General features: G+C 31.8%; 107 protein-coding genes, 2 tRNA genes and 3 pseudogenes (2 of these 112 running past the window's edge). 45 read left to right on the forward strand and 67 right to left on the reverse strand.

What is annotated here, in order from left to right; translation table 11 throughout:
* Both C8N27_RS02670 and folK read left to right on the forward strand, forming a co-directional pair.
* Positions 1 to 2106, forward strand: the 3' portion of a protein-coding gene (locus C8N27_RS02670; RefSeq protein ID WP_121146168.1) for a polyribonucleotide nucleotidyltransferase. It extends 132 nt beyond the left edge of the window; the window shows 2106 of its 2238 coding nt (coding positions 133–2238); its start codon lies beyond the left edge, outside the window; the stop codon is at positions 2104 to 2106.
* A gap of 281 nt (positions 2107 to 2387) precedes the next feature.
* Positions 2388 to 3518, forward strand: a complete 1131-nt coding sequence (gene folK / locus C8N27_RS02675; protein ID WP_099215835.1) for a 2-amino-4-hydroxy-6-hydroxymethyldihydropteridine diphosphokinase — start codon at positions 2388 to 2390, stop codon at positions 3516 to 3518.
* 28 nt (positions 3519 to 3546) lie between these two features.
* Here the strand turns inward: folK and gldC are convergent, their stop codons facing one another.
* Positions 3547 to 3885 (reverse strand): gliding motility protein GldC, encoded by a 339-nt coding sequence (gene gldC, locus C8N27_RS02680; protein ID WP_047788614.1) that lies wholly within the window; start codon positions 3883 to 3885, stop codon positions 3547 to 3549.
* Complete coding sequence (gene gldB / locus C8N27_RS02685; RefSeq protein ID WP_121146169.1) at positions 3885 to 4847, reverse strand: gliding motility lipoprotein GldB; 963 nt, start codon at positions 4845 to 4847, stop codon at positions 3885 to 3887. The genes gldC and gldB overlap by 1 nt, the downstream gene beginning before the upstream one ends.
* A gap of 92 nt (positions 4848 to 4939) precedes the next feature.
* On the opposite strand from gldB, the gene nadE reads away from it, so the two are divergent.
* Positions 4940 to 5728, forward strand: a complete 789-nt coding sequence (gene nadE / locus C8N27_RS02690; protein ID WP_121146170.1) for an NAD(+) synthase — start codon at positions 4940 to 4942, stop codon at positions 5726 to 5728.
* Positions 5729 to 5943: 215 nt separating this feature from the next.
* On the opposite strand, the gene dnaG is transcribed toward nadE, so the two are convergent.
* Positions 5944 to 7953: a DNA primase gene (gene dnaG, locus C8N27_RS02695; RefSeq protein ID WP_121146171.1), complete on the reverse strand. Its 2010-nt coding sequence runs from the start codon at positions 7951 to 7953 to the stop codon at positions 5944 to 5946.
* Positions 7954 to 8079: 126 nt separating this feature from the next.
* On the opposite strand from dnaG, the gene C8N27_RS02700 reads away from it, so the two are divergent.
* Positions 8080 to 9006 (forward strand): leucine-rich repeat domain-containing protein, encoded by a 927-nt coding sequence (locus tag C8N27_RS02700; protein WP_147431694.1) that lies wholly within the window; start codon positions 8080 to 8082, stop codon positions 9004 to 9006.
* Positions 9007 to 9080: 74 nt separating this feature from the next.
* Here C8N27_RS02700 and clpX read toward each other — a convergent pair whose 3' ends face one another.
* The 4 genes from clpX to C8N27_RS02720 form a co-directional block, all read right to left on the reverse strand.
* A complete protein-coding gene (gene clpX, locus C8N27_RS02705; protein ID WP_099215830.1) occupies positions 9081 to 10319 on the reverse strand; it encodes an ATP-dependent Clp protease ATP-binding subunit ClpX in 1239 nt (412 codons plus the stop codon).
* 43 nt (positions 10320 to 10362) lie between these two features.
* On the reverse strand, positions 10363 to 11022 hold the full coding sequence (gene clpP / locus C8N27_RS02710) for an ATP-dependent Clp endopeptidase proteolytic subunit ClpP (RefSeq protein WP_099215829.1): 660 nt from the start codon (positions 11020 to 11022) through the stop codon (positions 10363 to 10365).
* A 129-nt stretch (positions 11023 to 11151) separates the two neighbouring features.
* Complete coding sequence (gene tig, locus C8N27_RS02715; protein ID WP_121146173.1) at positions 11152 to 12474, reverse strand: trigger factor; 1323 nt, start codon at positions 12472 to 12474, stop codon at positions 11152 to 11154.
* Between the two features lie 131 nt (positions 12475 to 12605).
* Entirely contained in the window at positions 12606 to 12953 is a 348-nt protein-coding gene (locus C8N27_RS02720; protein WP_121146174.1) for a phage holin family protein, read from the reverse strand.
* Positions 12954 to 13128: 175 nt separating this feature from the next.
* Between C8N27_RS02720 and C8N27_RS02725 the strand changes: the two genes are divergently transcribed.
* From C8N27_RS02725 to C8N27_RS02735, 3 genes are all read left to right on the forward strand, one after another.
* Positions 13129 to 13695 (forward strand): Crp/Fnr family transcriptional regulator, encoded by a 567-nt coding sequence (locus C8N27_RS02725; RefSeq protein WP_121146175.1) that lies wholly within the window; start codon positions 13129 to 13131, stop codon positions 13693 to 13695.
* Between the two features lie 62 nt (positions 13696 to 13757).
* Positions 13758 to 14336: an NAD(P)H-dependent oxidoreductase gene (locus C8N27_RS02730; RefSeq protein WP_121146176.1), complete on the forward strand. Its 579-nt coding sequence runs from the start codon at positions 13758 to 13760 to the stop codon at positions 14334 to 14336.
* A gap of 102 nt (positions 14337 to 14438) precedes the next feature.
* On the forward strand, positions 14439 to 14888 hold the full coding sequence (locus C8N27_RS02735) for a TlpA family protein disulfide reductase (RefSeq protein ID WP_121146177.1): 450 nt from the start codon (positions 14439 to 14441) through the stop codon (positions 14886 to 14888).
* 23 nt (positions 14889 to 14911) lie between these two features.
* On the opposite strand, the gene C8N27_RS02740 is transcribed toward C8N27_RS02735, so the two are convergent.
* Positions 14912 to 15292, reverse strand: coding sequence for a hypothetical protein (locus tag C8N27_RS02740; protein ID WP_121146178.1), 381 nt, complete (start codon positions 15290 to 15292; stop codon positions 14912 to 14914).
* A 146-nt stretch (positions 15293 to 15438) separates the two neighbouring features.
* On the opposite strand from C8N27_RS02740, the gene C8N27_RS02745 reads away from it, so the two are divergent.
* Positions 15439 to 15696, forward strand: coding sequence for a hypothetical protein (locus C8N27_RS02745; protein ID WP_099215822.1), 258 nt, complete (start codon positions 15439 to 15441; stop codon positions 15694 to 15696).
* Positions 15697 to 15770: 74 nt separating this feature from the next.
* On the opposite strand, the gene C8N27_RS02750 is transcribed toward C8N27_RS02745, so the two are convergent.
* Together C8N27_RS02750 and C8N27_RS02755 are read right to left on the reverse strand one after the other, a co-directional pair.
* Positions 15771 to 16538, reverse strand: a complete 768-nt coding sequence (locus tag C8N27_RS02750; protein ID WP_121146179.1) for an alpha/beta fold hydrolase — start codon at positions 16536 to 16538, stop codon at positions 15771 to 15773.
* Between the two features lie 2 nt (positions 16539 to 16540).
* Entirely contained in the window at positions 16541 to 17254 is a 714-nt protein-coding gene (locus tag C8N27_RS02755; RefSeq protein WP_099215820.1) for a pyridoxine 5'-phosphate synthase, read from the reverse strand.
* Positions 17255 to 17313: 59 nt separating this feature from the next.
* On the opposite strand from C8N27_RS02755, the gene C8N27_RS02760 reads away from it, so the two are divergent.
* The 8 genes from C8N27_RS02760 to murI all read left to right on the forward strand — a co-directional run bounded on the left by C8N27_RS02760 (position 17314) and on the right by murI (position 25253).
* Entirely contained in the window at positions 17314 to 17973 is a 660-nt protein-coding gene (locus C8N27_RS02760) for a CBS domain-containing protein (RefSeq protein WP_099215819.1), read from the forward strand.
* Between the two features lie 30 nt (positions 17974 to 18003).
* Positions 18004 to 18900: an NAD kinase gene (locus C8N27_RS02765; RefSeq protein WP_099215818.1), complete on the forward strand. Its 897-nt coding sequence runs from the start codon at positions 18004 to 18006 to the stop codon at positions 18898 to 18900.
* Positions 18901 to 19004: 104 nt separating this feature from the next.
* On the forward strand, positions 19005 to 19685 hold the full coding sequence (gene porG, locus C8N27_RS02770; protein WP_121146180.1) for a type IX secretion system protein PorG: 681 nt from the start codon (positions 19005 to 19007) through the stop codon (positions 19683 to 19685).
* A gap of 2 nt (positions 19686 to 19687) precedes the next feature.
* Entirely contained in the window at positions 19688 to 20440 is a 753-nt protein-coding gene (locus tag C8N27_RS02775; protein WP_121146181.1) for an undecaprenyl pyrophosphate synthase, read from the forward strand.
* Positions 20433 to 22976 (forward strand): outer membrane protein assembly factor BamA, encoded by a 2544-nt coding sequence (gene bamA, locus C8N27_RS02780; RefSeq protein WP_121146182.1) that lies wholly within the window; start codon positions 20433 to 20435, stop codon positions 22974 to 22976. The genes C8N27_RS02775 and bamA overlap by 8 nt, the downstream gene beginning before the upstream one ends.
* Before the next feature lie 61 nt (positions 22977 to 23037).
* Positions 23038 to 23841 (forward strand): OmpH/Skp family outer membrane protein, encoded by an 804-nt coding sequence (locus C8N27_RS02785; RefSeq protein ID WP_121146183.1) that lies wholly within the window; start codon positions 23038 to 23040, stop codon positions 23839 to 23841.
* 37 nt (positions 23842 to 23878) lie between these two features.
* Positions 23879 to 24388, forward strand: a complete 510-nt coding sequence (locus tag C8N27_RS02790; protein ID WP_099215813.1) for an OmpH/Skp family outer membrane protein — start codon at positions 23879 to 23881, stop codon at positions 24386 to 24388.
* A 70-nt stretch (positions 24389 to 24458) separates the two neighbouring features.
* A complete protein-coding gene (gene murI, locus C8N27_RS02795) occupies positions 24459 to 25253 on the forward strand; it encodes a glutamate racemase (RefSeq protein ID WP_121146184.1) in 795 nt (264 codons plus the stop codon).
* On the opposite strand, the gene C8N27_RS02800 is transcribed toward murI, so the two are convergent.
* Together C8N27_RS02800 and C8N27_RS02805 are read right to left on the reverse strand one after the other, a co-directional pair.
* Positions 25250 to 26230, reverse strand: a complete 981-nt coding sequence (locus C8N27_RS02800; protein WP_121146185.1) for a PorP/SprF family type IX secretion system membrane protein — start codon at positions 26228 to 26230, stop codon at positions 25250 to 25252. The two genes, murI and C8N27_RS02800, sit on opposite strands and share 4 nt — an antisense overlap.
* 106 nt (positions 26231 to 26336) lie before the next feature.
* The gene (locus C8N27_RS02805) at positions 26337 to 27179 is read right to left on the reverse strand and encodes an AraC family transcriptional regulator (RefSeq protein ID WP_121146186.1); all 843 of its coding nucleotides are present in this window, start codon (positions 27177 to 27179) and stop codon (positions 26337 to 26339) included.
* Between the two features lie 156 nt (positions 27180 to 27335).
* On the opposite strand from C8N27_RS02805, the gene C8N27_RS02810 reads away from it, so the two are divergent.
* The 5 genes from C8N27_RS02810 to C8N27_RS02835 all read left to right on the forward strand — a co-directional run bounded on the left by C8N27_RS02810 (position 27336) and on the right by C8N27_RS02835 (position 32763).
* The gene (locus C8N27_RS02810; protein WP_121146187.1) at positions 27336 to 28259 is read left to right on the forward strand and encodes a dihydrodipicolinate synthase family protein; all 924 of its coding nucleotides are present in this window, start codon (positions 27336 to 27338) and stop codon (positions 28257 to 28259) included.
* Between the two features lie 23 nt (positions 28260 to 28282).
* Positions 28283 to 29869, forward strand: coding sequence for an aldehyde dehydrogenase (NADP(+)) (locus tag C8N27_RS02815; RefSeq protein ID WP_121146188.1), 1587 nt, complete (start codon positions 28283 to 28285; stop codon positions 29867 to 29869).
* A gap of 156 nt (positions 29870 to 30025) precedes the next feature.
* Positions 30026 to 31033, forward strand: a complete 1008-nt coding sequence (locus C8N27_RS02825) for a 4-hydroxyproline epimerase (protein ID WP_121146189.1) — start codon at positions 30026 to 30028, stop codon at positions 31031 to 31033.
* Between the two features lie 86 nt (positions 31034 to 31119).
* Positions 31120 to 31482 carry a four helix bundle protein gene (locus C8N27_RS02830; protein WP_121146190.1) on the forward strand — a complete coding sequence of 121 codons (363 nt, stop codon included), beginning with the start codon at positions 31120 to 31122 and terminating at the stop codon, positions 31480 to 31482.
* 36 nt (positions 31483 to 31518) lie between these two features.
* Positions 31519 to 32763, forward strand: coding sequence for an NAD(P)/FAD-dependent oxidoreductase (locus C8N27_RS02835; RefSeq protein ID WP_121146191.1), 1245 nt, complete (start codon positions 31519 to 31521; stop codon positions 32761 to 32763).
* Between the two features lie 71 nt (positions 32764 to 32834).
* Here the strand turns inward: C8N27_RS02835 and C8N27_RS02840 are convergent, their stop codons facing one another.
* From C8N27_RS02840 to C8N27_RS02885, 10 genes are all read right to left on the reverse strand, one after another.
* On the reverse strand, positions 32835 to 33941 hold the full coding sequence (locus C8N27_RS02840; protein WP_099215803.1) for an alanine racemase: 1107 nt from the start codon (positions 33939 to 33941) through the stop codon (positions 32835 to 32837).
* Between the two features lie 2 nt (positions 33942 to 33943).
* Positions 33944 to 35098: an alanine racemase gene (gene alr / locus C8N27_RS02845; RefSeq protein ID WP_121146192.1), complete on the reverse strand. Its 1155-nt coding sequence runs from the start codon at positions 35096 to 35098 to the stop codon at positions 33944 to 33946.
* Positions 35098 to 36234 (reverse strand): amidohydrolase, encoded by a 1137-nt coding sequence (locus C8N27_RS02850; RefSeq protein ID WP_121146193.1) that lies wholly within the window; start codon positions 36232 to 36234, stop codon positions 35098 to 35100. The genes alr and C8N27_RS02850 overlap by 1 nt, the downstream gene beginning before the upstream one ends.
* On the reverse strand, positions 36222 to 37580 hold the full coding sequence (locus C8N27_RS02855; protein WP_244174703.1) for a sodium:solute symporter family protein: 1359 nt from the start codon (positions 37578 to 37580) through the stop codon (positions 36222 to 36224). The genes C8N27_RS02850 and C8N27_RS02855 overlap by 13 nt, the downstream gene beginning before the upstream one ends.
* 78 nt (positions 37581 to 37658) lie before the next feature.
* A complete protein-coding gene (gene rpsU, locus C8N27_RS02860) occupies positions 37659 to 37853 on the reverse strand; it encodes a 30S ribosomal protein S21 (protein ID WP_099215800.1) in 195 nt (64 codons plus the stop codon).
* Between the two features lie 57 nt (positions 37854 to 37910).
* Positions 37911 to 38774, reverse strand: coding sequence for a sigma-70 family RNA polymerase sigma factor (locus C8N27_RS02865; protein ID WP_099215799.1), 864 nt, complete (start codon positions 38772 to 38774; stop codon positions 37911 to 37913).
* Position 38775: 1 nt separating this feature from the next.
* On the reverse strand, positions 38776 to 39213 hold the full coding sequence (locus C8N27_RS02870; RefSeq protein WP_164723427.1) for a GNAT family N-acetyltransferase: 438 nt from the start codon (positions 39211 to 39213) through the stop codon (positions 38776 to 38778).
* 546 nt (positions 39214 to 39759) lie between these two features.
* Positions 39760 to 41757 (reverse strand): protein-disulfide reductase DsbD family protein, encoded by a 1998-nt coding sequence (locus tag C8N27_RS02875; protein WP_121146194.1) that lies wholly within the window; start codon positions 41755 to 41757, stop codon positions 39760 to 39762.
* Positions 41758 to 41776: 19 nt separating this feature from the next.
* Complete coding sequence (locus C8N27_RS02880) at positions 41777 to 42223, reverse strand: protein-disulfide reductase DsbD domain-containing protein (protein ID WP_099215796.1); 447 nt, start codon at positions 42221 to 42223, stop codon at positions 41777 to 41779.
* A 144-nt stretch (positions 42224 to 42367) separates the two neighbouring features.
* Positions 42368 to 42440: transfer RNA gene (locus C8N27_RS02885), tRNA-Met, on the reverse strand.
* Between the two features lie 883 nt (positions 42441 to 43323).
* Here C8N27_RS02885 and C8N27_RS02890 point away from each other — a divergent pair.
* Positions 43324 to 44298, forward strand: a complete 975-nt coding sequence (locus C8N27_RS02890) for an IS3 family transposase (RefSeq protein WP_121146195.1) — start codon at positions 43324 to 43326, stop codon at positions 44296 to 44298.
* Positions 44299 to 44564: 266 nt separating this feature from the next.
* Here the strand turns inward: C8N27_RS02890 and C8N27_RS02895 are convergent, their stop codons facing one another.
* The 4 genes and pseudogenes from C8N27_RS02895 to C8N27_RS16190 all read right to left on the reverse strand — a co-directional run.
* Complete coding sequence (locus C8N27_RS02895; protein ID WP_121146196.1) at positions 44565 to 46526, reverse strand: OmpA family protein; 1962 nt, start codon at positions 46524 to 46526, stop codon at positions 44565 to 44567.
* Between the two features lie 11 nt (positions 46527 to 46537).
* Positions 46538 to 47458, reverse strand: a complete 921-nt coding sequence (locus C8N27_RS02900; protein ID WP_121146197.1) for a PorP/SprF family type IX secretion system membrane protein — start codon at positions 47456 to 47458, stop codon at positions 46538 to 46540.
* A gap of 9 nt (positions 47459 to 47467) precedes the next feature.
* Positions 47468 to 50338, reverse strand: coding sequence for a choice-of-anchor L domain-containing protein (locus C8N27_RS02905; RefSeq protein ID WP_121146198.1), 2871 nt, complete (start codon positions 50336 to 50338; stop codon positions 47468 to 47470).
* A gap of 399 nt (positions 50339 to 50737) precedes the next feature.
* Positions 50738 to 50935, reverse strand: a pseudogene (locus C8N27_RS16190) (transposase); the annotation flags it as partial.
* 88 nt (positions 50936 to 51023) lie between these two features.
* On the opposite strand from C8N27_RS16190, the pseudogene C8N27_RS02915 reads away from it, so the two are divergent.
* A pseudogene (locus C8N27_RS02915) lies at positions 51024 to 51510 on the forward strand (integrase core domain-containing protein); the annotation flags it as partial.
* 102 nt (positions 51511 to 51612) lie between these two features.
* Here C8N27_RS02915 and C8N27_RS02920 read toward each other — a convergent pair.
* From C8N27_RS02920 to C8N27_RS02950, 7 genes are all read right to left on the reverse strand, one after another.
* On the reverse strand, positions 51613 to 52044 hold the full coding sequence (locus tag C8N27_RS02920; RefSeq protein WP_121146200.1) for a hypothetical protein: 432 nt from the start codon (positions 52042 to 52044) through the stop codon (positions 51613 to 51615).
* A gap of 593 nt (positions 52045 to 52637) precedes the next feature.
* Entirely contained in the window at positions 52638 to 52844 is a 207-nt protein-coding gene (locus C8N27_RS02925) for a hypothetical protein (protein ID WP_121146201.1), read from the reverse strand.
* 30 nt (positions 52845 to 52874) lie between these two features.
* Positions 52875 to 53786 (reverse strand): IS1595 family transposase, encoded by a 912-nt coding sequence (locus C8N27_RS02930; RefSeq protein ID WP_164506662.1) that lies wholly within the window; start codon positions 53784 to 53786, stop codon positions 52875 to 52877.
* A 410-nt stretch (positions 53787 to 54196) separates the two neighbouring features.
* Positions 54197 to 54604, reverse strand: coding sequence for a hypothetical protein (locus C8N27_RS02935; RefSeq protein WP_121146203.1), 408 nt, complete (start codon positions 54602 to 54604; stop codon positions 54197 to 54199).
* 112 nt (positions 54605 to 54716) lie between these two features.
* Positions 54717 to 54902 carry a hypothetical protein gene (locus C8N27_RS02940; RefSeq protein WP_121146204.1) on the reverse strand — a complete coding sequence of 62 codons (186 nt, stop codon included), beginning with the start codon at positions 54900 to 54902 and terminating at the stop codon, positions 54717 to 54719.
* 138 nt (positions 54903 to 55040) lie between these two features.
* Entirely contained in the window at positions 55041 to 56354 is a 1314-nt protein-coding gene (locus C8N27_RS02945; protein WP_244174704.1) for a tyrosine-type recombinase/integrase, read from the reverse strand.
* 109 nt (positions 56355 to 56463) lie between these two features.
* A tRNA-Met gene (locus C8N27_RS02950) sits at positions 56464 to 56536 on the reverse strand.
* A gap of 130 nt (positions 56537 to 56666) precedes the next feature.
* On the opposite strand from C8N27_RS02950, the pseudogene era reads away from it, so the two are divergent.
* Positions 56667 to 57557: pseudogene (gene era, locus C8N27_RS02955) on the forward strand (GTPase Era); the annotation flags it as partial.
* On the opposite strand, the gene C8N27_RS02960 reads toward era, so the two are convergent.
* On the reverse strand, positions 57554 to 58066 hold the full coding sequence (locus C8N27_RS02960; RefSeq protein ID WP_121146207.1) for an ABC transporter ATP-binding protein: 513 nt from the start codon (positions 58064 to 58066) through the stop codon (positions 57554 to 57556). The pseudogene era and the gene C8N27_RS02960 sit on opposite strands and share 4 nt — an antisense overlap.
* A gap of 104 nt (positions 58067 to 58170) precedes the next feature.
* On the opposite strand from C8N27_RS02960, the gene der reads away from it, so the two are divergent.
* The 3 genes from der (at position 58171) to C8N27_RS02975 (ending at position 65347) form a co-directional block, all read left to right on the forward strand.
* Positions 58171 to 59478, forward strand: a complete 1308-nt coding sequence (gene der / locus C8N27_RS02965; protein ID WP_121146208.1) for a ribosome biogenesis GTPase Der — start codon at positions 58171 to 58173, stop codon at positions 59476 to 59478.
* Positions 59479 to 59556: 78 nt separating this feature from the next.
* Positions 59557 to 62331, forward strand: coding sequence for an outer membrane beta-barrel protein (locus tag C8N27_RS02970; RefSeq protein WP_121146209.1), 2775 nt, complete (start codon positions 59557 to 59559; stop codon positions 62329 to 62331).
* A gap of 631 nt (positions 62332 to 62962) precedes the next feature.
* Positions 62963 to 65347, forward strand: coding sequence for a GAF domain-containing protein (locus C8N27_RS02975; protein WP_121146210.1), 2385 nt, complete (start codon positions 62963 to 62965; stop codon positions 65345 to 65347).
* A 3-nt stretch (positions 65348 to 65350) separates the two neighbouring features.
* On the opposite strand, the gene C8N27_RS02980 is transcribed toward C8N27_RS02975, so the two are convergent.
* On the reverse strand, positions 65351 to 66580 hold the full coding sequence (locus C8N27_RS02980; protein WP_121146211.1) for a Pycsar system effector family protein: 1230 nt from the start codon (positions 66578 to 66580) through the stop codon (positions 65351 to 65353).
* 97 nt (positions 66581 to 66677) lie between these two features.
* On the opposite strand from C8N27_RS02980, the gene C8N27_RS02985 reads away from it, so the two are divergent.
* The 4 genes from C8N27_RS02985 to C8N27_RS03000 all read left to right on the forward strand — a co-directional run bounded on the left by C8N27_RS02985 (position 66678) and on the right by C8N27_RS03000 (position 72387).
* Positions 66678 to 67697 (forward strand): XdhC family protein, encoded by a 1020-nt coding sequence (locus C8N27_RS02985; RefSeq protein WP_121146212.1) that lies wholly within the window; start codon positions 66678 to 66680, stop codon positions 67695 to 67697.
* Positions 67698 to 67701: 4 nt separating this feature from the next.
* A complete protein-coding gene (locus C8N27_RS02990; protein WP_121146213.1) occupies positions 67702 to 68286 on the forward strand; it encodes a nucleotidyltransferase family protein in 585 nt (194 codons plus the stop codon).
* A 66-nt stretch (positions 68287 to 68352) separates the two neighbouring features.
* Positions 68353 to 71991: a ShlB/FhaC/HecB family hemolysin secretion/activation protein gene (locus C8N27_RS02995; protein WP_167444714.1), complete on the forward strand. Its 3639-nt coding sequence runs from the start codon at positions 68353 to 68355 to the stop codon at positions 71989 to 71991.
* Between the two features lie 12 nt (positions 71992 to 72003).
* Positions 72004 to 72387, forward strand: a complete 384-nt coding sequence (locus C8N27_RS03000) for a DUF423 domain-containing protein (protein WP_121146215.1) — start codon at positions 72004 to 72006, stop codon at positions 72385 to 72387.
* Between the two features lie 42 nt (positions 72388 to 72429).
* On the opposite strand, the gene C8N27_RS03005 is transcribed toward C8N27_RS03000, so the two are convergent.
* The 6 genes from C8N27_RS03005 to C8N27_RS03030 form a co-directional block, all read right to left on the reverse strand.
* Positions 72430 to 73920, reverse strand: coding sequence for a M48 family metallopeptidase (locus tag C8N27_RS03005; protein ID WP_121146216.1), 1491 nt, complete (start codon positions 73918 to 73920; stop codon positions 72430 to 72432).
* A gap of 13 nt (positions 73921 to 73933) precedes the next feature.
* On the reverse strand, positions 73934 to 75094 hold the full coding sequence (locus C8N27_RS16040; protein ID WP_208639299.1) for a DUF6882 domain-containing protein: 1161 nt from the start codon (positions 75092 to 75094) through the stop codon (positions 73934 to 73936).
* Positions 75095 to 75114: 20 nt separating this feature from the next.
* A complete protein-coding gene (locus C8N27_RS03015; RefSeq protein ID WP_121146217.1) occupies positions 75115 to 75756 on the reverse strand; it encodes a hypothetical protein in 642 nt (213 codons plus the stop codon).
* Between the two features lie 33 nt (positions 75757 to 75789).
* A complete protein-coding gene (locus C8N27_RS03020) occupies positions 75790 to 76200 on the reverse strand; it encodes a hypothetical protein (RefSeq protein ID WP_120186254.1) in 411 nt (136 codons plus the stop codon).
* A 92-nt stretch (positions 76201 to 76292) separates the two neighbouring features.
* Positions 76293 to 77042 carry a LytR/AlgR family response regulator transcription factor gene (locus tag C8N27_RS03025; protein ID WP_099215781.1) on the reverse strand — a complete coding sequence of 250 codons (750 nt, stop codon included), beginning with the start codon at positions 77040 to 77042 and terminating at the stop codon, positions 76293 to 76295.
* Position 77043: 1 nt separating this feature from the next.
* The gene (locus tag C8N27_RS03030; RefSeq protein WP_121146218.1) at positions 77044 to 78879 is read right to left on the reverse strand and encodes a tetratricopeptide repeat-containing sensor histidine kinase; all 1836 of its coding nucleotides are present in this window, start codon (positions 78877 to 78879) and stop codon (positions 77044 to 77046) included.
* A 164-nt stretch (positions 78880 to 79043) separates the two neighbouring features.
* Between C8N27_RS03030 and C8N27_RS03035 the strand changes: the two genes are divergently transcribed.
* Positions 79044 to 79496 (forward strand): hypothetical protein, encoded by a 453-nt coding sequence (locus C8N27_RS03035; protein WP_099215779.1) that lies wholly within the window; start codon positions 79044 to 79046, stop codon positions 79494 to 79496.
* Positions 79497 to 79568: 72 nt separating this feature from the next.
* Here C8N27_RS03035 and C8N27_RS03040 read toward each other — a convergent pair whose 3' ends face one another.
* Complete coding sequence (locus C8N27_RS03040; protein WP_121146219.1) at positions 79569 to 80423, reverse strand: SdiA-regulated domain-containing protein; 855 nt, start codon at positions 80421 to 80423, stop codon at positions 79569 to 79571.
* Positions 80424 to 80757: 334 nt separating this feature from the next.
* Between C8N27_RS03040 and C8N27_RS03045 the strand changes: the two genes are divergently transcribed.
* The 8 genes from C8N27_RS03045 to C8N27_RS03080 all read left to right on the forward strand — a co-directional run bounded on the left by C8N27_RS03045 (position 80758) and on the right by C8N27_RS03080 (position 89016).
* Positions 80758 to 84177, forward strand: coding sequence for a toxin VasX (locus tag C8N27_RS03045; protein WP_121146220.1), 3420 nt, complete (start codon positions 80758 to 80760; stop codon positions 84175 to 84177).
* Positions 84178 to 84186: 9 nt separating this feature from the next.
* The gene (locus C8N27_RS03050; RefSeq protein ID WP_121146221.1) at positions 84187 to 84909 is read left to right on the forward strand and encodes a hypothetical protein; all 723 of its coding nucleotides are present in this window, start codon (positions 84187 to 84189) and stop codon (positions 84907 to 84909) included.
* 17 nt (positions 84910 to 84926) lie between these two features.
* Entirely contained in the window at positions 84927 to 85181 is a 255-nt protein-coding gene (locus C8N27_RS03055; RefSeq protein WP_121146222.1) for a hypothetical protein, read from the forward strand.
* 94 nt (positions 85182 to 85275) lie between these two features.
* The gene (locus C8N27_RS03060) at positions 85276 to 85662 is read left to right on the forward strand and encodes a hypothetical protein (protein WP_121146223.1); all 387 of its coding nucleotides are present in this window, start codon (positions 85276 to 85278) and stop codon (positions 85660 to 85662) included.
* A 39-nt stretch (positions 85663 to 85701) separates the two neighbouring features.
* Positions 85702 to 86439: a hypothetical protein gene (locus C8N27_RS03065; protein ID WP_147431695.1), complete on the forward strand. Its 738-nt coding sequence runs from the start codon at positions 85702 to 85704 to the stop codon at positions 86437 to 86439.
* 2 nt (positions 86440 to 86441) lie between these two features.
* Complete coding sequence (locus tag C8N27_RS03070) at positions 86442 to 87164, forward strand: hypothetical protein (RefSeq protein ID WP_121146225.1); 723 nt, start codon at positions 86442 to 86444, stop codon at positions 87162 to 87164.
* A gap of 17 nt (positions 87165 to 87181) precedes the next feature.
* Positions 87182 to 87904 carry a hypothetical protein gene (locus tag C8N27_RS03075; protein ID WP_121146226.1) on the forward strand — a complete coding sequence of 241 codons (723 nt, stop codon included), beginning with the start codon at positions 87182 to 87184 and terminating at the stop codon, positions 87902 to 87904.
* A gap of 386 nt (positions 87905 to 88290) precedes the next feature.
* The gene (locus C8N27_RS03080; protein ID WP_147431696.1) at positions 88291 to 89016 is read left to right on the forward strand and encodes a DUF6261 family protein; all 726 of its coding nucleotides are present in this window, start codon (positions 88291 to 88293) and stop codon (positions 89014 to 89016) included.
* Positions 89017 to 89103: 87 nt separating this feature from the next.
* Here C8N27_RS03080 and C8N27_RS03085 read toward each other — a convergent pair whose 3' ends face one another.
* The 6 genes from C8N27_RS03085 to C8N27_RS03110 all read right to left on the reverse strand — a co-directional run bounded on the left by C8N27_RS03085 (position 89104) and on the right by C8N27_RS03110 (position 94143).
* Positions 89104 to 90807, reverse strand: coding sequence for an alkaline phosphatase D family protein (locus tag C8N27_RS03085; RefSeq protein ID WP_121146228.1), 1704 nt, complete (start codon positions 90805 to 90807; stop codon positions 89104 to 89106).
* An 86-nt stretch (positions 90808 to 90893) separates the two neighbouring features.
* The gene (locus tag C8N27_RS03090) at positions 90894 to 91784 is read right to left on the reverse strand and encodes a TPM domain-containing protein (protein WP_244174705.1); all 891 of its coding nucleotides are present in this window, start codon (positions 91782 to 91784) and stop codon (positions 90894 to 90896) included.
* Positions 91765 to 92202, reverse strand: coding sequence for a TPM domain-containing protein (locus tag C8N27_RS03095; RefSeq protein ID WP_121146229.1), 438 nt, complete (start codon positions 92200 to 92202; stop codon positions 91765 to 91767). Before C8N27_RS03095 ends, C8N27_RS03090 begins: the two co-directional genes overlap by 20 nt.
* A 5-nt stretch (positions 92203 to 92207) precedes the next feature.
* On the reverse strand, positions 92208 to 92804 hold the full coding sequence (locus C8N27_RS03100; RefSeq protein WP_121146230.1) for a LemA family protein: 597 nt from the start codon (positions 92802 to 92804) through the stop codon (positions 92208 to 92210).
* 19 nt (positions 92805 to 92823) lie between these two features.
* Complete coding sequence (locus C8N27_RS03105) at positions 92824 to 93153, reverse strand: MerR family transcriptional regulator (RefSeq protein ID WP_047790038.1); 330 nt, start codon at positions 93151 to 93153, stop codon at positions 92824 to 92826.
* A 21-nt stretch (positions 93154 to 93174) separates the two neighbouring features.
* Positions 93175 to 94143 (reverse strand): M23 family metallopeptidase, encoded by a 969-nt coding sequence (locus tag C8N27_RS03110; protein ID WP_099215773.1) that lies wholly within the window; start codon positions 94141 to 94143, stop codon positions 93175 to 93177.
* Positions 94144 to 94298: 155 nt separating this feature from the next.
* Between C8N27_RS03110 and alaS the strand changes: the two genes are divergently transcribed.
* Entirely contained in the window at positions 94299 to 96914 is a 2616-nt protein-coding gene (gene alaS / locus C8N27_RS03115) for an alanine--tRNA ligase (protein ID WP_121146231.1), read from the forward strand.
* 38 nt (positions 96915 to 96952) lie between these two features.
* Here the strand turns inward: alaS and C8N27_RS03120 are convergent, their stop codons facing one another.
* From C8N27_RS03120 to C8N27_RS03200, 17 genes are all read right to left on the reverse strand, one after another.
* Positions 96953 to 98239 carry a cryptochrome/photolyase family protein gene (locus C8N27_RS03120; protein ID WP_121146232.1) on the reverse strand — a complete coding sequence of 429 codons (1287 nt, stop codon included), beginning with the start codon at positions 98237 to 98239 and terminating at the stop codon, positions 96953 to 96955.
* Complete coding sequence (locus C8N27_RS03125) at positions 98229 to 98714, reverse strand: SRPBCC family protein (RefSeq protein WP_120186247.1); 486 nt, start codon at positions 98712 to 98714, stop codon at positions 98229 to 98231. The genes C8N27_RS03120 and C8N27_RS03125 overlap by 11 nt, the downstream gene beginning before the upstream one ends.
* Positions 98714 to 99256: a glutathione peroxidase gene (locus tag C8N27_RS03130; RefSeq protein ID WP_028892323.1), complete on the reverse strand. Its 543-nt coding sequence runs from the start codon at positions 99254 to 99256 to the stop codon at positions 98714 to 98716. Before C8N27_RS03130 ends, C8N27_RS03125 begins: the two co-directional genes overlap by 1 nt.
* 1 nt (position 99257) lies before the next feature.
* Positions 99258 to 99782 (reverse strand): CIA30 family protein, encoded by a 525-nt coding sequence (locus C8N27_RS03135; protein ID WP_121146233.1) that lies wholly within the window; start codon positions 99780 to 99782, stop codon positions 99258 to 99260.
* Positions 99783 to 99785: 3 nt separating this feature from the next.
* Positions 99786 to 100463 carry an SDR family NAD(P)-dependent oxidoreductase gene (locus C8N27_RS03140; protein ID WP_121146234.1) on the reverse strand — a complete coding sequence of 226 codons (678 nt, stop codon included), beginning with the start codon at positions 100461 to 100463 and terminating at the stop codon, positions 99786 to 99788.
* A gap of 2 nt (positions 100464 to 100465) precedes the next feature.
* A complete protein-coding gene (locus C8N27_RS03145; RefSeq protein WP_121146235.1) occupies positions 100466 to 101884 on the reverse strand; it encodes an SDR family oxidoreductase in 1419 nt (472 codons plus the stop codon).
* Positions 101881 to 102438, reverse strand: coding sequence for a flavin reductase family protein (locus C8N27_RS03150; protein ID WP_244174706.1), 558 nt, complete (start codon positions 102436 to 102438; stop codon positions 101881 to 101883). Before C8N27_RS03150 ends, C8N27_RS03145 begins: the two co-directional genes overlap by 4 nt.
* A gap of 56 nt (positions 102439 to 102494) precedes the next feature.
* The gene (locus tag C8N27_RS03155) at positions 102495 to 103805 is read right to left on the reverse strand and encodes an ABC1 kinase family protein (RefSeq protein WP_099215764.1); all 1311 of its coding nucleotides are present in this window, start codon (positions 103803 to 103805) and stop codon (positions 102495 to 102497) included.
* Positions 103802 to 104455 (reverse strand): TetR family transcriptional regulator C-terminal domain-containing protein, encoded by a 654-nt coding sequence (locus tag C8N27_RS03160; protein WP_121146237.1) that lies wholly within the window; start codon positions 104453 to 104455, stop codon positions 103802 to 103804. Before C8N27_RS03160 ends, C8N27_RS03155 begins: the two co-directional genes overlap by 4 nt.
* Positions 104456 to 104458: 3 nt before the next feature.
* Positions 104459 to 104932 carry a TspO/MBR family protein gene (locus C8N27_RS03165; RefSeq protein ID WP_121146238.1) on the reverse strand — a complete coding sequence of 158 codons (474 nt, stop codon included), beginning with the start codon at positions 104930 to 104932 and terminating at the stop codon, positions 104459 to 104461.
* Positions 104919 to 105620, reverse strand: a complete 702-nt coding sequence (locus tag C8N27_RS03170; RefSeq protein ID WP_167444715.1) for a lycopene cyclase domain-containing protein — start codon at positions 105618 to 105620, stop codon at positions 104919 to 104921. Before C8N27_RS03170 ends, C8N27_RS03165 begins: the two co-directional genes overlap by 14 nt.
* Positions 105617 to 106072 carry a sterol desaturase family protein gene (locus C8N27_RS03175; protein ID WP_206512795.1) on the reverse strand — a complete coding sequence of 152 codons (456 nt, stop codon included), beginning with the start codon at positions 106070 to 106072 and terminating at the stop codon, positions 105617 to 105619. The genes C8N27_RS03170 and C8N27_RS03175 overlap by 4 nt, the downstream gene beginning before the upstream one ends.
* Positions 106069 to 106515, reverse strand: coding sequence for a hypothetical protein (locus tag C8N27_RS03180; RefSeq protein ID WP_121146240.1), 447 nt, complete (start codon positions 106513 to 106515; stop codon positions 106069 to 106071). The genes C8N27_RS03175 and C8N27_RS03180 overlap by 4 nt, the downstream gene beginning before the upstream one ends.
* Positions 106512 to 107354, reverse strand: a complete 843-nt coding sequence (locus C8N27_RS03185) for a phytoene/squalene synthase family protein (protein WP_121146241.1) — start codon at positions 107352 to 107354, stop codon at positions 106512 to 106514. The genes C8N27_RS03180 and C8N27_RS03185 overlap by 4 nt, the downstream gene beginning before the upstream one ends.
* Entirely contained in the window at positions 107338 to 108819 is a 1482-nt protein-coding gene (locus C8N27_RS03190) for a bifunctional phytoene desaturase/3,4-desaturase (RefSeq protein WP_121146303.1), read from the reverse strand. The genes C8N27_RS03185 and C8N27_RS03190 overlap by 17 nt, the downstream gene beginning before the upstream one ends.
* Before the next feature lie 78 nt (positions 108820 to 108897).
* Entirely contained in the window at positions 108898 to 109854 is a 957-nt protein-coding gene (locus C8N27_RS03195; protein ID WP_121146242.1) for a fasciclin domain-containing protein, read from the reverse strand.
* Between the two features lie 212 nt (positions 109855 to 110066).
* On the reverse strand, positions 110067 to 110960 hold the full coding sequence (locus tag C8N27_RS03200; RefSeq protein WP_121146243.1) for a MerR family transcriptional regulator: 894 nt from the start codon (positions 110958 to 110960) through the stop codon (positions 110067 to 110069).
* Positions 110961 to 111071: 111 nt separating this feature from the next.
* Here C8N27_RS03200 and C8N27_RS03205 point away from each other — a divergent pair, with 111 nt between their 5' ends.
* The gene (locus C8N27_RS03205) at positions 111072 to 112022 is read left to right on the forward strand and encodes a GSCFA domain-containing protein (protein WP_121146244.1); all 951 of its coding nucleotides are present in this window, start codon (positions 111072 to 111074) and stop codon (positions 112020 to 112022) included.
* Positions 112023 to 112033: 11 nt separating this feature from the next.
* Here C8N27_RS03205 and C8N27_RS03210 read toward each other — a convergent pair whose 3' ends face one another.
* Both C8N27_RS03210 and C8N27_RS03215 read right to left on the reverse strand, forming a co-directional pair.
* Positions 112034 to 112315, reverse strand: a complete 282-nt coding sequence (locus C8N27_RS03210; RefSeq protein ID WP_099216052.1) for a rhodanese-like domain-containing protein — start codon at positions 112313 to 112315, stop codon at positions 112034 to 112036.
* A gap of 34 nt (positions 112316 to 112349) precedes the next feature.
* Positions 112350 to 114107, reverse strand: coding sequence for an aromatic amino acid hydroxylase (locus tag C8N27_RS03215; protein ID WP_121146245.1), 1758 nt, complete (start codon positions 114105 to 114107; stop codon positions 112350 to 112352).
* 115 nt (positions 114108 to 114222) lie between these two features.
* On the opposite strand from C8N27_RS03215, the gene C8N27_RS03220 reads away from it, so the two are divergent.
* The 3 genes from C8N27_RS03220 to C8N27_RS03225 form a co-directional block, all read left to right on the forward strand.
* A complete protein-coding gene (locus C8N27_RS03220) occupies positions 114223 to 114990 on the forward strand; it encodes a M48 family metalloprotease (protein WP_121146246.1) in 768 nt (255 codons plus the stop codon).
* A 73-nt stretch (positions 114991 to 115063) separates the two neighbouring features.
* Positions 115064 to 115219: a hypothetical protein gene (locus C8N27_RS15840; protein ID WP_167444716.1), complete on the forward strand. Its 156-nt coding sequence runs from the start codon at positions 115064 to 115066 to the stop codon at positions 115217 to 115219.
* Between the two features lie 113 nt (positions 115220 to 115332).
* Positions 115333 to 115343, forward strand: the 5' portion of a protein-coding gene (locus C8N27_RS03225; protein WP_121146247.1) for a hypothetical protein. It continues 211 nt past the right edge of the window; 11 of the gene's 222 nt are visible here — the first part of the coding sequence; its start codon is at positions 115333 to 115335; its stop codon lies off the right edge, out of view.

Here is a 115343-nt window from a genome sequence, read left to right on the forward strand (position 1 = left end):
ACAGTTGTATCAGCAAGAACTGCAAACCCAGGTATTGACTTTTTACCATTAACGGTAGATTACCGTGAAAAATTTGCCGCTGCGGGTCGTTACCCTGGTGGATTTATGAAGCGTGAGGCACGCCCTTCAAACGAAGAAATTTTAACAATGCGTTTAGTAGACCGTGTATTACGTCCACTATTTCCAAAAGATTATCACGCAGAAACTCAAGTGATGATTCAATTAATGTCTCATGACGAAGAAGTAATGCCAGACGCTTTAGCTGGTTTAGCTGCTTCTGCTGCTATTCAATTATCAGACATTCCTTTTGAAACACCTATTTCTGAAGTACGTGTAGCAAGGATTAACGGAGAATTTGTCATCAACCCAAGTTATACTCAATTACAAGAGGCTGACATTGATATGATGATTGGTGCTTCTGCTGACTCTGTAGCTATGGTAGAAGGTGAAATGAAAGAAATTTCAGAAGAAGAAATGGCTGACGCAATTAAATTTGCACACGAAGCTATTAAAGTACAATGTGCAGCTCAAGTTGCTTTAGCAGAAGCTGCAGGTAAAAAAGAAACTCGTGAGTATGAAGGTGAAAGAGAAGATGAAGAATTAGCTCAAAAAATTCATGAGGCAGCATATCAAAAATGTTATGATATTGCTAAAAAAGGTACTTCTAAACAAGAAAGAGGTTTAGCTTTTTCTGAAGTTAAAGAAGAAATTACCGCAACGTTTACTGAAGAAGAATTAGAAGACTTTGGAGACTTAGTTGGAAAATACTTTAACAAAGCACAAAAAGCTGCAGTTAGAGACTTAACTTTAAACGAAGGTTTACGTTTAGACGGGCGTAAAACTACTGATATTAGACCTATTTGGTGTGAAGTAGATTATTTACCAAGAACTCATGGTTCTTCAATCTTTACACGTGGAGAAACTCAAGCATTAGCTACTGTAACTTTAGGTACTTCTAGAGATGCTAACATGGTAGATTCTCCAACATTACAAGGTGAAGAAAAGTTCTACTTACACTATAACTTTCCTCCTTTTTCAACTGGTGAAGCACGTCCTTTAAGAGGAACATCTCGTCGTGAAATTGGTCACGGAAACTTAGCTCAAAGAGCTTTAAAAGGAATGATTCCTGAAGATTGCCCATACACTGTTCGTGTTGTTTCTGAAGTATTAGAATCTAACGGTTCATCTTCAATGGCTACTGTTTGTTCTGGTACTATGGCATTAATGGATGCTGGTGTTCAAATGAAAAAACCAGTTTCTGGTATTGCAATGGGGTTAATTTCTGATGGTGATCGTTATGCTGTATTATCTGATATTTTAGGTGATGAAGATCACTTAGGTGATATGGACTTTAAAGTAACAGGTACTGCTGACGGTATTACTGCTTGTCAAATGGATATTAAGATTAAAGGATTATCTTATGAAATCTTAGTAAATGCATTAAAACAAGCTCGTGATGGTCGTTTACACATCTTAGAGAAGTTAACTAATACTATTGAAACTCCTAACGAAGATGTAAAAGCTCACGCACCTAAAATGGTTAATAGAGTAATTCCTAACGATTTAATTGGAGCGTTTATTGGACCTGGTGGAAAACATATTCAAGAGTTACAAAAAGAAACAGAAACTACTATCGTTATTAACGAAGATCCTGTTACAGAAGAAGGAATTGTTGAGATTTTAGGAACAAACCAAGAAGGTATAGATAAAGTTATAGCTCGTATTGAGTCTATGATGTTCAAACCTGAAAAAGGTTCTGTATACGAAGTAAAAGTTATAAAAATATTAGATTTTGGTGCTGTTGTTGAATATACAGAAGCCCCAGGAAACGAAGTTTTATTACACGTTAGCGAGTTAGCTTGGGAACGTACAAACAACGTTACAGATGTAGTGAACATTGGTGATGTTATTGATGTAAAGTACTTTGGTGTTGACCCTAAAACTCGTAAAGAAAAAGTTTCTCGTAAGGCATTATTACCTAAACCTGAAGGTTATGTAGCTAGACCACCTAGAGACAATAACAGAGATAATAGAGGTCGTGATAATCGTAACCGCGATAATCGTCGTGATGATAGAAAACCTAGACAAGATAAAAAAGAGTCATAAGATTCAATTTTTAGATATAAAAAAGCAACCTAATTAGGTTGCTTTTTGCTTTTAAATACGTTTTAAAAAGAAGAAAGGCTGCTAAAATTTAGCAGCCTTTAACTTAGAGTTGTTTCAGATCATTCCCCAATAATCATATAAAAATCTTACTCTATAAAGAAATCCACTACTATAACAGTTGAAAAATAAAATACCCTACCCTTTTTTAAAAAATTTATTTAAATAAAAAATCTTTTTTTAGCTTTTGTTTTTTTAGTTTTAGTTTTCTTTGCATCCCATTCATGAAAATACAACGAATTACATACATTTCTATAGGAACCAATCAAGGTAATAAGCTTGAGAATATTCAGCAAGCAATTAACTTGATTGCAGATAAAGTAGGTGCTGTATTAAAAGTAGCGTCTGTATACGAAACTGCTTCATGGGGTTTTGATAGTAATAACTTTTACAATACTTGTATTAAAGTTTCAACATATTTACCTCCAGAGCAATTAATACTTAGGTTACTTTCTATAGAAAAAGAACTTGGAAGAACTCGAAAAAACTCTGAAGGATATTCAGATAGGTTAATTGATTTAGATATTTTATTATTTGATGATGAAATTATCTTTTCTAAAACCTTAATCGTACCACATCCAAGAATGTTAGAACGTAAATTTGCTTTAGTTCCATTAGTTGAAATTGCCCGAAATGTTATTCATCCAATAGAAAAAAAGCATTTATATATTTGTTTAGAAAATTGTACAGACACTTCAGAAATTACAAAGCTTGATATAAAATTAGAAAGACCAATTCCTATTACAGAGAAGTATAATTACATTGCTATCGAAGGTAATATTGGTGCTGGTAAAACATCATTAGCCAATATGATGTCTGATGAATTTAATGCTAAAATTGTCTTAGAACGTTTTGCAGACAATCCGTTTTTACCAAAGTTTTATAACGACAATGAACGCTATGCTTTTCCTTTAGAAATGAGTTTTTTAGCTGATCGATATCAACAACTTTCTGATGATTTAGCGCAGTTTGATTTATTTAAAAATTTTATTGTTTCTGATTACTACATTTTTAAATCGCTCATTTTTGCACAAGTCACTTTACATAGTGATGAATATAAGTTGTATAGAAAAATGTTTGATTTAATGTACAAAGAAATCACAAAGCCTGATTTGTACGTGTACTTATACCAAAACACAGAACGTTTACTAGAAAACATTAAAAAACGTGGACGCGATTACGAGCAAAATATAGAAGCAAGTTACTTACAAAAAATCCATGATGGGTATAGCAACTTTATCAAAACACAACCTGACTTAAACATTCTAATTGTTGATGTTTCTGATTTAGATTTTGTAAACAACCCAAACGACTATGAAACTATTATTAGTAAAATAAAAAATTATAACGCATAAAAAAAGCAGCTTTTAAAGCTGCTTTTTTTTATTTCTGAATTAACTCTAGTTTTTCAGCAAAGTAGTCACAAAAATCGCGCATCGTTGCACTCATTTTTTCATCGTTTGTAGCTCTTTCAAAAGAGTTTGCCATAGACACTAAGGTTTGATGAAAAAACTGCTTCATTTCATCTACAGGCATATCTTTAGTCCATAAATCCATACGTAAGGTATCTTTTTGTTTATGATCCCAAACAGATAGCATAATAGCTTTTGAGGCTTCATCTTTTATACCTCCGTCTTCTGCGTTCCAAGTAATTTCTTCTGGAATTCTGTTTTCGTCTAACCCTACTTTAAATGTTATTTTTGATGTATGCTCTATCGCCATTATCTTTTTGGTTTATATCTTGAGTTTTTGAAGATTTCCTCTTCACTTGTTTGTAATAATTTATGCAAAGATACATCATTCTTTTGCATGTACGAACGTACGATTTGCCAACCAATCCACTCTCCTATTCTTCCTGGTGATTGACTATCCTCTTCCATATAAAACTTAGAAAAAGGAGCTAAATCTAAAAAGCGTTTATCAACATCTTTGCTAGTACTATACAACAAATCTTTTTCTACAAAATACATCCATATTTGTTCTTCATTTCTCTCTGCCCAATCTAATTTTGTTTGTGAGTATCCTATTTTCAAGGCATCTGATGTGTTTGGTAAATAAGCATCTAACAAATACATTTTTTTCCCTCTGTAAATCATTTTATCAATAAAACTCCTTGCCATACTAGGTAACATTTGTTTACCAACAATAGCTTTAGCAACATCAACTACGATGTGTTCTTTGGTATTATTTTGTTTTACATATGCTGGATAATCATTATAAAACTCATGTTCTTTTCCTAAGTAAGAATCTAAAGAAATCAACAATAAGCTATCCGTATATACAATTCTGTTATTATAATCGATGTTTGTTAGCATAGTAATCACTTTAGGACTTACAAATCTTGGATTGTAATATTTAACATGCTTGAAAAGAGATCTTAATTGCCCTTTTTCTTCTTCTATATCAGGAAAAACCTTTTGAGTTTCAGCAAATAACTCTCGTTCGTCTTTATTATTAATCTTGTTCACCCAAACACTATCAGGTTGTGGAGGAAAAAGCATCGGATACTTTTCTTTTGTTTTATTTAATTCGTTTGGTTTAGTTGTATAAAAATCAACATCAAAGCGTTCTAAATTAATATTCACATTAATATTAGACACATCTACACCTAACTTGTTACTTTCATCATTTTTACATGAAATATTTATAAAAACTAAGACAACTAGGGCTAAAATTTTTCTCATGAACTTTAGTATATTTACATTCTAAATTACAACGTCGAAATTACTAAATTAGTTTTTACCACTTAACTGTAAACTCTTAAAATATCACAAAAATGAATACTCCTAAGGTTGCTGAACATATTATAAATTGGTTAAAAGAATATGCTACTAATGCCAAAGTAAATGGTTTTGTTGTAGGAATTTCTGGTGGTATTGATAGTGCTGTTACCTCAACTTTATGTGCAAAAACTGGTTTACCTACATTATGTGTTGAGTTACCGATTCATCAAGCTAAAAATCAAGTAAGTAGAGCATTAGACCATATAGACTGGTTAAATAACAACTTTGATAATGTTTCAATGAAACAAATAAATTTAACTCCTGTATTTGATAGTTTAGTAAATTCATTACCTCCTGTTGAAAGTGAAGAAAAACGCTTTATGGCTTTAGCTAACACTAGAGCAAGATTGCGAATGACTTCTTTATATTATTTTGCTGGTTTACATGGTTTGTTGGTTGCTGGAACTGGAAATAAAGTAGAAGATTTTGGTGTAGGTTTTTATACAAAATATGGTGATGGAGGTGTTGATTTAAGTCCTATTGCTGACTTGGTAAAATCTGAAGTATATGAAATAGCAAAATATCTAGGTATAAATAATGATATTATAGTAGCTCCTCCAACTGATGGTTTATGGGGTGATGATAGAACAGACGAAGACCAAATTGGAGCTTCATACGATGAACTAGAGTGGGCTATGGAAATGCAAGATGCAGGAAAAACTGAAAATGATTTTTCTGGTAGAGAATTAGAAGTATATAAGATATATACACGTCTCAACCGAATTAATCAGCATAAAATGATTCCTATTCCTATTTGCGAAATTCCTAAAGACTTAAAGTAAATTAACCGACATCATTTGTCGTTTAATTCTTTGGTAAGCACTTTTTTTATGCCCGTTAGAAATATTAAATGGCAATATGACGAGCAACCTAAGTAACTCTAGAATTTGTAGCAACTTTCTCATTTTTTCTTTTATTTCTTGTTCTTTTCACCGGTAAAGTTACAAAAAAAATGTTAAGAATGTTAAAATTCTAAATAATTAGCAGTTTATAAACCTTAGATTACACGGTTTAATTTTTCAAAAAGACGCTTTTTTAATCCTGTATAATTACTGATTTCTTCTAGATTAGGTACTGCTTTTTGTTCTTGACTTTCTTGCATAATCTCTTTAATTTTCTCTTCAATTAAAACTCTACGCAAGTTTAAAATAGCATCGGTAACTAGCTTTGGAAGAATTTTAACCGTCTCTGTTACAAAAACCTCTTTACGCTCCCAATCGCTTAAATTATATTTTTCTTCATCCATTAAAATATTAGTTACTAAACTAGATATTTGAGGATTTTCATGCATTACCAAATGATCTACTTTTATTTTTTCATCTTGATTTAATTGATGAATTAACTCATAGTAAGTTAATCTAAATATTTCATTGGTAAACTCTATTTCGTCTTCTTGTAAGTTTAAATACAGCTCGTTTGATACCGTATTCTGGTATTCTTCTTTTTCTAAAAACGGGCGTCCTCTTTCGTCAACTGCCTCTACCCAGTTTACAAAATCAACAATCTCGTTACCATATAACAACAAAATCCTGATTACTTCTTTTTCAAGGATATTTAATTGATTGATGTTTTGTTGCAACTTCCCTTTTCCTCCTTTTATAGCTTCCATTGAAGCTTGCCCTTGCTCTTGAAAATATTCTGGGGGTGGTTGATTAGGGTCTTGTCCTACATTGCTCTTTCTCGTTGCTGTCGCACCTTTTTTTAGTAACTGTGCAAGCTCACTAAATAGTACTCTTTCAGAAATATCCATAATACGTGCACATTCTTGCACATACACTTCTCTCTGAATACCATCAGGAATTTTAGAAATACTCGTAACAATATCTCTAATTAATCCTGCTTTTTTAACAGGGTCGTTCGCTGCTTCCTTCATTAATAAAGAAACTTTAAACTCTATAAAGTCTTGTGACTTCTCTTCTAAATACTGTTTTAATTCAGCATTAGAATGCACTTTGGCAAAACTATCAGGATCTTCTCCTTCAGGAAAAGCCACTACCCTTACATTCATTCCTTGTTCAAGAATTAAATCAATTCCTCGAATTGAAGCTCTAATTCCTGCTGCATCACCATCAAAAAGTACGGTTATGTTTTGTGTTAATCGGTTTACTAAGCGAATTTGATCAGGTGTTAATGCTGTACCTGAAGACGCTACTACATTTTCAATACCTGATTGGTGAAACGAAATTACATCGGTATATCCTTCTACTAAAAAGCAATTATCTTCTTTAGCTATTTCTTTTTTGGCCTGGTATAGACCGTAAAGAATTTTACTCTTGTGATAGATGTCACTCTCAGGTGAATTTAGGTATTTTGCGGCCTTTTTATCGTTAGTAAGTATTCTACCCCCAAAACCTAAAACACGTCCAGACATACTGTGAATAGGAAACATCACACGTCCTTTAAATCGGTCAAACTTTCTTTCTTCTGTTCCTCCTTCTTTTACAATTGTTAATCCAGTAGATTTTAAGTATTTTAAATCGTAGCCTTTAGCTAAGGCTGCTTTGGTAAAGTTATCCCATTCGTCTTTACAGTAACCTAAATCGAACTTTTCAATAGTGTCTTCCCTAAATCCTCTTTCTTTAAAGTAAGATAAACCAATAGCTCTTCCATTTTGCGTATTCATTAATACATCATGAAAGTAATCTTTGGCAAACTTTGAAACCATGAACATACTTTCCCGTTCATTCATCTGCTGTTTTTGCTCATCAGACTGCTCGGTTTCTTCTATTTCAATATTGTATTTTTTAGCTAACCAACGTATCGCTTCAGGATAGGTATAATGCTCGTGTTCCATTAAAAATGAAATTGCATTTCCTCCTTTTCCTGTACTAAAGTCTTTCCAAATTTGTTTTACTGGCGATACCATAAACGAAGGGGTGCGTTCGTCAGTAAATGGACTTAACCCTTTAAAGTTACTTCCTGATTTTTTTAACTGCACGAATTCTCCTATCACTTCCTCTACTCGAGCGCTCTCAAAAACTCTATCTATGGTTTGTTGGGTTATCATATTCTATAAAAATATAGCAAACAAATATACTACTAGTTTTAAAAGTTAGCTTATTGTTATAAAACTCTTGGCAAATTTAATTTGCTAAAAACATATAATTACATAATTTTGGCAAAAATTCCCCTTATGATGAAAACAATTATCCCCCTTTGTTTTGCAACATTATTTGCATTTAACATTTATTCACAAGAAACTATTCGAATTCCTGATATTGGTTTAGAGGAATGTTTAATCAATTTAAAAATTGATTCTAACGGTTTAAACGGTAGTATTACAATTAGTGATGCAGAATATGTTACTAACTTAAATGTTAATGATCCTGTTACAAACAAAGACTTACCTAATGTTTATTCAAAAATTAAAGATTTAACTGGTTTAGAAAGTTTCCCTAACTTAAAACGTTTGGATTGCTTTGGTAACGAGATTAAAAAGATTGATTTATCGCAGAGCTCTTCTATAAGTTTCTTAAACTGTAGTGAAAACAAAATTGAGCGCTTAGATGTTAGTAAGAATCCTAACTTAACCTATATAAGTTGCGATTACAACAAATTAACCTCTTTAATACTTGGTGAAAACCCTAACATTCAAAGCTTATACGCTAGTTACAATCAGCTTACTACGCTAGACGTTTCAAACTGCCCTAATTTAGAAAGTATGGATGTTACTGGTAACAAGATTAAAACTATTATTGTTAGTGAAGAGCAATTAGCTAACATTCCTCAAGGATGGTATAAAGACGAAAAAACCACTTATGCGACAAGTAATGGTGTTGTTGCTGACAACAAGGTTACAGAAGAAGTTGTTGTAGAGCAGGCAGAAAAAAAGATAGTAGAAACTGAAACTACAGAAGATGAGCCTAAAGAGGTTAAAGAACCTGTACAAAAGTATGCTGAAAGCTTTAAACAATTGGTTATTTCTGAATATGAAAAAAGTGTTTTAAATGAAAAATACTTAAAGCAGATAAGAGAAGATCTTATGTATAAGTATGATATTAAAGATGAGGAAATTACTAAATGGATACAGCAATATAGTAAGCTTCATAAAGCAGAATAACATCTTAGTTTATAAAATAAAAAAGCCATCAGTAAATTTGATGGCTTTTTTTATTTGTTTAATTATATAGTTTTTTAAGATGCTGCTCTTAATTTCTTTAATGCCGACTTTGTTAATTTCGACTCTGCATACTCTTTTGTTACCTTAAATTCTTTTTCATCAGAACTTGGCATATCAAACATTGCATCTGTTAAGATAGCTTCACATAACGAACGTAATCCACGTGCGCCTAACTTGTATTCTACTGCTTTATTAACAATAAACTGTAATGCATCTTCGGTCATTGTAAACTCAACATCATCCATTGAAAATAACTTAGTATACTGTTTTATAATTGAGTTTTTAGGCTCTGTTAAAATAGCTCTAAGTGTTTTTTCATCTAACGGATTCATATAACTTAATACTGGTAAACGACCAATAATTTCTGGTATCAAACCAAAAGATTTTAAATCTAAAGGTGTGATGTATTGCAATAAGTTATCGTGATCTATTTTATCTTCTTCCACCGAAGCACTATAACCAACCGCTTGCATATTTAAACGCTTGCTAATAAATCTATCTATTCCAGAAAAAGCTCCTCCGGCAATAAATAAGATATCTTTGGTATTTACTTCAATAAACTTTTGCTCAGGATGTTTTCTTCCTCCTTTAGGAGCTACATTTACAACTGCTCCTTCTAATAGTTTCAGTAAAGCTTGTTGCACTCCCTCACCAGAAACATCACGTGTAATTGATGGGTTGTCTCCTTTACGAGCTATCTTATCTATTTCATCAATAAATACAATACCTCTTTCAGCTTTTTCAACATCGTAATCAGCAGCTTGTAACAAACGACTTAAAATACTTTCAACATCTTCCCCTACATAACCTGCTTGTGTTAACACGGTAGCATCTACAATAGAAAATGGTACGTTTAGCATTCTTGCAATTGTACGAGCTACTAATGTTTTCCCTGTTCCTGTTTCTCCTACTAAAACGATGTTTGATTTTTCAATCTCTACCTCATCTTCATCATCTCTGGTTTGTAACAATCTTTTATAATGATTGTATACTGCTACAGACATGGCTCTTTTAGTTTGATCTTGCCCTATGATATATTCATCTAAAAAAGCTTTAATTTCTCTTGGCTTTTTTAAGGTAAGATCTTTTGACAAATCACTTGTTTTAGCTTCAGCTATTTCCTCTTCTACTATTCCATGAGCTTGCTCTATACACTTATCACATATATGTGCATCTAAACCTGCGATTAATAAATCGGTTTCTGGTTTTTTACGCCCACAAAAGGAACATTGTAAATTTTCTTCTTTCGACATCTTATCAGCTTATTGCCAACAGCTCACTGCTATTAGCTGTTTATTATTTTCTTGTTAAAATTTCGTCTACCATCCCGTAAGCTTTCGCTTCTTCGGCTTTCATCCAATAATCTCTATCAGAATCTTGGTTTACTTTTTCTACTGTTTGACCTGAGTGCTTTGATATTATTTGGTACAACTCATCTTTTAATTTTAATATTTCACGAGCTGTAATTTCAATATCAGAAGCTTGTCCTTGTGCTCCACCTAATGGTTGGTGAATCATAATACGAGAGTGTGGTAACGCTGAACGTTTTCCTTTTTCTCCTGCACACATTAACACAGCTCCCATAGAAGCGGCCATACCTGTACAAATTGTAGCTACGTCTGGTTTAATAAATTGCATGGTATCGTAAATACCTAAACCAGCATATACTCCACCTCCTGGTGAGTTTATATAGATCGATATATCTTTATTAGCATCTACACTTTCTAAGAATAATAATTGTGCTTGAATTACATTAGCTACTTGATCGTTAATTCCTGTACCTAAGAAGATAATTCTATCCATCATTAAACGAGAAAAAACATCCATTTGAGTAATATTCATTTGGCGCTCTTCCATAATGTATGGAGTTAAACTACTAGTAATTTTTCCTAAATAGGTACTATTTATTCCGTGGTGCTTTGTTGCGTATTTTTCGAACTCTTTTCCGTAATCCATTTTTAAAATGTTTTTGGGTTATAAAGATGTAAATATAAGAACTATTTCGTTAGTATTTTGTTACAGTTAATGGCTAAAAAAACCTGAATGTACATTCAGGTTTTTATTTATAACATCAGTAATTAACTGTTATTTGTATACTTCTTTAATAAAATCTTCGTAAGAAACTTCTTTTGTGTCAAAACTCATGTTTTCTTTATAAAAAGCTAATAATTTTTGAGAAATTAATTGCTCTTGTAAACGACGTGCTTCATCTTGGTTTTGTAAGATTCTTCCTGCGATATCATCTAATTCTTTTTCTTCTGGATTCATGTTTCCAAACTGAGCCATTTGAGCTCTAATAAATCCTTTTGCATAGTCTACTAACTCTGCATAGTCTAATTTAATATCGTTATCCTTCATAATCTTTCCTTCGATTAATTGGTAACGTAATCCTTTTTCAGACTTGTTGTATTCTTCAACAGCTTGTTCAGCAGTTAACTCTTTTTCTCCTGCAGTTTGTAACCACTTTTGTAAGAACTCAACTGGTAAATCAAACTTAGTATTATCAACTAAGTTCTCAGTAATTGCATTTAACAATTGTTGATCTGCTTGTTGTTGGAATTGCTTTTCTGCGTCTTCTTTAATTTTGTCTTTTAATTCAGTTACAGTTTTTACACTTCCATCAGCAAATAACTTATCAAATAACTCTTGGTCTAATTCTGCTGGTTCTATTTCAGTAATTTCTTCAATAGTAAATATTACAGGAATGTCTAAATCGTGAACCTCATCGTGAGATACTCCTAAAGCTCCTTGTAACTTGTGCTCGTCTTCAAATAAGTTTTTAGTTTTTAATTCTAAAACGTCTCCAACTTTAGCACCTACAAACTTTTTTAAGTTTGTTTTTCCTTTAATATCTTTTACAGAAATTGTAGATTTTTTGTTGATTTCTTTCTCTTCGTTTACGAAAGTACCAGTAACATTAGTTTCTTCTGTAGCTTCGTCTTTAGCTGACATTTTACCGTAACGAGATTGAATGTTTTCAACTTCTTTTTCGATTAACTCGTCAGTAGCAACAATGTTATATTGAGTTACTTTGTTTTTTGGCTTTAAGTTTACATCGAACTCAGGAGCTAATCCTAATTCGAACTCAAAAGAGAATTTATCAGCATCCCAATTGAAATCTTCTTGAACTCTTGGTAATGGGTTACCTAAGATATCTAACTTCTCTTCAACTAAGAATTTGTTTAACGACTCTTGTAAAAGCTTGTTTACCTCATCAATCATTACTGATTTTCCGTATTGCTTCTTTACCATTCCCATTGGTACATGACCTTTTCTAAACCCAGGAATGTTAGCTGTTTTACGGTAATCGTTTAATACTTTTGTTACTTTATCTTGATAATCTTCTGCAACAATATCAACTTTTACAACTGCATTTAATGCATCTACGTTTTCTTTTGTTATATTCATCTTAAAAATCTGTTTCTTAAAAAATCGGGTGCAAAATTACTACTTTATTTATTGATAACCAAGACTTTTAGCTATAAGAATATTATCTTTTTTACCTCCCTTATTTTCTAGTTTTTAATGTTTTAGGTTACTTATTCGTCTCCTTCTTTTAATAGCGAAAACATTAATGATCTGAAAATTGACAGCAATACACTGAACAAGAGCGCTGTAAAAAATCCACTAACTGCAAATCCTGACACTAGTTTATCTGCCAATAATATAATTACTGCATTAATTACAAATAAGAATAATCCTAGTGTAACGATGGTTGCTGGCAATGTAAAAAACACTAGTAACGGACGCACAAATAGGTTTAACAACGCAATTACTACCGCTACAATTACTGCGGTTGTATAACTTTCTACGGTTACCCCTGGTAAAATATTTGCCAAAACAATTACTGCCAATGCAGTTAATAATACTTTTAAAAATGTTTTCATTTTTCTTTTTTATTTAATTGGTTATGAATTATAAATTTACTCTTTTTTTCACTGAAACTATTAATTCATAACACTTCATATACTTTACCACAACCATACCAAAAACAGAAAACTGCTGTTTTGGCAGGTTTAGAAGTTTTGTTTTAATTTCGCTTTATTTATAACAAACCTTTTAATGCTCAAAAAACATCTAACCTCCTATAATATCCTTACTAAAGAAGAAATAGACGATTTTGTGAATTTAGTCAGGTACAAAAAACTTAATAAAGGTGATTTTTTCATACAAGAAGGAAACACTTGTAAAGAAGTTGCTTTTATAGCTTCGGGTATTTTTAGATCCTTTTATCATTCGTCTAACGAAAAAGAAGCTACCTATTGTTTATTATCAGAAAACTCGTTTGTTACCGCTTACTCGTCTTTTATTTCTCAAACAAAAACCAACGAGAACATTCAAGCGTTAACCGATGCTGAACTATACAGCATCTCCAAAGAGCAATTTGTAGCCCTAGAAAATTCAAGTACTAATTGGTTACGTCTTTTTAAAATATTTGCTGAGCAAGAATATATAAATCTTGAGAACAGAATTTTTGTTTTACAAAATGAAAGCGCTGAAAACCGTTATAAAAAACTACTAGAAACACACCCTAACTACCTGCAAACCATTTCACTCCAACACCTTGCTTCTTATTTAGGTATTACGCAACGACATTTGAGCCGAATTAGAAAATCAGTTTTTTATTAGACAATTGTCCTTTTTAGGCTTGTAAAACCACCCGTAATTTGCTTCATAATCTTAACTATATTATGAAGAATATTTTATTAATAAACGGACATCCTGATAAAGAAAGTTTTAACCATGCACTAGCTGCTTCATATAAAAAAGGTGTTTTGGAAACCAACGCTACAATTGAAGAAATTACTATTGCCGATTTAAACTTTAACCCAACTCTTAAGTATGGTTACCGAAAAAGAACTGAACTTGAACCAGATTTATTAACCTCTTTGGCTAAAATTAAAAAAGCTAATCATATTGTTTGGGTTTTTCCTATTTGGTGGGCAGGCTACCCTGCAATAATGAAAGGTTTTATTGACAGAGCTTTTTTACCTGGAATTACTTTTCAGCCTGTTGAAGGAAAACCTTTTCCTGAAAAGCTTTTAAAAGGTAAAACTTCTCGACTTATTATAACTTCTGACACCCCTGGTTGGTATGATTATCTTTTTATGAAAAGACCTGCTATTAGGCAGTTTAAAAAAGGAACATTGGAGTTTTGTGGTATTAAACCTGTTAAAACCACTTTCCTTTCAGTAATAAAAGATTCAACCACAGAACAAAGAAATTTGTGGTTAAATAAAGTATATACATTAGGTAAAAACCTACAGTAATAAACTCTACTCTACAAGCTAAAGAATGTTTTTAGCTTGTAGAGATTTAAAAGCTTCTTCTTTTTAAATAACTTTGCTAAAAACTTCAATTAAAAACCTAAAATGGATACTAGCAAAATTGTAACCTCAATAAAAGTTACCAACTTTAATCAAAATGAAGTTAATTTACTTGAAAAGTATGCTAACAAAATTCTATTATTGTTGTTTTACAACAATGCTTGTTTAGGTTGTACAGGAAGAGCTATTCCATTAGCTTATAAATTTAAACAAACCTACAAGGATATTGAAGTTATTGGTATCCATAGTAATTTTAGCAGCAACAATGTTACCAAAGATGATATTCTAAGTATTTTTACTATAAACGAGCTCCCTTTCCCTATCTATATAGACAACAATCATAAAATGTATGATTTTTTTAACTCGGAAGGAACACCACAATGGATATTGTTAACTCCTGACGGTGAAGTATATCGTTCTATCTTTGGTTCGCAAGACAACGCGCAAAATAGATTGTATTATGCTTTGGAGAGTTTAACTGAAAATGAAGGTTAGTTTTTAAAGCAACCGTTAAGTTATTATTTCTTTAAGACTTCTGAAACTTGAGTTGCTATCGCTTCTTTTACTTCTTTATCTTCTAACAACAAGTGTATTAGATTATCTTTTACCTTGCTTTTTATATCTAGCAAGTTGTATTTAGATGCTGGTTCACTTGCTTTAGCTACACCATTTAAAAACATTTCTCCTTTTCCTGTAAGCAACCAAGTTGGGTTTATCTCTGGAAAAGAATGTAGAATTTTGTTTAACACATTACTTTTAAATGACGATTTTCTTCTTATTGCTGTTCCAATAGAATTATTAGACACATCAATAATCTCCTCAAAAGACCTAATATTTAACCTTTTATAGTTAATTATTTCTTCTACTCTCTTATATGTTTCATCTACAAAATCGCTCATTGAAAAATAACTTTTTTCTAAATTTTATTTAATTTTGTTTTCGTATTTAGATTTTTGTTTGTATTTTTACTTCGTAATAAGTACAGGATACGTACAAATATAAATTAAAAAGTGCTATCAACTTCTAAAAAACAATTTGAGTTTTTATGATAACTGCTATACAACGAAAAGAATTAGAAAAAATAAAACCACCTAAATACCGTGAAAAGGTAAAAAACTACTTAAGTAAAAACGGTCATGATTTTTCTTTAGAAACCATACAAAAAGTATATTCTGGTAAAAGAAAAAATTTAACTATTGAAAAAGCTATTGTGGTTGTTTTCCATAACTATATGAAAGATCAACAAGCTATTGACAGTAATATAAATAGCTTGATTAATGAAATAAACAGTGATTTCCCTTAATACATTTTTGTTTTTCGCCGGGGGGCGAGTATTTTAAGCGAGGGACTAGGGATTAATAAATTCCTCCTCGCTTTTTACTTTAGAAAAGTTATAGCTTCTTTATAAAAATCCTTTGGATTTTCAGCATGTAGCCAGTGCCCAGCATTGGCTACAGTTTTTACTACTGCTTTTGGAAAGTGTGCTTGAATTAAAGGCTCATCTTCATTTGAAATATATCCTGAATTTGCTCCGCGTAAAAACAACGTATCTCCTTCAAAAACTGTAAAAGAAGGCAACGCTACCCCTACCTCACTATTATTTTCTGTTAACGATTTTAAATTAAAACGAAATGCTAATTCGTCTTTTGTTTTTCTATAAACGTTTTTGGCTAAAAATTGACGAATTCCTTTTTCTGGAATTAACTCTGCTAGCTTTTCATCTACTAACTTACGTGAGGTTTGTACTGAAAAATCTACAGAGTTTAAAGCTGCTAAAATCTCGTGATGATGTGGCGGATACATTCTTGGTGAAATATCTGCAACAATTAGTTTATTTACTAACTCAGGATATTCGGTTGCGAACAGCATTACTGTTTTCCCACCCATGGAATGCCCTAACAAATCTACTTTTTCTAGGTTATAATGTTGAATATAATTGTACAAATCACCAACCAATAATTCGTAGTCAAAAGCGTCTGTATGAAAGCTTCGTCCATGATTTCGTTGATCTATCAAGTGTACCTCAAAACCGTCTTCTGCAAATTTATTGGCATGTGATTTCCAATTATCACCCATACCAAAATATCCATGCAAAATAAGCAACGGCTGTCCTTCTCCAATTATCCTTGAATGTAATACTTCCATAATTATTGCAAACGATGTAAATACATATTCACAACATTCTCTAAGCCTAAATACAAACTTTCTGATATCAACGCATGTCCTATTGACACTTCAGCCAAATAAGGAATGTTTTGTTTAAAAAATTGAATATTATCTAAACTTAAATCATGACCTGCGTTAACTCCTAGCCCTACTTCATTTGCCAATATAGCTGCTTCTGCGTACACTTTTACAGCTTCTTTATTTCCTTTTTCGTACTGCGTTGCAAATTCTTCAGTATACAACTCAACTCTATCTGCTCCTGTTTTTGCAGCAGCTTCAATTAGTTTTAAATCTGTATCAATAAAAATTGATGTTCTAATTCCTGCACTTTTAAATTCAGCAATCACATCTTTTAAATACGATTGATGTGTTATAGTATCCCAACCAGCATTAGACGTAAGTTGGTCTACACTATCAGGAACCAATGTTACTTGTGTTGGCTTAATTTCTAACACCATTTGCTTAAACTTATCAATTGGATTCCCTTCAATATTGTATTCAGTTGTTACAATTGATTTTAAATCATAAGCGTCTTGATAACGAATATGACGTTCATCTGGTCTTGGGTGAATTGTGATTCCTTCTGCCCCAAAATCTTGTATATCGGCTGCTACTTTTAGTAAATTAGGTACGTTCCCACCTCTAGAATTACGAAGTGTAGCTATTTTATTAATATTAACACTTAACTTTGTCATGCTATAAAATTAGACTACAAAGGTAACGCATTCCAACATTTTAAACTATATTCGTAGTAATGAAAATCAACGATTTTATATTAAAAGAAATTAAAGCACTCTCACTAAACAGCACTGTAAAAAGTGCTCAAAAACTGTGTAATGATTTGCCTATAACCCATATTCCTGTTGTTGAAAACAACAGATTAGTAGGTTGTTTGCCTGAAAGTGATATTCAGACAATAGAAAATAAAAATCGTACACTTAGAGAGTACTCGTACTTATTAGACCATTTTTACACAAATGAAAATGCAACTTTACTCGATTTAATTGCTTTATTTGCTGATAATGACTCGAATTTAATTCCAGTTCTTGATAAAAACCTGCATTATGTAGGTTACTATGAATTGAGTGATATTTTAGATGCTTTTGCAAACAGCCCTTTTTTACATAATGAGAGTGATACTTTGATTATTGACAAGAATAAAACAGATTATTCTATGAGTCAGGTAGCACAAATAGTTGAAGCAAGTAACGGTAAATTATTGGGCGCATATATTTCTTCTGAAAATATAAATAGTATTGAAGTTACTCTTAAAATTGTTTCTGAAGAAATAAATGAAATCATTCAAACATTTCGTAGATACGGCTACAATGTTATTACTCAACACAAAGATGATTTTTATTTAGAAGAACTAAAAGATAGAGCTGCCTATTTAAGGAAGTACTTAGATATGTAATTTTTTCAATAACCAAACAAAACTCCAAAAGTGAAAAAAGTCGCTATTTACGGACAAGCTTATACCACACTTGCAGAAAAAGAAGTTAAAATTCTTTTAACCATTTTAGAAAAACATAACATTGTTGTTTTTTTTGAACAACAGTTCTATAATTTATTTGTTGAAAATAATTCGCTAAGCAAAAAGTACCCCACTTACGCACACTTTAATGACTTATCAAATACTTTTGATGTGATGTTTACCATAGGTGGAGATGGTACTATTTTGAGAGCCGTTACCTATATTAGAGATTTAGATATTCCTATTATGGGTATTAACACTGGGCGTTTAGGTTTTTTGGCTACGATTCAAAAAGATCAAATTGAAGAAGCAATTAACTTGATGCTTAAAAAAGAATATACACTTCAAGAGCGTTCTTTATTACAAATAGAAACATCTCCTGCTACAGAAGATTTTACCGAACTTAACTTTGCTCTTAATGAAGTTACTATTGCTAGAAGAAATACAACTTCTATGATTGGTATTAAAACCTCATTAAACACAGAGTATTTAACGAATTACTGGGCTGACGGGTTAATTATAGCAACTCCAACGGGCTCTACAGGTTATTCTCTTAGCTGTGATGGACCTGTTATTTTACCAAATTCAAAAAGTTTTGTTATTACTCCTATAGCACCGCATAATTTAAATGCGCGTCCAATGGTTATTCCAGATGATACAGATATTCTTCTGGAAGTTAGCGCAAGAGAAAAAGATTTTTTAATTTCTTTAGATTCTCGAATTACTACAGTTCCTATAGATACTAAAATAAAAATACGAAAAGCTCCATTTACCATAAAAAGTGTTTTACCAAAAAATCAATCTTATTTGAATACCTTGCGTGGAAAACTATTATGGGGAGAAGATATACGAAATGAATCGTTATAACGATGTTAATTACAATAAAAACGTAAAAAAAAAGTTAATCAAAAAGACGGATTATTAACTTTTTAAAGCAAATTCAATTCCCTATATTTGCACGCTATTTTACAATGAGAGGACTTATTTTATTAATATTATTGGCTTGTGTAGTAACACCATTACAATCACAAACACACGAAATTGGTTTTTTTGCCGGTGGTTCTAACTATGTTGGTGACATTGGTAGTACAAACTACATATACCCTAATGAGTTTGCAGGCGGACTTGTATACAAATACAATTTAAACCCAAGAATTGCCTTAAGAGGAACATATACATACATACCTGTTTCTGGTAATGATAATGATGCCGATAATGCTTTTCGTCAAAATAGAGGTATTAGCTTCTCAAATACTATTCATGAGTTTGCTGCTGGAGTAGAATTTAATTTCTTTGATTACAATATCAACGATTACAGAACTACATTCACTCCATACATCTTAGCAGAAGTTGCTGCTTTTAATTATAAAAGCCCAGAACCAACTTCTTCTAGTAATACAATTCTTTTAAAAAATAAATTCTCTTACACTGTACCTGTAGGTATAGGACTTAAAGGAAGGTTAGCAGATAATTTTGCTATCGCATTTGAAACAAGTGTACGATTTACATTTGTAGACGATATAGACTTTACAACAGATAGAATAAACTCATTAGACTTTGGAGGTAATGGAAACGACTGGTATGTGTTCTCAGGAGTTTCTATTGTATATACCTTTGGAAGACCGCCTTGTTTTGGTGGAATAGCAGAATAATTATGGAAGAAAAACTACAGCGCATTAACTTACAAAAAGTACCAAACCACATTGCTATAATTATGGATGGTAATGGTAGATGGGCGAAAGGTAAAGGGATGCAACGTGTTTTTGGACATAGAAATGCTTTAACAGCCATTAGAGAAACAGCAGACACAGCTTCTGAGCTAGGTATTAAATTTTTAACTCTATATGCTTTTTCTACCGAAAACTGGAACCGTCCAAAGTTAGAAGTAGATGCTTTAATGAGCTTACTGGTAACTACCCTAAAAAAAGAACTCCCAGAATTTCAACGTAAAAATGTAAGAGTTAATGCTATTGGTAACTTAGCTAATTTACCTAGCAATGCTCAAAAAGTATTAAACAAAGTTATTGATGCAACTAAAAACAATACTAAAATTACTTTAACCTTTGCTTTAAGCTATGGTTCAAGAGAAGAAATTGTTAATGCAATCAAAAACATTTCAAAAAAAGTTGTTAATAACGAGATAGAAATTGAAAAAATTAACGAGAAAATTATAAATAATCATTTATATACGTTTAATTTGCCCGACGTTGATTTAATGATACGTACAAGTGGGGAACAAAGAATAAGCAATTATTTACTTTGGCAAATGGCTTATGCTGAGCTGTATTTTACAGATGTATTATGGCCTGACTACAGAAAAGAACATCTTTATGATGCAATAATTGATTATCAAAACAGAGAAAGAAGATTTGGAAAAACCAGCGAACAGATTGAAACCAATGAATAAATATTCGTATTTACTAGTATTTTTTATCACCCTTTTTGCGGTGAGTACTCAAGCACAAAACACAACTCCTAAAGACAGCATTACTTCAAATGTTATTTCCTATGAAAAAGGGAAAGAGTATATTTTAGGTGGAATAACTGTAACTGGCTTACAAAAATTTAGTGAACAAACAGTAAGAATATATACTGGCTTAGTAGAAGGTCAACCAGTTAAATTACCTGGTGATAAACTTACAAGTGCTATTAAAAAGTTATACGAAAGCAAGCAGTTTAGTGAAGTAGATGTATACTTATCTAAACGTGATGGTGAAACTGTATACCTTCAATTTGACGTAACTGAATTACCTCAATTAACTACTGTTACTATTTCAGGAGTAAAAAAATCACAGATTAAAGAGATTAAAAAAGAAACTGAATTAAAAAAGGGAGCAATGGTTACAGATAACCTTATTGTAACCACACGTAACTTTATTAAAAAGAAATATACTGATAAAGGTTTCTTAAAAACAAAGGTTTCACTAGACACAAAAAGAGACACATCTGATGTTAATACTGTTAGCATGGCTATTTTTATTGACAGAGGTAACCGTATAAAAATTAAAGAAATCAACTTTACAGGTAATGAAGCTATGTCTGACGCTTCTTTAAGAGGTGCTATGAAAAACACTAAACGTAAAGTTTTTGGTCGTTTTTGGAAAGCTTCTAAATATATTTTAGATGATTATAAAGAAGATTTAAAAAGCATTCTTGAAAAGTACAGCGAAAATGGATATCGTGATGCTAGAATTTTGTCTGATAAGGTAGTTTGGAATGACGACAACACCATAAACCTCGAAATTGAGGTTGAAGAAGGTCGTCAATACCGTTTTGACGAAATAATTTTCATTGGAAACAAAGAGTACACTGATGAACAATTAAATAACATCTTACGAATTGACAAAGGAGATATTTATAACGGAAAAGTTTTAAAAGAGCGTATTTCTGGAGACGGTACACCTAATTCTCAAGATATTCAAACATTATATCACAATAACGGTTTCTTATTTTCTCAAGTAAATGCAGTAGAAACTAAAGTAGAAAATGACTCTATTACTGTTGAAGTTCGTATTAGAGAAGATGAGCCTGCAACTATAAAGAAAGTAACAGTAACAGGAAATGACAAGACAAACGATCATGTAATCTATAGAGAATTACGTGTTAAGCCAGGAGATTTATTTAGTCGTCAAAATATTATTAGATCTATCCGTGAAATAGGACAATTAGGTTTCTTCGATACAAATGTAACTCCAGATGTTAAGCCAAACTATCAAAATAAAACAGCGGATATAGATTTTTCTGTAGTTGAAAAAGGTGGTAGTCAAATTGAACTACAAGGTGGTTATGGAGGAGGTTCCTTCATTGGTACTTTAGGATTATCTTTTAACAATTTCTCTGTTAGAAACATTTTTAACAAAGAAGCTTACAAACCTCTTCCTATGGGAGACGGACAAAAACTATCTTTACGCTTACAAGCTAGTAGAACATATAATACCTATAGTTTCTCTTTTACAGAACCATGGTTAGGAGGTAAAACACCACAATCTTTGTCATTTTCTGTGTATTTATCTAATCAATATCGTTACGATTACACAACTTATAATGTAAATAAAGATGAAAGTTTAAGTATTATTGGTGCCTCTATAGGTTTAGGAAAGCGTTTAAAGTGGCCTGATGATTATTTTACACTTTCTCAAAATATTAGTTACCAAAGAATTGAGTTACAAGATTACGGATATAGAGTAGGTTCTTCAAACAATATACTAAGTCAAGGAGATTTAAATAACTTAGCATATACATTTGCATTGAGTCGTAATTCAGCTGGGCCTAGTTTAATTTTCCCTACTTACGGTTCTGAATTTACAATAAAAGCTAAAGCTACTTTCCCTTACTCTTTAGTAAACGGAAAAGACTATACTGAACCAACAAACCCAACACCTGATGAACGTCAAGCTTACTTAGCTGATAAATATAAATGGTTAGAGTATTACAAGATTTCTGCAAAAGGTAAATGGTATACCTCTCTAGCTAATAAGTTAGTATTAATGTCTAATTTTGAAATGGGTTATTTAGGATCTTATAACGATAAATTAGGATTAACCCCTGTTGAGAGATATTTTGTAGGAGGAGATGGTATTGCTCAAGGACAATTAGATGGACGTGAAACAATAGGTTTAAGAGGTTACGAAAACAATCGTATTTCTTCTCTTGATGGTGGTGCTATTTACAACAAATTTCAATTGGAATTACGTTATTCTATTACTGATAAACCTTCTGCATCTATTTATACAGTAGGATTTTTAGAGGCAGGTAATTCTTATGACAATTTTAGTGAGTTTAATCCGTTTAAATTAAAACGTTCAGCTGGAGTAGGTGTTCGTATATTTATGCCTGCATTTGGATTATTAGGTATCGATTTCGCACATGGTTTCGATCCGTTACCTGGTTTAACTGAAAAGTCAGGTTGGCAAACGCATTTTATAATTGGAAGACAGTTCTAAAATCATGCATTTATAATGCGTCTAGGTTTTGGCACGGTTTTTTCTAAACACATTATACAAGATGAAAAAAAATATTTTATCAATCGTTCTTTTACTTGTAACAGGTATAACCGTTGCCCAAAAAAATCAACGTATAGCTTATATTGATATGGAGTATATTCTTCAAAGTATCCCTGCATATTTAGAAGCTCAAAACTCCTTAGACGCTAAAGTTGAAAAATGGAAAGCTCGATTAGACAAAGAGGCTCGTGCTATTGAAGTTTTAAAAACTGATTTAACAAACGAAAAAGCCATTTTAACTAAAGATTTAATTGAAGAGAGAGAAGAAGATATTTCTATTAAGCAAGAATCTTTAAGAAGATTAGAGTCTTTATATTTTGGTCCAAATGGTGATATGTATAATTTAAGAAAGCAATTAGTAAAACCTGTACAAGACCAGGTATACAACGCTGTACAAACAATTGCTTCTAGGAAAAAGTATGATTTTGTTTTTGACAAATCCAGCGATTTAGTTATGCTGTATTCCAACAAAAAACACGATATTAGCGACCTTGTTGTACAAATGATTAATATAGATCAAAGAAAACAAGCTAAAAAGGATAAAATAGAAGCTAAAAAATCATTACTTAAAAATGATAACTTAAGTGATGAGCAAAAAGAAAAAATAGCAAAAAAAGCTGAACTAAGAAAGAAAAAAGAAGCTGATAGACTTGCTAAAATTAAACAAATTGAAGAAAAAAGAAAACAACGTTTAAAAGAACGTGCTGATAAAAGAAAGCTTTTACAAGAAAAAAGAAAAGCCTTATTAAAAGCTCAAGAAGAAGCTAGAAAGAAAAAAGAGGAAGAAACAAAAGAGAACAAATAAATCAAGAATAAAATAACTTTAATTAAATTAAACAAAGATGAAACATTTAAAAACGTTATTATTAGTTGCAATTTTTACGATTGGATTAGGTGGTGTGGCGAATGCACAAAAAACTGCACATATTAACACTGATAAATTATTAGCTGAGATGCCTGCTACAAAAGCTATGAAAGCAGAGTTAGAAAAGCTAAACAAAACATACCGTGACGACATTGAAACAATGTACAAGAAACTAGAAGCTAAAATGAAAAAATATGAAGCTGAAGGTAAGAGTCAAACACAAGAAGTAAACCAAAAAAGAGCTCAAGAAGTTCAACAAGATAGATTAAGAATTAGTCAAGCTGAGCAAGCTGCTGGTAAAGAAATGCAAAAGAAATACCAAGAGAAAACTATTCCTATTTTAAAGAAAGCTGAGGACGCAATTAAAGCTGTTGCTTCTGAAAGAGGAATTATCTATGTTTTTGATGCTGCTCCAGGTAAAGGTTTAATCGTTTACGACAAAGGAGAAGATATCTACGATGCTGTAAAAGCTAAATTAGGATTCTAAAAAAGAATACGTATATTTTATATAAAAATCCTGCTGTTTAAACAGCAGGATTTTTATTTTTGTTATAAGTATGAAAACTATTGCACAACAACCTATTGGTATTTTTGATTCTGGTATTGGTGGTACATCCATATGGAAGGAAATTCATCAACTTTTACCTCAAGAAAACACTATTTACCTATCAGATAGTAAAAATGCTCCTTACGGGCAAAAATCAACACAAGAAATAGTTGATTTATCGATTAAAAACACAGAGTTTTTAATTAATAATGGAGCTAAAATTATTGTTGTTGCTTGTAATACAGCTACTACTAATGCTATTCAATATTTAAGGAACAATTACGAAATTCCTTTTATTGGTATAGAGCCTGCAATTAAACCTGCTTCATTAAATACTAAAACAGGTACAATCGGTATACTAGCAACAAAAGGTACTTTAAATAGTACTTTATTTGAAAAAACCACCTCTAGTTTAAATGATGAAATTAACGTTATAGAACAAGTTGGAGAAGGTTTGGTTGAACTAATAGAAAATGGTAAGATTCATTCTGACGAGATGACTTTTTTATTAAAAAAGTACATACTTCCCATGTTGGAGAAAAAGTGTGACTATATTGTTTTGGGCTGTACCCATTACCCATATTTACTCCCTCAAATACAAAAAATTACTGGAAATAAAGTTAAAATTATAGACTCTGGTGAAGCTGTTGCTAAACAAGTAAAAAATGTTTTATCACAAAATGACTTGCTTAACCTGAGTAACAAACTTCCGAAAAACACTTTTTATATTAACAAAGACAAAGCTGTTCTGGAAGTTATGCTCAAAGAATATCAAAACAGTGAAATCAACTTCCTTGATTTTTAATACGTAAAACTTCCATTAATATTAGGACACGCTGCAGCTCTTCTCTTTATGCAGAATAAATTTACTCCTAAAGATAATTGATGAAAGCCTCCATTTGAAAATAACACATCACCTGTTTGTTGTGTGTAAGTGTACGCAAACATCCATTTCTTGTAATTAACTCCTACTATAGGTGTTATATATTGAGAGTCTCCAAAAACATTTCCATCAAAACTTCTTCTATAAGATAAGGCAGCCCATAACTGAGTTTCATTTAAAGTCTTATATACTTTGAAGTTTATGTCAGCTATTTTTTCTCCAGTTTGTTCTTTATATTGAAACATTAATGATGGTTCGAATTGTAGCTTTTCTTTATCTCCAAAGAAATAGCCTCCTCCTAAAATATAATTTCTAATATTATACGACTCGAAATCAGGATTTAAGTTGTTTTTTGCTGATAAAAAAAGGTTTTTTACTGTAAAATAAGATGATAATCCATTTTTATGATATGCCATACCAAAGTCAGCATTAAAATAAAAATCACTTTCTATAACCTGACTTACAGCTGGATCATTTACAAAGGTTCTTTGGTCTCTCTCATTCTGAACTACAGAAAAAGACAATCCAAAAGATAACTGATTAAAAAGATTTTCATTCCCCATATCAATGTGATATGCATAAGTACCTTGAATTCCTTTTTGTGAATGATATCCATTTTTATCGTTAAAGAGAATTACTCCTAATCCAGTATTTGAGTACTCACCTAATTTTGTGTGAAAACTCGCTGTTTGCAAAGCAGGAGCATCATCTACCCCTAACCATTGTTGTCGTGCTGTTAATCGTATTTTTCCACAATCACCAATACCAGCAGCAGCTGGATGTAATAAATACACATTGTCTGATAAATAATCTGCATAAATAGGCAACGTTTCTTGTCCTGAAACTCTAAAAATTATGCATAAAAATAAAAAAGTAATAGTAGCAATTCTTCCCCCCATAAAATTTATTAATAGTAAAAGAATTCCAAATATAGTTAAGAGATCTTATATTTTATGTTAAATTTTGTAAATAAGGGATATTTACGCTAAAATAAAGCAATAATAATCATTTTTTTTTCTTAAATGTTGTTGGACTTATATTCTTAACTTCTTTAAATTTTCTATTAAAGTTAGATAAATTATTAAAACCACACTTATAAGCTATTAAACTAATAGGCATACTTTTATCTGAAATCAATAGCTTACAAGCATTCTCTATACGTAACTCATTCAAAAAAGTAAAATACGTCTTATTTGTTCGTTGTTTAAAATATCTACAAAAAGCATTGGGGGTCATATTAGCCTTTTCTGCAATCTCGTACAAATCAATATTTTTATCAAAATTATTCATTGTAAAGTCCATAACATTACGCATTCTCTTTCCTTCATTATCAGTGTATCTCCTTGGATATACAAAACTTGCCAGCTCAGTTGTTTTTGAGTTTACTACTATTTTTAAAACTTCAAGCAGCCCTATAAATCGATTAAGATTCGTAGATTTTTGTAAACCTAAAAATATCTTCATCACTTCACTTCTATTTTCAACAAGTTTAAATCCTGATATTGATTTTTCAAAAAAAGTGATTAACTCTTTAAAGTCATCCAATAAAAAAAAATCTTTCCCAAAAGAACTCTTTGTAAAGAATAATGAAATCATGAAAGATTCTTTTATAACAGAAGCATCGCTTTTAAAAACATGTGGCAAGTTACTTCCTATAACTAGAACATCTCCCGATGAATATTTGTTAATTGTATCACCTACAATTAACGTTCCTTCTCCTTTTACAATAACACATAACTGAATTTCTTCATGTTGATGGAACTTATCATAAAAATACTTCTCTCTATCTTCTTGATAAATTAGTCCAATGTTTTGAGTTTTTGGTATTTTAAAGGGTAAAACTTTCATTGATAAATTGCTATTCTTATTCAAAAATATGCAAATACTATTAATATAATAAAACAAATACATTATATAGGTTAATATAGTATTACTATATGGTAATTTCAAGTTAAAACTCTCTTTATCTTACACATAACTTTGTAATGAAAAAACAATATTACAATGAGTATAAATTGGAAAGGTGTAATGCCAGCGGTTACTACAAAGTTTACAAATGATGATACTTTAGACTTAAATATGTTTGAAGTAAATATTAAAGCACAATTGGAAGCAGGCGTGCATGGAATTGTTTTAGGAGGCACCCTAGGGGAAGCCAGTACATTATCTGATGATGAAAAAAGAACACTAACTAGAACAACCGTTAACTTAGTTAACAATCAAGTTCCTGTTTTAATGAATATTGCTGAACAAACTACCAAAGGAGCTATTAAAGCTGCTCAAAAAGCGGAAGAAGATGGTGCTAAAGGTTTGATGATGCTTCCTCCTATGCGCTATAAAGCAGGAGATAGAGAAACTGTTGAATATTTTAAAGCAGTAGCTAACAATTCATCACTACCAATTATGGTATACAATAATCCTGTAGATTATAAGATTGAAGTTACATTAGATATGTTTGATGAGCTTTTAAAATGCAATAATATAGAAGCTGTTAAAGAATCAACCAGAGATATATCAAACGTTACAAGAATTAAAAACCGTTTTGGAGATCGATTAAAAATAATGACGGGTGTTGATACTTTGGCTTTAGAAAGCTTATTGATGGGTGCTGATGGTTGGATTGCTGGTTTGGTTTGTGCTTTCCCAAAAGAAACTGTGGCTATTTATGAATTGCAAAAAGCAGGCCGCATACAAGAAGCATTAGAAATATATCGTTGGTTTTTACCATTGTTAGAATTAGATATAAATCCTAAATTAGTACAAAATATTAAGTTAGCAGAAGTGGCTACAGGTATTGGAACTGAAAATGTACGAGCTCCACGATTACCTTTAATAGGTGAGGAACGTAAACATGTTTTAAATGTAATAGAAGCTGGATTAAAAAACAGACCAACACTACCTGATTATAAAGCTTTAGCTACTTACTAATTAACTCTCTACCTCATTAAAATATGATTACAGGAAAAAACTATATAGGAAATCAATTATCAGCTTTAGGAAACAAAACTTATAAAACTTTCAACCCTGAATTAAATCAGGAAAATAAACAGGTCTTTTCTGAAGCAACTCAAGAAGAAATTAACGAAGCTGTCAATTTAGCCTCAAAAGCGTTTAAAAAGTATAGAACTATTTCAGGTGAAAGAAAAGCTGAGTTTTTGAATGCTATTGCTGATGAAATTTTAGCCTTAGACAATGAATTAATACAAACTTATTGTTCTGAATCTGGTTTACCAGAAGGACGCGCAAAAGGAGAGCGAGGAAGAACTGTATTTCAATTACGTTCATTTGCTGATTTGGTTAAAGATGGTTCATGGGTAGAGGCTACTATTGATACTGCTATACCTAATAGAGAACCAAACCCTAAATCAGATTTACGTAAAATGAATATTCCGTTAGGTCCTGTAGTAGTTTTTGGTGCTAGTAATTTCCCTCTTGCTTATTCTACAGCAGGTGGAGATACAGCAGCTGCTTTAGCAGCTGGCTGTCCTGTTATAGTGAAATCACATCCTATGCATGCTGGTACTGGTGAACTTATAGCTTCTGCCATAATTAAAGCAGCAGAAAAAACAGGAATGCCTAATGGTGTATTTTCTAACTTAAATTCGAGTGGTATAGAAGTGGGACAACAATTAGTTACTCACCCAAAAGTAAAAGCTGTTGGTTTTACAGGAAGTATTAGAGGCGGTAGAGCTTTGTTAGATTTAGCTGCAAAACGTGAAGAACCAATTCCTGTATTTGCAGAAATGGGTAGTATTAACCCAGTAATTATGCTTCCAAAAGCATTACAAAATAGAACTGATAGTTTAGCTAATACCTATGCTAATTCTATCACTTTAGGTACTGGACAATTTTGTACCAACCCAGGTTTAATTCTAGGGTTAAAAGGAGAAAATTTAACAAACTTTATTAACTCATTAGCTCAAAAGATTGTAGAAATCAACCCTAGTTGTATGTTACATCCTAATATTATTGGAGCATATGAGAATAATAAAACTAAAGCTCTTAATCAGGAAGGTTTAACATTAGTAACTACATATGAAGAAAGTACTCAACCTAACTATGCTGCACAAGTAGTTACAACTGTTGAAGGAAAAACATTTTTAAATAATCCAAACTTACATCAGGAGGTATTTGGACCATACTCTATGGTTGTGCAATGTGAGAATGAAGAACAATTAGAAGAAATTATTTCAAATTTAGAAGGACAACTTACTGGAACTGTAATTTCAGATGATAATGAAGTAGTAAACTACCCTACTGTAATTGCTGCCTTACAAAACAGGGTTGGAAGAATTATTTTTAATGGTGTTCCTACAGGAGTAGAAGTTTGTCCATCAATGGTACATGGAGGCCCTTACCCCGCATCTACAGATAGTAGGTTTACAGCTGTTGGAGTTAATTCAATTAAACGTTGGGTACGTCCTTTTAGTTATCAAGATTGGCCCAACCATATATTACCTCAAGAACTAAAAAATGAAAACCCTTTACATATTTTACGTTCTGTTAACGGTACACTAACAAAAGGAGAAATAATATAACAAAATTTAATATTTTCTTTAGAAAATCTCTGAGTGTAAAACCTTACTTTTGGAGCATCTAAAGAAATTGAAATAAAGCCAGCTTCGTCTTTCCAAATAGAAAAATTTGAAGGGTTTTTTCTACTACAGAATACAAGCTGGCGATTCAATTTTAAGATGAAAAAAACTTTTTTTTGCATTGACGCACATACTTGTGGAAACCCTGTTAGGGTAGTTGCTGGTGGAGGTCCTAATTTAATAGGAAACAACATGAGCGAAAAACGTCAACACTTCCTAAAAGAATATGATTGGATTCGAAAAGGTTTAATGTTTGAGCCTCGTGGTCATGATATGATGAGTGGTTCAATTTTGTTTCCTCCTCATAATCCAGAAAACGATTTTGCTATTTTATTTATTGAAACTTCTGGATGTTTACCAATGTGTGGACATGGGACTATTGGTACAATAACTATTGCTATTGAGGAAGGATTAGTTACTCCTAAAGTTTCTGGAAAAATTAAAATGGAAGCTCCCGCTGGTTTAGTTGAAATTGAATACCAACAAACAGGCAAAAAAGTCGATTGGGTTCGACTAACCAATGTAAAAAGCTATTTAGCAGCTCAAGGACTCACTATAGATTGTCCTGAATTAGGAGAAATTACTTTTGATGTTGCTTATGGCGGAAACTATTACGCAATTGTAGACCCTCAAAAAAACTTTTCAGGAGTTCACAATTTTACTGCTTCTAAAATTATTCAATACTCACAAGTTGTTAGAGAACGAATCAATGAAAAATATCCTGATCAATTTATTCATCCAGAAAATGATACTATTAGAGATGTAACTCATATGTTGTGGACAGGTAGCCCTATTGACCCTACTTCATCAGGAAGAAATGCTGTTTTTTATGGTGATAAAGCAATTGACAGAAGTCCTTGTGGTACAGGAACCTCAGCACGTTTAGCACAGTTATATGCTAAAGGAAAGTTAGAAGTTCGCGAGGAATTTATTCACGAAAGTTTTATAGGAAGTAAATTTATTGGTCGAGTTGAAAAAGAAACTACTTTAGATGGTAAGTTAGCCATTGTTCCTAGTATTCAAGGATGGGCAAAAGTATATGGGTACAACACCATCATTATCGATGATGAAGATGATCCTTATGCTCATGGTTTTCAAGTTATTTAACACAATTAATTAATGAGAAAATGAGTTAATGAGAAAATAAATTTTCTATATAGTAGAACTATTAATTATTTTGGTTAACAAAAATCATGAATAAAACGGATTTTATAGAAAGTATTAAAAATAAAACTAAACAATTAGCTGTAGATATTATCCTATTATATAATCAAATACAAAAAACTGATGCTACTAGAGTTATTGGAAAACAACTAATTAGATCTTCAACCTTAGTTGCTGCAAACTATAGAGCAGCTTGTATTGCTCGTTCACAAAAAGAGTTCTTTGCAAAAATGTCTATTGTTACTGAAGAAGCAGATGAGACATTATTCTGGTTAGAATTATTAAAAGATTCTAAACTAGCTTCTGAAGATCAACTAAGACCTTTGATGAAAGAAGCATTAGAAATAGTTAAAATTGTTTCTAAAGCACGAAAAAGCTCAAGAAGTAATTAATTCAATATATCATTAAAACATTAAATCACTAAATCATTGAAACATTGTATAATCATTGGTGGTGGAATTATAGGTTTAAGTTCCGCATATTACCTTCAAAAAGAAGGACACAAAGTAACTGTAATTGAAAAATCAGATTTTTCATCAGGAGCTTCATTTGCTAATGCTGGGATTATTACTCCTAGTCATATAGTTTCTTTGGCTGCTCCAGGAATGATTTCCAAAGGGTTAAAATGGATGCTTAGTTCTACTAGTCCATTATCTATTAAACCTCGTTTAGATTATGACTTCTTACAATGGGCTTGGTTTTTTAAAAAATCTGCAACACATACAAAAGTAGCTGCTTCTATTCCTGTTATTAAAGACATTAATTTATTCAGTAGAGAATTATACGAAGAAATAAAGGCTTCAAAAGATTTTGACTTTCATTATCAGCATAAAGGATTGATGATGTATTATAAAACTGATAAAATGGGAGAAGAGGAATGGAATGTTGGAAAGCTTGGTATAAAAGAAGGGTTGAAAGTTGAACATTTAACTAAAGAAGAAACTCAAAAACTCGAACCTAATATTCAATTGAATATTAAAGGAGCTGTATATTATCATTCTGATGCTCACATGACTCCAAGTGAATATATGAAACAACTTAAGATGTACTTAGAACAAAATAATGTTACCTTTTTGTCTAATGAAGAAGTTCTAGATTTTCATGTTTCTAACAATACAATAAAATCAATCAATACAAAAAACAACACGATTGTTGCTGATGAATTTATTTTAACCACTGGATCTTGGACACAGAAGCTAGCAAAAAAATTAGGAATTAATATTCCTGTGCAAGCTGGTAAAGGTTATCGGATTAATGTAAAAAACGATACTGGTATTACATTTCCTGCCATTTTAACGGAAGCTAAAGTTGCAGTAACACCAATGAATGGATTTACACGTTTTGGAGGTATGATGGAAATTGCTGGAATCAATAACAAAATAAATAAGAAGAGAGTAAATGCTATCGTTAACGCTAGTAAAAGTTATTACAACAATTTAAACATCAACCAAAAAGAAATAGATAATGTTGAGAGTGGCCTACGCCCTTGCTCTCCTGATGGTTTGCCTTACATTGGTAAGCTTTCAAATCTTAAAAATGTAACTGTGGCTGCAGGGCACGCGATGATGGGTTGGAGCTTAGGGCCTGCTACTGGTAAATTAGTTTCTGAAATTATCGATGATAAAAAAACAAGCCTAGATATTACTCCTTTTAATGTTGAACGTTTTAACTAAATTAAAAACTCAAGAAACTAAAATAATAGCTCTTGAGTTTTTTTTAAAACAAACAATAAAAAAACAGACTTTTAAATATCTTTTACGTAGACTTTATCTATAAATTTCGAAATCAAGAGTCTAGCTACTCCCATATAACTAAGCTTAAACTTAACCTTATCACCTACTTTATACTTTATATTTCCTGATTCATCTTTATTCAACCCAACATCAATTACTAACATATCAGAAGTTATCCCAACAAAAGAAATATCTTTATCTTCAACTTCAATATCATCTTTATCTACATCTAATAAACCAAAATCTAAGATAGCCTTGTAAGATGTTTCTTGTATATCACTTTCATCATATTCTGAGGTGTGACCAATACTTGCTTCACTAATAATACCATCAGGCACTATTTTCTTTTTTTCTAATTCTATTACATTGGCATAAAACTCAAATGTTTCCGTGTGTAAATCTTGAAATCTTTTATTTTCTAATGGGCTTACTCCAAAAAAGGCAGCTTCTCCTATTCTAAAATGATTAATATCCTTAGGGGCTACTCCATTTTCCACCAACGGTAATGTAATTGACGTCCCTCCAGAAACATATCTTAAATTCTTGTTGAATTTGGCTGATATAAGCTCTTTATATAATGATAATTGTAATAGCTTATCATATGTAGGTTCTACTCCATACATACACCCTAAATTTGAACCTATGCCTATTACTTCAATATTAGATAAATTGAATACTTTTTCATAAAACCCTAAAATATTATCTCTCTTTACCCCTTCTCTTAATTCACCCATTTCAATCATAATAATGATTTTATGAATTTTATTTTTCTTCTTAGCTGCTTCATTTAGCGACTCTATAGTAGATAAAGAGCTATTTAAAGAAATATCGGCATACTCCACTACATCATCTGCATAAATGTTTGCAGGAGGTTTTATATATATAGTTCGTAAATCTGGATTTACTTCACGTAGATTACGTAAACTTGTTAACCTAGAGTCTCCTATCGAATTAATGTTTTCGGTTACATCTGGAGTTAAAATTTCTCTTAAAAATGTTTTATCTCCCGAGAAAACTTTTGTTACCAAACTCCACTCTATATTGTTTTCCTCAAAAAAGTTGCTTAGCTTTTTTATATTATCTTTTATTCTTTCAGAATATATAATTAATTCTGCCATAATTATTTTGTTATTATTCTTGGTAAATTCTCAGGAAGTCTTGTTAATAATTCATAATTGATAATCTGTATCGAATCGTTAAATGATGAAACTGTTATTTCAACATCACCTTGACTTCCAATTAATACAACCTCATCTCCTTTTTCAATAGTATCAGCATGTGTTATATCCACCGCCATCATATTCATATTAATAGTTCCTATTATTTTATGCCTTTGACCTCTTATTAAAACTTTTCCTTTATTACTCAAAGAACGACTATACCCTGAAGAATATCCCACAGGTATAATTGCTATCTTAGTTTCTTGATTTGTAAAATATGATGTACCGTAACCAATAAACTGACCTGCCTTTATGGTTTTAACATCCATTACTTCTGTTTTCCAAGATATAATTCTTTTTAGTGGATTTTCTACAATTTTCTCTTTGGTTAAATAATGAACCAATATTTCCTTTGTTGGAAAAAAACCAAATTGTAAAATACCAACCCTAACCAAATCCAATCTTGTCGTCGGATATCTGATTGTAGCTGCTGAACTTGCTAAATGGTATGTTGGATTGAATAAATCAAGTTCTTCTATTCTCTTTCTTACATTTTTAAATTTTTTCTTTTGATCTGTTATTCTCTTATAATTTGATATACTTTCTGCTCCAGCTAAATGAGAACAAATTCCTTTTACATCAATAAACTCTTTATATTTTTCAATATACTTAAGAACTCTTGTTGCCTCTTTTGGAATAAATCCTGTTCTATTCATTCCTGTTTCTATTTCTAAATGAATTTTAGCTCTTCTTTTTACTTTCTTTGCTGCTTCTATTGCTTTTTGCAGTCTATTTTCTTCAAAAACAAAAAACTCTATACCGTTTTCTACTGCCCATGGTAACTGATTATTTTCTATCATTCCCATTATCATAATGGTTACATCTTCATAAGGTAGTGTTTTTTTTACATCAAAAGCCTCATTTGCATCAGAAACACTAAAGTGCCTTACACCATACTTATATGCCAGCATACAGTAGGTTTTAATTCCATGTCCATAGGCATTACCTTTTACTACGGATGAAAAAATAGTAGCCTCTCCTATTATTCCACGTATAAAGTTGATGTTATTTTTTATAGCTGATTCAGATAATTCTAAATACGATGTATGAGTCATTATTGTTGAACTTCTTTTAAAATATTATAAAATAATTGTGCTCCTGTTACTGTTACTTCATCAGGAAAATCATAATCTGGATTATGCAATGCTGGTGTATCTTTTCCTGCTCCTAGTCCAAATATAGCTCCTTTAAACTGTTGTGTAAACAGCCCGAAATCTTCTCCCCATTTAAACGGAGTATTTATTTCATTAATTGATAATTTTTGTTTTGTTGCTGCTTTTTTTATATAATCAACAGCTTCTTTATGATTTTTATTTGCATAAAACTCTTCAAACCAAGAAGTATTAATGTTTAACTTTTCTTTTTCTTCAAGTTTTTGAAGTAGTTGTTCTATTTTTTGTTGTTTCTCGTTCATTAAACTTGTACTCCAACTTCGTAGTGTAAGGTGTACTTCTCCATATCCTGCTGATACTCCATAGGCTTTTTCTCCCATAGTTATGTGCACGGGAGTAGCTAAAAAGAAATCAGAATCTTCTGGTGTATTTTTAGTTTCTTGTTTTATAAAATGAAGAATTTCAGCAATTGCATTGGCTGGATTAAATCCTTTTTCTGGCTCTGCTGCATGGGCTGTTTTTCCTTCTAAAGTAATTACAACACTTTTTACATTACTAGTAAACTCATTTTCTTTTACAACTATTTCTTGTTTAGTAAAACCAGGTAAATTGTGTAGTGCAAACGCATAGTCTATATTGAGTTCTTTAAAAGAAGAATCTTCTAACACTGATTGTGCTCCTCTTCCATTTTCTTCTGAAGGTTGAAAAAGCAATACTATTTTTCCTTTGTGTAACGGTTTCTCTGTAAGAAGTTTTGCTACCCCAAGTAGAATTGCTGTATGTCCATCGTGTCCACATTTATGTGAGACTCCTTCATTTACAGATTTATGTTCAAAACTATTTATTTCTTGAATAGGCAATGCATCAATGTCTGCCCTAAGCATAACTGTTTTACCCTCTTTATTCCCATCAAAAATTGCTAACAACCCTGTTTTAGCCACTGGTAATACATCACAAGAGGTATGTTCCTTTAAAAAAGCTTGTATTCTTTTCTTAGTTTCATATTCTTTTTCAGAAACTTCAGGAAACTTATGCAGCTCTTTTCTAATCTTCTCTAAAGTATCCTTTAGGCTTTCCATGTTTTTTGGTTGTTAATTAACTGAATTGTTGAAAACACTATTGCTGATAGTGTTATTCCAAAGAAATTTGCATCCAAGCCAAAAGGTAATTTTACTTCTAAAATAATTAATAATAAAGTAGTTAACCCTCCTGAAATCATAGCGTAAAATGCTGCAATAGGAGAAGGCTTTTTTAGCAATAATGTTCCTAAAACAGGAACTAACAAACCTGACACCATAAATGCATAAGAATACAACATCAACTCTAATACATTTTGCATTTTTGTTGCTAATATAATGGCTAAACCTCCTATTAAAAAGGTTATAAACTGTGAGTTTCTTATGCTGATACTCTTCTTAAAATATCCAAAAATATCTGTTGTTAAGTTTCCTGATGCTGCCATTAAACAACTATCTGCTGTAGACATAATTGCTGAAAAATAAGCTGACATCATTAAGCCCATTAAACCTACTGGTAAAATACTTCTTAATAACAGCGGAAGCCCTAACTCAGCATCTAACTCTACTCCTGGTGCATATCCTATACTAGCAAACATTCCTTGTTCGTAGGCTACTCTTGAAAACAGTCCTAAAGCAACTCCCATAAATGCCATTATTGGATATTCAAATAGTCCTGCAATTCTCCACGCCTTTTTAGCTGTTTCTTCATCTTTACATGCATAAATTCGTTGATATAAAGTCATTCCAACAAACCAAATTGGTACAATGGTAATTATCCAATTAAACATATCTATAAACGAAACGTTTGTTAATGATAAAAAACTAGCTGGTAAAATTCCTTTTATTCCGCTCCATCCTCCTACTTCTATATAACCAATAGGTATTCCAATACCTATCAATCCTACCATAAGAATTATCCACTGAATAGTATCTGTATAAATAACAGCTTTAATCCCTCCAATAACTGTATACACAACAGCTATAACTCCCATTATTAAAACTGCATTTGTTATAGATATTGATGGAAATGTAGCTGATGCTAGTTTTGCTCCTGCTAAAATTTGTGAACTCGTAAAACCGATGTAACCAATTAGCGAAATAATACCCGCCATTAGAGCCACTCTTGTATTATAGTGAAATGCTAACGATTCTGGAAATGTTAAAAAATGATGTTTTTTTGCTATAGGGTATACTTTTGGGATTAAAAAAACGGCGCTTATCCAAGCACCTAACAATCCTGTAAAAAGCATCCAACTACCGGAGAGCCCCATTAAAAAACCTAGGCCTCCTAAGCCAATAGAAAAACCTCCTCCTACATCAGTTGCAACAACAGATAGTCCTATATGACCCGCTGACATATTTCTTCCTCCTACATAGTAATCGTCTTTTGATTTGTTTTTATTCATGAAGTAAATACCTACTCCAAGCATAAAAACCAGATATATCACAAATATTAATAGATCAATAAAATGTATATCCATATCTTATTTTTCCTGCTCTAATAAAAACTGCTCTTTGTATTGAGCTTTTTTTAATTGCTCTCTTCTGCTTACAGATGGTTTTGTATATTCTTTTCTTTCTCTAATTTCTTGTAATACTTTTGTATTCCTATATTTTCTTCTGTAGCGTTTAATTGCTCTGTCGATATTTTCACCTTCCTTTACTTGTATTATCAACATATTAATATACTTTTAAAATTATTATTTCTCTTTTAATCCGATTGAACAAAGTCGAAACTATCCTAAATAAGTCTGTAACACTTTGGTTCTCGATCTTTGTTTAAGTCTTCTAATTCCTTTTTCTTTAATTTGACGTACACGTTCTCTTGTTAAATCAAAAGTTTCTCCTATTTCAGTTAAACTCATAGGTCGGTAGTTTTCTAAACCATAAAATAACTTTATAATATCCGACTCTCTTGGAGATAAGGTTTCTAAGCTCCTACTAATTTCTAATTGCAAAGATTCTTGCATTAAATCCTTATCTGGCTTAGGCGCTTCTGAAGCTCTTATAACATCATATAAATTTGATGTTTCTCCTTCTTTTAAAGGGGCGTCCATAGAAATATGCCTTCCTGAGTTTTTCATTGACTGTTTTACGTCTGAAACTGTCATATCTAAAACTTTGGCAATTTCTTCTGGTGTTGGCATACGTTCATTACTTTGTTCAAGTTTAGAAACTGCCTTGTTAATTTTACTTATGCTTCCTATTTTGTTTAATGGCAAACGAACTACACGAGATTGTTCTGCCAAAGCTTGTAAAATAGACTGACGTATCCACCAAACTGCATACGATATAAATTTAAACCCACGTGTTTCATCAAAACGTCTTGCTGCTTTAACCAGTCCTATATTCCCTTCATTTATTAAGTCAGAAAGTCGTAACCCTTGGTTTTGGTATTGCTTTGCTACCGATACAACAAAACGTAAATTAGCATTCACCAAAGTTTCTAATGCTCGTTGGTCTCCTGCTTTGATTTTTTGAGCTAATTCAACCTCTTCATCTGCAGTAATCAAATCAATCTTACCAATTTCTTGTAAGTACTTCTCAATAGATTTTGATTCTCTATTGGTAACTTGTTTTATTATTTTTAACTGTCTCATATTATCTCTTTAGTCTCATTTCTAAATACGGTGTGGTAAATCCTAGCTTTTCGTATAAAAACTTAGCTGGATTGTCTTTTTCTACGTGTAAAGCAATATCTCCTTTACAGTTTTCAATAGCATGTGTCATTATCTTTCTCCCAATTCCTTTTCCTCTATACTCATTATGGGTGGCTATATACACTAAAATATTTTCTGGGATATATTCATCCATTCCTGTTTTATTAATTACCACTGCTCCTACAATTTCACCTTTATCTTCTATCGTAAAAACATACCCGCCTAATCCTGTTCGTTCTTTTGCTGCATAATCTATAGCTTTACGAATCGCTGATTTTTCATCTCCATATTTCTCAAGGTGTTTGTATAAAAAGTTGGTTACTCTTTCTATTTCTAAAGGGGTTATACGATTAAATGCATCGTAAGTTTTTATTGTCATAATTTTATTTTTATAAAAAAGAATAGGTATGTAATAATTATAAGTTTCTTTTAGTTCTTTTTCTATTGAAACTTAAATAGCAGTAAAAACAAAACCTATTTTTTGGTATTTGTCTTTTAATGCAGAATACTTTTTTTCGAAAAGTGTACGGTTATCTATAAATCGATATTCGTAAGGTCAAAAAAAACATTTTATAAATCTATTATTTATTGGTAAATAGCTCTACAAAGTGTTTTTAAATATATTAGAGAGTCTTCCCTCAAAAAGAGAAGCTATTATAAACTTAATTTAGAACCCTGGTGGGATAAATTTGTCCGATTGGTTGCGGAACACAAGGTAGTTGAATGTAAAAACTCGTTGATTTTTTTTCTCGTGTGTAGTATCTACCATATCGTACAAAGGTACGAATTTTATGGATAATTTCAAAACAGCTACTGTAAAAGAACCCCTTACATTATTTTGTTCTATTCTAACAAAACTTAACTTAACAAAAAAGCACCTTAGATTTTTTCTAAAGTGCTTTTTGTTTACAATATGATTTTTTAATTACTTTTTAAAATTGGTAATTCCATTTTCAAGCCAATTGTAGTACTCGTCCACATCTGGTGTGTAAGCTATCGGATCAATTATATTTGATTCATCGTGATTCATTAACACATAAAATGGTTGTGAATTTGCTTTATATTTAATGGTTTGCATTTCACTCCATTTTTGACCAATATATTTTAATTTCTTTCCAGGATTTAACTTAGATTCAACCACTTCATCTTCTTCTAATGGTCTTTTGTCGTCTACATATAAAGAAATTAACACTACTTTGTTTTTTAGCACGTCTAAAACTTTTGATTTTACCCAAACGTTTTGCTCCATTTTTCTACAGTTTACACAAGCATGTCCTGTAAAATCTAACATTACTGGCTTTCCTACTTTTTTAGCATAAGCCAACCCTTTATCATAATCATGAAACGACATAATATCATGTGGAGGCATTAAGTGTGCTCCTTCAGGCAAACTCTCATGTCCACTTTCTTGATCTCCTGAACTTACAATTGCTTGTTTAGTAAACCCTACCCCATAAGGTGATTCACTATAATGTTGTGGTGGTGGAAAAGCACTAATTAAGTTTAATGGTGCTCCCCATAATCCTGGAACCATATAAATAGTAAAAGACAATACTACCAACCCTAAGCTTAATCTTCCAACCGAAATATGATTGATTGGGCTATCATGTGGTAATTGTATTTTTCCGAATAAGTAAAATGCTAAAGCTCCAAAAATAGCTATCCAAATAGCAATAAACACTTCTCTTTCTAGTAAATGTAATTGTAATACTAAATCTGCATTTGATAAAAATTTAAACGCTAAAGCTAATTCTAAGAATCCTAAAACTACTTTTACAGTATTTAACCATCCTCCTGATTTTGGTAATGAATTTAACCACCCTGGAAAAGCTGCAAACAACGCAAAAGGTAAAGCTATAGCTGAAGAGAACCCTAACATTCCTATAATTGGAGCTACTCCTCCTTTTGAGGCTGCTTCTACTAATAGAGTTCCTACAATTGGCCCAGTACAAGAAAAAGACACAATTGCTAAGGCTAAAGCCATAAAAAAGATTCCGATTAATCCTCCTCTATCTGCTTGTGAATCTACTTTAGTCGCCCAAGAACTTGGTAAAGTAATTTCAAAAGCACCTAAGAAAGACACAGCAAAGATCACCAAGATTAAAAAGAAGATTAAATTAAACCAAACATTCGTTGATAATGCGTTTAAAGCATCTGCTCCAAAAAGAAAAGATACTCCAGAACCTAACAATACATAGATTACAACAATGCATAATCCATAAATAATAGCATTTCTTATTCCTTGTGATTTACTTTTACTCTGTTTCGTAAAAAAGCTTACCGTCATTGGTATCATAGGAAACACACATGGCGTTAACAATGCAGCAAATCCTGATAAAAAGGCTATGAAGAAAATAGTCCATAAACCTTTTTTTTCTTCTTTTTTGGTTTCTTTTAAAGCTACTTTATCTGTTGTTTTTGTTTCTTTTGTAGTGTTTGTAGAAGCATTAACCTTCGTAGTCTTTGTTAAATCAAATACTAAGTCTATTTCTTTTGGAGGTAAACACATCTCATCGGTACAAGCTATAAACTCTACAAAAGCGTTAATTTGTTTTACACTAGCATCTACTAACTCTATTTCTTGTTTAAAAACGGCTTTGTGTGCAAAGGATTTAATATTCATTCCTTCTTCTCCAAAAAGTGTTGTAAACTTAATTTCTCCTTTAGGCTCTGTAGTATTTCCTACAATTTTAATTTTTCCTCCGTCATCATCATACGTAAAAGTTGTTGGAATAGGTCCTCCACTAGGAACTTCTTGTGCATACAAGTGCCAACTTCCTTGAATTGTTGCTGTACTAACTAGGTTATAATTTGTTTCAGAAACTTTCTCTACACTCGTTTTCCATTCAATTGGATTATGAATTTGGCTCATTGCCGAAAACCCAACAATAAAACAAAGCAAAAATGCTAGTATTCTTTTCATCATATCAGGGGAAAAAGGATTAGTTTACATTAAAAGTCAATTCTACTTCTTTTGGCGGCAGGCAATTCATTCCTGTACATACCATATACTCTACTACTCCTTTAACAGTAAACTTCTCTGTCGTTTTTAAACGAATTCTCTGAGTAAAAGTAGCTTTAGTGTCGAAATACTTTATTTTCATTTCAAAAACTGGATCATTTACTATATGTCCTGCTTCTTCTTTGGTATTTCCTTTTTTCAAGTATTTGGTATCTCCTTCAAAAGTAAATAAAGTTGGAATTGGTCCTCCTTCTGGAATCTCTTGAGAATACAAGTGCCAATCTTTTTGAATCGTTGCAGTAGCTACTAACTCAGCTTCTTTATCTGATATCTTTTTTACAGAAGTACTCCACTTTACTGGATCATGTACTTGAGCAAATGTAGATGCACAAACTGTCAATAATAGAATTAAAAATATTTTTTTCATTGTTTTTATTTAGTTGCGTTATCTTAAATCTGTAAATGTAATGCCTTTATTTGCTAAAAAACAAAAGATTAAAAAAAGTTTAACATTAGCCAAATAGGGTTAAAACAAAAAAGGCTTTCAATTTAATTGAAAGCCTTTGCTTAGTAGCGGGAACTGGACTCGAACCAGTGACCTTCGGGTTATGAGCCCGACGAGCTACCTACTGCTCTATCCCGCGATTTGCGATTGCAAAGATACGTCTTTTTCTTTGTTCTATCCAAATAAAAAGTTAATAATCCTTATTTTGATTCTAAAATTGGAACTACACCCTAATAAACTAAACAGAAATATCAACATTACTCAACAAATACACCCCTAAAGCATCAGGGAACTACAACACAGGTATAAAAAACATTTACTTATGAAATATAATAAAGGATGTTTATGGATAAGTTATGCTAAAATAATAGAAGAAGACATCAATAAAATTTAGAAGAACACATCCTAATAGAAAAAATAAAGATGATTTTAATATTTCTAAATACAAAAAAAGGCTTTCAATTAAATTGAAAGCCTTTGCTTAGTAGCGGGAACTGGACTCGAACCAGTGACCTTCGGGTTATGAGTTCGAAGAATCACCTTTTTTTCACGCTTTTTCTATGTAAAAAATTGTAAACTGTTTACGAAACCGTTTACGGTAAATTAAACAATTAACTGCACCCCAATATAGAAATTTCCATACATTATTTTTAATAAAAAGTATAAAAATTATTTTATTTTCGCCAGCCTTTAAATGTTATGAAAAATGTATAAGCGAAATTATCATCCATTGATGATAGTATTATACGCTATCGGAATACCTGACAATCAACAAATTACTCAAATCCCCAAGACCACTAAACATAATTGAAATCAGTTTGCACATGAGCATTACTATGGAAGTGATTGGGTTCATACTTGTGAAAATCAGTTTGATACTATCAAAGATGTTTTTGCTTCTAAGTTTTTATTTAAAGCTATGCGTTTTTTATCGAAACTAGAAAAGGGTATTTACACATGCTAGGAGAATTTTCACAAAATAAAAACTATTAAAACTACATACTTCAAAAATTGTTGCTTCTGTGCAACATTTGGCTTCTTTATCAAAAATATCAGTAGCTACTGCTTGTAAATATTATGGGATTTCTAAAGATTGGTATTATCAAGAAAAAAGAAAAATTATTTGTAGCCTAAACCCCTTAAAAAAATGTTATAAACAATACCCCAATCAACTAACGATACAAGAAATAATTACTATTGAACAATTAATTAAAGACTCTATCCATTTTGGAAAAACTAAAACCACTTTATACTATTACGCTCTTAAAAACAATCTTATTTCCTGCGGAAAATCTACCTTTTTCAAATATACTGCTGCTTTAGGATATCAAAAGATAAAACGATTCAAACAACCCATTAAAAAAGGGTTTAGAGCAACTAGAACTTTTCAATGGTTGCATGTAGATATTACCAATGTTACTACTATTGAAGATGGCATACAAAAAGTTGCCTTTGTAAAAGATAATTTTTCTAAAGCTATTTTGCATGTAGCTTCTAGAGATGGAAAAGCAGGAAGCAGGTTTATTAAAAACCTTTTTCAAGAGACTTTTACAAAGTATGATTTACTCAACACTACTAAACCTATTAGTATTTTGTCTGATAGAGGCTCTGAAAATAAAGGAAAACTTCTAACTTGGATTAATAGCATAAAAGCCCCTCCACTTATTACTAAAATTACTGCTAGGACAAAAGAATTTCCATTTTCTAATTCAATGGCTGAAAGCACGCATAGCATTTATAAAACCGAGTTTCTCCACGGAAAACATTCTTTAAATCAACAAATACATTTGCTCGATTTACAGCGTTTTATAGAATATTATAATCATCACAGATATCTAACCGAATTGTATGGATATACTCCTATGGAAATCATTCAAGGTAAAACTCCAAATAAAGACCTTTATAAGCAACAAATACAACTTGCTAGAAAAAAAAGAACACTAAATAATCAAGAATTTAACAATTGTAGTATAAAAGTGTCTTGTATAGCACAATAGAAACCAGAAAATACAGGATAACTACCACAAATAATTTTTGTAGCAACAAAATTTTAAATCTAAAATAACCTCTACTTTACAATTAAAAGTAGAGGTTATTTTGTTAAGCCGTAATTAACTGGTAATCAAAACATATCAATTAAGTGTTCCAATATTCGAACCCTTTTGTTGTGGTTTTTAATAAAAAGTGCACTACGGTAATTTTATATTTAATTCTTGCCACTAACTTACAAAAAAGCTATACAATATGTATAGCTTTTTAAAAATTATTCCTTTTTTTGATTAGTTACTTTAACATTGTCTCCTCTTTTTACGATATAAAAATAAGATCTTCTATTTTTTTGATGTTCTTCTTCAGTACATTTACTTTGATTTGAATCATCGCAATCATTCAGTAGTTTATCTTCACCATAACCAATAGCACTTTCAATTCTATCAGCATTAATTCCTCTTGAAATTATATAATCTCTGGTAGATTTTGCTCTGTTACTGGATAAGGTTTTATTGTATTCTTTGGTACCCCTACTATCTGTATGAGATTCTATTTTGATAATTAAATCTGGATTGTTATTTAAAACCGAAACAATATGTTCCAATTCATATTCTGCATCTTCTCGAATATTATGCAAATCGAAATCAAAATAAATTGGATTGATTACTATTTGATCTTCTACTATCAAAGATTCTAATTCAATGTTCTCAACCACTGTTTCTTTATTTATATCCAATGTTTTGGTATCCTTTTTTGCATTCCTGTAGTTTTCTTTTGAAACTACTACTACAAAGTTCTTCTCACAATCTATCTTTTTAAACAAATATTCTCCCGCTCTTCCTGTTCTTTGTTCTTCTATAGGCTCTCCCTTTGAATTCATTAATTGAACCAACACCTCTGAAATTGGTTCTCCTGTTCTAGAGTCTGAAACTATTCCTTTTATATCTTCTTTACAATTGTAGATTGTAAAACTATAAATATCATCATCGCCTTTCCCTCCTTTTCTATTGGATGAGAAAAAACCATAGGTATGCTCATCGTTAATTACAAAAGCAAAATCATCAAAAGGTCCGTTAACAGGACTTCCTAAGTTTACCGGTGATGTAAACTCATTGTTCTCTTTCTTAGACTCAAAAACATCTAAGGCTCCCAATCCTAAATGACCATCTGATGCAAAAAACAAAGTTCCATCATTACCTATAAATGGAAACATTTCTCTTCCTTCTGTATTGATTTTCTTACCTAAGTTCACTGGCTCCCCGAAAGTATTATCTCCTAAAACATCAGCCTTATAAATATCCGTTCCTCCATAACCATTTGCCATATCAGACACAAAATATAATGTTCTTTCATCTGGGCTTAAAGCAGGATGTCCACAGGAATAATCTTCACTATTAAATGGTAATTCTTGTATATTCCCCCAAACATCTCCTATTCTTTCTACTGAATAAATCTTAAGATGAGAAACCCGGTCTTTATCTCCTTGCAGTCGTTTTCCATCAAAATTATCTCTTGTGAAATATGCTTTTTTCCTATCTTTGGTTATAACTAAATTAGATTCATGATACTTGGAACTCAACTCATTTATCATGTTAGCTTCTTCAACTTCTAAAACTTTATTTTCCTTGACTGCTTTCTTTTCTGTTTTATAGATATTTAAAAATGGTTGTCTATTCCACCTATATAACTTCTTGTCTTTTTCTGACTTTGGTTTTGCTGAAGCGAAGTAAAAATCATTCTTATAAAGAAATCCTCCAAAATCAGAATATTTAGTATTCGATGAAATGTTATGAATATTTATGTACGTCTTTGGCTTGTTAGAATATTCAACAAAGTAATCTTCATTTTTTTCTAAAGCTTCTGCTCTACTGTCATTTCCCAAATCTTTTAGTCTAAGTAACCATTTGTCTGATTCTTTTACTTTTCCATTAGTCTTTAAAACTTGTGAATATCGAAAAATATGCTTTGGTGAAGCAACAGACATGTAAGAATTCATAAGCTTGTTATAGTATTTCTCTGCTAAATCAAACTCAAAGTTAAAGTAATGTGAATCGCCTAGTCTGCTCAATACTAAATAGGAATCATCTCCTTTTTCATAAATTACTTTATACAACTCCGTTGACTTTTTATACGCAAATTCATTAAAATATCTATCTGCAGCATACTTACGTTGCCCAAATGTAACTGTTGTAAATAGTATGCATATCAATATTTGTAGTGGTATTGTTCTTCTCATTTTTACTTTTTTTAAAAGAATCTTGGAGATTTAGTTGCTAACTCTCGGAATATCTCCCATTTTATCATTAATTCATAGGTACCTGAGTTGTAGTTACTATAATTTGAAGTGGTCAAATCATAAGCAAACCCAATATGTAAATTTTCGGTAGCCTGTAACCCAAGTAAAGCACTAATGGAGTCATCCCATCTCCAAGCTGCTCCTGCTGTAAATTTTTGGTTGAATAAAAAATTGGCAGACACATCTAGTGATAAAGGAGCACCACTTACAATTTTTGTTAAAAAAGCAGGCTTAAACTTGATACTCTCATTTAAATCAAAGACATATCCACCTATAAAGAAAAAGTGCATTCTTTCTTCTGCTACATCTCCGCCACTATTCGCATCATCATAATGCTCCGTTCTTATGATATTAGGAACTGCTCCTCCTAAATACCAATTATCAGTGTAGTAATAAATTCCCGCTCCAATAGTTGGTAAAAATCGATTGATATTCCCTTGTAACCTTTTATCTTCCCTATCTTGAATCAATCCTCTACTCCAGTCTACATTTAAATGTCTTCCACCTAATTTCAATCCAAATGATAAATTCCCTTCATCACTAGTTCTTACTCTATAAGAAGCATTAATATCTAAAAAAATCTCTCTTGCTGGTCCAATTCTATCATTGGTAAGGTTTACTCCTAATCCAACTCCGCTATAACCAAGCGGAGCATCATAACTTAAGGTTTGTGTATCTGGGGCTCCATCAACTCCAACCCATTGTGTTCTTCCTAATAAATTTATTATGGTATGTCCACTAGAACCAGCATATGCAGGGTTAACACTCATTGTATTATACATGTATTGTGTATACTGTGGATCTTGTTGTGCATTGATATTTAATCCGCTAAATATCAATGCTACTATTGTATATATATATCTTAATTTCATATTATTTTTTTATCTGTTAATATATAACCATCCTACTTTAGGTTTAGACCCGTCTCCGAGATCAATGACATAATAATAAGTTCCTGAAGGTAATTTTTCATCAACATTTATATTCGCTCTTCCGTTTGAAATACCTCTAAAAGCAACGTCTTCATTATTATAGCCTGATGCTTTGTAAACAGTATTACCCCATCTATTAAATATTTCAACTGAATTGTTTTGATATTCCAGACTGTCAATACAAGAAATATAGAATACATCATTATCTCCATCTCCATCTGGAGTTAAAATATTGTACGGAGTTCCACAAGGGTTGGTATCTGAATCTAAATAATCTGGAATACCATTTCCATTTGTATCTAAAGCATCATTTGTTGTTGGATCTCCATCTCCTGGACCTTCATCCATGGTATCAATTCCGTCATTATCATCATCGGTATCTTGATAATCTGGAATTCCATCTCCATCAGAATCAGGAATATCAACTGGATCTCCTCCATTGTCTGGATCATAAGAATCGTCTATTCCATCTCCATCGGTATCATTTCCAGAAGGAAGTACATCTGGAATTCCATCTCCGTTATCATCATTTCCTTCTATTACGTCTGGTACTCCATCATTATCACTATCAGAATCTAAACTATCTGGAATTCCGTCTCCGTCAGTATCAACAGATCCATCTCCTTCATCAACATCTAAAATTCCATCGTTATCATCATCTAAATCTAAGGCATCTACAATTCCATCTCCGTCGTTATCTGGTTCTACAATTACAATTGCTTCTGCAGTATCACAATTACCAGGATTTAAGACCTCACATATTTGATACTGAATAACATAAACCCCTTCCTGTGTATTTGCTGGAACAATCAAATTACCTTCTGCATCTATTGTAACACCAATTAAGCCTCCATCATCAACTACATTTATAATAATATCACTATCATTAACTAATATTCCATTTAATGTATCATTCACTGTTAAATCTCCTGCAACCCCTCCTGTAAATCCATTTACATTTGACAAATTAATTGGGGTTAAGTCATCCGTTGCAATTATTGGCGCCCCCGTTACCTCTACTACAGAAGTTACTGTATCACAATTAGTAGGATTGTTTACCTCACAAATTGTATACTCTACATTATAACTTCCCGCTGGTGTATTTGCCGCCACTGTTACTGTTCCATCCGAATTTAATGTCAATCCTGTTGGAACTGTTACTGGTGTTACTGTTACATCTCCTGGGTTTGTACCTACTGTTACTGGTGACCCATTTAATGTATCATTCGCTGTTAATGCAGAAGTTGTTCCTCCTGGTAATCCATTCACTGGTGTAGTAGTCTCTGTTACCGCATCTATAACCGGTGCACTTACCTCTACTACAGAAGTTACTGTATCACAATTAGTAGGATTGTTTACCTCACAAATTGTATACTCTACATTATAACTTCCCGCTGGTGTATTTGCCGCCACTGTTACTGTTCCATCCGAATTTAATGTCAATCCTGTTGGAACTGTTACTGGTGTTACTGTTACATCTCCTGGGTTTGTACCTACTGTTACTGGTGACCCATTTAATGTATCATTCGCTGTTAATGCAGAAGTTGTTCCTCCTGGTAATCCATTCACTGGTGTAGTAGTCTCTGTTACCGCATCTATAACCGGTAAAACTGAAACCAATACTGAAGAAGAACTACAGTTAGTAGGTGAAGGTTTACAAACATTATAAACTAAAGTATAATCCCCTACAGGAGTTCCAGGAGCTACGATTACCTCCCCAGTAGCTGTATTAAGAGAAACACCTGCGTTAGTAGAGCTAATCTGAGCTAATTCTACATTACTAACTGAAGGATTTACCACCCCTCCAACTGTATCATTTAACAAAACATTAGTTACTGCAACTCCTCCCAAGGTAGTAGTAGAACCAGAATCGTTACTTGTTGTTATTATAGGTAATCCTCCAACACTAGAGATAAAAACCCCAGAATCATAAGTAGCATCACCAACGTCAGCAATAGCTATTTTCATGTGATAAGTAACTCCTACAATCAAATTAATCACCGCAGAAAACTTTTGTGTTATACCGTTAAACTCAACATGAATAGGCTTAGTTCCTGTATTGGTACTACAAGTACTTCCATCACCTGTATGCCCATTATTAATATATAATGCTGTTTGTGTTAAATCAGCAGCGGTTCCATCTTGGTTACATCCTCTAAAACCTCCATTGATGTTATTTATTGACACAGAATTAGTAGTACCAGGAACTAAAGCTAAATTTAGGGAAGGTTCCTCTAAACCATCATAAAGCCCATTACTATTCAAATCCACTCCATTAGGTATTGATGGATCCGAACCTGAAGGATCTGAAACAAAAAAACCAAACACATCATTAAACCTAGAACCTACATAATCAGGATATTCATCTGAGCCAAATTGATATTCAACCAACACTCCAGAATAATTTGGTTGTGCAACAAAATCAAACTCAAATATTACAACGTCATTATTAGCAGTATTATCAATATTAATTACATCAATATCATTATAAGATATTCCTAAATTATCAGAGTTAGCTGTCAAATTGTTAGTAGAAAAAGCATTTGTAATAGTCGAAGTTGTAAATGCTACTCCAGTATCTAATTCCAAAGCTGCTCCTGCAGTACCATTTGAAAAAACACCTAACTGACTTGAAATACCAGAAGTTATAGTAGGATTACTTATTATTATACCTGCTGTTTGTAATTGAGCAGCAATATCATTTGCTGTAGGATTACTTGTCACTGTCGCTTGAGAAAAAGAATTTTCTTTGTAAAAGAAGATTAAAATAAAAAACAACAGACATCTTATTTGTTTTTTAAAAAAGTACTTTTTATTCATACATTACACTTTATAGTTAATTGATCTTTTTTAATTTTGTAGACACAAAATTAAAAAATAAGTCACAGAACATAATTTCTTAACCATAAGATTATCTTAATATTTATAAATTAATCTTATATCTATAAATATTTAAATTCTTATGTATCTCTAACAAAAAATGGTATCCTTATATCACTACGAATACCATAATTTTGCATAATATAAAACGTCCCCCATATTTTTTCACTGTGTTTACAAATCTAAAATAGAAAACAAAACCATCAAAAACAACACATTACTAAAAAATCTTCTTTATTTTTTGCCTATCTCAAAAAAAACACATATTCCAATATTAAAAAAAGCCGTTCACATCTTTTCCAAGAGCGATGGGAACAGCTTTTTTTAATATCTCAAGCTCTAGTTCTTTTCTTTAAGTTCTTTGCGTAATTGTTTTACTTCCAATGAGTCTGGTAATGGCTTTGTACTAACCTTTGAAACTGGGTTTGATTTTTGACCAGCCCTCCATTTATAAATACGTTGCACCTGAATTCCTAGCTCATCTGCTAATTCTTTAATATTTTCTCGCTGATAATTTAATCGGACTGCTTCAGATTTAAATTCAGTACTTTAAATTCGTTCATTATTTAAGATATTTATTTTTGATTAAACAGTCTTAAAAACCTGTCCGGGTAAATGTAGTAGCTCCAAAACACGCTTTAGAGCTTTTAACATAATTGATGATTTTAACAGAGAGGTATTACATATAGAGATACATTTTTTTTACCCAGCAATCGTATTGTATGGGTGCTTAATCACCTTATTAATAAAAAAGGGAAGCCTAAAAAAATAAAAATGGATAATGCCCCAGAGTTTATTCCCAAAATAACCGAAAACTGGAGCAAGATACATACTATAGAATTCAAGTACATACAGCTAGGAAAACCTACTCAAAATGCATTTATAAAAGGTTCAACGGTAGTTATCTAAGAGGCGTACTTGATAAATATATTTTTGAAAACCTAGAACAAGTAAGAGAACAAACATAAATATGGATAGAAGATTATAACAATTACAGACCGCATGATGCTTTAGGTAAAATGCCACCTGTAAGATTTGCAAAACTTAATTCTTTTGGGGCTAGCTCCAAAAGAATGAAAAACAATAGCTTTATAGAAATTTTAGAAAAATAAGCAGTTCTAATTAGAGGAAGCTTACAATATCCTATACTTATTCTTAAACTTGATTTCAATTAACAATGGTGATTATATAGTTTAAAAACCTTGGGATTTAACTCAAGGTTTCTTTGTATACAAAACTCTTCTTTCTTTTCCATTATTCCTAACCATTACCGCTTTTTCTCCTTCTGTTATAACTAATGTCCAATAGCTAAATGTTCTTCCTCCTTTACTTCTAAGTTCAGCAACATAAGAACCCTTATCCTCTTCCAGTTCCTTAAAACTTAATATTGTATAATAATACTTGATTTTTCCACCCTCTAAACCAAAAACAATTAAATTCTCTCCAGTTCTTCTATACTCTACAACTTGTAAAAAACAATCTTTAGCTTTTTGCTTGGTTATCCAATTGATGTTTTTGTAGTTTACAAAGGTGTTTGTTTGATATTCTGCATATTCATATTTCCAATCTCCAAATTCATCTTTTTTGTTTTGAGATAATGCTACGGTTGAGCAAATAAGAACAAAAATTATCAATCCTTTTTTCATTTTTAAAGTTATTAGAAGTTATCTGTTCCTAATAACTTTAGTTGTAAAAAAGAAGCGTGGAACAAAGCTAACATTCCATTCTTCTGAGGTACGACCAAGCACCCAACTATCCTAGAAAGTAACTGAGTAACCACGCCAATATGTGGTACACAGAGACTGTTCTATTCTTTGGATAGTTTCTTGAATAATTGGTCGTTTTCAGAATCTAAAGAATATAACTACGCTATATGTAATATTTTCTGTTGTAAATATATGTATTATTTCAGAACATTTTGTATATTAGCAATGAGCTTTTTAGCCCATGGGAATGGTTAAAAAAGCTTAGTCACTAAGGGAATGTGGTTTAAAAAACATTTTCTTAATGAAAGGAAATTAAGAAAAGAACACAAACTGTAAATACCGAAGTTAATCTCATTAGTTATACTTAGGTAAATTAAGAGCAAATAGATACTCTAAACTGTAAATAAAAGAATTGTAAATACCAAAGGTAGTCTCATTAGCTACACTGAGGTAAATTAAGAGCATTATACTCTCTACTGTATTAAAAGGGTTGTCTCCATTTAGACAGCCCTTTTTCTTATTATAACTGTTATTTATGTTGATTTAGGTGGTTTCCCATTTTTAGCATTTGGGACTTTCTTTTGCTTAGGTATTCTATGACCTTCAACCGAAGCTCCTCTCTTGACCTTACTGGTTTGATGTAAATCAATATTTTCTAAAGGTATTGGAATTCCTTTCTTTATATTTTCAATTCGTTCCTTAATGATAGCGTTTCTTCTTTCAATATGTGGTAAAGCCATAATTATAGTTTTCTTTCACTATAACTGAATCTACCATCTCCTGCTTCTGTCTATAGCCATTGCATAAGTCATTCTACCATCAAGACCTTGGGATATGGCTTTTGAGAATCTTTCAGTTTCACTTAATTGTCTTGTATTCCATCTAAACTCAAATTCTTGACAATATCTATAAAGTAAATGTTTACTAGTATTGTGATACACTCCAAATATTCCTCTTTTTAATTGGCTCCAAAAACCCTCAATAGTATTAGTATGCTTGTGGTCTGAAACATATTCATTAGCAGAATGATTTACTACAAAATGGTCTTCAAAAGAATCTTTTAAACCTCTATATACTCTAAACTCATCTGAATAAATCACACTTGTATCTTCGACAAAATGTCTAAGTAAAGCTCTCATTCCTTTTCCAGATAACCTTTTAATATGGATAGTTCTTACTCTACCACCACGTTCTACAAATCCAAAAATGGCAGATTTATCTTTCGTTGAACGCCCTTGAGCATTTCTAACTTTCTTATTGAAGTGTCTATTCTTGTTTTTACCGCCTACATATGTTTCATCAACTTCTACTTGTCCGAAAAGCTTAAAACTTTTGTCTTTCATAGCGTATCTAATTCTGTGCAACATAAACCATGCTGTCTTCTGCGTTACTCCAATATCTTTAGAAAGCTGGATGGAAGATAACCCTTTCTTATGTGAAGAAAATAAATAAAAAGCTACAAACCATTTAACTAAACTTACGTGGGTTTGATGAAATATAGTACCAGTGGTTACAGTAAATTGTTTTTTGCAAGAAGAACACTTGTATTTATTACTTGTTTTCAGATTGTAAATTTTATCGGAATGGTTGCAATGAGGGCAAACTGATTTTTCACCCCACCTTAGGTTAACTAAATATTCCCTGCATTTTTCATCTGTAGGGAACGCTTCTATAAGCTCCACAATGTTGCGGAATTTTAATAATGTTTTCATGATTTTTGATTCTTTAAGCTATTCAAAAGATAAGAAAAATTCATTAGAATAAAACGGAGCTGGATATTATCCAGCTCCTAGCTTAAAGAAATCAAGTGAATCACTACTTGATTCCAATTGACTTTAACAGTCAATCTAATTTAATAAACTTTGAATTAAAAAATTGTTTAAATTGCATAAAAAAGAGGGAGTTGCCGCTCCCTCTAAAAAAACCTTTAATTAAAAACTAAAATACCTATGAAAATATATTTAGTGAATCGTGAAATAATCAAAGGCAATATTTTTAATCTTGTAATAGAAACTTATTCAGATGGTTCTATTAAAGAATATTTAAGTTAATAAACTTTGAATTTTTAAAACAAGGTTTTTAAACTATATAATCACCTTAACAATTGTTGTAGTTCTTGAATTTGAATTAACATCATTTCAACATCTCCTTTTGTAGCAGGTAACGATTTTGGATTGAGTATTTTCTTCATTCCATACACAGCAGTATCTGATAGTAAATTACTAACAACCGTATTCGTCATACTCTTAGTATCAAATACTTTTTCTTCTTTTTTTAATAGGGTGTTGAGTTTAGAATCTAGTTCTTTGGGTACCAGTTGAGTTGTTGTTTGGGGTTTTATAATACCTAATTTATCAGTATTCTTTTTATAGCTACCTGAAACATATTCGTACCGATTTCTTTTATAACATGCCATGGTCCTACAACTTGCGCTACAATACTGTTGATTTCTTCGTTTTCTAATAAAAGCTTCTTTACAATGCTTACAATTTATCTTCATAGTTTATTTTATACTTTTTGAGGCTATAAAACGTTAAATTGAATAAAATTTAACGTTTTGTGAAATAGACAAAAAAAAAGACCAATCTCTCAATAAGTCTTTAATTTAGTTTTTACTTCTTATTAAAAACATTCTTTAGTAAGTATTGAATAGCATCTTCTTTGGTTAAAACAGGTTTCTTTACCTTTTTAATTTGAAGTGTGTTGATGCTAAATTCTTTTTGTAGTAATTCAAACAATGCTTTTTGCTCTTCCCTTGGAAGTGCTTTAGCCACTTGATATACTACTTGTGCGTTCAATATTACTTTTTTGCTTTAAAACTGAATTAAAGCACAATAGTAATAGCTTCTAATATAACCCTGTCACGTTTTGCAAGGACTCAAGAAGATTTGCAAGGTTTTGCTACTTTTTGCAACGATTTGCCAAGTTTCTAAGACCTATTTTATCAATGAAGAATAATCTTGTGGCAATTCTGCATCTATATCTCTTAGATATTTATCTAAGGCTGTAATGGTAGTATGTCCTGTAATCAGCATCAGTTTGCTTTTTGTTTCAAAAGGAGAGTTTGTTTTTCGTAGTTCTCTATATAATTTAGTAATAAAAGTATGTCGAAAACTGTACAAACCATATTCATTTCCTAATTTAAAATAATCTTTGATTTTCTTAAAACGTTTGGTAAAGTAATCTCGTTTGTTACTTTCTTCAATATCCCACGCTCCTCCCATTGCGTTTTGTGTAAATAAAAATGATTTTGCGCTTTTTTGCGTAAGGTCTGGAAGTTGTTTTAGTAATATATCAGGGATAATTTTAATTTTTACAGGACTGTTCTTTGCTTTTACATATAGCTTTTTGTCCTTGACATCAATATCTTCAACCTTCAATCTACACACTTCAATTGGACGTAAAAAGTTGTACGATATAAATTGAATAAATAATAGTAAGTGTTTATCGTTGTCTTCTAAATACTCATAAATATCTTTTTGAAGTTGAGGTGTATAGGTTTTGTTTCTTTTTGGAATTGATTTAAGAACATTTATCTTCTTAACGTAATTTTCTGTAATGAGTTCGTTGTCTTCTAAAATTTGAAATAACGAACTGATGTCTGTTCTTGTGTTATTTCTATTTCTTGCACTTGAGTTTTGCAAAACTTCATTTAGATATTCAATAATCAGTTTTTTATTTAAAGAGTTGATAGACTGTTTTTCATACCCTTTTGTATTTAACCATTTTGAAAAACGATGAATTCGACTCTTATATTTCGTATAAGAATTTTTGTTCATCAATTTTTCTTTTAAACGTAACCCGAGTTCAAAAGCTTTAACAATAGAGATTTCTTCAAACTCTGCTATTGTTTCTGAATTAATTTGCGCTTTTTGCGTTTTTTCTTGCGCTATTTTTGCGTCGACAATAGTAACATCAGAAATAGTATTCTCGTTAGCATCACTAAACAATTGGGCTTCTAATTCCGAATTATCTTGATAAGGATTAAAGCCTGCTTGAAGTAATTTCAACAAGGCTTCTTTCATTGTTTTTAAAAAAGCTATACGTTCCCTTTTTGTCTTTAATTTGTTTACGCCTGCTTTGATGTAAGGTTGACGTTTTAATTTTAAAGTTTCGGGATTTCTGTAAGAATAATATATAAACCAATCTCTACTTAATGCTGTTTTTTGTTCAGATTTCGTCAATTTCGACCACTCTGAAATCAGCACGCCACCAGTGTAAATTTTAGGTTCTGTAAAGTTCAATTTCATCTCAAAAGTGTTTACGGTAGTGTTTACGGCACGTAAAAGTAACAAAGTTAAAGACATAAAAAAACGGATTGTCGTAAACAATCCGTTAGTTTTCAATTCTTTAGCTCTGTAGCGGGAGCAGGACTCGAACCTGCGACCTTCGGGTTATGAGCCCGACGAGCTACCTACTGCTCTATCCCGCGATTTGCGGTTGCAAATATACATTCTTTTTCTGGTTCTACCCAAATAAAAAAGTATTTATTTTTCATATAAATATATTCCCCTAAATAACAAGTACATAAAAATAAATACTTCTTACATAAAACAACCTATCTTTGCAGTATGACACATAAAGCAGGATTTGTAAATATTATTGGAAACCCAAATGTTGGGAAATCTACCTTAATGAATGCACTAGTTGGTGAAAAGCTATCTATTATTACCTCAAAAGCGCAAACTACTAGACATCGTATTTTAGGTATTGTAAATGGAGACGATTATCAAATTATTTTTTCTGACACACCTGGAATCATTAAACCTGCTTATGAGTTGCAAGAATCTATGATGGATTTTGTAAAATCTGCTTTTGATGATGCTGATGTACTTATTTACATGGTAGAGGTTGGTGAAACTGCCTTAAAAAATGAAGCTTTTTTCAATAAAATCATCCACAGTAAAATTCCTGTTATTTTATTATTAAACAAAGTTGACAAATCGACTCAAGAAGAAGTTGAAGCCAAAATTGAATATTGGAAAAAGAAAGTTCCAAACTCATTTGTATATGTAATTTCTGCTCTTGAAAACTTTAATGTAGATACCGTTTTCTATAAAATTATTGAGCTTTTACCAGACTCTCCTCCTTTTTATCCAAAGGATCAGTTAACTGATAAACCTGAACGTTTTTTTGTGAATGAAAAAATTCGTGAAAAAATTCTTCAACACTATAAAAAAGAGATTCCTTATTCTGTAGAAGTTGAAACTGAAAGTTTTGTTGAAGAAGATAATATTATAAAAATCCGTTCTGTTATCATGGTAGAACGTGAAACACAAAAAGGAATTATCATTGGTCATAAAGGAAGCGCAATTAAACGTGTTGGAACTGAAGCTCGTAAAGATCTTCAACAATTTTTTGACAAAAAAGTATTTTTAGACTTATATGTAAAAATCAATAAAAACTGGCGTTCTAATGAACGTCAATTAAAACGCTTTGGATATAAAGATTAACTTTTTTTAATTGTTTGTAATAACTGTTTGGTATACTCTTTCAGTTCATCCATTTGTTTTTTTCCTGTTGATTTTCCTAAGCTACCTACTAAGTACAGTGCAACCCAAACAATGGGTAAAACAACCAACATTACTATAGGCAACATGGTGATTTTTTTTAACGACCAATTGCTATATGCTATGATCGCAAAAATCACAAAAGCCGTTCCTACCAAAAAGTGCAAAAACATAAAAAAAGTCCAAACTTGTGGTTTTGGACCAAACAATCCTTTTATGTTTGACGAAGTCTCTGAAACTTCCTCTATTTCAATGTGTAGCTGTGGTGACCATAAATGTGATTCTTTGTCTGGCACATCAATCACTACGTGATTATCTACAACCTTCATTTTATACTTAGAAACATCGTTTAAGTGCTTCTTTATTTCTTCTAATAAAACCTGAGAACTTATCTCATATTCTAATTGAAAACGAGGTTTTAAAAAAATCTGATTATATAATTTATCATCCATTAAATAAAAGATTAGGAGCCAACAATATAGCAAAAACTATATACTATCTAAAAATCATTACAAATCATATACTAAATTGTATCTTTGCACAAATTTTTTGCAAAATGAGTATTATTGCGATTGTAGGAAGACCAAATGTAGGTAAATCCACTTTATTTAACCGACTAGTAAAGCGTCGTGAAGCTATTGTTGATTCTGTTAGCGGAGTTACAAGAGATCGTCACTATGGAAAATCTGAATGGAACGGAAAAGAATTTTCTGTTATTGATACTGGTGGTTATATCGTTGGTTCTGATGATATTTTTGAAGGAGAAATACGTAAACAAGTTCAGTTAGCTATTGATGAAGCTGATATTATTGTATTTGTAGTTGATGTTGAGCAAGGTATTACACCTATGGATGCTGAAGTTGCTAAAATTTTACGTCAAGTTGAGAAACCGCTATTTATGGCAGTTAACAAAGTTGATAATGCGATGCGTGATGCTGACGCTGTAGAATTTTACAACCTAGGTTTAGGAGATTACTATACTATATCTTCTATTAATGGAAGTGGAACAGGTGAATTACTAGATGCAATTGCTAAAGAAATTCCTACACCAGATGAAGATGAAGAAACAGAAGATGAGTTACCTCGTTTTGCTGTTGTTGGGCGTCCTAATGCAGGAAAATCATCATTTATCAATGCTTTAATTGGCGAAGACAGAAATATTGTAACCAATATTGCTGGAACGACACGAGATTCTATCGATACAAAATACAATCGTTTTGGGTTCGATTTTAATTTAGTTGACACAGCTGGAATTAGAAAAAAATCTAAAGTAAAAGAAGATTTAGAGTTTTACTCAGTAATGCGTGCTGTACGTGCAGTTGAACATTGTGATGTTGCAGTATTAGTTATTGATGCAACTCGTGGTTTTGAAGGACAAGACGAAAAAATATTTTGGTTGGCCGAAAAAAACCGAAAAGGAGTTGTCATTTTAGTAAATAAATGGGATTTGGTTGAAAAAGAAACCAACACTATGCGTGATTTTGAAGCCAAAGTTCGTCAGGCAATTGCCCCATTTACAGATGTTCCTATCGTATTTATTTCAGCATTAACAAAACAACGTATTTTTAAAGCTATTGAAACTGCTGTTGAAGTTTTTGAAAACAGAAAACGTCGTATTCAAACAAGTAAGTTAAACGAAACGATGTTAGAGATCATGGAACATAATCCACCTCCAGCAACAAAAGGTAAATTCATAAAAATTAAGTACTGTATGCAGTTACCAACGCATACACCTCAATTTGCTTTCTTTGCTAATTTACCTCAATATATTAGAGAGCCTTATAAGCGCTATATTGAAAATCAATTACGTGAGCATTATAACTTTAATGGAGTGCCAATTAGTATTTATTTCAGGCAGAAATAAGTTTAACAATATTTAACTATTAAAAAGTAGTTTTTTCTTTTTATTTGTAGCTCTTTGAAAATCATATTGCTATAAACAATGAAAAAACTACTTTTTATTTTTACCCTATTTCTTACCAGTTCAATTTTTGCTCAATCCTATCCGTTCAAAATAACTGGTACAATTAACTCTGAAAAAGATAAAACCGCTATAGAGGCTGCTACAGTTCATATAGAAAAAGCCAGAGACAGTTCTATTGTTACCTACACCATTTCAAACGACAAAGGAAAGTTTTCTTTAGAAGGAAAGTCTTTTAGTAAAGATGTAAAACTCTTTATTTCTTATGTTGGTATGGATAGTTACTCTAAATCAATAGAGCTAGACAAAACCTCTAACCTCAATTTAGGTACAATTTTTTTAAAGGAAGAAAGTAACTTACTTAGCGAGGTAGTTATACAATCAAGAGCACCAATTACAGTAAAAAAAGATACTTTAGAGTTTAATGTAAAATCTTTTAAAACTAAAAAAGATGCTAACGTTGAAGATCTTTTAAAGAAACTTCCAGGTGTTGAAGTGGATGAAGATGGAAAAATTACTGTAAACGGAAAAGAAGTCAATAAAATTTTGGTTAACGGTAAGCCTTTCTTTGGAAATGACCCTAGTATTACCACTAAAAACTTAACAAAAGATATTATTGAAAAAGTTCAGATAACCGATACTAAATCTAAATCAGAAGCTTTTACTGGTGAAAAAGGAGATGCTAATAATAAAACCATTAACCTTACCATAAAAAAAGAAAATAATAAAGGTTGGTTTGGTAGAGTATCTGGTGGTGCTGGTACCGACAAACGTTTTGAAGGAGCTGCAATGGTGAATCGTTTTGACAACAACCAACGATTTAGCGTATTAGCCAGTACAAATAACATTAATTCTCCAGGGTTTAGTTTTGGTGAAATTCAAAAAATGTTTGGAGGAGGCGGTAATATTTGGATAGGTGGAAACGGTGGCTTTAGTATTAACGGAAGACGTTTTGGTGGTGGTAGCGGTATTATAAAATCAAAAACCGCTGGAGCAACCTATGCTGACGAGTTTGGAAAAGGTTTAGATGTAAATGCCAACTATTTTTACTCTGGAAGTACCTCTAACAATGAATCAAAAAGCAATAGAGAATACACGCTTCCTGACAGGAAATATTTTTCTAATTCCACAACTACTTCTGATGATGAAAATCACAATCATAGTTTTGACACTGATTTTGACATTGAAATAGATTCTACATTCTTAATCAACATTAAACCTACTTTTGTATTTAATAAAAGAGAAGGTAGTAGTCTTAGACAAGAAGAATCCTTAGATAAAGACAATACACTTACTAATAGCTACGTGAGCTCTGCTTACTCTAAATCAGAAGCAAACAATTTTCAAAACAGATTAGATATTACTAAAAAATTAGGGGCAAAAGGTTCTTTTATTAAAGCCTCAATAACTAATCGTATCGATAAAGCAGATACCGAAGAAATTAACAAGTCTACTATTGAAACTTTTGGTAGCGATCCCGATATCGAAAATAGAGACCAAAAAAGTACTATTGAAAACAACTTGATAGGACTCACCACAAACTTGACCTACCGTTTTCCTTTGATTGCTAAAAAATTCTTTTTAGATACTAAATATAGTTATCAACGTGATGAGCGAGAAAATAAGGAGAATACCTTTGACTTCAATTCAACAACACAACAGTACAGTGACTTTAATACAGGTTTGAGTTCTGACTTTACCTATAATGACATTACTAAAACACCATCATTAGAACTGGTATATAGAACTAAAAAATGGCGTTTAAATTTAGGTACTGGTTTTGTAAACAGAACATTAGAAAATAATGATAAATTACGTCCTGAATTAAGTTTAAAAAAAGAATTTAATAATCTGGATTTAGACGCAAGTTTTAGATATAGATTTGACTCTAAAGCTTCTATTTATTTTGATTATCGTTTAAATAACAATGCTCCTAACATTAATCAAATACAACCTTTTTCTGATGTAACCAACCCATCTAACATTATTACGGGTAATCCAAACCTAAAACCTACTCAAAATCACAGAGCATTTATCAACTTTAACAAATTTAACTGGCAAGCTCGTACTGGTTTTTGGTTTTATTTAAGTGGTACTCTTTATCAAAACCAAGTAATAACTAATACTTCTATTGATGATGATTTAGTAAGAAACACTACTTATGAAAATACAGATGGTGGTTATGATTTTTGGGGAGGTGGTAGCTACAGTAAAAAAATAAAATTAGATTCTATTGTAAGCCTTCAACTTAGGGCTGGTACAAATATTAGAGCTAGTAAAAATTTCAACATTTTAAATGATATCAAGGAGGGAGCTAAAACAACTTCAATAAGTCCTGTTTTTAGAGCTACTTTAGATTGGAATAAGATCGCTTCTATTGAAGGAAACTATAATATTTCCTTTTCAAATACTAAGTACGATATAAACACTACCCAAAACAGAAACTTTACAAGACATTCTGTTGATATTAGAACCAAAACAAATGTTCCAAAGAAATTAGAATGGAGAAATGATATTCGTTACACATACAACCCTAACGTAATTGGATTTAATAAATCTGCTTGGTTTTGGAATGCCACCCTAGCCTACTCTATCTTAAAAGATCAAGGTACTATTAGCTTAAAAGCTTATGATTTATTGAATCAAAACACCAATGCTCAACGAAGAGCTACTTCAAACTATATAGAAGACTCTGAAAGCACTGTCCTACAGCAATATTTTATGTTAGGCTTTAGTTGGAAATTTAATAGCTTAGGTAAAAAAGGTAAAATAAAAAATTATGATTTTCATTTTTAAATCTCCCCTCAAAAAAGTTATATAAGACTCTTATCAAAAAAAATAGTAAGAGTTTTATTTTCTTCATCTTAACAGATTAAGATAGCTGTAAATTAGCACGTTCAATCGTTTCTATTTTAAACCAATTTTTTATGGAAACGATTGAAAAGTTAAAGAAAAAAAGAGCTTTACCTTTTTGTACTGGTATACCAGAATTGGTTTAGGTATAGTATTTATACTATCAGAAATTAGAAAACTCACTAGTATTAAATTCACTACATTACCTATTGACAGTCCCTTTCAAACATACTTCAATGCAATATATAATACAGGTTTTTATTGGAATTTATAGGTTACTTTCAAATCTTAATTGGTGTTTTTTTAACCACTTTACAATTATGCCCAGTCTTTTGAGGATACCAGTAGTTATAAACATTTTTCTAATTTCTATACCCTTAAACATATAAGGAACACCTGTAATAACCTCAACTATGGTTTTAGGAAATCTATATTTACTTATTTGGCATTATAAAAACTATTTAAAGAGCTTTCTAAACTTTATAAGAACTACTATTTTTTGAAAGGAAACAGCAATAAAAACGACTACATGTCTACAATTTTGTAAATTTGTATAGATTCATTTTTTCATTCTATGAACATAAGACGAACAAAAGACATTCAGAATATAGAGCTCCCTTTTAAACTGAAAATAAGTTTTGAAAAGATTGTTGCTTTATTTCAAAAATATGCAGCTAAAGAACATGAAAGGCACCCATATCATGAGTCTTCTACAAATATAGTTCGAGAAGCAAAAAAAGCTCCTGAATTAATTGATGGTTTTTCTGATGAATCTATATTAGAAAAGTATCAAGACACTATTGAGTTGTTACTTGAACCTTTATTTCCTGAATTATTATTAGAGAATGAAATTAAAGCAGTAAGTATTCCGTTTACTTTTACATCTTTTAAATTCACTAATCGGTTTGAAAAAATTTTACAAAATGCTGGAGACGACTACGAGTTAAGAGTTCGTCATTTTGAAAGTGATTTAATGTACAAGTATGCTTGTAGCATCATATTAACTGAAGTGTACAACTACTCTATTGATATAAAACGTCCTTTTTATTTTGATATTCCTGATAAAACAACCAATACTATAAAAAATTACCGTGCAGCGTTTAATGCTGACTTCATGGAGATTTTACCAACCCAAAACGCTCCAAAAATAACTGAAGAAGACATTAAATTTTTACTAGACAATTTTGATGATATCGATGTTTGGAAAGAAAAATTCCCTCCTGAATCGTATATTTTTAAAGGATTTGGAATAATGAATCTATTTGATGTTACAACCGATGAAATTATTTCAGAAATAAGAACTAGTCTTATAAAAAAAGATGATGATTTAGTTAGTACATTACAAGAGATATTTCGAAGATTCTTTGGAATAAATGATTTATCCTTAGGGTTTTCTATTTTTGAAACAGACTCAAACAACTTTAATTCATCTCATATAAACAAAGAAGAAAGTCTTGTTTTAAGTTATGAGAAAGATGTTTCTTGTGATTGCATTTTTTGTAATTATATTTTAGAAAAACTTTTTATAAACAACGAAACCCTTGCTATTTCTGATGTAGAAAAGTATGGTAAACAAACTGACAACAAGAGTTTTTATCAACGTTTAAAAGAGAAAAACATTGGTAGTATTATTTTGGTTCCAATACAAGCATCCACTAAAAATAGCCTAGCTATTATTGAGTTTGCTTCACCAAGACCTTTTGAATTAAACTCAATCAATCAGAATAAATTACAAGATTTAATTCCATTATTTAAAATTGCTGTTGATCGCTTTTCTGAAGAACACCAAAACATATTGGAAGCTACGATTCAAGAAAACTATACCTCAATACACCCAACAGTAAAGTGGCGTTTTTACGAAGCAGCTGAAAGATTCCATAGAGAATCATATGAAGCTAAAGAAAAGGTTAAAATTGAGGATATTATTTTTCCAGATGTACACCCTTTGTATGGTCAATCAGATATAAAAGGTTCTTCCATTGCTAGAAACACAGCTATTAAAGAAGATTTAACCACTCAACTCTCTTTAGCTATTTCCGTATTATTAGAGGCTTGTAAATTTGAAAGCCTCCCTATTTATAAAGAATTACGTTTTAGAGTTGAAGAATATTTATCAGAAGTAAAAAAAGGATTAAAAGCTGGTGATGAAATAGCTATTTTAGACTTCTTAAAACGTGAAATTTATCCTGTTTTTAATCATATAAAAATGGTTAATAATGATTTAAGCTCCTTGGTAGAGTCATACATAAATCGTTTAGACCCTAACTTACAAGTAGTATACGAAAAACGTAAAGCTTATGAAGATAGCGTTACTTTACTAAATGATAAATTGGCTTCTTTTATTGATGCCAGACAGGAAGAAGCACAACAAATGTTTCCTCATTATTTTGAACGTTATAAAACCGATGGTGTTGAGTATAACATGTATATAGGTCAGTCATTAACAAAAGAGAAAAAATATGACGACTTATATTTATATAACCTTAGGTTATGGCAATTACAAGTAATGTGTGAAATGGAGAATGTAGCCTTAAAAGCTGCTGAAAAAATGGAGCATAAACTTAGAGTAGCTTCGTTAATTTTAGTACATAGTAATCCATTAGCAATAAAGTTTAGAATGGATGAAAAACAGTTTGATGTTGATGGTGCATACAATATTCGTTACGAAATAATTAAAAAACGTATTGATAAAGCTCATATAAAAGGAACCGAAGAACGACTAACTGTTCCTGGTAAAATAGCCATTGTATACTCTCAAGACAAAGACGCTGAAGAGTATTACAAATACATTAAATATTTACAATCTAAAAACCTATTGGGTAACGTAGAAAAACTAGATATTGAAGATTTACAAGGTGTTTCAGGATTAAAAGCATTACGTGCAGAGGTTATCTACAACAAAAACTTTGAAACTCAAAAAACAATGACTATTGACGAGCTTATCCAAGAGTTTAAATAGTTATTATAATAACACAGAAACCACCTCTCCTACTTTTGACGCTTGTTCTTGCATATAAAATGCAATTGCAAAGGCTACTACACTTACTAAAATACCAATCATAAAAACGGTATATGTAATTCGTAGTAACTTATATTTTCTATTTAAAACTAACCCTAAGAAATATAAATCTTTTGTAAGAGAACCATACAGGTAATCACGGTCTTTCATCATTTCACTCATTGCCCAATCAAAATCTGGCAACTGCATTTGATGAAAATTTCCAAAAAACAATAAGTTTACTTTTTTATTTACCACATCTTCTTTGGTAAACTTCCCTTCGGTAACATTGGGTCTCGTTGCCAAAACTGATAACACGATTGATATTACTGTAAAAAACACAAAAACAATAGTAGGTGTTATCAAATAATGATTTGACGGATTATCTAATTTTGGAATTAATGTAGACAGTGTCATCGAAATAATAATTGCATTAACCGATAGTAAAATATTAGCCTTTGTATCTGCAATATCACTTAACGTAATATGGTTACGAAGCGCTACACGAAACATAGTTTCAATTCCTCTCTCCGGTAATTCAATCTTATTTTTTTTGTACGCTAATTCTTCTTTTTTCTGTTTTAGCTTAGCCGCTTCTTGTACTTCTTTTTGTTTTCTCTTTAAAAGCTGAGCTATATTTTTACTCTTCTGTTTTTCCCATAATTTAGAAGCCTTACTAGTATAAAAACGATGCTTTGTTAAAAAATCAAGATTAGAATCATCCCACTCAACAGTTTTTATCTTTTTCTCACATACTAATTCTCTCTCCTTTCGCAATAACTCGTTAAAATCTGTATAATTTTTACTTCCAACATGAGAACAATCAGCATCTCTCAACACTTTTTCTAGTTCAGTTTGAGGTTTAGCGCCCATTTTTGTTGAAGCTATCAATTTAGATACTTCGTCAATAATACCTTCTTCAACCTCTTTAGTTTTTAAGAAATCAGTAGCTATGTTTATGCTCTCCTCTTCATGGTTTTCAGGATTAACTGTATAACCAACATCATGAAACCATGCTGCTAAAGTTAAAATCTGTTGCTGTTCTTCTGAAAAGCTCTCCCCTTCTATTAACTCAAGTGATTTTTCTACCACTCGTTGAGTATGAGCTATATTATGATATACAAAGTTTTTATCTAATTTCTCACTTAGTAAATCAATTACAAACTGCTCTGTTTCTTGTATCAAACTATTCATGAAAAAGGTTTTTGCTAAAATAATAAATTATTAACCAGTATTAATTTTTAATAAAGTGATAAAAAAGTGTATTTTTAAAAGAGTTTTTTTACACAAAATGACACACGAACTTAAAGAAATTATAAGACAAGCCACCATAAATCAACAACAAGGCTTACAGAATGTTTTAGCAACGGTTGTAGATTTAGACGGCTCTTCTTATAGAAAACCAGGAGTTAGAATGCTACTTTCTTCTGACGGAAAAATAATTGGAGCTATTAGTGGAGGCTGTGTTGAAAAAGAAGTACAACGTAGAGCTCAATCGGTTTTTGAAAACAACAAACCTAAAGTAATAACCTATGATGGTCGTTATCGTTTAGGTTGTGAAGGAATATTATATGTTCTTTTAGAACCTTTTAATCTTTCAACTGATTTTATAGAAGCTTTCTCAGAAAACAACATTCGAAGAGAGTCGTATAACATTACATCTTTCTTTATAAAAGAAGATGAAGTATACGGGAATTTCGGTTCTATAATTCAATTTAACAACCAACAAAGGTTTTCTTTCAACAAAGATTTTTATTCTGAAAAAACAGACCATTTAACTACTTTTAAACAAACCTTACAACCACTATTTCGCCTGCTTATTATTGGTGGAGAACATGATGCTGTAAAACTATGTATGCAAGCAACTCAGTTAGGTTGGGAAGTTGATGTAGTTACCTCTATAAAAGACCCAAAAGAGTTAGCTAATTTTCCAGGTGCTAAATCGGTAGTTGCTCAAACTCCAGAAGTAATTCAGCTTTCTCATGTAAATATCAATACTGCAGTTGTTATTATGAATCATAATTTTACTTACGATTTACGTTGGTTGATTAAATTACAAGAACAAAACCCTGTTTACATTGGTATTTTAGGTGCTGCTAAACGACGAGAAAAACTATTTAACGAACTATTTGAATTTTCACCCGATATTACTGATGATTTTTTAGAAAAAATTCATACACCAGCTGGTTTAAACATTGGAGCTGAAACTCCTGAAGAAATTGCGTTATCAATCTTAGCAGAAATATTATCTGTAATTCGTAACAAAGAAGTATTTTCTCTAAAAAAAATTACTGGACGAATCCATAACTAATGCGATGCAAAAAACAGCAATTCTCATATTAGCTGCTGGAAGTGCTTCCCGAATGGGAAAAATGAAACAATTGCTTCCTTATAAAAACACAACGTTACTAGAATGGATAATTGAACAAGCTCTAAAATCAATAGTTAAAAATGTATTTTGTGTATTAGGAGCTAATAAGGATACTATTGAAAAAAAACTTGCTTCAAATACCATTAAAATCATTTATAACCCTAATTATAAAAACGGATTAAGTACTAGCATCGTAGCAGGTATTGATTTCTTACAAAAACATAACTTTGACAATGCCTTAATAATACTAGCAGATCAACCTCATGTTACTTCTGAGTACTTGAACTCGTTGATTGAAGCTTCAAAAAAGAACCCTTCTAAAATAATTGCCTCTAACTACCAAGGTAGTGTTGGAGTTCCTGCTATGTTTCCGAAAAAATATTTTAATGATTTGTTAAATCTAGAAGGTGATAAAGGAGCTAAGAATTTCCTATTAAAACATAACAGTAATGTTCTTAAAATTAATTCCCATCAAAACTTACTAGACATTGATACTCCTGAAGACTATCAGCATTTACTAAAGCAATAATTTTAGCTCAAAAAGCCTTATTTTTACATAACCAAAAAACAAAACATGAACTTAACCAAGTTTTGCATGTATCTAACTATAGCTGTTATAGTTAGTGGTTGTGCATCTTATAAAGCTAAGTACGCAGATAAAACTTCTCCAAGAACAATTCAAACAAATAAAGAATTGGTACACTCCTTTTATTTAATTGGAGATGCTGGTAATGCCGAAATGGGACAGACCACCTCTACTCTAAAATATTTCCAAGAAAAGTTAGCTAAAGCAACTAAAAATGCTACCACCATATTTTTAGGAGACAATATATATCCATACGGAATACCAAACAAAAACCATAAAGATAGAGCCTTAGCTGAACATCGTTTACAAACGCAAATTGATGCTTTGCAAGACTTTAAAGGAAAAACAATTTTTATTCCTGGAAACCATGACTGGTACAATGGTGTTGATGGCTTAAAGCGTCAAGAAAAAATGGTAGAGAAAGCGTTAGGTAAAAATTCGTTTTTACCTGAAGGAGGTTGCGGACTAGATAAAGTAAAGATTAATGATGACCTAACTTTAATTCTTATTGATAGCCGTTGGTTTATTATGGACTGGGATAAAGAGCCTAAAATGAACGATAATTGCGATATTAAAACTCGTGAACGTTTTATTCAAGAGCTATCTAGTTTGTTCAAAAAAAACAGGTATAAAAATGTTGTAGTCGCAGTGCATCATCCTTTATATAGCAATGGCCCTCATGGTGGAAGCTTTTCAGTAAAAGACCACATGAAACCAGCACCAATTTTAGGTACGTTGAAAAATGCACTACGCTCTCATGCAGGGATTCAAACTGATATTTTTAATAAAAACTACAGTGATTTTATTAATCAAATACAAGCTGTTTCTGATGATTTTACAAACAATATTGTATTTGTTTCTGGTCATGACCACAACTTACAATACATAGAACAAGACGGATTTAAACAAGTAATTAGTGGTTCTGGTTCAAAACAATCGGCAGCTTTAGTTGGTTATGGTGCACAATTTACTTACGGTAATCACGGGTATGCTAGATTGAATTATTACAAAGACGGTTCAGCTGTTATTGAATACTACGCTGCCAATACCAAAGACGGACATAAACTCTTATTTAGTAAAGAAATTGTAAAACCAAAACAAACAAAAAACTATTCAAACTTTCCTGAATACGAAGAGCACAAGAAGTTTATAGAAACCTCAATTTATCCTCCTGAAGCTACTGATGTTAGTGGTTTTCATAAATTTATGTGGGGAGATTTAAATAGAGACAAATACGGAAAAACAGTAAAAGTTCCTGTATTAGAATTAGAAAATGTTTTTGGAGGCTTAACTCCTATTCGACGAGGAGGTGGTAATCAAACAAATTCGTTACGATTAGAAAAACCTGAAGGAAAACAGTACGTATTACGCTCAATGGTAAAAGACGGAAGTCGTATTATGGGAGGTATTTTAAAAGGGACGTTTTTAGTTGATGTGGTTCAAGATATCTTTACAATGTCTCACCCATATGCTGCTTTTGTGCTTCCTGATATGGCAGACGCTGTAAATATTTATCATACCAATCCAAAGCTATATTACATGCCTAAACAACCTGCTTTAGGAAAACATAACGACATCTTTGGAGGGCAGTTATACCTATTAGAAGAACGACCTGCTGGAGACCGTAGTGAATTAGACAACTTCGGAAATTCAGATGATATAATTAGCACATTTGATGTGTTAGAAAAAATCAGGAAAAACGGTAAACATTCAATCGACCAAGAATGGGTTATTCGTTCGCGTTTGTTTGATATGGTAATTGGTGATTGGGATAGGCATGAAGACCAATGGCGTTGGGCTTCTTTTAAAACTGAAGAGGGTAAAAAATATTACCGTCCAATTCCTAGAGATAGAGACCAACCTTTTTCTAAGTTTGATGGAGTTATGATTCCTCTATTTCAGCAATTTGCGCCCTTAGTAAAGAACATGCAAACTTTTGATAACGATATCAAAAACATGAAATGGTACAATAACTATGCTCGCTTCTTTGATGCTGCCTTTTTAAATCAATTAACACTTGATGATTGGAATAAACAAGCTGAATATATTCAACAACATTTAACCGATGAAGTAATTGAAAAATCAATTCAACAATTACCAAAGGCTATTTACGATATTGATGGAAAAGAAACCATTGCTAAAATTAAGGCTAGAAGAGATCAATTAAAAGAAATTGCTAAACGTTACTACACCAAACTAAATAAAGTTGTACATGTAGTTGGTACTGATAAAGATGATAAATTTATCATCAAACGTTTAAATGATGAGGAAACTAGTGTTGTTGTTTTTAGAAAAGAAAATGAAATCTACAACCGTGTTTTCAAAACAAAAGAAACTAAAGAAATACAGATTTATGGTTTAAATGGAGATGATGAGTTTTTAATTTCTGGTGATGTACACGATGGAATTTTATTGCGAATTATAGGTGGTCAAAATCACGATGTGTATACCGATAAATCATCCGTTGCAGGTTGGGGAAAGAAAACTAAAATATACGATTTTAAATCAAAGAAAAATACGATAAATCCAAGTTCTGAAACTGCGGATTTACGTTCGGATAGTTATTTAAAAAACACCTACGACGCACACGACATCAACAACAATACAACTATTGTTTTCCCTAGCTTAGGAAGCAACCCAGATGATGGTTTCTTTTTTGGTGCTTCGGTAACGTATACACAACAAGGATTCAAAAAACGTCCTTTTGCTAACCAACATATTTTAGCAGCAAACTATTACTCTGCTACTGGTGGTTACGATTTAGAGTACAATGGTGAATTCACTGAACTAATTGGTAACTGGAGCTTGCATTTACGTGCTAAAGCTACTAGTGATAATTATTCTTTTAATTTCTTTGGGTGGGGTAACGAAAGTGTTTACGATCAAACTTTTGATTTAGATTACTACCGTGTTAAAAAAGAAGAACTTAGTTTTTCTCCTTCGTTATTAAAAAGATTACGAGGTGGAAGCATTTTTAAAATTTCAGGAATTATTGAGTCGATAGAAGTTGAAGACACTCCTAATCGATTTATCAATAATTTTGATAACCAGCCTACAGCTATTTTTGATACCAATTATTTTTGGGGTGGTGAGTTTAACTTTAATCACAACCGTGTAGACAATAGAAGTTTCCCTACCAAAGGGATGAATTTCGATTTAGCTGTTGGAGCTAAAGCCAACTTAGAAGATTTCGACAGGCGTTTTGGTTACATTAAGAGTTCTTTAGCTATGTATCAAAACCTAGTGTTCAACCGTTCATTAGTTTTTGCTTCTGAAGTAGGGACTCAAATCAATGTAGGAAATCGTTTTGAAGTTTACCAAGCGGCTACTTTAGGTGGTGAACGTAGTTTACGTGGATTTAATAGAGAACGTTTTTCTGGTACACAAAGTTTTTATCACAGTAACGATTTACGTTTGCGTTTCGGACGCATTCGTACAGGAATTATTCCTATGAAAATTGGTATTACTGGCGGATTTGATTATGGTCGTGTATGGTCTCCGTATTCTCCAAACTCAAAGAAATGGCATACCAGTTATGGTGGTTCTTTATGGTTAAGTGGCATCGACTTATTCACTGCTAATATTTCATACTTTAAAGGAAACTCACAAGAAGACAGAGTAGCTTTAAGTATTGGTTTTTCTTTTTAATTCTTAAAAAATATGACACAACAAATTGTATTAATTACAGGCGCTTTATTTGGTATGTTCGCTGTAATATTTGGTGCTTTTGGAGCACATGCTTTAAAGAAAGTTTTAAATGAAGAGCAATTAAAATCATTTGAAACAGGTGTAAAATATCAAATGTACCACGCATTGGTTTTGTTATTTGTTGGAAGTTATTTTGACGCTCCTAGTTCGGCAATATATTACGCTTTTGTAGTTGGAATTATACTTTTTTCCTTTAGTATTTATGGCTTGGTATTATCAGATGCAAAAGGTAAAAAAATGAAGTTTTTAGGTCCCATTACTCCTTTAGGAGGTTTGCTACTAATTGTTGGGTGGGCACTTTTAATATATAACATAAGCCAAACCATACACGGTTAATATGTATGGTTTAGCTAACATGGATAAACAAAAATCATATTGTTAGTCAACACCCTGAGCGTCGCTAATGATTCTATCAATAAATTCAGTTTTTATATATAATTGTCTTGCTAAGTTGTAGAGCACATCAACTTCAGAAGCGTCTATACTTCCATCAGCATAAGAAATAATAGATAAATCTCTTAGAATATTTAGTTTTTGCATTACAGAAATTACAATATCTAACTCTTTGGCTAGCGCCATAATCTCATCAATAATATCTTGCTCTGTTAACCCTTTAATGGTTAACATACATTGAGCAAAAACCGATGGTGACACAACACTACTCAATGCTTGTATTTCAGAATCATCCACAACACCATCTGCCTTTGAAATCATATAACCTCCTAAGAACATAAAGCGTTGAATTTTTTCTGAGTGTTCAGTTTCTTTTCCTAAATCTTCTGGCTCCATCAACGACATAATTCGCTGTATTTCTAACTCCATTGCCTCCTCTGTTATTTCTCCATTAATTGCTGGATTAAATAACTCATATGTCTTACTCTTATTAAACAACTCTAATGCTTTAATACGAAGTGGACTGAATGGGTGACTACTGTACCAATCTGAAGGATCGTGCGTGTCGTCATTTAAAACTTCTTCTAAATCTGAAAATTGATTAATGTATTCGTTCAATTTAAAATCTAAAGAATTAGAAGTTACTCCCGATGATAGCTTAAAGAATGTTCTTGCAGCTGCTTCAAAACTCTTACAACATAATAAACCTGCTCTATCGGCACTAATTTCAGCGTTACGATTCCATGCATATAACTTCATGGCATGAATTGGCGCCAAGTCGTTTGCTCCTTCGTCTAAAATATGTTTTACTGGATAATTAAAGTGCTCGAATAATACATGCCCAATTTCATGTCCAATAACAAAAGCTAATTCGTCTTTTGTAAAACGCTCTAAAATTCCTGAAGTTAAAATGATGTATAATTTATCTTCATCTGGTGGATAACATGAAGCGTTGAATTTATCTTCTTGATACACGAAAAACTCAATATCTGCTTTTAGTTTCAATACCTCTTTACAATGATTTCCAATTTCATGAAGTACAGGAGCTAACATTTTTGTTAATCTTAAACTTGACTTTAACAGGTGTCTTCTCGACTTGAAAACGGGGTTATTTTCCTTTATTCTTTCCAAGGTTTTTTGAATCAACTCATCTTCTTGAAACTTTAAAACATAATCTCGATCACCGTCATAAACCAAAGCATTTAAATCAATTTCAGCTCTAGAATTATCGTATACCTCTTGAATGTTTTCAGTAATATTTTTAAGATTTAACTCGTTAATTTCTTCAATACGTTTTGTGTATTGTTCTGCTAATTCTTTTGCTATATTTTGAAAATGAACACTTGCTTGATGGATTAAATCGTTGTCACCATTTTGTTGAGCAAGATTCAAATCTTCCATCATTTTATTTTGCGCTTGAGTTAACGCTTCTTGATGCTCTTTTTCTAATTCTGATAATGTGGTAGATTGGTACATACTTTTTTCTTTTTTAAGCTCCTACTGGAACTGTTGAGTTAGACAGTTTTAGTAATCTTCCTTTTAGGTCAAAAATTCCTAAAATTTGATCCTCTCCTTTTTTCGCAACGATATTGTTTCCTGATACCTCAACCTCATATCCTTTTTGAACTAAATAGCAAAACAATGCGTGCTTATGTTCAAAGTCCATACGAGTTGTTGTTTTTGAAAAATGTGAACAAATTAAAGCCGGAATATTTATCTCTTTTTCATCCACTACATCAGTATATAGCAATACATATACAGTTAGCCCTTTAAAAGGCAATGGAGCATAGCAACTTGCCTGATTTACCCCAGTTGCTACAAATGAGAAGTAATGACCAGGATCGTGTTCTGTTTCTATTTTTGATGAAAGTAAATCTTCTATCCCATGTCTCTCTCCTAGAGCTTTCATTTGTAATGAAGCTTCTAAAAATTGTTCTGGAATACCACTTTGTTTATTTGCCCATGCCCACAACCATGATTGCTCATTATGAGAATATGTTCCTAATACTTGCATTTTAAAGGTAAGATCTCCATAAGTTACCGTTCCTTGAAGCATATCACAAGTCCAAGGTAAATCTTCAACTATATCAGCTAAGTTATCTTGCTTTTCAAAAGCTAAAGCTACATATTGATTGTGCAACTGAGGCAAACTTAATTTTATAGTGTTATCTACCTTTCCTCCTGCAATATTATTTGGGTTTTCATTACTTTCAACACTAGCTTCGCTTCCTGCAAATTCTTCTAAATGAGTTTCTAAAAGATGTACAATTCTTTCTGTTTTCTCTTCCACCTTATCAGCATTCATAATTGGGCTGTGATTAATGGTTAAAATACCATCTACAAAAGTGATTGCTCTTTCTAAATTATGCTCGTTGTTTTCATTAACAATCTTTACTTCTTTTAATCCATTTTTTAGCAACTCCCCTCCAATTTCATCAATATTAACTGCTTTAATAGCTTCAATTAACGGTTGAAAATATATTTTTGGAAACGTATCATTGTAAAGGTGTGAAAACTTATCTTCTACCAGTGTATCCCATGCTATGTTTAGTGATACGTTAAACCCTGCCTTATTGTTTATTACCGTTTCTAATGCTGGAAATGATTCGTTTTTAAACGTTTGAACTGCTCTTTTTTCTTTAAGACCCATTTTTTAATAATTTTATTATTCTACAATACTTTTTCTATCTTTTCAATAAAAAGATTCTCTAATTCTTTTGGCAATACTTTAGTAATTTCAATACCAATTTTTAAAACATTTCCTTCTTTACTTACTTGTAATGTTTCTGTGTTAGTAATAACAACAGCTTCTATCTCTTTCCATGCTGCTAACCCCATTTCATCCTCTATTATTAACTGTTTTGCTTTTAATAAGCTTGCAATAACATCTTTACAATTTAATCGAGCGTTTGCTTCTTGTAATGCTGGTTTTTCAAATGATAAATTAATCGTTGCCTCTAACAAAGGCTCTTGCTCAAGAGTCCATCTTCTTAATTGTAAAACACTTATGGGATCTTCTCCTAAAGGACGGCTAATATTTCCTTTCGATAATGAAACCGCTATTTTTTTAGGATGCTTAATTCGTAAAACAGATACCTCTTGAAGATCGAAAAACAACACTTCTTGTTCTTCGGTTTTCATACACACAAATGTTTGATATTCTTCTTTGGTGATGTCTACTATAAAGCCTTTTACATAAAGTCCGTTTTTTAGTGATAAAGCAATTTTTAATTGCTTTTTTTCTCTAAACAGACCCTGAATTATAGCTGCTGGTGATTGCGCTTTAAATTGATTGATATAATCTGTTTCCATAGCAATTTTTATTTTTTAGTATGAATTACTAGACTATAAGTTGTTTTCTAATAAATCAACAAGTGCATCTGTTCTGTCTTGAACTTTATCTGCATTTAAAATTGGACTATGATTTACTTGTAAAACTCCTTCTTCAAAGGTGTAAGCATGCGTTGGGTTGTGATGATCGTCTTTATTGGTAATAACCACTTTTTTTAACGATTCTGTCAATGCTTCTTTCCCCATATCATCTGTAGTTATGGCAGAAAAAGCATCAATAAGTGGTTGGAAGTAAATTTTAGGATAACTATCATCATATAAGTGTAAAAACTTATCTTCAAACATGGTTTCCCACTCTACATCAATTGTTACATCAAAACCTGCTGCGTCGTTTATTTGTTGTTTTAAAGCAGGGTATTTTTCTTCTTGAAAAGTTTTTGTGAATCTTTTTTCTTTAAGTCCCATATGATTGTTTTTTTAAGGTTATTTTCTATTATTCACCTCAAAACTACATGGAACTTTAGCGCTATTTTAATGAGTTTTATATGTGTTACTTTTTATTTTGTATTCGTATTAAAATTCTCTAAAAACTGTTTTAAATATGTTTTCTTTCTTGATGATAAAGGAATTTTCTCGCCACTTGATAACTTAACTGTATTGGCACTTACTGAAGCTAAATATTTTATATTAATTAAGTGAGATTGGTGTACTCTAGCAAAGGCGTGTGTGCTTAAAATATTTTCGTAATACTTTAAGTTTCTAGCACTCATTATTTTTTTATCTGTAGTATAAAAAAACGTATAACTTCCGTCTGATTGGCAACGTACAATATCATCTACATGTAAAAAATGTTGCTCTTCGGTAGTTTTAATAAGCAATGTTTTTTGAGCCTCTTTTTTATCAAACTCGTTTATTTTGCTTAGTGCTTGCGTGTACTTTTTCTCTTTTTCAAAGTCCGCTCTAAAACGCTCTATACAAGCATTTAATTCGTCAGAATCTATAGGTTTTAATAAATAATCTACCGTATCAAACTTAATAGCTTTTATTGCAAATTCATCGTACGCTGTGGTAAATATCATTTTAAAGTTTATGGTTTCTAAGGCCTCTAATATTTGAAAAGCATTTCCTCCAATCAACTCAATATCTATAAACACCAAGTCTAAATTATTATTACTTAAAAAATCTATAGCTTCATCTACATTATCAATTTTAGCTACAATTTCTACATCTTTTTGTGTGTATTGCAACAGTTTTGTTAATGTGTTTAGTGCATTAAACTCATCTTCTATTATAGCAGCTTTTATCATTTTATAACTTTAATTTAAATATAACTTTTGTTCCTGATGGGTTTCCATCCTTATCGTGTAAATCTTCTATTGTAAAAGATTTTTCTTCTCCTTTATTTCTTATCTGTAGTCTTTCAATAAAAATATCGGTAGCGTGTAAATCTTTTGCTATTTTTTCTTGACTCTTTTTTTGCTTCCTTCCTACTCCATTATCTTCAATTTCAAAAAAAAGTTCATTTGCTGTTTTTCGAATGTTTAAGTTCAATATTCCTCCTGATTTCTTTTCTTTTAAGCCATATTCAATAGCATTTTCAACAAAAGGTTGTAACAACATAGGAGGTACTTTTAATTGTTTTGTATCACAGTTTTCAGAAATATGTATATGATAACTAAAACTATTATTAAAACGTAGCTGCTGTGTATCTATGTAGTTAGAAATCATAGCTAACTCTTCTTTTAAGCTAATTTCTTCTTTTCGAACATAATCAAAATTTTGTCGAATGAGTTTTGAAAACTTAGCTATATAGTTTGAAGATTTTACCGGGTTTCCTTCTAAAGTTATATTTTGAATCGCCGCTAAGGTGTTGAATATAAAATGCGGATTCATTTGAGCTCTTAGCAAACGTTGTTCTAATTTTGAAGCTTTATTAGCCGCTCTTAGTTTATTATTATATCCAAAAAACAATGCTATAATTAAAATAAGTACCAACGATACAATTACACTAATTCCTAACCACCAATTTTGTTTGTTTATTTCTTTTTGATGGGTTAATGCTATTTCTTTTTCTTTAATTTTATAGTTTACATTAGCAAAATGAAGAAGTTTTTGGTTTTGCTTTTTACTCTTAACCACTTCTATACTATCTCGTATTATTTGATGGTTTAGGGCTTTTTGGTACTGCTTTTTAAGAATTGCTATTGATATTAGCTTATCTCGTATTTCTAATTCTTCTGAAAGGTTGTTTTTACTCTTATAGATTGACATTGCTTTGTTGTAATTCACCTCTGCCGAATCTAATTTATTGGTTACTAAAAAAAGGGTTCCTAAACCTTTGTATGGAGCTCCATTAATTGTTTTTATCTTTTGATTAAGCTTTGCTGCTCCTCGTAAAAACTTCTCTGCTTCGTCAAAACGTTTTACTTCCAAGTATGTGTACCCAATGTTATTAAAAACGCTTACAATAGTTTTTGGATCTTTAGCCGATTTACCTATAGCCAATGCTTCTGAAAATTGTTCTAGGGCTTTATTATATTCTTTTAACATTAAATAAACCCCTGCAATATTACTTTTAATTGCTATAATTGAATTAGGGTCGTTTGGGTCTGTAAACAATTCCTCTGACCTTTTTATATAAAACAATGCTTTTTGGTAGTCTTTTAATATAAAGTGAAGATTAAATAACTGGTTATTTGCCTTTCCTTGTAGTCTGCTATTCTCTATTTTTTTACCTATTTCTAAAGCCTCTAATGCATACTTTTGTGCATCTTCTAATTCGTTTAGCTTCATACAGGCGGCGCTTAGTGTTATTAAACTTCTACCCTTATTATAATCATCTTTAAGTTTTGTAAATAACTTATAGGTTTCTAAGTGTACATTTTTTGCTTCTATTAACTTATCGTTCAGGTAAAATAGCTCTCCTTTGCTAAACAATAGTAAAGCCCTGTTTTTAGAATTTTGTTTCTTTTCTAATAAACTATCTATTTTTCTTAGCCCTTCTTTAGGCTTTTGTTGAGAAATGCTATCTATAGCAAATAAATATTCTTGTAAGTCTTTATCTATATTATCTCTCGTACAGGCGGTAAAAATAAAATAAGTGCATACAATATATATAAAGTAACTCTTCTTAAACAATGGCATTTTTCGTAATTAATTAGCCAACTAAAATAATTATATATTTTCATTTCACCTCCATATCCAGCACTTTAACAAAACGTTTATAAAATGATAGTATACGATTATAAAACACCTAAAAGCAAACACCTAATTTCTAAGATATTTGACTAAAAAATTAAATTATACTAATGAGTACAGTTGAAACTATAGAAGAAGTTATTAAAACAGGATCTTGTAATTTAACGAGTTTTGAAAAGATTGAGGAAATTTCTAAACCAAAGGTTAGTATTGATGGGGCTTATCTTTTAATTTATAATTGGCCAGACGATCCTAGCGGTGCTAACACTACTATTCATGTTGACCTTACCTATTTATTTATACATAACGACCAAGAATACAAAGCTGTAACAAGAACCCAATTTTATGATTTTGATGTTGCTAAGTTTGAAAACTTACCTAAAAATTACTTTATAACTGAATATCATAAATTAGTAGAGCAAGCTTTGATATTATCTAAGCAAAAAATAGAAGAAAAAATTGAAGAGCCTTTAAGCTCTATTATTCCGTTTAGTTTTAACCGAGACGATAGTATTTTGTTAGCTATAAATGCAGGTTATTCTAGGCAAATAGATTACGTATAAGCACCAAAATTAGGTGTTGATGATTCCCCTAACTCTCTCAGTTATCAATGTACATACATTGGTAACTGTTTTTTAGTTTTTTATCACAAATTCGTACAGTCTACTGCTTCCTGTTTTATCAGCTTCATCTGTTATATAAAGAGTTGTTTCATCTTTAAAAGTAACACCTTCTTTTTGAGATATATGATTGAATGTGTGTTCTTTTACGTCTCCACTAAAAAAATCATCTCCGTTAAAATTGGTAAATACTAATACAGATTGATGTGTTAGCAAAACCACTTTTTGTTTATCTGGTGATATTGCTGCTGCCGTTATTGCACAATGAACATCACCACAGTTTACATACTCTGATATATACTGAGCTGTATAATCACCTTTTGTAGCTGGAACTTTGTACAGCATTGTTTTTCCGTACTTATTTTTAACCCTGCTTTTTGTAAAAATATAGAGAGCACCATCTTTATAGATTAAAGATTCTGCATCAAAAAAACGGTCTTTCTTTTTTGGCGGAAACTTGGTTTGATTAGGATATGAAAACTTTATTTTTTCAACCTCAACATCACCTCCATTCAGCAAATCTTTTTCCTTAATTTTTAAAATTACTAAGTTCTTTCTTTTGTTATTATTGTTTCCAAAATCTGCGATGTAAATGTTTCCATTGTTATCAGAAGTTATGTCTTCCCAATCGTGGTTTTTTACTGATAATACTCTTTTTTGTAATACCTTACCTTGGGTACTAACTTTAAATACTTTAGCTGCATTACCACTATCGTTATGCATCCATAGCATTTTTAAATCATGGCTTTTCTCTACTCCTGAAACTTCCTTTAAATCTTCCGATAAATAAGACACTAACTTAAGCTGCCCATAATTGGTACAACTCGTAATTAACAAAATGGTTAATAATAAGAGTATTAGCTTTTTCATGTTAGAAATTTTATACCTGTAAAAATAAAAAGATTTAAGTTAAAGTTCCTTCTTCAATCGGAAACACCTCAACCCTTTATAACACAGAAACTCCTTTAACAAAAACAACGCTATTTAGAAAAAAATTAAACTTTTTTTGATTTATAAACTTTCTATCTATACATTTGAGACATCGAAAAAGCATACACTTAAAAAATTGCTAACGTGCTTTTTTGAAAAATTGTAATCCAAAAAAATACAATACTCCCCCTCTGCTATAAATACTTGTAGCAGTTATTGCTATATCCATGTTTTAGCTATGTAAAGACGTGGAAAAAAAAGAAAATAATAAACCATGAAAGAAAACATTGAGTTAGAAAAATTTCAAGAGGACGCCTATAATGATAATATAGGTACTTATAAATTTGAAATAAAAGGACCGGACGGAAAAACCAACATTAGTTCTGACTTACAAGCTAAGAAACAAGGAATTGAATTACACTTTTTAAGATACGGAGTTTTTAATCCATTTCCCTACTATATACAAGACAACAAGTTTGTTAGAGCCCCTGATATTGAAGTTGAAGTTGAGCCACACAATAAGAATGACAAAAAAACAATTGATTATAAACTTAGTGAAGTTGTTGTAACCGCTAAACGAGATAGTGCCAATCCTTCAAGTTTAGCTCCAAAACTAACCCATAGTCGTTACGAAAGAACAAGTTTAAGACATGGTTATTTATATATTTTGCATGACGAGGAACCTAAAAAATGGCTTGAATACGAAATAGATACAAGTGGTCTTTTAAATCCTATCTATTGGAAAGACAACAAAGAAAATGGAGAATACAACGATATACGAGACGCTACAAACACCTCAAGTAGAGAAACTTATATTGTAGCACCAGATTCTGTAATTTGGGTAGCCTATTCTCATGTGCAATGGTCTATGCAACAATTAGAACAAATAGCCTCTTCGCCAGAAGAAAACGAACGAATGATAAAAGTTGAGTGCAAAGGCTACGAAAAAGGCAAAGAATTAAAAAAAGCAGAAGTTATACACGACCGTCCCTATCATTCTTTTATTGCTGTGTTTGATTACAAACACTTTCCAGAAGCTACTAGACTAGAAGAAAAGCTAAAAACCATTCATGCTGTTGAGAATGCCGACGACCCTAATAATGAAAATACGTTATTAGAGGATATGTTTATTACACTTCCAGACCCTGTTGGCTGCGCCTATGACCTCGCAGATATCATTTTTTATAAACTAGATTATTTACGCTCTATGGTAGAGTGTTTAGCTACCTCTGTACACCATATGGATTTATATAAGCACAAGTTAGGGCTCATAGACTATGGAGAAATACAAAGTGATGAAATTTCTAAAGAGGAGGCAGAAGAACTAAAATACATCTTCTCAATTGCCTTAACCACCTATAAATTTGTTTACAATAACCCTGAATTAAAAGAAGACTATACACGTAAAAGAGGAGAGTGGTATTTAAACCATGGTATATCGCACGATAAATTGGACCACATACTCGCTATTGAAGAACGCAAACGTATTCGTAAAGTAATAAACGGATTTAGAAACGATTTAGGAAACCTCTTAAAAAGCGAATACTACAAAACCGCTATTGACGTTTGTTATGAAAATAACCCTACCCCATTAGCTAGTATAGAGGGTAAAAATGTAATTTCAGACCACTTATTGTGTTTGGCACATTACCCCGAAATGATAGACAGGCAATTACTACCCGAAAGTGAGTACAAACCGTATGAAGATACTTGGGTAAAAGAAATTATAAAAACCAGTAAAGGTGAAAGTTCTTTAAAACATATAAACGATGTACTCTTCTACCCAATTGAAGTTACCGATTTAGAAAAACAAGACACCAAAGACTGGAAATACATAGTTAAGTTTGAAAAAAAATTATTTAGTCACTTTCAAAAAGTGAGTAAAACCTACATTGGCTTTGGTAAAGCAATAAAAGTTGAACTATATAGAAAACAATTTGATTTAATAACACGTACTAACAACGGAGTTAAAGAAACTCACTTAGTTACAGCAGGTAAAAATTTAATTTATAAAGAGTTTTTAAAAGACTTTGAAAAAGTTAAGAAAAACATAGCTTCTAAACACCCGCAACACAAACGTATTGATGCTATAAAACACGCCAAAGTACCCGTTACCTATTGGTTATTGGTAGAAGAGCAGTTTAAAGGAGAAATAGACGCTAAAATGGCAACTGCCAAAACAAACCCTGAAAAACTATCCATACATATTAGAAACGGTAAAAAACTCCCCTATGCCCACAAGTTAGAAAGCATTATAGAAAGCCAACAATTTAGAAGCGCCTTATTAGTTTTTGAAATGTTTTCGTTAGCTCAACAAGTCAACGAGATGACAAATAAGAAAGGGGATTTAAATACAATGGATTATATAAAATCTGTTGGTGTTGGTATAAAAGTGATTTCAGCAGGGTTAAACCTAGCCGAAAGTATATCTAACGATATTGCCCAACAAAAAATCAAAACCTTTGTCACTACACAACCTAGGGCTACCGCAACAGAGGTAAAAGATGTTATCAAAGAAATAAATAAAAAATCTTTTGCTACAAGAGGCGAATGGGCAATCAAACTAGCCAAAGGAGCTGCTTCAACTTATACTTTAATTGCCACCATTGAAGATGTAAACAAAAGTTTAGCAAAAGCTGACAACGATGCCGCCTTAGCCTATAGTGGTGCCGCGGTGCTTTCAGCAGTATCTTTACTAGAAACCTTCGGATTAATTTCGTTAACAGGAGTCCCTGGTTTAATTGTGGGAGGATTAGGGTTAGCCTTTTACGGATTAGCATATTATTTAACCGATGATGAGTTAGAAACTTTTTTTAAGTTTTTTCCGTTTAGTAGCAAAACCTATATGAAAGATCCAAGTTATTACAATCCTTATTACAATGCACGCTTAATGTACCGAGGCAAAGAAAAATTAATTAACCCTTATAAAAAAGAGTACTTATCATCAAGTTTTGATGAAAGCTATAAAAGTGTGTATGTACGCTTACTAAATTTAATAGTTGGTAGTGCTATTACCATGGAGGCAAGCAGCATACGAAGGCCTACTTCTCCTAAAAGTACTATACCTCGTCCTCGTATTTCTGCAGCTAACCAAGACATGTATAAAAACTGGATAGATACCAATGCTACCCTTTGGAATAACCTAGCTATTGATATTTCGTTTGGGTCGTTTTTTAACAATCCAAACGGACTAACCTACGAGCTTTATTTGGTACAATACAATGACCCTTTATTAGGTAATAAAAGCTACAAGTTACCTAAACATTGTTACGATACCATAGTTACGGCACCCTCTACAGTTGATGACAAACCAAAGTTTAAAGAACAATCGTTACGCAACGGAAACATGGATGCTTCATTTAAACAATTTCACATTTGGGTACGTGTGCCTAAATACTTACAAGTAAAACACCAACTGGCTGCCAATAATATCGTTAAGCAAGAATACGAAGGAAATAAAATATACCTAAACAAGTACTCGCATATTGCTGTATTATGTAAGTATACTGATGCACAAATAAAATTACCTTTACACCCAAAAGATAAACAAGGCTATTTATGGAATATCATGCCTTTGGTAATAGACAATAAAAAAGAAGAGGAATACATTACCTTTAGAAACATCAAAGCAGGCAAAGCAACCATTATTGAAGATAAATCATTATTCTTCTGTAGATTTCCTTTACAACATTAAAATGATATTATGAGTTTTTTTAAAGCCAAACCCCTACCACATGAAATACTTTGCGACCCAGAAATTTTTTTTGATTGGGAAGTTATTCCTGGTAAGGCAAGAAAAGTACAAGAAATTAACGATGAATATTTTGTATTAAACATCGCAAGAGGCTTGACTTTTTCTAAAATCTTTACTTTCTATTTTGGGGGAGGAGTATTATTATTTTTATTTTTATTACAATTCTTAATAAAAAAACCTACACCATTACATGTTTACTTAATAGCCTTACCATTCATTATCATAGGTTTATTTCATTTAGCAGTATATTATTACAACCCACATAAAGAACTGGTACTTGATAGAATGAATGGCACCATAAGTTACCCTCATTTATTTTTTAGTAGAAAGCAAGAAACCGTGCCCTTTTGGTTAGTTACAGTATATAAAAATTTACAAACAGGAGGAGATTTTGCTCCTACAGGGTATAGTTTAATTTTACGTGACCGCAAACAAAATTTCACTTGGACACTAGCTAATAGAGAAGTAGAAAGTTATTGGAGCTTTATGGTATGGTATATGGATAAAAACAGACCCTTACCGGATGGTAAAATTTTTAATCCATACAGGCAAGCCGATTTTGATCGTAGATTAAAAGAAGGCTTTCCAAAACCTTTATACCCTAGCTTTATACCAACCGATGAACACACACCAGAACAACAGGCTATGCGTAGGCGTATGGCTGGGTGGTAAAAACTAATTAAGACACTATGAGTTTTTTTAAAGCCAAACCCCTACCACATGAAATACTTTGCGACCCAGAAATTTTTTTTGATTGGGAAGTTATTCCTGGTAAGGCTCAAAAAGTACAAGAAATTAACGATGATTATTTTGTATTAAATATGTCAAGAGGTTTTAGTTTGTTTAAAATATATACATTCTTTGTTGGAGGTTCTGTAATGCTAATAATTCTTTTATTACAACTAATAGGAAAAAATGGGGGGGGGGGGGATTACTTGGGTTGACTATCTTTTGTTTACATCCCCTTTTATTATCATAGGATTATTTCATTTAACGATATATTATTACAACCCACATAAAGAATTGGTATTAGACAGAATGAACGGCACTATAAGTTACCCCCGTTTATTTTTTAGTAGAAAACAAGAAACCGTACCCTTTTGGTTGGTTACGGTCTATAAAAGTTTAGATACTGGAGGTGATTTTGCTCCGACAGGCTTTAGTTTAGTATTACGTGACCGTAAACAAGACTTTGCTTGGACACTAGCTAATAGAGAAGTAGAAAGTTATTGGAGTTTTATGGTATGGTATATGGATAAAAACAGACCCTTACCGGATGGTAAAATTTTTAATCCATACAGGCAAGCCGATTTTGACCGTAGATTAAAAGAAGGCTTTCCACAACCTTTATACCCTAGCTTTATACCAACCGATGAACACACACCAGAACAACAAGCTATGCGTAGGCGTTTGGCGGGATGGTAAAATAAAAAATTACATACGAATTATAAAAAAATGAGAAAGATGAAAAAAAGTGTTTTAATTATTGTTTTAATGTTTTTAAGTTGTAGCAAGGCTATTGACAAAAAATATCAAGAAGATAGTGAATTTGAAAACTTAATGGAAATAAAAAAAGATATAACATATGAGGATTATAAAATACTTAAATGGCAATTATATTTTTTAAAGTCTAAAAACAGTAACATTAAAAAAACATATGCAAAAATTTTATCTGAAGGGCAAGTCAGATGGAATGACACTCTAAAGAAACGAGAAAAGAACCGTAAAGAGAAACAGGAACGATTAGATCAAGAACATAAAAAAGAACAAGAGCGAATAAAACAAGAGCAAGAAGAATTTAAAAAAGAGTTAACAGCTAAAATATGTAATCGTAAATGGGGAATTTATTATTACAAACCTGATCATATAGAAATTAATCCAGACCTCGAAGAAAGTAGTAAAAAAATTGCTGAAACTGCATTCAAATGGAACCCTAAACACAACTGGATACTATTTAAAGAAGATGGAACTTGTACAGTTAAAGATATCGAATCAAATAACACATATACAAAAAGGTGGCATATAACAGACCGTGGAATTTTTCTTCCTAGTGGCTGGCAATATGAAAGAACAAGGATGTCAATGTCTGAGATTACTTTGGAAATTATAAATCTAAATAACACAAATTTTGACGTAATAGAAATAGAAATCTTTAATGGTCTTGTTTTTAAAAGTGAAATGAAAATGAAAAAAATAAAATAGCATTGAGTTTTTTTAAAGCCAAACCCCTACCACATGAAATAGTTGACTACCCTATTACCCAATTTGCAGAAGACTTACAACCTAATAAAGCTCAGAAAATACAAGAAGCTAATGACGAATATTATGTGTTAAATATCGCAAGAGGCTTATCTTTTTTTAGAATCTTTACTTTTTGGTTTGGAGGGGGAGGGCTTTTATTTTTATTTTTAATTCAGTTTATAATAAAGAAGCCTACACCGTTACACATTTATTTAATTCCTTCTCCTTTTATTATACTAGGGCTATTTCATTTAGCGGTATATTATTACAATCCAAATAAAGAATTGGTGTTAGATAGAATGAACGGTACCATAAGTTATCCGCGTTTATTTTTTAGCAGAAAGCAAGAAACCGTACCCTTTTGGTTGGTTACGGTCTATAAAAGTTTAGATACTGGAGGAGATTTTGCTCCTACAGGCTTTAGTTTGGTATTACGTGACCGTAAACAAGATTTTGCTTGGACATTAGCTAATAGAGACGTAGAACGTTATTGGAGTTTTATGGTATGGTATATGGATAAAAACAGACCCTTACCCCTTGGAGAGGTTTTCGATCCATATAGACAAGCCGATTTTGACCGTAGATTAAAAGAAGGTTTTCCAAAACATTTATACCCTAGCTTTATACCAACCGATGAACATACACCAGAACAACAGGCTATGCGAAGACGTATGGCAGAGTGGTAAAAACTAATTAAGACAGCATGAGTTTTTTTAAAGCCACCCCCTTACCACATGAAATAGTTGACTACCCTATTACCCAATTCAAATTTAATTTACACCCCAATAAAGCTGAAAAAATACAAGAAGCCAACGACGAATATTTTGTCCTAAACATGGCAAGAGGTTTATTTTTATTTAGAATGTTTACTTTTTATTTTGGAGGAGGAATATTATTGTTATTTTTCTTAATTCAGTTTATAATAAAGAAACCTACGCCACTACACATTTATTTAATTCCTTTACCTTTTATTATACTAGGTTTATTTCATTTAGCGGTGTATTATTATAACCCACATAAAGAATTGGTGTTAGATAGAATGAATGGTACCATAAGTTACCCCCGTTTATTTTTTAGCAAAAAACAAGAAACTGTACCTTTTTGGTTAGTTACAGTATATAAAAATTTACAAACAGGAGGAGATTTTACACCTATGGGGTATAATTTAATATTACGTGATCGTAAACAAGATTTTACTTGGACTCTTGCATATAATAGATGTGAACGTTATTGGAGCTTTATGGTATGGTATATGGACAAAAACAGACCACTCCCTTTTGGCGATGTTTTCCATCCATATAGGCAAGCCGATTTTGATCGTAGATTAAAAGAAGGCTTTCCTAAACCTTTATACCCAAGCTTTGTACCAACCGATGAACACACACCAGAACAGCAAGCTATGCGTAGGCGTTTGGCGGGATGGTAGCTTTTATACAAGAATATACCCTCATAAAAACCTCAGCGAAGCTCGTTGAACAATCCTCAACACAACGAAACCATCAGCGAAGCTCGCTGAACGTTCCTCAACACAACGAAACCATCAGCGAAGTTCGTTGAACGTTCCTCAATACAACGAAACCATCAGCGAAGCTCGCTGAACATTCCTCAACATAACAAAACCATCAGCGAAGCTCGCTGAACGTTCCTTTAAATAACAAAATTCTCCATAAGTATCTTCACAACCTACTTAGTAGGCAAACTTTAACAATTGTTAACTTTTTTAGAAACTTTTATACTCTTAAATTGCTAATGCTATGAAAGTTACCAAATCACTTTCTATAAATATTTAGTATTAATTTAAAAAATTAGCTTATGAACAGTCCGTATTTAAATCGGTATCGTAACGGTGAATATCTACAATACATGAAAGATATTTTACAACTTGTAAACTTACAAGATGTTGATGCGTTAGCATTAACAAACCCCACTAACGAATTAACAACTATTGTTAATCGTATTGATTCTTTGTACCAACAAGTACAAGGTAGCAGCTTAACACAAGAAATAATAGCCCTTGACACTAGAAGAGATAAAGCTATTACAGGAATTAGAACACTTGTTAGTGCTTATACTAATCATTTTAACGAAGCTACAATAAGTGCCGCCAAAGCACTACTTGCTACAATAAATACTTATGGCACTGATATAGCTCGTAAAAGTTACCAAGAACAAACCGCTATTTTAGATAGTATTAGTAAAGATTTTGAAACTGAACCTGAGCTTATTCAGGCTATTTCTTTACTTGATATAGCTACTTGGGTTGCTGAATTAAAAAATGCCAATACCGAGTTTTCTGCCAAGTATATTGAGCGTGTAGGTGAAACAGCAGCTTCATCAGAAAACAATATTCAAGAGTTGCGTACTGAAGCTTCACTTACTTACAGAAAACTTGTATTACACATTGAAGCTCATGCAACACTTTCTGAAAATGAAGCCTACCCAACCTTACTTAATGAAATTGATGTATTGGCTAAACAATATAATTTGGTAGTAGATAACAGATCCAAGTCTAGCACCCCTGCTACTGAAGAAGCATAACACTAGTTGATTTCGTATATCTTTTATAGCATACAAAAAGGCTCCTGAGTTATTCAGGAGCCTTTGATATGTTCTTATAATATATAATTATAAGGTTACTGTTTTTCCGATACTGTTTGAATAGGTTTTATTGGTAACAGTATCAACAAAGTTCCAATCGGTTTGTATACCTGCAGCTGTTACTGTAAGTTTCATATATCCTCTTTGAGATAAATTACCGTATTGTAAATCGTCTATCAACAAACCTAATGCAGCTTCTAAATCTGTTGCTGATGCTCCTAAGTAGGTTTCTAATCCTGGTGACGATACTGAGCTCGTAGCTACCTCTACTGCTACTTTTTCTCCAGAATTATCTTTTAAATCGCTATACCACGCATTGTGAGTATCTCCTGCTAGTACTACTACATTTTTACTTTTAAAGCTTGCTAAAATACGTTCTCTTTCCATAAAATAGCCATCCCAAGCATCTAAGTTATATGGTAATACCGTTTCTATTCTTGCTTTTTCTTCTGCTGTTAAAGTAGGATCGTTTTGTAAAGCTCTTGTTTTAATCGTTACCAACTCTGTAATAGAGGTTTTAAATAGATTAAACGTTTCTTCACTTGCTGATCCTGTAGCAGATACTTCTGCTAATAGTTTTGCTAAGAGTGTTAATAGTTCAGCAGGAATTAACATTTTTCCCATTAAAACTTGCTGCCCTATAATTTGCCATGTACTATTGCTAGCCGCTAATTCACTTTCTAACCATCCTAATTGGGTAGTTCCTAAAAGTGTACGTTGCGGATTTAACCATGCTTGTTGAAAAGCTGCTGAATCAAACGCTCCATTTTCACCGTAAAATGCTGAATATTCTAGCTGCTTATCTCTTCCAATAATACGCGTATCTAACATAATTAAATCTACCAAACTTCCAATTTTCAAGTTTCTGTAAATAATTGAATTATCTACAAGATTCGTCATGTTAGGTAAGTATTCGCTGTATGCTTTTAACGCACTTTGTTTTCTTGAAGTAAAGCTTCCTTCATCTTCTTGATGGTTTTCAGCTCCGTCTTTATACGTATCGTTTGCTACTTCATGATCGTCCCAAACACAGATAAAAGGTTTTCTTCTATGTAACTCTTTTAATTGCTCGTCTGAACGATATTGACGGTAACGGGTACGATAATCATCTAACGAAATAATTTCTCCTTTAGGCTCTGGTGTTCTAAACGAACCGTAAGTGTTCTCACCATACTCATAGATATAATCTCCTAAATGGATTACAACATCTGCATCAGATTTTTTTATCTCTTCGTATACGTTAAAGTAACCGTAAGCAAAGTTTGCACAAGATGCTACTGCTAACTTTACTTCGCTTATTGATTCGCTAAACGTTAGGGTTTCTCCTACTGGTGATGTTGCTTTATCGTCAGCACTTACAAAACGGTAGTATAATTTTTGTCCTGCGTCTAAATCTTTAATTTCAACAGCTACAGTAAAATCTCTTGAAGCATCGGTAGTTACTTCTGCTTGACGAACAACCTCTTTAAAGTTTTTGTCTTTTGCTATTTGCCAAATTAAGGTTGCCGAAGTTTGTTTGGTACTATAACGAGTCCAAATAATAACTTGTGAGTTTGTAGGATCAAAACTAGCAACGCCTTGCTCAAAGTTTTTCTCTGCTAAGTTATCTGGAATTGGTAATTCATCAATATCATCATCTTTACAACTAATAAAATTAGGGACTAAAAGTAGTCCTCCAGTTGCTAATAATGAGTTTCTTAAAAAGCTTCTTCTTTTAATGTTAGTCTTCATACGTAAGGGTCATTTAATTTCCCTGCATAAGTACTATTTCAACATTGCTTTAACGTTAACTAACCTTTACTAAATAAATGAAGTTACTACCAACCTCCAGTAGCACCGCCACCGCCAAAGCCGCCGCCGCCGAAACCTCCTCCGAAGCCACCGCCGCCGCCAAAACCTCCTGACGATCCTCCACCGAAGCTTCCTCCGCCAAAACCGCCTCTTCCTGCGTTGCTTAAAATAATGGTTTCTAAAATACCTCTTGCAACATCTGATTTCCTGTAGCCTCTTCCACCACCACGGTTTCCTCTACTACCGCTTGAAATAATGATAAAAAATACTATAAGAATGATGATAAAAATAATAAAACTAAAATCTGTTTTTTTAGATTGTTTTCTAGAACCTTTATATTCACCACTCATTACCTTAAAAACAGCATCTACTCCACTGTTTAAACCAGCGTAATAATCGCCTTGTTTAAAGTAAGGGATAATGTCGTACTCTATAATTTGTCGAGAAACATAATCGGTTAATAAGTGTTCGGTTCCATAACCTGTTCTGATGGTTATTTTGCGATCGTCTTTTGCCAGTAACATGAACACTCCATTATCCTGCTCTTTGCTTCCTCCTATTCCCCATTCATGCGCCCAATTAGTAGCTAAATACCCTATTTCTTCACCTTCGGTTGAGCTTATAATTGCCACCACTACTTGTGTTGAAGTAGTATCAGCATATTTAATTAGCTTATTTTCTAAGCTTCTCTTTTGATTGGGTGATAAAAGGTTGATATAATCGTAAACACTTGTTTGAAACTTAGGGGTCTCAGGAATTTGAAACCCTTGTGAGAAAAGAGTGTGTCCGCTTAAAAATGCAATAAAAAAAAGAACAACTTTTAAGTTCTGCAACTTGTTTGTTCTTTTATATAATGACGTTAATTTTCTTATCATGTTTCTTCCTTCTGTGAAGGTTTTAGCCTTTTGATATTTCATTACTTAGCTCATCTTCATCATCGGTAGTCCAAGGGAAGTGAGCCTTTAATTCTTTTCCTGCTTTCAGCACACCATCTATAATTCCTTGTTTAAAGTTTCCTTGTTTAAACTGATTTTGGATGGCTTCTTTAGTTGTTTCCCAAAAATTTGTAGGAACAACTGCATTAATACCTTCATCACCATAAATTACAAACTTATGGTCATCAACAGCAATGTATATTAATACACCGTTTCGCTGTTGGGTATTAAACATTTTAAGCATTTGAAATACTTCTAGTGCTCGGTCATAATGAGAAACCTCGGTAGTTTTTTCAATATGTACACGAATTTCACCAGAAGTACTTCGTTCTGCTTTCCTAATAGCTTGAACGATTTCCTCTTCTTCTTTGGCAGTAAGAAAATCTTCTACTTTAGACATATTTTTTAGAATTTAAAATCTACATCAGGAGCATTCTCTGAACCTGCATCAGATTTGTAACGCGTCATTTCTGTTAAGTTGAACATACCTGCTAACATGTTTCCTGGAAACATTTTAATGTGCTTATTGTAAACATTTACAGCTTCGTTGTAACGATCACGTGCTACATTAATTCTATTTTCTGTTCCTTCTAACTGACTTTGTAATTCTAAGAAGTTTTTGTTTGCTTTGATATCTGGATAACGTTCTACAGACACTAATAACTTAGATAAAGCTCCGCTTAACCCTGTTTGTGCTTGTTGAAACTGTGCCATTTTTTCTGGCGTTAAATCACCAGCATTAATATTTACTGAAGTTGCTTTTGCTCTTGCATTAATTACGTCTGTTAACGTGCTTTTTTCAAAATCGGCAGCTCCTTGTACAGTCTTTACTAAGTTACCAATTAAATCGTTTCTTCGTTGGTAAGAACTCTCTACATTAGACCATGTAGTTTTAGCATCTTCTTGGTATGTTATTGCTGTATTATAGAATCCTTTTGCCCATGAATAAATTCCAAATACTAAAACTCCTATAATAATTAAAGGCACTAACCATTTTTTCATAATTTTTGATTTTTTGTAATTATAATTGATTTTTGATTTTTATTAACTCTGCTTTTACAGTTTCTAATCTACTAATAATTTCCTGATTATTTAAGACTCCCTCTGGGTTTTTCTTTAGCTTTTGTTTTGCACCATCTAAAGTAAATCCTCTTTCTTTTACAAGGTTGTAAATAATTTTAAAGTTTTTTACGTCCTCTTGTGTAAACAATCGATCGCCTTTAGCATTTTTTTTAGGATTGATAATTTCAAACTCTTTATCCCAAAATCGTATAAGTGAACTATTCACCCCAAAAGCTTTTGCAACTTCTCCTATTTTGTAATATCGTTTATCGGGTAAGTCTACATACATTTTTCACAGCTTGTTACGTGTTTAGTCATATGACTGACCTTTTTGTTGTGAAGCTTTTTGCATGGCTGCAAACTCTTCTGGAGTTAAATCTCCGTAATAATAGTAAATAGGGTTTACAGGTCTTCCGTTTTTATGCACTTCGTAGTGTAGGTGTGGTGCTGCCGAACGACCAGTGTTTCCAACATAACCTATTAAATCACCACGTTTTACTTTTTGTCCTCTTCTGGCTAAAATTTTACTCATGTGAGCATAAATGGTTTGGTATCCATATCCATGATCTATATAAACCACTTTACCAAAAGTAGAACTTCTGTGTGCTTTTTTAACAATACCGTTTCCTGATGCAAAAATTGGTGTACCTGTTGGCGCAGTAAAATCCATTCCGTTATGCATACGCCACGACTTTAATATAGGGTGTAAACGCATTCCATAACCTGATGCCATTCTTTTTAAATCTTGATTTTTTACAGGCTGAATAGCAGGTATTGAAGCTAACATTTTTTCTTTTTCTTTGGCTAGCTCAACAATCTCATCCAACGATTTTGATTGTACTACCATTTGTTTTGATAAAATGTCTAACTCCTTAGTTACTTTCTTTACCATTGAACTATTATCAAAACCGTCTAAGTGCTTATATCTGTTAACACCTCCAAAACCAGCTTTTCTTTGCTCTTCTGGTATTGGACTAGCCTCAAAATATGTTCGGTAAATATTGTTATCTCTTTCTTGTAAATCGGTTAAGATTTCAGCGCTTTCTTCCATTTTTTTTGAAAGCAACTCATAATGTAATTTTAAGTTTTCTAATTCTCTCTTTTGAGCTCGCTCTTTTGGAGACATTAAAAACTGGCTAAAACCTATAAAACCAAAAAAAGCAATTAATAAAAAACTAAGTAGCCCAAAAAAAGTTTTCTTATACTTTTCACTTCTTTTAACCTCTATCTTTCTATATGATAAAGTGTCTGGGTCATAATAATATTTTACTTTTGCCATAATGCTAAATGTACTATTTTTGTGCTTTTTAAATTAAGCATCCTTAGAGGGGATGTACAATTTGAAAACTCACAAATTTACAAAATCTTTTAAAACTTCTTTTTATAAGCAGTTTTTTAAACATATTTTAACAAAATCCAGATACCCAGAGTTGTATGAAATCTCAAGATATTAGAGCTAAATTTTTAGATTTTTTTAAATCAAAACAACACGAAATAGTTCCTTCAGCACCAATGGTGTTAAAGAACGACCCTACTTTAATGTTTACCAACGCTGGTATGGTGCCATTTAAAGAGTTTTTCTTAGGAAACTCAACTCCTAAAAATGGTAGAGTTTCTGATAGCCAAAAGTGTTTACGTGTTTCTGGTAAACATAATGACTTGGAAGAGGTTGGTTACGATACTTACCACCACACCATGTTTGAAATGTTAGGTAACTGGAGTTTTGGTGATTACTTTAAGAAAGAAGCTATTGCTTGGGCCTGGGAATTATTAACTGAAGTTTACAAAGTAGATAAAGACATTTTGTACGTAACTGTTTTTGAAGGTGATGAAAAGGACGGTACAAAAATGGATCAAGAGGCATACGATATTTGGAAGCAATACATTGCTGAAGATCGTATCTTAATGGGTAATAAAAAGGATAACTTCTGGGAAATGGGCGAGCAAGGTCCTTGTGGTCCGTGTTCTGAAATCCATGTAGATATTCGTTCTGCTGAAGAAAAAGCTAAGGTGGATGGAAAATCGTTAGTAAACGAAGATCACCCTCAGGTTGTTGAAATCTGGAACTTAGTATTCATGCAATACAATCGTAAAGCAGATGGTTCTTTAGTTGAACTTCCTGCGAAACATATTGATACTGGTATGGGATTTGAGCGTTTATGTATGGTTTTACAAGGTGTTCAATCTAATTACGATACTGATGTATTTACTCCTTTAATTCGTGAGATAGGAACAATTACTGGTGCTAAGTACGGAAAAGATGAAAAAATTGACATTGCTATTCGTGTAATTGCCGACCACGTTCGTGCTGTTGCTTTTGCTATTGCAGACGGTCAATTACCAAGTAATAATGGTGCTGGTTATGTAATACGTAGAATTTTACGTCGTGCTATTCGTTATGGTTTTACTTTCTTAAACCAGAAAGAGCCTTTTATTTATAAGTTAGTAGAAACTTTAGCATACCAAATGGGAAGTGCATTCCCTGAAATTAGAAAACAAAATACTTTAGTACACAATGTAATTAAAGAAGAAGAAACTTCTTTCTTACGTACATTAGATCAAGGGTTATTATTATTAGACCAAGTTATTGCGACTACTAATGGTAAAACTGTATCTGGTAAACGTGCTTTTGAATTATATGACACCTATGGATTCCCTTTAGATTTAACGCAGTTAATTGCTCGTGAAAAGGGGTATGAAATTAATGAAGAGGAATTTAATGCAGGTATGAAAGCTCAAAAAGAGCGTTCTCGTGCAGCTTCTGCAAGTGAAACTGGTGATTGGGTTACTTTATTAGATGATGATGTTGAAGAGTTTATCGGATATGATATATTAACTACCAATGTAAGATTAACTCGCTACAGAAAAGTTAGTACCAAAAAAGGTGGTGACCAATATCAACTGGTATTCAACATGACTCCTTTTTATCCAGAAGGTGGTGGACAGGTTGGTGACAAAGGATATATTGAATCTCCTAATGGTGATATTATTTATGTTATTGACACCAAAAAAGAGAACAATGTTATCATTCATTTTGCTAAGAATTTACCTAAAAACTTAAACGAAACTTTTAAGGCTGTTGTAAATAAAGAACATAGAAGTTTAGCTGCTAGTAATCACTCGGCTACTCACTTATTACACCAAGCTTTACGTACTATTTTAGGAGATCATGTAGAACAAAAAGGTTCGTTGGTTAGTCCTGATTATTTACGTTTTGACTTTTCTCACTTCTCTAAAGTAGATAATGATCAATTAGAGGCTGTTGAGGAATTCGTAAATGCTCGTATTCGTGAAAATCTTCCTTTACAAGAGCAAAGGAATATACCAATGCAACAAGCTATTGACGAAGGTGCTGTAGCTTTATTTGGTGAAAAATATGGTGATAGTGTTCGTACCATTCGTTTTGGACAATCAATGGAATTATGTGGAGGTACGCACGTACAACAAACTGGTGATATTTGGTATTTCAAAATAAAATCGGAAGGTGCTGTCGCTGCTGGAATCAGAAGGATTGAAGCAATTACTAATGTAGCTGTTGGTGATTATTTTGAAGATGTTGAGCGTAACTACGATGCAGTAAAACAGTTATTGAAAAACCCTAAAGATGTTGCTAAATCGGTAAGTAGTTTACAAGATGAAAATACTGCTTTGAAAAAGCAAGTTGAGCAACTATTAAAGGATAAAGCTAAAAACATGAAAGGCGAACTTAAAAACCAGTTACAAGAGGTAAATGGAGTTCAGTTTTTAGCAACTAAAGTAGATTTAGATCCTAACAGCATTAAAAACTTATTATTTGAGTTAGGTGGAGAAATTAACAATTTATTTGTGGTATTTGCTACTGCCCCTTCTGCTGAAAAGGCTATGTTAACTTGTTATATTTCTAAAGAATTAGCTAATGAAAAAGGATACGATGCTGGTAAAGTTGTTAGAGAATTAGGAAAACTAATCCACGGTGGTGGTGGTGGACAAAATTTCTTTGCAACCGCTGGTGGTAAAAACCCTGGAGGCATACCAAAAGCATTAGAGAGAGCAAAAGACTATATCGCTTAATACATACTTAAAAAGGTTCAGAAAATTCTGAACCTTTTTTATTGCAGTGCATTTTTATATGTACTTATCGCTCGTTCTCTAGCAAACTTGTGTTCTACCATTGGTTGCGGATAGGTTAGCTCATCAAAGTCTTTTACCCACTTTCTAACATATTGTAAGTCTTTATCAAACTTTTTTAATTGAGATTCGGGGTTAAACACTCTAAAATACGGAGCTGCATCGCAACCCGTACCTGCCGCCCATTGCCAATTTCCGTTATTTGCTGACAGATCATAATCCAATAACTTTTCTGCAAAGTAAGCTTCTCCCCAACGCCAATCTATTAATAAATGTTTGCATAAAAACCCAGCAGTAATCATACGAACTCTGTTATGCATGTATCCTGTTTCATTTAACTCTCTCATTCCTGCATCTACCATAGGATACCCTGTTTTACCTGCACACCATTTTTTAAATTCCTCCTCGTTATTCCTCCAAGGAACTGCATCGTACTTTTGTTTAAAGTTCTGGGTAACTACTTTTGGAAAGTGATATAAAATTTGCATAAAAAACTCACGCCAAATCAGTTCACTTAAAAAAGTTTGGTTAGTTTTTAAAGCAAAACGAACCATTTTTCGAGTACTTATCAATCCGAAACGTAAATAAGGTGACAAATATGAAGTTTTATCTTCAGCAGGAAAATCTCTCTCCTCATCATACGAATCCAAATTAGATAAGTTATATGGTTTTACTTTAATTGTACTTTCTTCAAAACCTATGGAAGCTAATGATAGAAATTCAGATGAAAACTGATAAAAGTTAGCTAAGTCTATCGTAAAATCTTGCGTATCTTTCTTTTCAGAGAAGTTTTGCAACCATTTGTTTTTATAGGGTGTGAAAACTGTATATGGAGTTCCGTCATTTTTTAAAACTTCGTTTTCTTCAAAGATTACTTGATCTTTAAAAGCATTAAATCTTATTCCTTTTAATGTTAAAAAGTCAGCTATTTCCTTGTCTCTTTTAATGGCGTAAGGTTCGTAATCTTTATTTGTGTAAACCCTCTGAATCGTATATTCTTCTATAAGTTTTCTCCAAACTTCTAGAGGTTTTCCTTTTTTAATTATAAGAGATGATCGATACTCTCTTAATTCTTTATCAAGCTTTTGTAGCGTTTGATAAATAAACGTTACACGTGCATCATTTTTAGGAAGACTTTCTAAAATATCTTTATCAAAAATAAATAATGGTACAACTTTATTTCCTGATTGAAGCGCTTCATGCAATCCTTTGTTATCCTCTAAACGTAAATCTCGACGAAACCAAAAAATCGATACTTTATTTTCCATTAAATAATTTTTCTAACGTACTATAACGGTGTTTAAATATTCCTTTTAACTGCCTTTTTATAAAGATTGACTGGGCTATATGTCCTAAAAAACCGAAAGGTATTTTGTATGATATTTTGTCTTTCATCAATGTTTTTCCATTTGGCAACTCTTCAAACCAGTGTTCGTGATGCCACATGCTATAGGGACCAAATCGCTGTTCATCTATAAAAAAATGTTGCTCTTTTACTTGTGTAATTTCAGTAACCCAACTAGACTTAATCCCAGGTAGAATCCCTATTTTATATGTAATTATTTGCCCTGCATACGCTTTTTTATTAACCTCAGAAGTTATTTGAAAGCCCATATGTGAAGGAGTTATTTTTTGTAAGTTTCCTGGAGAACTAAAAAAATCCCACGCTTGCTTCAACGGAACGTTTAAAATTTGCTCTGTTGATAAAGTATAAATTCCTGAATGTTTTTTGAAATGAATCATTATAACAGTTTGGTGATTTTCTTACTCATTGGTTTGGTGATTGAATAAAAAACATCAATTAGCCTTCCTTCTTCATCTACCAAATATTTTTGAAAATTCCATTTTACTGAAGAACTCATTTTTCCATTTTTCTCTTTTTGTGTTAACCATTGGTATAACGGGTGTTGATTTTCTCCTTTAACTTCAATTTTTTCTGTCATAGGAAAATCTACTCCATAGTTGACACTACAAAATGATTGAATTTCTTTTATTGTTCCTGGTTCTTGTCCTCCAAATTGATTACATGGTAAACCTACAATTACTAACTTATCTTTGTGTTTTGAGTATAGTTCTTGTAAACCTTCATACTGATTTGTAAAGCCACATTTTGATGCTACATTTACAAATAGTATTTTCTTTCCTTTAAATTGATTAAGGTCTAAGTTTTTTCCATCAATTCCCTCAATTTTTATATCGTATAACGATTCTTTAGGAGCAACTGTTTGTGCTTTTCCTGAAAAACTAAATAATGCCATGATTAAGAATATTTTTACTGTGTTCATTTTATTGAATTGCTATTTTTATTATTTCTAACGAAAATTTTTCATCTTTTTTGTTTCCTATTAAAACTGCTACTTCTTTTATTTGGTTAGCAGAAAAATTACCAAAGCTTAACTTTCTACCTCTAAAAGCGGGATAAAATCCTTTTAGTGGTAGTACAATTTCTTGTTCTTGTTTGTTGGTTCTGAATGCTTGCACATAAGAATAACGTTGAGATTCGTCTGACTTTAATCGTAATTGATATTGCTTATCATCTCCTTTTACTCTTAATATAATTTTTGAATGTTGGTTATTTAAATTTATAGCTGTTGACATTTTGGTCATAGCAAACCCTCCATTATTCTCAGTTGAAACTCTTCCTGAGAAAACAAGATTTCCTTCATCATTAATCTTAACGGATGAATTAGAAACACCGCCCATTACAGTATCGTTAGTGATATACCGCTTTTGTGTGTTGTTATCTTTGTCAAAAATTATAATTTCATCATTCAAACACATAAGAAAACTTAGAATTAAAAACCATTTCATTTTCTACATTTTTACACTTACAATTCCAGCATCAATGGGAATTATTTGTCCTGTCATTGACGCTGATGCATCTGAAAGTAAAAAGGTTGCCAATCCTGCTACTTCTTCTGCTTTTAAATATTTTTTTAGCGGATGCCTATTTTGTAAACTTTCTTGTTGTTTTTCATTTCGTAATAAACGAGCAGCCAACGGTGTATCGGTTACTGTAGGAGCAATGGCATTAAATCGGATTTTGGTTGCATATTCTGCCGCTAATGATTTTGTTAGTCCTTCAATTGCTGATTTACTTGTTGCGATACTTGCATGAAAAGGCATTCCTAAAAACGAAGCTACAGTACTAAACAACACAACGCTTCCTTTATTTTTTGTCAAAGCCCCTTCATAAGCTTTCAGTGTTTTAATTGCTCCTATTACGTTTATTTCTAAATCAGCTTGAAAATCAGCTATTTTTAATCTTGAAAATGATTTTAAATTAATGCTTCCTGGACAATATACCAATCCATGTACTTCCTCTAACTCTGGAAGTTCATCTTTTGTTATATCACAAGTGTAATGTGTTATATGTTGATGAGTTTCTGGTTGGGTTCTACTTATATTGATAATTTTATGAGTGTCTTTTAAATCATCAATAATTGCTTTACCAATGCCACTACTACCTCCTACTACTACAATTGTTTTCATAATTACGCTTTTATTAAATGATTAATCATTCCTTTAAATACAAATGCGTGAAAAGGTAAAACGCTATACCAATACATTCTCCCCCAAATTCCTTTGGGTCTAAAAATAGCTCTTTGATGTAACTTACCTTTTTCTATTTTAAATTCTAACCATGCTTCACCAGGCAACTTCATTTCTGCAAATAAAATCAATCGTTTATTCTTTTTATCTGCTAACAATACTCTCCAAAAATCGAGTGGATCTCCTGGTTCTAATTCTGTGGGATGTCTTCTACCTCTTCGCAATCCAACACCTCCAAAAAGTTTATCCACGTACCCTCTTATCTTCCAAAGAGAATTAAACTTGTACCACCCTGTTTCTCCTCCGATACTCCAGATTTTATGTAATGTATTCTCCTCGTTTTGTATTTCTCTAACTCTTATGTCTTTAAAACAACCGTATTGAGGTATTTGTATATGTTTTGCCAATTGATCGTGAAAAACTCCACTACTCATGGCATCTTTCCAACTAGAAATTACTTCATTTTGCTCTATTTTTTGAAATGCTAATGTTACTGCTTCTTTATAGGTTATGGGCTCCACATTAAGTAACGTATTAATGTTACTTGGTTTTGCAATTACTTCAACCTTCATACTATCCACTAAGGCTTGTGCTAGGTTAAAAGATGTAGATGTTACAAAATATAACCAATAGGAAGATAGTTTTGGTGTTAATACTGGAAGTGTATAAATGTATCTTTTAAACCCTCTTACCTCAGCAAACTGTAACAACATTTCCTTATAGGTTAGTATCTCAGGACCGCAAATGTCAAAAGATTTATTGTAGACCTCTTTAACTTGTAAACTATTTTCTAAAAAGGCTAATACATCTCTAACTGCAATAGGTTGTGTTTTCGTTTTTAACCATTTTGGTGTTACCATTACCGGAAGCTTTTCTACGATATCTCTTATAATTTCAAAAGAAGCACTTCCACTTCCTACAATAATTCCTGCCCTAAAGGTCGTTAAGGCATAACTGTTTGATTGTAACTCTTTTTCTACTTCGTATCTTGATTTTAGGTGCTTGGACAGCGAATTGTCATTAACTATTCCGCTTAAATACACCACTTGCTTACAATTAGTAGATTCTAATAGTTTTTTAAAATTCTGTGCACAGGTTAATTCTAAGTTTTCAAAATTTTCTGATGTCGTCGCCATCGAATGAATTAAATAGTACGCAGCATCAATATCTTTAGGAAAAACTGTATTTTCTGTATTTAAAAAATCTACTTTTATAAAAGTAACGTTCGGATTGTTTTCAAACTCATCTGGTATTCTATCTAAATCACGAACACAACAGACTAATTGATGGTTATTTTCCAGCAACCTAACAATTAATCGTTTTCCTATATAACCTGTTGTGCCTGTAACTAAGATTTTCATTCCTTTGGTCTTTGATATGATAATCTTGTATAGTTTTCTGCAACCATATAGGTATCTAATCCATTAATTGCAGCTACTTTTTCTTTGGATAGGTTTAAAAAACCATCTTCTGAAAGCATATTGTCATTAAAATACAAATCAGTAACTTCTCCCAGAACTAAAATAGTTCCGTTAGCTTTTATATGATGTTCTTCTAAAAACTTCATTCCTATTTGTAAGGGTGACTCTACCACAAATGGAGCATGGAAGTTATTTTTAAATTCTTCCGAAAGTGTTGTTTTATCAAATTCTGAAATTTCTGACGGATATTTAGCCGAGGTATGATGCGCCTCCTCTATCATTGCTTCATTAATAGCATTAATTGTGTAGTAACCCGTTTCTTTGATATTGTTATATGTATTCCTCACAACGGTTGTGGGACGCAGGACAAAACCTAGTATTGCTGGACTTGAACCATAATGCACTACAGAGCTAAACACCGCTACATTGGTAATATCGTCATTAGATTTTGTCGCAATAAGATTTGCTGGTTTATAACCAGAAATACTATTCATCAAATTTATTTTATAAAGATGAGGAAACTCGTCTATTTCTTGACGCGTAATATGCATTATATCGTATTAAAATTATTTATTTTTACCTTGTTTGCTTTTAAATCGTGCATTAGGTTATACAAACCAAAAAATGTTCTATTAATATAAATAAAGTGTTTTGACCCTCTATTCCCATTCATCTTTTTTAGTTCTGTACTCTTGGCATATTTTTGACCTAAATCAGCTATTTTCCCAAAGAAAACCTCATCAGAAAAATCAAATTCTTCTTGCTGAAAAGGTTGTGTAAAGAGTGATAACATCTCATAAAAAAGCGACTTAAAAAAGGTTATTTCTTCTGGGGTATCGTCTTTTCTTAAAATTTCTAACTCATACAGTTTGCTTTCAAAGAAGGTAGGATTATCTATATTCTCTCGTTTTGCTAATTCAAAATAAGGCACATAAAAACTTTCAGGAACTTCTTTCATGCATCCAAAATCAATAACAATAAGTTCGTTTGATTTGGATACTAAAAAGTTTCCTGGATGTGGGTCTGCATGTACTTTTTTTAGCTTGTGCATTTGGTACATGTAAAAATCCCACAAAGCCTGCCCTAGTTTGTTTGAAACATCTTCAGTTTGTTCTTCTTTAGTAAATTCTGACAGGTGAACCCCATCCATCCAGTCCATCGTTAAAATTCTATCTGATGACAAGTCTGGATAGTAGCTTGGGAATTTTAAATTTGGAATATGTTTACATGCATCAGCAATTTCATTACTCTGAGCTAGCTCTAATTCATAATTAGTTTCCTCTAAAAGTTTGTCTTCAACTTCTTTGAAGTATTCGTCAGAGCCCTCACCTTTAATGTTAAACATTTTCATTGCAATGGGTTTTACCATTGCTAAATCGGTTGAAATACTATCCGCTACTCCAGGATACTGAATTTTTACAGCTAACTTTTTTCCATCTTTCGTCGCTTTATGAACTTGTCCTATACTTGCTGCATTTACTGATTCTGCCGTAAACGTATCAAAAACTTCATTAGGTGTTTTGCTAAAGTATTTTTTAAATGTTTTGGTTACCAAAGGTCCTGATAATGGTGGTACTGAAAACTGAGATAATGAGAATTTTTCTACATAAGCATTGGGTAAAATATTCTTTTCCATACTTAGCATTTGCGCTACTTTTAATGCTGAACCTTTTAGCTCTTTTAACCCATCATAAATATCGGTAGCATTATCTTCATTAAGCTGCTTTTTAGCTTCCTCTTCTGATTTAGTGATTTTATTACCGTAATATTTAGCATAATTTACACCTACTTTTACACCTGTTGAAACTAGTTTTGTAGCACGTTCTATTTTTGAGGTTGGTATTTTATTTAGCGTTTTCATACCATTGGTGATTTTTCTTTCCACAAAAACTTTGCTAAATCAATCACACTTTTTACAGGTGCTATTTGCTGAATATCAAAGCTTGCTTTGACTGATTTTTCTATAAAAAGATCTGTTTTTTCAAAATTAGGTGATTCATCATCTATCCAAAATTTTAAGATCATTAGTAACTGCATCCAATATCCTTCTGCAACAGTTTTATCTTGAATTTTATTTACTTTTTCATTTTTAAAGTCAATTTTTTCAAGATCTAATCCGTTTACAAAATCAATAAATTCTACTCGCAACTCTTTCAATACAGATAATCTTGAAAAGTCGGTTTTCATTTCCTTGAATTGCAACAACACGTACGATCTGTTAGCTGTTAACAGTTCAAAAAAAGTAAAGTAAAAACTTAATAGTTTATCTTTTGATGAATAGTCTTTGTATGCCTCTGTTTTATGCAATAAGTGAATAGTTTCTTTTGCAAAAACTCCGAAAATAGCTTTTTCTAAACTTTCAAAACTTGAAAAATGTTTGTAAAAGCCTGACTCTTCAAAGTTGTTTTCTTGCGCGAAAGAAAATATAGAGTTTGGTTTACCTGCTGATAGTACAGCGTTCATATACCATTCTATTATTTTTTCTTGAGTTATGTTCTTTTTTTTTGCCATGATTTAATTGTTTAATACGATGTATGCGTTGAGACTAGTTGCAATCGTCATCCATATTAGATATGGAAGAATAAATAGTGTATACCATTTTACTTTTTTTAAATACTCAAAAGTGAAATAACCTACGAGTATCCACAATAAAGCGATTACTACTAAACCTAGTTTTGTTAAATGTTGATTGAAGAAAATATAATTCCAGCTTACATTTAAAATCCATTGGTCTATATATAAAATGAGTACTTTTTTGTTTAAAAATTCATGTTGAAAACTCACTCTAGTCATATATACAGAAAACAATACCATAATGGTTGTCCATGCTGCTCCAAAAACCCATCCTGCCGGTGTCCATGGAGCTTTGTTTAAAGATAAGTACCAATCTGTTCTTGGCCCTTCGTTCATTAACCAAGCTCCAATAGCTAAAGCTGAAAAATTAGCTATTAGGAATATTAAAAATCGTATGTATTTATTTTCTTTCAAGTTTTTTTCTTTTTAAAGAATTGAAGATTAACTGTACTGAAAACAACATTGTAAATGCATAAAAAATGTCTTCAAAGGGTATGGTGAAAATTCTAAATCCTAAGTTTTCTGAGTTGTTATACCAAACAACTGGTTCTTCTATAAAGCTTCCTGTTAAAATTCCATTAACGATTAAGAAAGGAACTAATATTACCAAGAAGCTTGGATAATATTCTTGTAACGTATTCAAATGATATTTTAACGCATAGCCCAACAGCAATAAGAATAGCATAAAGTTAACTGTTGTATACCACTTTCCGAAGTTAAAAATCAATAATAAACTCACTAAAACTATGAGTAAAAAGCTTATGATTACTGTCATTGACTTTGACATTTTAAACTTTGGAAATAAAAATTTTAATGCTTCATGTGTAAATAAACATGCATAGGGTATACAAAAGAAGAACATCCATTCTTCTATTGGCATATGCAGTAATTTTAAGGATAAATGGTAATCAGGGTTAAAACCCCACACTCCTATTTGCGTAAACCAACTGTCCCAAATCAAAAAAAACAAGGCGACTAATAAAATACTAAGCGCTGCTTGTTTGAAATATTGTATAAAGTGTAATTTTTTTTCAAAAACACTATATAATAGCGGAATACTTAAACTACCTAGGTTTAATATTAGATACAAATACTGACTCACTGTCTTTTATTAAAGTATTTAAAGGGCACAAACAACATACCGAAACATTCTCCGTCGTGTTTTCCCAAATGTTTGTGATGAATTTTATGTGCTTTTCGTAATCCTTTTAAGTATTGGTTATTTGTTTTGTCAAACCACTTAAACCTTCTATGAATTAATACATCGTGTACCAAAAAATAAGCAATACCATAAAATAATATTCCCAGACCTATGAAAAACAAAACATTTAATTCTGGATGAATTCCAAAATAAAAAAGCAACATACTGGGAATAGCAAAAACCACGAAAAAGGCATCGTTTTTTTCAAACACATGTGGATATCCTGGTTGATGATGATCTTCATGTAAATACCATCCAAAACCATGCATTACATATTTATGAGTACACCAAGTAACTCCTTCCATAACAATAAATGTTAGTGCAGTAACTGCTATGTAAATTACTATATTCATAATGATGTATTGTTAATTATATATGTATGTAAATAATTTGTACTGTCTTTTTTTTGGAGTGCTTCTTTTAAAAACTGTTTATCTTTTTTTATAGACGATTTATATCCTAAAATACTTGGTGTATTTTCTTGTATTACTAAGCGAACATATCTTAAATGAATATTGTTAGGATTCTTTGAAATTAGTGTTTCTAGTTTATTTTTTTCTGTATTAAAAACTTTCAATTTACTCCACGGCATCATTTTATATTTTGCCTGCTTCATCTGTAAAGAAACTACATAGGCTTGTATACTTACTTCTTTACTGTTTTTATATTTTTTTATGTAAGATAATTCTGCTTCTTTAGTAGCTAATTCATGGTATTCTACAACAAAATTAGGTGCATTATTGAAGCCTATAATCGACATAAAAAACAGTACTCCTAAGATACCACTTTTTATCATATTAAATTCAATTTATACCTTACATAACTTCTTGCTAGAAGATTAATTTTCATAGGGTTTGAAATTCGAATTCTAGTATCCATAATTTTTGTTGAAGGCGTATCTTGCAGTTTCTTTAATAACTTTTTATAATACCTATACGCCATGTAAACTCCGAATTTTGCTTCAACTGGTAGCTTTAAAATACCATTTTTATAAGCAAAGTCAAAATCGTCTTCTATTTCTTTAATAATTGTATTTTTTCCTTCCGCACTTAAATCTCCAAAATTGATGTTTGGAAAATAAGACCTATTCAATTCGTTAAAATCTTCTTTCAGATCTCTTAGAAAATTTACTTTTTGAAACGCTGATCCTAAACGCATTGCAGGCTCTTTTAGCTCCTCATATTTTTGCTGATTTCCATTTACAAAAACCTTTAAACACATTAATCCAACAACATCTGCAGAACCATAGATATATTCATTATACTCTTCTGTAGTTGTATATTCTGTTTTGTACAAATCAGCTTTCATACTTTTTAAAAACGATTGTACTAAATCATCAGAAATTTTATACTTATTTACAGTATGTATGAAAGAGTTTAGAATAGGATTTAAACTAATTCCTCTATTCTTAGATTCATAATAATCTCTTTCAAATTTTAACAGTAATTGCTCTTTATCATATTTATGAAAAGAGTCTACTATTTCATCTGCAAAGCGTACAAAACCATAAATATTATAAATATCAGTACGTATTTTGGGTGATAACATCTTCGTGGCTAACGAAAATGAGGTGCTATACTTTTGAGTTACTAACTTACTACATGCGTAAGAAACCTCATCAAATAATTGTTTCATCTTTGTACGTTTTTAAAATTAAATCTGAAGCTATTTTTCCTGAAATTAAAGACGGAGGAACTCCTGGTCCTGGTACTGTTAACTGTCCTGTAAAAAATAAATTCTTTACTTTTTTACTTTTTATCTTGGGTCTTAAAAATGCTGTTTGCGTTAAAATATTTGCTAAACCATAGGCATTTCCTTTATATGAATTATACTCCTTTATAAAATCATTTACACAGAAGCTTTCTTTAAACAACACGTGCTCTTTAACGGATTGATTTGTTAATCTTTCTAACCTCTCTATTATAATGTTAAAATAGCGCTCTCTTAACTCTGGAGTATCTTCTATACCTGGCGCTAATGGAATTAAAAAAGTAGCAGCTTCTTTTCCATTAGGCGCAAAAGAACCATCTGTTATTGAGGGAAAGCTCGCATAAAACAATGGTTCTTTTGGCCAACTGGGAACATCATATATTGTTTTTGCATGCACATCAAAATCTGTATCAAAAAACAGTGTATGGTGACATACATTTTTTAATTTCTTATCAAACCCCACATAAAAGAGTAATGATGAAGGCGCAAATGTTTTTTTATCCCAATAACTTTCTGAGTACTGTCTTAAATATTTAGGAAGTAATGTTTCTGTATGATGGTAATCTGCACCGCTTAACACTATATCAGATTCCATTAGTTTTCCATCTACCGCAACACCAATTGTATCTCCTTTATCATTTACTACAATCTCTTCAACATTTGCATTAGTTTGAAACGCTACCCCTAAACTAGTGGCTAGCGTGGTCATAGCCTCAATTACCTTATACATACCTCCTTTTGGGTGCCATGTACCCAAGCCAAAATCAGCATAATTCATAAAATTGTAAAAAGCAGGTGTATTACTAGGCTTTGCACCTAAAAACAATACTGGGAACTCTAAAATTTGAATCAGCTTCTTACTTTTAATTTTCTTTCTTACTTCATGTCTAATTGTAGAGAAAAACTGAAATATTTTACTCATAGTAACCGGAGTTACTAATTCTAAAGGAGAAACACCAGGTTTATAGACTAAATCATTTATAGAAACATCATAATTATATTTTGCCGATTTTAAAAAAGACTTCAGGTGTTTTGAACTTCCTTTTTCTTCTTTTTCAAAAACCTCATAAATCTCTTCTAGTGTTCCTGGAATTACAATTGAATCATTTATTCCAAAATATACTTCATAAGCCGGATTTAATCTTTCTAACTCGTAGTAATCTGATGGCTTCTTACCGAAATCTCCAAAAAACTTTTCAAAAACATCTGGCATCCAATACCATGTAGGACCTATATCAAAAGTAAACCCTTCTCTCAATAATTGTCTTGCTCTCCCACCAATGGTAGCGTTTTTTTCTAACACAGTTACTTCATAGCCAGCCTTGGCTAAATAACATGATGCAGACAAAGAAGAGAATCCTGAACCTATTATGTATACTTTTTTTTTCAAATTATTTCTTATAAATATAATTAAATTAATTACGAGTGAAAAAATGTTCTCACTCGTAATCAACATATTACTATAAAACTAAGGTAAAAGAACACTATCTACTACATGAATTACTCCATTAGTTCCTTGCACATCGGTTAAAGAGATTACAACAGATTGCCCTGAACTTGTATCTAATTTTGCTCCGCTAGATAAATCAACTGTAACTATACTGCCATCAAACATTGTAATTTCTTGATCGTCGCTTAATTCATCTGACTGCACATTTCCTCCCGCAAACACATGATACTTTAATACTGCTTCTAATGTTGCAATAGGAATATCTGCCAATGAACTCCAAGAATCATTACTATCTAACAATGCTTGAAATGCATCATTTGTAGGAGCAAAGATTGTATATGGTCCATCCTCTTTTAATAAAGAAACAAAATCTGTAGTATGACGGCTATCTGTTAATGCTGCTACCAAAGAAGTAAAACCACTATTGTTTAACGCTAAGGTCACTACATTAGCTGGTAACATTACTTTATCTATTGTATGTATAACTCCGTTTGAAGCCATAACATCTGTAGCAATTGGTTTTGAATCTCCATTAAACTCCACTGCTCCATCAACTTCTACTTGTAATGACAACATCTCATTATTTGGACCTGTTGATAAGGTATTCACATAAGTATTAGATAAATCTGCCGCTTTTACTTCACCACTTATCACATGAAATAACAATACCGACTTTAGTGTTTCTACTGGAATATCATCTAATGAATTCCATGAGTCATTACTATCTAGCAACGCCTGAAATGCTGCATCAGTTGGAGCAAAAACAGTATAAGGCCCGTCAGCTTGTAATGCTGATACTAAATCAGCTTTTTGCAAAGCTGCAACCAAAACACTTAAATTAGAATCTGCAACTGCTACATCAACTATATTCTTTGGTTTTTCTATTACTGGGTCATCATCACTACATGATGTTAATAAACCAAAACTTAAAAACAAACCCAAAAACAACACCGAGGTCAAATTCTTTACTTTCATAATTTCACACTTTAAATTATTGCTTACTCTTAATTTTTTATAGTCTACTTTTCAGCTTCGGTAGACTTTGTTTATTTTATACAGAAAAACATTAAACAAAATTAATTTCATTAAAAAAATATGTCTTGAAAATCAAAACATTAGTCAAAATTACACTTTTTGTTTAACAAAAACAAATAAAAAATAAACAAAATTAAATTGATCAAAAAAAATTAGAACTGATTTAAAAATATTTTAAGGGAAGAATACACTGTTATTTTAGCTTTAAAATCTACATTATCAACAGCCATCGCTTTGCTTCCTATAGCAATCAATTCATGGTTAGTGTTTTCAAGTACAGTTTCAATTTCTGAAAAATATTCTTCTACTTTATCATCGTAAGGCTGAACAGTCATAGATGTAACAAAACAAACTTTCGATTTACTTTTAAAAAAACAATCTAAATTATCTAAAGGCAGACTTTGCCCTAAATAAATCGTATTATACCCTCTTAGTATAAGCTCATAATTTAGGTACATCAATCCTAATTCATGAATCTCATTTTCAGGTAAAAATAACACATAGCTCATTTCTGAATTATTATTAGAATACTCTAACTTCTCTATGTTTATTTGAATTTTTTGGACAATTAAATTCGAAATAAAATGCTCATGCGCTGGCAACAACGTGTCTGTTTGCCACAACAATCCTATATGATTTAAAAAAGGCACAAAAACGTCTTTGAAGATTTCTCTAAACGTTTTTCTTTTAAGCAACCTGTTGTAAGCATTATTAAATAACGTTTTATCAAACTGAAACATTGCCAACTTAAAAGAGTTTATTGCTTCATCATTTACAGCCATTTTAAAAGCCAACTCTCTAGCTTTTAAAACGATTGTATCATCAGACATTTCAGCTATTTTAGAAATCTTTATATTGTTTTTATTCAACAACACTACATTAAGCAACTTCTGTAAGTTCTCAGAAGAATAATAACGAATATTTGTATCTGTCCTATCAGGTGATAACAGATTATATCGTTTCTCCCAAATTCGAATAGTATGGGCCTTAATTCCTGAAATATTTTCCAGGTCTTTAATTGTGAAAGTAGATTTTATATTGTTCAATTTATTCTGAATTCTTTTGAACAAAGATACAAATTTTCATAAACTACGAACTTATAGTGCTTCTTATGAATATTTTATACTTATTTTTGATAGTTATTTTTCTTAAAAATCATGAATTTTCAGACACAAATACCACTTACAAAACAAAAACATAATCAAATTAGTTATCAATCCAAATTATTATTGCTTGGTTCTTGTTTTTCTGAAAATATTGGTAATAAACTTGATTATTATAAGTTTCAGTCAAAACAAAATCCTTTTGGGATTTTATTCCACCCTAAGGCTATTGAAAATTTAATTATAAAAGCCCTAAACAAAGAAAAATATACTGACAAAGATGTTTTTTTTCACAATGAACGCTGGCACTCTTTTGAAGCACATTCAAGTTTAAGCGCTATAAATAAAAATGAATTATTAAACAGCTTAAATTTATCCATACAACAAACTTTTGAGCAACTACTAAACACCACACACCTTATCATTACACTAGGTACCGCTTGGGTATATCGAGAAATCACCTCAGACACTATAGTTGCTAATTGCCACAAAGTTCCTCAGAAAAAATTTTTAAAAGAACTATTAAGTGTTGACGAAATTTCTGAAAGCTTAAAAGCTATTAACTCTCTTGTAAAATCAGTTAATAAAAACATATCGGTTATTTATACAGTATCACCTGTTCGTCATCTTAAAGATGGTTTTACAGAGAATCAACGAAGTAAAGCACATTTACTTTCAGCTATTTATGAAGTAGTAGAACCAAGGAGTGCTATTTACTATTTTCCTTCGTATGAAATTATGATGGACGAGCTACGTGATTATCGTTTTTACAATGAAGATATGATTCACCCGAACCAAACAGCTATTAATTATATCTGGGAAAAGTTTAAAGAGGTTTGGATTGCGGAAGGTTCATATCAAACCATGCAACAAGTTGACACCATTCAAAGAGGATTAAACCACAAACCCTTTAATCCAAACTCTGAAGCACATCAATTATTTTTAAAAAAGCTACAACAAAAAAAGGAAACACTTTTACAAGCATTTCCTTTTATAAATTTTTAATCTTTATATATTTATTTTACTAAATATTGATCTACATTTTGCCATGGACCACCGTTGATTACATCAACCCCATGGTTTTGTAAAAACTGTGCTGCTTGCCCGCTTCTACCTCCACTTCTACATACTGCAATTACTGGTTTATCCCACGATTTAATTTCCTCTACATTTGTAGGAATCGTAGCTAACACAATATGCTTAGCTCCTTCGCTATGCCCTTCATTCCATTCCGCTAAAGTTCTTACATCTAATACAATCGCTCCTTTAGCTAAATATTCCTGTATTTCGTTACTCATATTCTTCTTTCTAAATAAATTAAATAATCCCATTTTATACTTCTTGGTAATTTTCCAACAAAAGTAAACCGTTTTCTATTAACGTAGTGTAACTCTTGTTACTTTTCATGTTTTCAAGATATTCACGTAACGTTTGTTTTATTGAAAAATTGTTTAGTGTTGCCAATTCTAACAATTCTAACGGCAACAACCAATCATTTTTAAACTTCGAATTTACTTCTGTAAAAATTTCCTCAATGTCTTCCTCAGAAACCATACCACCCTCTCTTAACTCTCTTACTCTGTCATACAAACTATATAACTTTCTATCTGAATCAGAATACTGAATTTTGTGCGTTTTAGTTTCCGATACTTTTCCTACATCTCCAAATGAAGCTACATCAGCAGATCCAGCAAAAGCCGACACTACCTCAACACCAACTGCCATATCATACACTCCCCAATCTGGGTAAAACAACAATGTGTCACCATGAGTTACAGTACAGTTTTTAAAAGAAATCAATAAAATTCTACCTCTTAAATCTCTTGTTCCTGTAATAACTTCTCCAACTACTTTTACCCCTCCTTCAAATTCCAATGTAACTTGTTCTCCTTCGTAAATTCCATAAGCTTTCAAATCACGTGGACTCATGTTTTCTATCGGGATATTAATTCCTTTTAACTTTCCTATTGGACTACCAAAACCTTCAGCATGATAATTTATACCGTGACCTATTAACTCTTCATCTCTATTTGCTAAGGCAGTAGGTCCTGTAGTTTGTACATATATAGCTTTATTATTCTCATCCGTTATTACATTTGTAAAAACACCCGATACCTGAATACCAGTACTCAACTCAATAGTTCCTAAATTTTTAGAATCTATTAGTTTTTCTATTCCTTTTAATCCTCCAGTTCGTATCGCCATTTTATTAGCAAACTGTTCCAACACCAAACTTAAATGAGCAAAATCTGGCGTAACAAATAATTGAGGTTGAGGTTTTGTAATATCAAAGCTTACATTTGCAGCATCTAATGTATATGGAACTTTTTCTACTTCATCTTTCATACACCATTTACTCTCTCCTATAGAAGATAACAATCCAGCTCCATAAATTTTCGGATCATCAAGAGTTCCTATCAATCCATACTCAACCGTCCACCAATGTAGATTTCTTATTTGAGCCATTTCTGAAAGCTCTCCCATATTATCTTGCAACCACTCCACTTTTTCTTGCGCTTCATCAATTTCTTTTTGAGTAGAATTTGGATCTTCTTTTAGAATAGATAATAAACGAATGGCTTCATACATTTCGTAATCTTTAGCTGAAGAAATCGCTTTTGCTCCAATTTCTCCAAAACGACGTAAATACTCAGCATATTCTGGGTTTGCGATAATTGGTGCATGCCCTGCAGCTTCATGAATAATATCAGGAGCAGGCGTATATTCAATATGATCTATAGTACGCATGTCAGACGCAATCACTAACACGTTGTATGCTTGGAACTCCATAAAAGCATTTGGTGGTATAAAACCATCAACAGATACTGCTGCCCAACCTATTTCTTTTAAAATACGGTTCATTCCTTGCATATGAGGAATTTTCTCTACTGAAATACCTGTTTTTTTCAATCCATCTAAGTACGAAGCATGCGCTACTTTCCCTAAATAATCTACGTTCATACGCATTACATAACGCCATACTGCTTGGTTCTGAGCAGTATATTCATCGTACGGTTGTTTTACCACAAATTTATGTAAGTGCTTGGGTAACTTCTTAGTAACTTCGTTTAATTCAAAGTGAGGCTCCATAATGTTGTTTGTTTTGCTGTGTAAATTTAAGTTTTTTATAGTTCACAAAAAATTGATATCCGTTAAATTATATATTTTGTACTTTTACTTTCGGGACTAATAAAACAACTTATTGATGAAAATTAAAGGAGGCTTAAAAACTCGTTTACTTATAGGTATAGCTATAGTTGCTTTTGCTTATTTACGTAAATGCAGTCAACAAGAGGTAAACCCTTACACAGGAAAAACACAAGCAGTTAGCTTATCTCCAGAACAAGAAATCGCTATCGGACTACAACAAGCTCCTGTAATGACTCAACAGCATGGAGGTTTATACCCTAACAAAAATGCTCAAGCACTTGTAGACAAAGTTGGTGCAAAACTTATAAACAACACTGTAGCTAAAAAATCTGGCTATCAGTTCGATTTTCATTTATTAAGAGACGAAAAAACTATTAATGCTTTTGCTTTACCAGGCGGACAGGTTTTTATTACTCATGCCCTGTTTTCTCAATTAAAAAACGAAGATCAATTAGCAGGAGTTTTAGGGCATGAAATTGGTCATGTTTTAGGAAAACATTCTAATGAACGAATTACTGATGCAAATTTTTGGAAACTTTTAACCATGGGAGCTTCTGTTGGTGCTGATTTAGGACAATTAGCTAATAGTATTGGACAACAAACTTTATTAAAGAACGGTCGTGGAGATGAACTAGAAAGTGATGAATTAGGCGTAAAATTAATGATTGATGCGGGTTATAATCCTGAAAACTTAATTGGCGTAATGGAAATTTTAAAAGCTGCAGCAGGACCAAATAGAATTCCCGAATTTCAAAGTACACATCCTGATCCTGAAAACAGAATTGAGAAAATTAAAGAGGCTATTCGTAAATATGGAAAGTAATATTATCCTTTTGCTTTTTGTAACATCTAACTAATTAAATATACAAATAGATGTATCCTAAAATTAATTTGCTATGAGTTTTGGTTTTGGTCCAGCATCAGAAATGAACAAAACTGTTCAACACCTTAAAAGAAACAAACCTAATACATTAAAAAAATTAGGTCAACTTACCAATGAAAATAATTACACTATAACGGATAAAAAAGCCTCTCAAAAACAACTTAAATGAAATAAGAAAAAAAGTAAAGAAAGAAAACCAGAAAGCTTTACTTAAAAAAATATTGTTTTTCACTCTTTTTCTTATTCTTTTAATTTACTTTATATACTTTTAAAAAATTTGCTATGAGTTTTGG

It is taken from the genome of Tenacibaculum discolor (genome assembly GCF_003664185.1).
GTDB lineage: Bacteria > Bacteroidota > Bacteroidia > Flavobacteriales > Flavobacteriaceae > Polaribacter > Polaribacter discolor.

Bases quoted from the DNA above. Each gene is read 5' to 3' on its own strand.
- C8N27_RS02855 (WP_244174703.1), bottom strand. From the start codon at position 37,580: ATGAATAAAAACAAATCAAAAGACGATTACTATGTAGGAGGAAGAAAT.
- C8N27_RS02830 (WP_121146190.1), top strand. From the start codon at position 31,120: ATGAATAAAACGGATTTTATAGAAAGTATTAAAAATAAAACTAAACAA.
- C8N27_RS02980 (WP_121146211.1), bottom strand. From the start codon at position 66,580: ATGAATAGTTTGATACAAGAAACAGAGCAGTTTGTAATTGATTTACTA.
- C8N27_RS03065 (WP_147431695.1), top strand. From the start codon at position 85,702: ATGAAAAAAAGTGTTTTAATTATTGTTTTAATGTTTTTAAGTTGTAGC.
- C8N27_RS03120 (WP_121146232.1), bottom strand. From the start codon at position 98,239: ATGGAAAATAAAGTATCGATTTTTTGGTTTCGTCGAGATTTACGTTTA.
- C8N27_RS03215 (WP_121146245.1), bottom strand. From the start codon at position 114,107: ATGGAGCCTCACTTTGAATTAAACGAAGTTACTAAGAAGTTACCCAAG.
- dnaG (WP_121146171.1), bottom strand. From the start codon at position 7,953: ATGATAACCCAACAAACCATAGATAGAGTTTTTGAGAGCGCTCGAGTA.
- C8N27_RS03045 (WP_121146220.1), top strand. From the start codon at position 80,758: ATGAAAGAAAACATTGAGTTAGAAAAATTTCAAGAGGACGCCTATAAT.
- C8N27_RS02920 (WP_121146200.1), bottom strand. From the start codon at position 52,044: ATGAAAAAAGGATTGATAATTTTTGTTCTTATTTGCTCAACCGTAGCA.
- C8N27_RS03205 (WP_121146244.1), top strand. From the start codon at position 111,072: ATGAATTTTCAGACACAAATACCACTTACAAAACAAAAACATAATCAA.
- C8N27_RS03035 (WP_099215779.1), top strand. From the start codon at position 79,044: ATGAGTACAGTTGAAACTATAGAAGAAGTTATTAAAACAGGATCTTGT.
- C8N27_RS02900 (WP_121146197.1), bottom strand. From the start codon at position 47,458: ATGAAATTAAGATATATATATACAATAGTAGCATTGATATTTAGCGGA.
- C8N27_RS02755 (WP_099215820.1), bottom strand. From the start codon at position 17,254: ATGACAAAGTTAAGTGTTAATATTAATAAAATAGCTACACTTCGTAAT.
- bamA (WP_121146182.1), top strand. From the start codon at position 20,433: ATGAATAAATATTCGTATTTACTAGTATTTTTTATCACCCTTTTTGCG.
- clpX (WP_099215830.1), bottom strand. From the start codon at position 10,319: ATGTCGAAAGAAGAAAATTTACAATGTTCCTTTTGTGGGCGTAAAAAA.
- C8N27_RS02875 (WP_121146194.1), bottom strand. From the start codon at position 41,757: ATGAAAAGAATACTAGCATTTTTGCTTTGTTTTATTGTTGGGTTTTCG.
- C8N27_RS03075 (WP_121146226.1), top strand. From the start codon at position 87,182: ATGAGTTTTTTTAAAGCCACCCCCTTACCACATGAAATAGTTGACTAC.
- C8N27_RS02720 (WP_121146174.1), bottom strand. From the start codon at position 12,953: ATGAAAACATTTTTAAAAGTATTATTAACTGCATTGGCAGTAATTGTT.
- C8N27_RS03000 (WP_121146215.1), top strand. From the start codon at position 72,004: ATGACACAACAAATTGTATTAATTACAGGCGCTTTATTTGGTATGTTC.
- murI (WP_121146184.1), top strand. From the start codon at position 24,459: ATGAAAACTATTGCACAACAACCTATTGGTATTTTTGATTCTGGTATT.
- C8N27_RS02790 (WP_099215813.1), top strand. From the start codon at position 23,879: ATGAAACATTTAAAAACGTTATTATTAGTTGCAATTTTTACGATTGGA.
- C8N27_RS03020 (WP_120186254.1), bottom strand. From the start codon at position 76,200: ATGGGACTTAAAGAAAAAAGATTCACAAAAACTTTTCAAGAAGAAAAA.
- rpsU (WP_099215800.1), bottom strand. From the start codon at position 37,853: ATGTTGATAATACAAGTAAAGGAAGGTGAAAATATCGACAGAGCAATT.
- C8N27_RS03005 (WP_121146216.1), bottom strand. From the start codon at position 73,920: ATGTACCAATCTACCACATTATCAGAATTAGAAAAAGAGCATCAAGAA.
- C8N27_RS02880 (WP_099215796.1), bottom strand. From the start codon at position 42,223: ATGAAAAAAATATTTTTAATTCTATTATTGACAGTTTGTGCATCTACA.
- C8N27_RS02785 (WP_121146183.1), top strand. From the start codon at position 23,038: ATGAAAAAAAATATTTTATCAATCGTTCTTTTACTTGTAACAGGTATA.
- C8N27_RS02850 (WP_121146193.1), bottom strand. From the start codon at position 36,234: ATGGAAAGCCTAAAGGATACTTTAGAGAAGATTAGAAAAGAGCTGCAT.
- C8N27_RS02745 (WP_099215822.1), top strand. From the start codon at position 15,439: ATGATAACTGCTATACAACGAAAAGAATTAGAAAAAATAAAACCACCT.
- C8N27_RS02970 (WP_121146209.1), top strand. From the start codon at position 59,557: ATGAAAAAACTACTTTTTATTTTTACCCTATTTCTTACCAGTTCAATT.
- C8N27_RS02925 (WP_121146201.1), bottom strand. From the start codon at position 52,844: ATGGCTTTACCACATATTGAAAGAAGAAACGCTATCATTAAGGAACGA.
- C8N27_RS02960 (WP_121146207.1), bottom strand. From the start codon at position 58,066: ATGGATGATAAATTATATAATCAGATTTTTTTAAAACCTCGTTTTCAA.
- C8N27_RS02800 (WP_121146185.1), bottom strand. From the start codon at position 26,230: ATGGGGGGAAGAATTGCTACTATTACTTTTTTATTTTTATGCATAATT.
- C8N27_RS03090 (WP_244174705.1), bottom strand. From the start codon at position 91,784: ATGAAATATCAAAAGGCTAAAACCTTCACAGAAGGAAGAAACATGATA.
- C8N27_RS02985 (WP_121146212.1), top strand. From the start codon at position 66,678: ATGACACACGAACTTAAAGAAATTATAAGACAAGCCACCATAAATCAA.
- C8N27_RS02995 (WP_167444714.1), top strand. From the start codon at position 68,353: ATGTATCTAACTATAGCTGTTATAGTTAGTGGTTGTGCATCTTATAAA.
- C8N27_RS03150 (WP_244174706.1), bottom strand. From the start codon at position 102,438: ATGAATAGTATTTCTGGTTATAAACCAGCAAATCTTATTGCGACAAAA.
- folK (WP_099215835.1), top strand. From the start codon at position 2,388: ATGAAAATACAACGAATTACATACATTTCTATAGGAACCAATCAAGGT.
- C8N27_RS02760 (WP_099215819.1), top strand. From the start codon at position 17,314: ATGAAAATCAACGATTTTATATTAAAAGAAATTAAAGCACTCTCACTA.
- C8N27_RS02750 (WP_121146179.1), bottom strand. From the start codon at position 16,538: ATGGAAGTATTACATTCAAGGATAATTGGAGAAGGACAGCCGTTGCTT.
- der (WP_121146208.1), top strand. From the start codon at position 58,171: ATGAGTATTATTGCGATTGTAGGAAGACCAAATGTAGGTAAATCCACT.
- C8N27_RS02945 (WP_244174704.1), bottom strand. From the start codon at position 56,354: ATGAAATTGAACTTTACAGAACCTAAAATTTACACTGGTGGCGTGCTG.
- C8N27_RS03125 (WP_120186247.1), bottom strand. From the start codon at position 98,714: ATGATTCATTTCAAAAAACATTCAGGAATTTATACTTTATCAACAGAG.
- C8N27_RS03145 (WP_121146235.1), bottom strand. From the start codon at position 101,884: ATGAAAATCTTAGTTACAGGCACAACAGGTTATATAGGAAAACGATTA.
- C8N27_RS03105 (WP_047790038.1), bottom strand. From the start codon at position 93,153: ATGTATGTAGACTTACCCGATAAACGATATTACAAAATAGGAGAAGTT.
- C8N27_RS03100 (WP_121146230.1), bottom strand. From the start codon at position 92,804: ATGAAAAAATGGTTAGTGCCTTTAATTATTATAGGAGTTTTAGTATTT.
- alr (WP_121146192.1), bottom strand. From the start codon at position 35,098: ATGACTCATACATCGTATTTAGAATTATCTGAATCAGCTATAAAAAAT.
- C8N27_RS03110 (WP_099215773.1), bottom strand. From the start codon at position 94,143: ATGGCAAAAGTAAAATATTATTATGACCCAGACACTTTATCATATAGA.
- C8N27_RS02725 (WP_121146175.1), top strand. From the start codon at position 13,129: ATGCTCAAAAAACATCTAACCTCCTATAATATCCTTACTAAAGAAGAA.
- C8N27_RS16040 (WP_208639299.1), bottom strand. From the start codon at position 75,094: ATGGGTCTTAAAGAAAAAAGAGCAGTTCAAACGTTTAAAAACGAATCA.
- C8N27_RS02735 (WP_121146177.1), top strand. From the start codon at position 14,439: ATGGATACTAGCAAAATTGTAACCTCAATAAAAGTTACCAACTTTAAT.
- C8N27_RS03135 (WP_121146233.1), bottom strand. From the start codon at position 99,782: ATGAAATGGTTTTTAATTCTAAGTTTTCTTATGTGTTTGAATGATGAA.
- C8N27_RS03015 (WP_121146217.1), bottom strand. From the start codon at position 75,756: ATGGAAACAGATTATATCAATCAATTTAAAGCGCAATCACCAGCAGCT.
- C8N27_RS03095 (WP_121146229.1), bottom strand. From the start codon at position 92,202: ATGTCTAAAGTAGAAGATTTTCTTACTGCCAAAGAAGAAGAGGAAATC.
- C8N27_RS02700 (WP_147431694.1), top strand. From the start codon at position 8,080: ATGATGAAAACAATTATCCCCCTTTGTTTTGCAACATTATTTGCATTT.
- C8N27_RS03050 (WP_121146221.1), top strand. From the start codon at position 84,187: ATGAGTTTTTTTAAAGCCAAACCCCTACCACATGAAATACTTTGCGAC.
- C8N27_RS03195 (WP_121146242.1), bottom strand. From the start codon at position 109,854: ATGAAAGTAAAGAATTTGACCTCGGTGTTGTTTTTGGGTTTGTTTTTA.
- C8N27_RS03140 (WP_121146234.1), bottom strand. From the start codon at position 100,463: ATGAAAACAATTGTAGTAGTAGGAGGTAGTAGTGGCATTGGTAAAGCA.
- C8N27_RS03180 (WP_121146240.1), bottom strand. From the start codon at position 106,515: ATGATAAAAAGTGGTATCTTAGGAGTACTGTTTTTTATGTCGATTATA.
- C8N27_RS02870 (WP_164723427.1), bottom strand. From the start codon at position 39,213: ATGACAATAAAAACTTACGATGCATTTAATCGTATAACCCCTTTAGAA.
- C8N27_RS02815 (WP_121146188.1), top strand. From the start codon at position 28,283: ATGATTACAGGAAAAAACTATATAGGAAATCAATTATCAGCTTTAGGA.
- C8N27_RS02905 (WP_121146198.1), bottom strand. From the start codon at position 50,338: ATGAATAAAAAGTACTTTTTTAAAAAACAAATAAGATGTCTGTTGTTT.
- C8N27_RS15840 (WP_167444716.1), top strand. From the start codon at position 115,064: ATGAGTTTTGGTTTTGGTCCAGCATCAGAAATGAACAAAACTGTTCAA.
- C8N27_RS02730 (WP_121146176.1), top strand. From the start codon at position 13,758: ATGAAGAATATTTTATTAATAAACGGACATCCTGATAAAGAAAGTTTT.
- tig (WP_121146173.1), bottom strand. From the start codon at position 12,474: ATGAATATAACAAAAGAAAACGTAGATGCATTAAATGCAGTTGTAAAA.
- porG (WP_121146180.1), top strand. From the start codon at position 19,005: ATGAGAGGACTTATTTTATTAATATTATTGGCTTGTGTAGTAACACCA.
- gldB (WP_121146169.1), bottom strand. From the start codon at position 4,847: ATGAGAAAAATTTTAGCCCTAGTTGTCTTAGTTTTTATAAATATTTCA.
- nadE (WP_121146170.1), top strand. From the start codon at position 4,940: ATGAATACTCCTAAGGTTGCTGAACATATTATAAATTGGTTAAAAGAA.
- C8N27_RS03220 (WP_121146246.1), top strand. From the start codon at position 114,223: ATGAAAATTAAAGGAGGCTTAAAAACTCGTTTACTTATAGGTATAGCT.
- C8N27_RS03040 (WP_121146219.1), bottom strand. From the start codon at position 80,423: ATGAAAAAGCTAATACTCTTATTATTAACCATTTTGTTAATTACGAGT.
- alaS (WP_121146231.1), top strand. From the start codon at position 94,299: ATGAAATCTCAAGATATTAGAGCTAAATTTTTAGATTTTTTTAAATCA.
- C8N27_RS02825 (WP_121146189.1), top strand. From the start codon at position 30,026: ATGAAAAAAACTTTTTTTTGCATTGACGCACATACTTGTGGAAACCCT.
- C8N27_RS03210 (WP_099216052.1), bottom strand. From the start codon at position 112,315: ATGAGTAACGAAATACAGGAATATTTAGCTAAAGGAGCGATTGTATTA.
- C8N27_RS03080 (WP_147431696.1), top strand. From the start codon at position 88,291: ATGAACAGTCCGTATTTAAATCGGTATCGTAACGGTGAATATCTACAA.
- C8N27_RS02810 (WP_121146187.1), top strand. From the start codon at position 27,336: ATGAGTATAAATTGGAAAGGTGTAATGCCAGCGGTTACTACAAAGTTT.
- C8N27_RS03085 (WP_121146228.1), bottom strand. From the start codon at position 90,807: ATGAAGACTAACATTAAAAGAAGAAGCTTTTTAAGAAACTCATTATTA.
- C8N27_RS02805 (WP_121146186.1), bottom strand. From the start codon at position 27,179: ATGAAAGTTTTACCCTTTAAAATACCAAAAACTCAAAACATTGGACTA.
- C8N27_RS02975 (WP_121146210.1), top strand. From the start codon at position 62,963: ATGAACATAAGACGAACAAAAGACATTCAGAATATAGAGCTCCCTTTT.
- C8N27_RS03025 (WP_099215781.1), bottom strand. From the start codon at position 77,042: ATGATAAAAGCTGCTATAATAGAAGATGAGTTTAATGCACTAAACACA.
- C8N27_RS02740 (WP_121146178.1), bottom strand. From the start codon at position 15,292: ATGAGCGATTTTGTAGATGAAACATATAAGAGAGTAGAAGAAATAATT.
- C8N27_RS03060 (WP_121146223.1), top strand. From the start codon at position 85,276: ATGAACGGCACTATAAGTTACCCCCGTTTATTTTTTAGTAGAAAACAA.
- C8N27_RS03130 (WP_028892323.1), bottom strand. From the start codon at position 99,256: ATGAACACAGTAAAAATATTCTTAATCATGGCATTATTTAGTTTTTCA.
- C8N27_RS03175 (WP_206512795.1), bottom strand. From the start codon at position 106,072: ATGAATATAGTAATTTACATAGCAGTTACTGCACTAACATTTATTGTT.
- C8N27_RS02865 (WP_099215799.1), bottom strand. From the start codon at position 38,774: ATGAGACAGTTAAAAATAATAAAACAAGTTACCAATAGAGAATCAAAA.
- C8N27_RS03155 (WP_099215764.1), bottom strand. From the start codon at position 103,805: ATGAAAACGCTAAATAAAATACCAACCTCAAAAATAGAACGTGCTACA.
- C8N27_RS02990 (WP_121146213.1), top strand. From the start codon at position 67,702: ATGCAAAAAACAGCAATTCTCATATTAGCTGCTGGAAGTGCTTCCCGA.
- C8N27_RS02775 (WP_121146181.1), top strand. From the start codon at position 19,688: ATGGAAGAAAAACTACAGCGCATTAACTTACAAAAAGTACCAAACCAC.
- C8N27_RS03185 (WP_121146241.1), bottom strand. From the start codon at position 107,354: ATGAAACAATTATTTGATGAGGTTTCTTACGCATGTAGTAAGTTAGTA.
- C8N27_RS02935 (WP_121146203.1), bottom strand. From the start codon at position 54,604: ATGAAGATAAATTGTAAGCATTGTAAAGAAGCTTTTATTAGAAAACGA.
- gldC (WP_047788614.1), bottom strand. From the start codon at position 3,885: ATGGCGATAGAGCATACATCAAAAATAACATTTAAAGTAGGGTTAGAC.
- C8N27_RS03160 (WP_121146237.1), bottom strand. From the start codon at position 104,455: ATGGCAAAAAAAAAGAACATAACTCAAGAAAAAATAATAGAATGGTAT.
- C8N27_RS02895 (WP_121146196.1), bottom strand. From the start codon at position 46,526: ATGAGAAGAACAATACCACTACAAATATTGATATGCATACTATTTACA.
- C8N27_RS03055 (WP_121146222.1), top strand. From the start codon at position 84,927: ATGAGTTTTTTTAAAGCCAAACCCCTACCACATGAAATACTTTGCGAC.
- clpP (WP_099215829.1), bottom strand. From the start codon at position 11,022: ATGGATTACGGAAAAGAGTTCGAAAAATACGCAACAAAGCACCACGGA.
- C8N27_RS03030 (WP_121146218.1), bottom strand. From the start codon at position 78,879: ATGCCATTGTTTAAGAAGAGTTACTTTATATATATTGTATGCACTTAT.
- C8N27_RS02840 (WP_099215803.1), bottom strand. From the start codon at position 33,941: ATGGCAGAATTAATTATATATTCTGAAAGAATAAAAGATAATATAAAA.